The 110,405-nt window shown below is 70.1% G+C and carries 115 protein-coding genes, 1 tRNA gene, 2 pseudogenes and 1 riboswitch (1 of these 119 running past the window's edge); of the genes and pseudogenes, 59 read left to right on the top strand and 59 right to left on the bottom strand.

Annotated features, from left to right (window positions below; genetic code table 11):
* From LRS14_RS29630 to LRS14_RS29605, 6 genes are all read left to right on the top strand, one after another.
* A protein-coding gene (locus LRS14_RS29630; RefSeq protein ID WP_257802123.1) for a copper chaperone PCu(A)C crosses the window boundary here: on the top strand, positions 1-189 show its end. The gene continues 258 nt to the left of window position 1, outside the view; only the last 189 of its 447 coding nucleotides appear in the window; its start codon lies off the left edge, out of view; the stop codon is at positions 187-189.
* Between the two features lie 103 nt (positions 190-292).
* Positions 293-2,527, top strand: coding sequence for a hypothetical protein (locus LRS14_RS29625; protein WP_046113854.1), 2,235 nt, complete (start codon positions 293-295; stop codon positions 2,525-2,527).
* 101 nt (positions 2,528-2,628) lie between these two features.
* On the top strand, positions 2,629-3,486 hold the full coding sequence (locus LRS14_RS29620) for a peptidyl-prolyl cis-trans isomerase (protein WP_046113855.1): 858 nt from the start codon (positions 2,629-2,631) through the stop codon (positions 3,484-3,486).
* Positions 3,483-4,460, top strand: coding sequence for a HupE/UreJ family protein (locus tag LRS14_RS29615; protein WP_052736378.1), 978 nt, complete (start codon positions 3,483-3,485; stop codon positions 4,458-4,460). The genes LRS14_RS29620 and LRS14_RS29615 overlap by 4 nt, the downstream gene beginning before the upstream one ends.
* A 5-nt stretch (positions 4,461-4,465) precedes the next feature.
* A complete protein-coding gene (locus LRS14_RS29610) occupies positions 4,466-4,912 on the top strand; it encodes a hypothetical protein (protein WP_257802122.1) in 447 nt (148 codons plus the stop codon).
* Positions 4,913-5,043: 131 nt separating this feature from the next.
* Positions 5,044-7,122, top strand: a complete 2,079-nt coding sequence (locus tag LRS14_RS29605) for a TonB-dependent receptor (RefSeq protein ID WP_257802121.1) — start codon at positions 5,044-5,046, stop codon at positions 7,120-7,122.
* A 9-nt stretch (positions 7,123-7,131) separates the two neighbouring features.
* Here LRS14_RS29605 and LRS14_RS29600 read toward each other — a convergent pair whose 3' ends face one another.
* The 3 genes from LRS14_RS29600 to LRS14_RS29590 are packed head-to-tail and all read right to left on the bottom strand — an operon-like array spanning position 7,132 to position 9,699.
* Positions 7,132-7,875, bottom strand: a complete 744-nt coding sequence (locus LRS14_RS29600) for a hypothetical protein (protein ID WP_257802120.1) — start codon at positions 7,873-7,875, stop codon at positions 7,132-7,134.
* A 34-nt stretch (positions 7,876-7,909) separates the two neighbouring features.
* A complete protein-coding gene (locus LRS14_RS29595; protein WP_046113858.1) occupies positions 7,910-9,202 on the bottom strand; it encodes a glycosyltransferase in 1,293 nt (430 codons plus the stop codon).
* The gene (locus LRS14_RS29590) at positions 9,199-9,699 is read right to left on the bottom strand and encodes a GNAT family N-acetyltransferase (protein WP_046113859.1); all 501 of its coding nucleotides are present in this window, start codon (positions 9,697-9,699) and stop codon (positions 9,199-9,201) included. Before LRS14_RS29590 ends, LRS14_RS29595 begins: the two co-directional genes overlap by 4 nt.
* Positions 9,700-9,796: 97 nt before the next feature.
* Between LRS14_RS29590 and LRS14_RS29585 the strand changes: the two genes are divergently transcribed.
* The 3 genes from LRS14_RS29585 to LRS14_RS29575 are packed head-to-tail and all read left to right on the top strand — an operon-like array spanning position 9,797 to position 11,567.
* Complete coding sequence (locus LRS14_RS29585) at positions 9,797-10,741, top strand: sodium-dependent bicarbonate transport family permease (RefSeq protein WP_046113860.1); 945 nt, start codon at positions 9,797-9,799, stop codon at positions 10,739-10,741.
* Positions 10,738-11,052, top strand: a complete 315-nt coding sequence (locus tag LRS14_RS29580) for a P-II family nitrogen regulator (protein ID WP_046113861.1) — start codon at positions 10,738-10,740, stop codon at positions 11,050-11,052. Before LRS14_RS29585 ends, LRS14_RS29580 begins: the two co-directional genes overlap by 4 nt.
* Before the next feature lie 17 nt (positions 11,053-11,069).
* A complete protein-coding gene (locus LRS14_RS29575) occupies positions 11,070-11,567 on the top strand; it encodes a papain-like cysteine protease family protein (RefSeq protein ID WP_046113862.1) in 498 nt (165 codons plus the stop codon).
* Between the two features lie 24 nt (positions 11,568-11,591).
* Here the strand turns inward: LRS14_RS29575 and LRS14_RS29570 are convergent, their stop codons facing one another.
* The 3 genes from LRS14_RS29570 to LRS14_RS29560 are packed head-to-tail and all read right to left on the bottom strand — an operon-like array spanning position 11,592 to position 13,030.
* Positions 11,592-12,197 (bottom strand): MSMEG_1061 family FMN-dependent PPOX-type flavoprotein, encoded by a 606-nt coding sequence (locus LRS14_RS29570; protein ID WP_257802119.1) that lies wholly within the window; start codon positions 12,195-12,197, stop codon positions 11,592-11,594.
* 58 nt (positions 12,198-12,255) lie between these two features.
* Positions 12,256-12,576, bottom strand: a complete 321-nt coding sequence (locus LRS14_RS29565; RefSeq protein WP_257802118.1) for a hypothetical protein — start codon at positions 12,574-12,576, stop codon at positions 12,256-12,258.
* A gap of 22 nt (positions 12,577-12,598) precedes the next feature.
* Positions 12,599-13,030: a hypothetical protein gene (locus tag LRS14_RS29560; protein WP_257802117.1), complete on the bottom strand. Its 432-nt coding sequence runs from the start codon at positions 13,028-13,030 to the stop codon at positions 12,599-12,601.
* Between the two features lie 101 nt (positions 13,031-13,131).
* Here LRS14_RS29560 and ggt point away from each other — a divergent pair, with 101 nt between their 5' ends.
* Complete coding sequence (ggt, locus tag LRS14_RS29555; protein ID WP_257802116.1) at positions 13,132-14,904, top strand: gamma-glutamyltransferase; 1,773 nt, start codon at positions 13,132-13,134, stop codon at positions 14,902-14,904.
* 15 nt (positions 14,905-14,919) lie between these two features.
* Here ggt and LRS14_RS29550 read toward each other — a convergent pair whose 3' ends face one another.
* The 12 genes and pseudogenes from LRS14_RS29550 to LRS14_RS29495 form a co-directional block, all read right to left on the bottom strand.
* Positions 14,920-15,507, bottom strand: coding sequence for a PEP-CTERM sorting domain-containing protein (locus LRS14_RS29550; protein ID WP_257802115.1), 588 nt, complete (start codon positions 15,505-15,507; stop codon positions 14,920-14,922).
* 81 nt (positions 15,508-15,588) lie between these two features.
* Positions 15,589-16,239, bottom strand: a complete 651-nt coding sequence (locus tag LRS14_RS30870; protein WP_404977631.1) for a GNAT family N-acetyltransferase — start codon at positions 16,237-16,239, stop codon at positions 15,589-15,591.
* A gap of 15 nt (positions 16,240-16,254) precedes the next feature.
* Positions 16,255-16,464 (bottom strand): annotated as a pseudogene (locus LRS14_RS29540) (GNAT family N-acetyltransferase); the annotation flags it as partial.
* 81 nt (positions 16,465-16,545) lie between these two features.
* Positions 16,546-16,851 carry an NIPSNAP family protein gene (locus tag LRS14_RS29535; protein WP_257802114.1) on the bottom strand — a complete coding sequence of 102 codons (306 nt, stop codon included), beginning with the start codon at positions 16,849-16,851 and terminating at the stop codon, positions 16,546-16,548.
* Positions 16,852-16,896: 45 nt separating this feature from the next.
* Positions 16,897-17,820 (bottom strand): GIY-YIG nuclease family protein, encoded by a 924-nt coding sequence (locus LRS14_RS29530; protein ID WP_257802113.1) that lies wholly within the window; start codon positions 17,818-17,820, stop codon positions 16,897-16,899.
* Positions 17,821-17,881: 61 nt separating this feature from the next.
* Complete coding sequence (locus tag LRS14_RS29525) at positions 17,882-19,972, bottom strand: flagellar biosynthesis protein FlhA (RefSeq protein ID WP_046113869.1); 2,091 nt, start codon at positions 19,970-19,972, stop codon at positions 17,882-17,884.
* Positions 19,969-21,105 carry a flagellar biosynthesis protein FlhB gene (locus LRS14_RS29520; RefSeq protein ID WP_046113870.1) on the bottom strand — a complete coding sequence of 379 codons (1,137 nt, stop codon included), beginning with the start codon at positions 21,103-21,105 and terminating at the stop codon, positions 19,969-19,971. Before LRS14_RS29520 ends, LRS14_RS29525 begins: the two co-directional genes overlap by 4 nt.
* 12 nt (positions 21,106-21,117) lie before the next feature.
* On the bottom strand, positions 21,118-21,894 hold the full coding sequence (gene fliR, locus LRS14_RS29515) for a flagellar biosynthetic protein FliR (protein WP_257802112.1): 777 nt from the start codon (positions 21,892-21,894) through the stop codon (positions 21,118-21,120).
* Positions 21,895-21,909: 15 nt separating this feature from the next.
* Positions 21,910-22,182, bottom strand: coding sequence for a flagellar biosynthesis protein FliQ (gene fliQ / locus LRS14_RS29510; RefSeq protein ID WP_046113872.1), 273 nt, complete (start codon positions 22,180-22,182; stop codon positions 21,910-21,912).
* Between the two features lie 9 nt (positions 22,183-22,191).
* Complete coding sequence (fliP, locus tag LRS14_RS29505) at positions 22,192-22,956, bottom strand: flagellar type III secretion system pore protein FliP (protein WP_046113873.1); 765 nt, start codon at positions 22,954-22,956, stop codon at positions 22,192-22,194.
* An 8-nt stretch (positions 22,957-22,964) separates the two neighbouring features.
* Positions 22,965-23,327 (bottom strand): FliM/FliN family flagellar motor switch protein, encoded by a 363-nt coding sequence (locus LRS14_RS29500; protein WP_257802111.1) that lies wholly within the window; start codon positions 23,325-23,327, stop codon positions 22,965-22,967.
* Positions 23,328-23,331: 4 nt separating this feature from the next.
* Positions 23,332-24,195 (bottom strand): FliM/FliN family flagellar motor C-terminal domain-containing protein, encoded by an 864-nt coding sequence (locus LRS14_RS29495; protein WP_257802110.1) that lies wholly within the window; start codon positions 24,193-24,195, stop codon positions 23,332-23,334.
* A gap of 285 nt (positions 24,196-24,480) precedes the next feature.
* Positions 24,481-24,577: riboswitch (cyclic di-GMP riboswitch) on the top strand.
* A 566-nt stretch (positions 24,578-25,143) separates the two neighbouring features.
* Between LRS14_RS29495 and LRS14_RS29490 the strand changes: the two genes are divergently transcribed.
* From LRS14_RS29490 to LRS14_RS29410, 17 genes are all read left to right on the top strand, one after another.
* On the top strand, positions 25,144-25,500 hold the full coding sequence (locus LRS14_RS29490; protein WP_257802109.1) for a flagellar hook-basal body complex protein FliE: 357 nt from the start codon (positions 25,144-25,146) through the stop codon (positions 25,498-25,500).
* Between the two features lie 50 nt (positions 25,501-25,550).
* Positions 25,551-27,311, top strand: coding sequence for a flagellar basal-body MS-ring/collar protein FliF (fliF, locus tag LRS14_RS29485; RefSeq protein ID WP_257802108.1), 1,761 nt, complete (start codon positions 25,551-25,553; stop codon positions 27,309-27,311).
* Positions 27,286-28,305 (top strand): flagellar motor switch protein FliG, encoded by a 1,020-nt coding sequence (locus LRS14_RS29480; RefSeq protein ID WP_046113875.1) that lies wholly within the window; start codon positions 27,286-27,288, stop codon positions 28,303-28,305. The genes fliF and LRS14_RS29480 overlap by 26 nt, the downstream gene beginning before the upstream one ends.
* A 5-nt stretch (positions 28,306-28,310) precedes the next feature.
* Positions 28,311-29,372, top strand: coding sequence for a flagellar assembly protein FliH (gene fliH / locus LRS14_RS30525; RefSeq protein ID WP_310740899.1), 1,062 nt, complete (start codon positions 28,311-28,313; stop codon positions 29,370-29,372).
* Entirely contained in the window at positions 29,369-30,679 is a 1,311-nt protein-coding gene (gene fliI, locus LRS14_RS29470; protein ID WP_046113876.1) for a flagellar protein export ATPase FliI, read from the top strand. Before fliH ends, fliI begins: the two co-directional genes overlap by 4 nt.
* A complete protein-coding gene (gene fliJ / locus LRS14_RS29465) occupies positions 30,676-31,116 on the top strand; it encodes a flagellar export protein FliJ (protein WP_046113877.1) in 441 nt (146 codons plus the stop codon). Before fliI ends, fliJ begins: the two co-directional genes overlap by 4 nt.
* An 82-nt stretch (positions 31,117-31,198) precedes the next feature.
* Entirely contained in the window at positions 31,199-32,554 is a 1,356-nt protein-coding gene (fliD, locus tag LRS14_RS29460; protein ID WP_257802107.1) for a flagellar filament capping protein FliD, read from the top strand.
* Positions 32,555-32,561: 7 nt separating this feature from the next.
* Complete coding sequence (gene fliS, locus LRS14_RS29455) at positions 32,562-32,954, top strand: flagellar export chaperone FliS (RefSeq protein ID WP_046113879.1); 393 nt, start codon at positions 32,562-32,564, stop codon at positions 32,952-32,954.
* Complete coding sequence (locus LRS14_RS29450; protein WP_046113880.1) at positions 32,947-33,252, top strand: hypothetical protein; 306 nt, start codon at positions 32,947-32,949, stop codon at positions 33,250-33,252. The genes fliS and LRS14_RS29450 overlap by 8 nt, the downstream gene beginning before the upstream one ends.
* The gene (locus LRS14_RS29445; protein ID WP_257802106.1) at positions 33,249-34,526 is read left to right on the top strand and encodes a flagellar hook-length control protein FliK; all 1,278 of its coding nucleotides are present in this window, start codon (positions 33,249-33,251) and stop codon (positions 34,524-34,526) included. The genes LRS14_RS29450 and LRS14_RS29445 overlap by 4 nt, the downstream gene beginning before the upstream one ends.
* 3 nt (positions 34,527-34,529) lie before the next feature.
* The gene (fliL, locus tag LRS14_RS29440; RefSeq protein WP_257802105.1) at positions 34,530-34,985 is read left to right on the top strand and encodes a flagellar basal body-associated protein FliL; all 456 of its coding nucleotides are present in this window, start codon (positions 34,530-34,532) and stop codon (positions 34,983-34,985) included.
* A 4-nt stretch (positions 34,986-34,989) separates the two neighbouring features.
* Positions 34,990-35,724: a FliA/WhiG family RNA polymerase sigma factor gene (locus tag LRS14_RS29435; protein WP_257802104.1), complete on the top strand. Its 735-nt coding sequence runs from the start codon at positions 34,990-34,992 to the stop codon at positions 35,722-35,724.
* 26 nt (positions 35,725-35,750) lie between these two features.
* Complete coding sequence (gene motA / locus LRS14_RS29430; RefSeq protein ID WP_046113883.1) at positions 35,751-36,668, top strand: flagellar motor stator protein MotA; 918 nt, start codon at positions 35,751-35,753, stop codon at positions 36,666-36,668.
* On the top strand, positions 36,655-37,710 hold the full coding sequence (locus tag LRS14_RS30520) for a flagellar motor protein MotB (protein ID WP_046113884.1): 1,056 nt from the start codon (positions 36,655-36,657) through the stop codon (positions 37,708-37,710). The genes motA and LRS14_RS30520 overlap by 14 nt, the downstream gene beginning before the upstream one ends.
* Positions 37,707-38,027, top strand: a complete 321-nt coding sequence (gene flgM, locus LRS14_RS30515; protein WP_310740898.1) for a flagellar biosynthesis anti-sigma factor FlgM — start codon at positions 37,707-37,709, stop codon at positions 38,025-38,027. Before LRS14_RS30520 ends, flgM begins: the two co-directional genes overlap by 4 nt.
* Positions 38,024-38,446 (top strand): flagellar export chaperone FlgN, encoded by a 423-nt coding sequence (gene flgN, locus LRS14_RS29415; protein ID WP_046113885.1) that lies wholly within the window; start codon positions 38,024-38,026, stop codon positions 38,444-38,446. Before flgM ends, flgN begins: the two co-directional genes overlap by 4 nt.
* A gap of 16 nt (positions 38,447-38,462) precedes the next feature.
* Positions 38,463-39,218, top strand: a complete 756-nt coding sequence (locus tag LRS14_RS29410) for a glycoside hydrolase family 73 protein (RefSeq protein ID WP_257802103.1) — start codon at positions 38,463-38,465, stop codon at positions 39,216-39,218.
* Between the two features lie 13 nt (positions 39,219-39,231).
* On the opposite strand, the gene flgA is transcribed toward LRS14_RS29410, so the two are convergent.
* Entirely contained in the window at positions 39,232-39,963 is a 732-nt protein-coding gene (gene flgA, locus LRS14_RS29405; RefSeq protein WP_257802102.1) for a flagellar basal body P-ring formation chaperone FlgA, read from the bottom strand.
* On the opposite strand from flgA, the gene flgB reads away from it, so the two are divergent.
* The 12 genes from flgB to LRS14_RS29345 all read left to right on the top strand — a co-directional run bounded on the left by flgB (position 39,956) and on the right by LRS14_RS29345 (position 49,813).
* Complete coding sequence (flgB, locus tag LRS14_RS29400; RefSeq protein ID WP_046113887.1) at positions 39,956-40,324, top strand: flagellar basal body rod protein FlgB; 369 nt, start codon at positions 39,956-39,958, stop codon at positions 40,322-40,324. The two genes, flgA and flgB, sit on opposite strands and share 8 nt — an antisense overlap.
* A gap of 2 nt (positions 40,325-40,326) precedes the next feature.
* Positions 40,327-40,728 (top strand): flagellar basal body rod protein FlgC, encoded by a 402-nt coding sequence (gene flgC / locus LRS14_RS29395; RefSeq protein WP_046113888.1) that lies wholly within the window; start codon positions 40,327-40,329, stop codon positions 40,726-40,728.
* 4 nt (positions 40,729-40,732) lie between these two features.
* Positions 40,733-41,404 (top strand): flagellar hook capping FlgD N-terminal domain-containing protein, encoded by a 672-nt coding sequence (locus LRS14_RS29390; protein ID WP_046113889.1) that lies wholly within the window; start codon positions 40,733-40,735, stop codon positions 41,402-41,404.
* A gap of 22 nt (positions 41,405-41,426) precedes the next feature.
* Positions 41,427-42,614, top strand: coding sequence for a flagellar hook protein FlgE (locus LRS14_RS29385; RefSeq protein ID WP_257802101.1), 1,188 nt, complete (start codon positions 41,427-41,429; stop codon positions 42,612-42,614).
* Between the two features lie 25 nt (positions 42,615-42,639).
* The gene (locus LRS14_RS29380) at positions 42,640-43,365 is read left to right on the top strand and encodes a flagellar basal body rod protein FlgF (RefSeq protein WP_046113891.1); all 726 of its coding nucleotides are present in this window, start codon (positions 42,640-42,642) and stop codon (positions 43,363-43,365) included.
* Between the two features lie 10 nt (positions 43,366-43,375).
* Entirely contained in the window at positions 43,376-44,164 is a 789-nt protein-coding gene (flgG, locus tag LRS14_RS29375) for a flagellar basal-body rod protein FlgG (RefSeq protein ID WP_257802100.1), read from the top strand.
* Positions 44,161-44,844: a flagellar basal body L-ring protein FlgH gene (gene flgH, locus LRS14_RS29370; protein ID WP_083440645.1), complete on the top strand. Its 684-nt coding sequence runs from the start codon at positions 44,161-44,163 to the stop codon at positions 44,842-44,844. Before flgG ends, flgH begins: the two co-directional genes overlap by 4 nt.
* 13 nt (positions 44,845-44,857) lie before the next feature.
* Positions 44,858-46,012 carry a flagellar basal body P-ring protein FlgI gene (locus LRS14_RS29365; RefSeq protein WP_083440646.1) on the top strand — a complete coding sequence of 385 codons (1,155 nt, stop codon included), beginning with the start codon at positions 44,858-44,860 and terminating at the stop codon, positions 46,010-46,012.
* Positions 46,012-46,368: a rod-binding protein gene (locus LRS14_RS29360; protein ID WP_083440647.1), complete on the top strand. Its 357-nt coding sequence runs from the start codon at positions 46,012-46,014 to the stop codon at positions 46,366-46,368. The genes LRS14_RS29365 and LRS14_RS29360 overlap by 1 nt, the downstream gene beginning before the upstream one ends.
* Positions 46,369-46,447: 79 nt before the next feature.
* Positions 46,448-47,824, top strand: coding sequence for a flagellar hook-associated protein FlgK (flgK, locus tag LRS14_RS29355; RefSeq protein ID WP_257802099.1), 1,377 nt, complete (start codon positions 46,448-46,450; stop codon positions 47,822-47,824).
* Positions 47,825-47,840: 16 nt separating this feature from the next.
* Complete coding sequence (gene flgL, locus LRS14_RS29350; protein ID WP_257802098.1) at positions 47,841-48,752, top strand: flagellar hook-associated protein FlgL; 912 nt, start codon at positions 47,841-47,843, stop codon at positions 48,750-48,752.
* 11 nt (positions 48,753-48,763) lie between these two features.
* Complete coding sequence (locus LRS14_RS29345) at positions 48,764-49,813, top strand: hypothetical protein (RefSeq protein WP_257802097.1); 1,050 nt, start codon at positions 48,764-48,766, stop codon at positions 49,811-49,813.
* A 6-nt stretch (positions 49,814-49,819) separates the two neighbouring features.
* Here LRS14_RS29345 and LRS14_RS29340 read toward each other — a convergent pair whose 3' ends face one another.
* The 25 genes and pseudogenes from LRS14_RS29340 to LRS14_RS29220 form a co-directional block, all read right to left on the bottom strand.
* On the bottom strand, positions 49,820-50,287 hold the full coding sequence (locus tag LRS14_RS29340; RefSeq protein WP_257802096.1) for a DUF1178 family protein: 468 nt from the start codon (positions 50,285-50,287) through the stop codon (positions 49,820-49,822).
* Between the two features lie 84 nt (positions 50,288-50,371).
* Positions 50,372-50,995, bottom strand: a complete 624-nt coding sequence (locus LRS14_RS29335; protein ID WP_375136399.1) for an NUDIX domain-containing protein — start codon at positions 50,993-50,995, stop codon at positions 50,372-50,374.
* Positions 50,971-51,270 carry a DUF2818 family protein gene (locus LRS14_RS29330; protein WP_046113896.1) on the bottom strand — a complete coding sequence of 100 codons (300 nt, stop codon included), beginning with the start codon at positions 51,268-51,270 and terminating at the stop codon, positions 50,971-50,973. Before LRS14_RS29330 ends, LRS14_RS29335 begins: the two co-directional genes overlap by 25 nt.
* A gap of 15 nt (positions 51,271-51,285) precedes the next feature.
* A complete protein-coding gene (nuoN, locus tag LRS14_RS29325) occupies positions 51,286-52,770 on the bottom strand; it encodes an NADH-quinone oxidoreductase subunit NuoN (protein WP_046113897.1) in 1,485 nt (494 codons plus the stop codon).
* Between the two features lie 15 nt (positions 52,771-52,785).
* On the bottom strand, positions 52,786-54,261 hold the full coding sequence (locus tag LRS14_RS29320; RefSeq protein WP_046113898.1) for an NADH-quinone oxidoreductase subunit M: 1,476 nt from the start codon (positions 54,259-54,261) through the stop codon (positions 52,786-52,788).
* A gap of 22 nt (positions 54,262-54,283) precedes the next feature.
* On the bottom strand, positions 54,284-56,314 hold the full coding sequence (nuoL, locus tag LRS14_RS29315) for an NADH-quinone oxidoreductase subunit L (protein ID WP_046114035.1): 2,031 nt from the start codon (positions 56,312-56,314) through the stop codon (positions 54,284-54,286).
* 6 nt (positions 56,315-56,320) lie between these two features.
* Positions 56,321-56,647, bottom strand: coding sequence for an NADH-quinone oxidoreductase subunit NuoK (nuoK, locus tag LRS14_RS29310; protein WP_046113899.1), 327 nt, complete (start codon positions 56,645-56,647; stop codon positions 56,321-56,323).
* Positions 56,647-57,297, bottom strand: a complete 651-nt coding sequence (locus LRS14_RS29305; protein WP_046113900.1) for an NADH-quinone oxidoreductase subunit J — start codon at positions 57,295-57,297, stop codon at positions 56,647-56,649. Before LRS14_RS29305 ends, nuoK begins: the two co-directional genes overlap by 1 nt.
* A gap of 59 nt (positions 57,298-57,356) precedes the next feature.
* Complete coding sequence (gene nuoI / locus LRS14_RS29300) at positions 57,357-57,845, bottom strand: NADH-quinone oxidoreductase subunit NuoI (RefSeq protein WP_046113901.1); 489 nt, start codon at positions 57,843-57,845, stop codon at positions 57,357-57,359.
* 34 nt (positions 57,846-57,879) lie between these two features.
* Complete coding sequence (nuoH, locus tag LRS14_RS29295; RefSeq protein WP_046113902.1) at positions 57,880-58,941, bottom strand: NADH-quinone oxidoreductase subunit NuoH; 1,062 nt, start codon at positions 58,939-58,941, stop codon at positions 57,880-57,882.
* A 2-nt stretch (positions 58,942-58,943) separates the two neighbouring features.
* Positions 58,944-61,274: an NADH-quinone oxidoreductase subunit NuoG gene (gene nuoG, locus LRS14_RS29290; protein WP_257802095.1), complete on the bottom strand. Its 2,331-nt coding sequence runs from the start codon at positions 61,272-61,274 to the stop codon at positions 58,944-58,946.
* A gap of 20 nt (positions 61,275-61,294) precedes the next feature.
* Positions 61,295-62,653: an NADH-quinone oxidoreductase subunit NuoF gene (gene nuoF / locus LRS14_RS29285; RefSeq protein ID WP_046113904.1), complete on the bottom strand. Its 1,359-nt coding sequence runs from the start codon at positions 62,651-62,653 to the stop codon at positions 61,295-61,297.
* Between the two features lie 2 nt (positions 62,654-62,655).
* Positions 62,656-63,147, bottom strand: a complete 492-nt coding sequence (gene nuoE / locus LRS14_RS29280) for an NAD(P)H-dependent oxidoreductase subunit E (RefSeq protein ID WP_046113905.1) — start codon at positions 63,145-63,147, stop codon at positions 62,656-62,658.
* Positions 63,144-64,397: an NADH-quinone oxidoreductase subunit D gene (locus LRS14_RS29275; RefSeq protein WP_046113906.1), complete on the bottom strand. Its 1,254-nt coding sequence runs from the start codon at positions 64,395-64,397 to the stop codon at positions 63,144-63,146. The genes nuoE and LRS14_RS29275 overlap by 4 nt, the downstream gene beginning before the upstream one ends.
* 25 nt (positions 64,398-64,422) lie before the next feature.
* A complete protein-coding gene (locus LRS14_RS29270) occupies positions 64,423-65,025 on the bottom strand; it encodes an NADH-quinone oxidoreductase subunit C (RefSeq protein WP_046113907.1) in 603 nt (200 codons plus the stop codon).
* A gap of 30 nt (positions 65,026-65,055) precedes the next feature.
* On the bottom strand, positions 65,056-65,532 hold the full coding sequence (locus tag LRS14_RS29265) for an NADH-quinone oxidoreductase subunit B family protein (protein ID WP_046113908.1): 477 nt from the start codon (positions 65,530-65,532) through the stop codon (positions 65,056-65,058).
* 6 nt (positions 65,533-65,538) lie between these two features.
* The gene (locus LRS14_RS29260) at positions 65,539-65,898 is read right to left on the bottom strand and encodes an NADH-quinone oxidoreductase subunit A (RefSeq protein ID WP_257802094.1); all 360 of its coding nucleotides are present in this window, start codon (positions 65,896-65,898) and stop codon (positions 65,539-65,541) included.
* 164 nt (positions 65,899-66,062) lie between these two features.
* Positions 66,063-66,147: transfer RNA gene (locus tag LRS14_RS29255), tRNA-Leu, on the bottom strand.
* A gap of 119 nt (positions 66,148-66,266) precedes the next feature.
* On the bottom strand, positions 66,267-66,668 hold the full coding sequence (secG, locus tag LRS14_RS29250) for a preprotein translocase subunit SecG (RefSeq protein WP_257802093.1): 402 nt from the start codon (positions 66,666-66,668) through the stop codon (positions 66,267-66,269).
* A 21-nt stretch (positions 66,669-66,689) separates the two neighbouring features.
* A complete protein-coding gene (gene tpiA / locus LRS14_RS29245; RefSeq protein ID WP_046113911.1) occupies positions 66,690-67,436 on the bottom strand; it encodes a triose-phosphate isomerase in 747 nt (248 codons plus the stop codon).
* Between the two features lie 7 nt (positions 67,437-67,443).
* Entirely contained in the window at positions 67,444-68,433 is a 990-nt protein-coding gene (locus LRS14_RS29240; RefSeq protein WP_257802092.1) for an NAD(P)H-quinone oxidoreductase, read from the bottom strand.
* Between the two features lie 52 nt (positions 68,434-68,485).
* Positions 68,486-70,795, bottom strand: a complete 2,310-nt coding sequence (gene pnp / locus LRS14_RS29235) for a polyribonucleotide nucleotidyltransferase (RefSeq protein ID WP_046113912.1) — start codon at positions 70,793-70,795, stop codon at positions 68,486-68,488.
* A gap of 210 nt (positions 70,796-71,005) precedes the next feature.
* Positions 71,006-71,275, bottom strand: a complete 270-nt coding sequence (gene rpsO / locus LRS14_RS29230; RefSeq protein ID WP_046113913.1) for a 30S ribosomal protein S15 — start codon at positions 71,273-71,275, stop codon at positions 71,006-71,008.
* 122 nt (positions 71,276-71,397) lie between these two features.
* Positions 71,398-72,548 (bottom strand): annotated as a pseudogene (locus LRS14_RS29225) (pyridoxal phosphate-dependent aminotransferase).
* 29 nt (positions 72,549-72,577) lie between these two features.
* A complete protein-coding gene (locus LRS14_RS29220) occupies positions 72,578-73,918 on the bottom strand; it encodes a branched-chain amino acid ABC transporter substrate-binding protein (RefSeq protein ID WP_404977617.1) in 1,341 nt (446 codons plus the stop codon).
* A gap of 187 nt (positions 73,919-74,105) precedes the next feature.
* Between LRS14_RS29220 and LRS14_RS29215 the strand changes: the two genes are divergently transcribed.
* Positions 74,106-75,668, top strand: a complete 1,563-nt coding sequence (locus LRS14_RS29215; RefSeq protein WP_257802090.1) for a methyl-accepting chemotaxis protein — start codon at positions 74,106-74,108, stop codon at positions 75,666-75,668.
* Between the two features lie 34 nt (positions 75,669-75,702).
* Here LRS14_RS29215 and LRS14_RS29210 read toward each other — a convergent pair whose 3' ends face one another.
* From LRS14_RS29210 to LRS14_RS29180, 7 genes are all read right to left on the bottom strand, one after another.
* Positions 75,703-76,008: a copper-binding protein gene (locus LRS14_RS29210; protein WP_257802089.1), complete on the bottom strand. Its 306-nt coding sequence runs from the start codon at positions 76,006-76,008 to the stop codon at positions 75,703-75,705.
* A 2-nt stretch (positions 76,009-76,010) separates the two neighbouring features.
* Entirely contained in the window at positions 76,011-76,529 is a 519-nt protein-coding gene (locus LRS14_RS29205; RefSeq protein ID WP_257802088.1) for a cupredoxin family protein, read from the bottom strand.
* A 25-nt stretch (positions 76,530-76,554) separates the two neighbouring features.
* Positions 76,555-77,967: a multicopper oxidase family protein gene (locus LRS14_RS29200; protein WP_257802087.1), complete on the bottom strand. Its 1,413-nt coding sequence runs from the start codon at positions 77,965-77,967 to the stop codon at positions 76,555-76,557.
* A 32-nt stretch (positions 77,968-77,999) separates the two neighbouring features.
* On the bottom strand, positions 78,000-79,454 hold the full coding sequence (locus LRS14_RS29195) for a TolC family protein (RefSeq protein ID WP_257802086.1): 1,455 nt from the start codon (positions 79,452-79,454) through the stop codon (positions 78,000-78,002).
* A complete protein-coding gene (locus LRS14_RS29190) occupies positions 79,451-79,801 on the bottom strand; it encodes a hypothetical protein (RefSeq protein WP_257802085.1) in 351 nt (116 codons plus the stop codon). The genes LRS14_RS29195 and LRS14_RS29190 overlap by 4 nt, the downstream gene beginning before the upstream one ends.
* A 98-nt stretch (positions 79,802-79,899) precedes the next feature.
* On the bottom strand, positions 79,900-80,367 hold the full coding sequence (locus LRS14_RS29185) for a hypothetical protein (RefSeq protein ID WP_257802084.1): 468 nt from the start codon (positions 80,365-80,367) through the stop codon (positions 79,900-79,902).
* A 4-nt stretch (positions 80,368-80,371) separates the two neighbouring features.
* Complete coding sequence (locus LRS14_RS29180; protein ID WP_257802083.1) at positions 80,372-81,367, bottom strand: S1C family serine protease; 996 nt, start codon at positions 81,365-81,367, stop codon at positions 80,372-80,374.
* A 213-nt stretch (positions 81,368-81,580) separates the two neighbouring features.
* Between LRS14_RS29180 and LRS14_RS29175 the strand changes: the two genes are divergently transcribed.
* The 5 genes from LRS14_RS29175 to LRS14_RS30510 all read left to right on the top strand — a co-directional run bounded on the left by LRS14_RS29175 (position 81,581) and on the right by LRS14_RS30510 (position 85,974).
* Positions 81,581-82,657: an NAD(P)-dependent alcohol dehydrogenase gene (locus LRS14_RS29175; protein ID WP_257802082.1), complete on the top strand. Its 1,077-nt coding sequence runs from the start codon at positions 81,581-81,583 to the stop codon at positions 82,655-82,657.
* Between the two features lie 73 nt (positions 82,658-82,730).
* A complete protein-coding gene (locus tag LRS14_RS29170; RefSeq protein WP_046113920.1) occupies positions 82,731-83,219 on the top strand; it encodes a copper chaperone PCu(A)C in 489 nt (162 codons plus the stop codon).
* A gap of 10 nt (positions 83,220-83,229) precedes the next feature.
* Entirely contained in the window at positions 83,230-84,105 is an 876-nt protein-coding gene (locus LRS14_RS29165; protein WP_046113921.1) for an alpha/beta hydrolase, read from the top strand.
* Between the two features lie 34 nt (positions 84,106-84,139).
* Entirely contained in the window at positions 84,140-85,009 is an 870-nt protein-coding gene (gene kynA / locus LRS14_RS29160; RefSeq protein ID WP_046113922.1) for a tryptophan 2,3-dioxygenase, read from the top strand.
* Positions 85,006-85,974: a DUF3616 domain-containing protein gene (locus LRS14_RS30510; RefSeq protein ID WP_257802081.1), complete on the top strand. Its 969-nt coding sequence runs from the start codon at positions 85,006-85,008 to the stop codon at positions 85,972-85,974. Before kynA ends, LRS14_RS30510 begins: the two co-directional genes overlap by 4 nt.
* A gap of 10 nt (positions 85,975-85,984) precedes the next feature.
* Here the strand turns inward: LRS14_RS30510 and LRS14_RS29150 are convergent, their stop codons facing one another.
* Positions 85,985-87,010 carry a LacI family DNA-binding transcriptional regulator gene (locus LRS14_RS29150; protein WP_257802080.1) on the bottom strand — a complete coding sequence of 342 codons (1,026 nt, stop codon included), beginning with the start codon at positions 87,008-87,010 and terminating at the stop codon, positions 85,985-85,987.
* 204 nt (positions 87,011-87,214) lie between these two features.
* On the opposite strand from LRS14_RS29150, the gene LRS14_RS29145 reads away from it, so the two are divergent.
* From LRS14_RS29145 to LRS14_RS29120, 6 genes are all read left to right on the top strand, one after another.
* Positions 87,215-87,724 (top strand): gluconokinase, encoded by a 510-nt coding sequence (locus LRS14_RS29145; protein WP_257802079.1) that lies wholly within the window; start codon positions 87,215-87,217, stop codon positions 87,722-87,724.
* Positions 87,721-88,251 (top strand): TRAP transporter small permease, encoded by a 531-nt coding sequence (locus tag LRS14_RS29140; RefSeq protein WP_375136398.1) that lies wholly within the window; start codon positions 87,721-87,723, stop codon positions 88,249-88,251. Before LRS14_RS29145 ends, LRS14_RS29140 begins: the two co-directional genes overlap by 4 nt.
* A gap of 6 nt (positions 88,252-88,257) precedes the next feature.
* Positions 88,258-89,559: a TRAP transporter large permease gene (locus tag LRS14_RS29135; protein WP_257802078.1), complete on the top strand. Its 1,302-nt coding sequence runs from the start codon at positions 88,258-88,260 to the stop codon at positions 89,557-89,559.
* Positions 89,560-89,605: 46 nt separating this feature from the next.
* Positions 89,606-90,622 carry a TRAP transporter substrate-binding protein gene (locus LRS14_RS29130; RefSeq protein ID WP_046113925.1) on the top strand — a complete coding sequence of 339 codons (1,017 nt, stop codon included), beginning with the start codon at positions 89,606-89,608 and terminating at the stop codon, positions 90,620-90,622.
* Positions 90,623-90,699: 77 nt separating this feature from the next.
* Positions 90,700-91,077 carry a hypothetical protein gene (locus LRS14_RS29125; RefSeq protein ID WP_257802077.1) on the top strand — a complete coding sequence of 126 codons (378 nt, stop codon included), beginning with the start codon at positions 90,700-90,702 and terminating at the stop codon, positions 91,075-91,077.
* A 100-nt stretch (positions 91,078-91,177) separates the two neighbouring features.
* A complete protein-coding gene (locus tag LRS14_RS29120) occupies positions 91,178-92,497 on the top strand; it encodes a hemolysin family protein (protein WP_046113927.1) in 1,320 nt (439 codons plus the stop codon).
* A 16-nt stretch (positions 92,498-92,513) separates the two neighbouring features.
* Here the strand turns inward: LRS14_RS29120 and LRS14_RS29115 are convergent, their stop codons facing one another.
* Positions 92,514-94,052: a sigma 54-interacting transcriptional regulator gene (locus LRS14_RS29115; protein ID WP_257802076.1), complete on the bottom strand. Its 1,539-nt coding sequence runs from the start codon at positions 94,050-94,052 to the stop codon at positions 92,514-92,516.
* Between the two features lie 206 nt (positions 94,053-94,258).
* Here LRS14_RS29115 and LRS14_RS29110 point away from each other — a divergent pair, with 206 nt between their 5' ends.
* From LRS14_RS29110 to LRS14_RS29095, 4 genes are all read left to right on the top strand, one after another.
* Positions 94,259-95,512 carry a D-amino acid dehydrogenase gene (locus tag LRS14_RS29110; RefSeq protein WP_257802075.1) on the top strand — a complete coding sequence of 418 codons (1,254 nt, stop codon included), beginning with the start codon at positions 94,259-94,261 and terminating at the stop codon, positions 95,510-95,512.
* The gene (alr, locus tag LRS14_RS29105) at positions 95,505-96,638 is read left to right on the top strand and encodes an alanine racemase (protein WP_257802074.1); all 1,134 of its coding nucleotides are present in this window, start codon (positions 95,505-95,507) and stop codon (positions 96,636-96,638) included. Before LRS14_RS29110 ends, alr begins: the two co-directional genes overlap by 8 nt.
* Before the next feature lie 43 nt (positions 96,639-96,681).
* Complete coding sequence (locus tag LRS14_RS29100) at positions 96,682-96,831, top strand: hypothetical protein (RefSeq protein WP_257802073.1); 150 nt, start codon at positions 96,682-96,684, stop codon at positions 96,829-96,831.
* A gap of 157 nt (positions 96,832-96,988) precedes the next feature.
* Positions 96,989-97,459: a hypothetical protein gene (locus LRS14_RS29095; protein WP_257802072.1), complete on the top strand. Its 471-nt coding sequence runs from the start codon at positions 96,989-96,991 to the stop codon at positions 97,457-97,459.
* A 12-nt stretch (positions 97,460-97,471) separates the two neighbouring features.
* Here LRS14_RS29095 and LRS14_RS29090 read toward each other — a convergent pair whose 3' ends face one another.
* Positions 97,472-99,043: a gamma-glutamyltransferase family protein gene (locus LRS14_RS29090; RefSeq protein WP_257802248.1), complete on the bottom strand. Its 1,572-nt coding sequence runs from the start codon at positions 99,041-99,043 to the stop codon at positions 97,472-97,474.
* Between the two features lie 85 nt (positions 99,044-99,128).
* Positions 99,129-101,030, bottom strand: coding sequence for a sigma-54-dependent Fis family transcriptional regulator (locus tag LRS14_RS29085; RefSeq protein ID WP_257802071.1), 1,902 nt, complete (start codon positions 101,028-101,030; stop codon positions 99,129-99,131).
* Positions 101,031-101,321: 291 nt separating this feature from the next.
* Here LRS14_RS29085 and LRS14_RS29080 point away from each other — a divergent pair, with 291 nt between their 5' ends.
* The 3 genes from LRS14_RS29080 to LRS14_RS29070 are packed head-to-tail and all read left to right on the top strand — an operon-like array spanning position 101,322 to position 104,250.
* Positions 101,322-102,596 (top strand): sorbosone dehydrogenase family protein, encoded by a 1,275-nt coding sequence (locus tag LRS14_RS29080; RefSeq protein ID WP_046113932.1) that lies wholly within the window; start codon positions 101,322-101,324, stop codon positions 102,594-102,596.
* On the top strand, positions 102,596-102,949 hold the full coding sequence (locus LRS14_RS29075) for a cytochrome c (protein ID WP_310740897.1): 354 nt from the start codon (positions 102,596-102,598) through the stop codon (positions 102,947-102,949). Before LRS14_RS29080 ends, LRS14_RS29075 begins: the two co-directional genes overlap by 1 nt.
* Before the next feature lie 53 nt (positions 102,950-103,002).
* Positions 103,003-104,250: an MFS transporter gene (locus LRS14_RS29070; protein ID WP_257802070.1), complete on the top strand. Its 1,248-nt coding sequence runs from the start codon at positions 103,003-103,005 to the stop codon at positions 104,248-104,250.
* Here LRS14_RS29070 and LRS14_RS29065 read toward each other — a convergent pair.
* From LRS14_RS29065 to LRS14_RS29055, 3 genes are read right to left on the bottom strand one after another with little or no spacing between them, the layout of a single operon-like run.
* Entirely contained in the window at positions 104,229-104,639 is a 411-nt protein-coding gene (locus LRS14_RS29065) for a hypothetical protein (RefSeq protein WP_257802069.1), read from the bottom strand. The two genes, LRS14_RS29070 and LRS14_RS29065, sit on opposite strands and share 22 nt — an antisense overlap.
* Before the next feature lie 55 nt (positions 104,640-104,694).
* Complete coding sequence (locus tag LRS14_RS29060; RefSeq protein ID WP_052736390.1) at positions 104,695-106,191, bottom strand: S8 family serine peptidase; 1,497 nt, start codon at positions 106,189-106,191, stop codon at positions 104,695-104,697.
* A gap of 36 nt (positions 106,192-106,227) precedes the next feature.
* Complete coding sequence (locus LRS14_RS29055; RefSeq protein WP_257802068.1) at positions 106,228-107,139, bottom strand: LysR family transcriptional regulator; 912 nt, start codon at positions 107,137-107,139, stop codon at positions 106,228-106,230.
* Between the two features lie 109 nt (positions 107,140-107,248).
* Between LRS14_RS29055 and LRS14_RS29050 the strand changes: the two genes are divergently transcribed.
* The gene (locus LRS14_RS29050) at positions 107,249-108,583 is read left to right on the top strand and encodes an MFS transporter (protein WP_257802067.1); all 1,335 of its coding nucleotides are present in this window, start codon (positions 107,249-107,251) and stop codon (positions 108,581-108,583) included.
* Positions 108,584-108,777: 194 nt separating this feature from the next.
* On the opposite strand, the gene LRS14_RS29045 is transcribed toward LRS14_RS29050, so the two are convergent.
* Entirely contained in the window at positions 108,778-110,394 is a 1,617-nt protein-coding gene (locus LRS14_RS29045) for a rhodanese-related sulfurtransferase (protein ID WP_257802066.1), read from the bottom strand.
* Between the last annotated feature and the right edge of the window lie 11 nt (positions 110,395-110,405).

Genomic DNA, 110,405 nt, shown 5'->3' with positions numbered 1-110,405 from the left:
AAACCGGCGGTGGACTTCGCCATCCCCGAAGGCGAGGAGACCTGGCTGCGCGAGGACCGCACCTTCCTCCGCCTGACGGGCCTGAAGCAGCCGCTGCAGGTCAGCCGCAGCTACCCGCTGACGCTGGTGTTCGAGCACGGCGGCGAAGTGGCCGCCACGCTGAACATCGATTACGCGCGCTTCATGTGAGCGAAGACGCCGCGCCGGCGTCATGCCGCGGTCATCACCGCTGCCTAGCATCGCCCGGCCCTTCAAGGTACCCCGCACAACGCAAGACAGAGGAGAGAAGTTGATGAACCCTGTTTACAGCAAGGCCCCGATCGCCCTCGCGGCCATCGCGGCACTCGGCGCCAGCGCCCTGGTGTCCGCCCCCGGCACCGCGCAGGCCGCCAAGCCCGCCGGCACCTACGTCACCGGCGACTTCCACAACCACACCACCTGCTCCGACGGTTCCACCTCGATGCAGAAGCTGGTGAAGAAGAGCACCGACAAGACCGACACGCCCTGGGGCCTGGACTGGTTCGTCCAGGCCGGCCACGGCGGCAGCGGCAACCGCAACTGCACGCTGGTGGAAGACGCCAGCCTGGCCACGCCGGCCTACCCGGTGACCACCTCGCCCAGCGGCGAGCTGCAAGGCCCCACCACCACCTGGCAGAACAGCAACCCCGCCGTGCAGCCCAAGGGCCGCGTGCAGGGCAATGCGCCCAGCCAGGTGATGTGGCGCTGGCAGTCGATCCAGGAGTTCCAGTACCCGGTGCTGGAGTACCTGGCGGCCTACAAGAACAAGCCGATGTTCATGGGCATCGAATCGGTGGCGCCGGGCCATGAGCACGTCTCGGCCTCCGTCATCACCGGCCAGATGCCGGCCGCGCTGGACACCGCCAAGCTGCCCACCACCAAGGGCTACACCCCGCTGGGCAACGCCACGGCGCTGTCGCAGTGGGAATACTGCTTCGACCGCAACGACACCGACACCAGCCGCGGCAACACCGTGCTGGGCGGCAACGTGGGCAACAACTGGAACTGCGCCGTGCCGGGCAGCCTGAACAGCAGCAGCCCCGACTGGAGCGTGGAAGCGCAGAAGCTGGTGCCCGCCAGCGGCGCAGGCGTGGGCAACCGCGGCCATGCCAAGACCCTGGAAGGCCTGAAGTGGATGGCGGCCAACCACCCCAACGGCAGCTACTACGTGCCGGCCCACCTGGAGCGCGCGGGCCCCTTCAACCCGGACGGCAACAACGGCTTCAACGTCGAGCACCTGCGCAACATGAACAACGTGGCGCCGCGCGTCGCGTTCGGCTTCGAGTCGCAGCCGGGCCACGGCGCCTCCGACAACCGCGGCGAGTACTCGCCCGACCGCAACAGCATCGGCGGCGTTCGCGTCGACTCGGTGGGCGGCACCACCTGGGGCGGCACCGGCGTGTATGCCTCGCAAGTGGGCGGCGTGTGGGACGCCCTGCTGGGCGAAGGCCGCAACTGGTGGTTCTTCGCCAGCTCCGACTGGCACAACCGCGGCAGCTTCGGCCCGGACGACCGTCGCTCGACGCAGGACTTCTACCCCGGCGAATACCAGCGCGACTTCGTGATGGTGCGCAACGGCACCGATCCCAAGCTGCGCCCGCAAGCCATCGTCGACGGCCTGCGCACCGGCAACAGCTTCGCCGCCAGCGGCCAGCTGATCGACCGCCTGGCCTTCGTGGCCTGCGCCTCCTACCCCGGCATCGGTGCCCGCACCAATGCCGCGGTGGAAGCCCTGGCGGTGAACGCCGCCCGCGCCAACACCGACACCGACGTGCCCGGCTGCGCCACGATGGGCGAAAAGCTCGTGGTGCGCCCGGGTGCGGAGATCGTGGTGGCCATCGTGGCGCGCGACCCGGCGGGCAAGAGCTACTCGCCCTACACCTTCAACAACCCGTCGCTGGCCCAGGTGGGCATCAACCAGCCGCTGAATATGCCGGTGCTGGACCACATCGACGTGATTCGCGGCATGGTCGGCGGCTACAAGCAGCCGGGCGCGGCCGACTATGCCGGCCAGTGGCCCAACGACTGGCTGCGCAACCCGGTGATGGCCAATGTGCCGGCCGCGGCCAAGAACACCACGGCCGCGGTGATGAGGACCTTCAACAACGCCACCTGGTCGGCCGTGGCCGGCGATGCGGAGTTCAAGAAGATGAGCTTCCGCGTGCCGGCGGTGCGTGCCTCGCAGTACCTGCGCCTGCGCGGCAGCAACCTGCCGGCCGGCGTGCCGTACGAGACCGATGCCAACGGCAACCCGCTGGCCGACATCCACACCAACGCCAGCAACGAGGCCAACCTGCGCATCGCCTGCACGGTGGCTGGCACCAAGGTGCCGGGCAACGACGTGGTGTACACCGGTGCCGACATCGACGGCTGCCCGGCGCACCTGCCGGTGGTCAACGGCCAGAAGTACGTGGCCTATGACGTGGCGGCCTGGGCCGACCTCTGGTTCTACAGCAACCCGATCTACATCGAGGTGAGCGGCGCCACCGCCGTGGCCGGCGTCAAGTAAGGCCCTGGGGGGCGGCCCATCCGCCCTCCGACCGATATCAGGCGCCGCGCGGCCACACCGCGCGGCGCGCTTTTTCGCTTGTGAATCCTGCTGTTTCCACCATGACCACCACCCTGCGACCGCCCCCTTCCCCGCGTGCCGAGCCCACCGCGCGGCGCCCGCTGCCGGGCTGGCTGCATGAGCCGCTGCTGCACTTCGTGCTGATCGGCGCCGTGCTGTTCGGCGTCGATCACTACCTCGTCTCGCAGACGGACGACCCGCGCACCATCGTCGTCACCCGTGCGGTGGACGACGAGGCGCGGCAGCTGTTCCAGTCGTCGCGCGGCCGCGCACCGAACGAGGCGGAGATGAAGGCGCTGCGCCAGGCCTGGCTGGACAACGAGGTGCTGTACCGCGAAGGCCTGGCGATGCAGGTGGACCGCGGCGACAAGGCCCTGCGCGAGCGGGTGATCTTCAAGGCGCTGAGCGTGGTGGAAGCCGACGTGAAGCCGCCCGTGTTCGACGAGAACACGCTGCGCACCTGGTTCGAGGCCCACCGCCACAAGTACGACGAGCCGGCCCGCTTCGACTTCCAGGAAGCCGTGCTCACCGACATGAGCGAATCGACCGCCCGGGCGTTCGCCGATGCGCTGAATGCCGGCACGCCCGGCCAGGCCGATGCCGGCCTGCGGGTGTTCAAGGGCCGGCCGCATGCCAACCTGGTGGACACCTACGGCGCCGACTTCGCCAAGGCGCTGGAGACCGCGCCCACCGGCGCCTGGCGCGCGCTGCAAAGCCGCGACGGCTGGCGCGTGATGCAGCTGCAGGCCGTGAGCCCGGCCCAGCCGGCCGACTTCCAGGCGCTGCAGGGCGTTGTGCTGCAGGACTGGACCGACCAGGTGATGGCCGAGCGCCGCACCGCCGCCGTGCGGGCGCTGGCGCAGAAGTACAGCGTGAAGATCGAGGCCGACGCACCATGATCCGCTTGCTGAGAGGCCTGCTGCCGGCGCTGCTGTCGGCGCTGGCGATGCTGGCCCTGCTGGGCCCGCTGGCCGCCACGCCGGCCCGCGCGCACGAGATGTCGATGGCCGAGATGGCGCTGCGCGAGACCACGCAGGGCGAGTTCCTGTGGAACTGGACCGCCCGCGAACGCGGCGCCAACGACGACCTGCGGCCGGTATGGCCCGATGGCTGCCGCGCCGAAGCCAACCTGCTGCGCTGCGGCCCCGGCGGCCTGCAGGGCACGCTGGGCATGGAAGGCGTGGGCGAGCGCTATTCGGCGGCCATGGTCAAGGTGACCTGGCTGGACGGCCAGACCCGCGTCTACACCCTGACCACCGGCCAGCCGACGGTGCAGCTGTACGGCGCCGCCAACGACCCGCGCGGCATGGGCGAGATCGCACGCGCCTACCTGCTGCTCGGCGTGGAGCACATCCTGGCCGGCTTCGACCACCTGATCTTCGTCATCAGCCTGCTGTTCCTGGTGGGCTTCAACCGGCGGCTGGTGACCACCATCACCGCCTTCACGCTGGCGCACAGCCTGACGCTGGCCTCCAGCGCGCTGGGCTGGCTGACGCTGCGCTCGCCGCCGGTGGAAGCCACCATCGCGCTGTCCATCCTGCTGGTGGCCGGCGAGGCGCTGCACAACCGGCAGACGCTGTCGCGCCGCTGGCCGGCGCTGGTGGCCTTCCTGTTCGGGCTGGTGCACGGGCTGGGCTTCGCTGGCGCGCTGCAGCAGATCGGCCTGCCCGAGAACCACCTGCTGGTGGCGCTGCTCACCTTCAACGTGGGCGTGGAGCTGGGCCAGCTGCTGGTGGTGGCGCTGGCCTATGTGGGCTGGCGGCTGCTGCGTGGCGTGCAGGCCTTCCAGCGGGCCCGCACGCCGGCGCTGTACGGCATCGGCGGCGTGGCCGCCTACTGGGCCATCGGCCGCGTGGTCAGCATCCTGGCCTGAAGCCGGTGAACCCCGCACCGAGCCGGCCACGGCGCCCGCGGCCGGCCCTGTGGTGGCTGCTGGTGGCGCTGCTGCTGGCGCTGCCGCTGTATGGCGCCTCGGCCGTGGTGCTCAAGCTGCTGGGGCCGGCGCACCGGCACCTGCAGCCCGCGCTGCCGCAGCTCACGGCGCATGGGCATGAGCATGCCCACACGCATGACGGCATCGAGCGCCATCACCACGACATCGGCGACGACAGCATCGTCACGGCCGATGGCCATGCCGTCTCCGCCGATGCGGTGGAGGCGGCCGACGAGGCCGGCGCCGGCAGCGCGACGCTGCCGCTGGCGCTGGGTTTTGCACTGCGCCTGCGGCCACCTGCCGCGCGGCGCCGCGCCTGGCCACGGGCCACGCGCAGTGCCTGGCGCAACGGCTGGCGCTGCCGGCTGGAGCGGCCGCCCGCCAGGCACTGAGCCAGGCGGCCCGGCCCGGCCCTGCGCCGACCGGCCCGCCCGCAGCCCTGCCCGTTGAGCCGCCACCGGCCGCCGCCTGCATCCGCGGGCGGCGCGGCGGCGTATCGCCTGCACATCTTGCAAAGACACCCATGACCTACTTCGATTCACGCCGGCATGCACTGGCGCTGGCGGCCGCCGTGGCCTGTAGCGGCCAGGCCGCCCACGCCCAGTCCGCCGACACCCTGGCCGCCGCGCCGCAGACCATCGAGATCACCGGCCGCCACTACGACAACGCCGTGGGCAGCAGCGATGCCGCCTCGCAGGGCGTGATCCGCGCCGAGCTGCTGAAGAGCCGCCCCGCGCTGCGCCCCGGCGAGGTGCTGGAGTTCGTGCCCGGGGTCATCGTCACCCAGCACTCGGGCGACGGCAAGGCCAACCAGTACTTCCTGCGCGGCTTCAACCTGGACCACGGCACCGACTTCGCCACCACCGTCAACGGCCTGCCGGTGAACATGCCCAGCCATGGCCACGGCCAGGGCTACAGCGACCTCAACTTCCTGCTGCCCGAGCTGGTGGAACGGGTGGAGTACCGCAAGGGCCCGTACTTCGCGCGCAATGGCGACTTCTCCTCCGCCGGCTCGGCCGACATCGCCTACCGCCGCAGCCTGGACGCGCCCTTCGCGCAGGTGACGCTGGGCGAGAACGGCTACCGCCGCGGCGTGCTGGGCGGCTCCACCACCGTGGCGTCCGACCTCACGCTGCTGGCCGCCTTCGAGGGCCTGCACAACGACGGCCCCTGGCGCGTGCCCGAGGACATGAAGAAGAGCAACGGCGTGCTCACGCTGTCGGGCGGCAGCGCGGCGCAGGGCTGGAGCACCAGCCTGATGGGCTACAGCGCCCGCTGGACGGCCACCGACCAGATCCCGGAACGGCTGATCGGCAGCACCGTCGATGGCCGCCGCTTCGGCCGCTTCGATTCGCTGGACGACTCCACCGGCGGCAGCACCGAGCGCTACAGCCTGTCGGGCGAATGGCACCGCGACGGCGCGGCCGGCCGCACGCAGCTCTCGGCCTACGCCATGGCCTACCGGCTGGACCTGAACAGCAACTTCACCTATGCGCTGGAGCGGCCCGACGACGGCGACCAGTTCAAGCAGCGTGACGAGCGCAAGGTGTTCGGCCTGCAGGCCAGCCACAGCCTGCCGCACGACATCGCCGGCCTGGCCGCGCGCACCGAGTTCGGCCTGCAGCTGCGGCACGACCGCATCCGCGTCGGCCTGTTCGACAGCGTGGCCCGCCGCATCACCGCCACCACCCGCGAGGACAAGGTGCGCGAGACGCTGCTGGGCCTGTATGGCCAGACGGCGCTGGAGCTCTCGCCCACGCTGCGCCTGGTGGCCGGCCTGCGGGCCGACCATGTGCGCAACCGCGTGGAGGCGCTGACCCTGCCGGCCAATGGCGGAGAAGCCAGCGACACCCAGGTCTCGCCCAAGCTGTCGCTGATCTGGAACCCGGTGCAGCACACCGAGTTCTTTGCCAATGCCGGGCGCGGCTTCCACAGCAACGACGCGCGCGGCACCACCGCCCGCATCGACCCCAAGAGCGGCGATGCGGTGGACCGCGTGCCGCCGCTGGTGGCCTCCACCGGCTGGGAGCTGGGCGCACGCACCGAGGTGCTGCCGGGGCTGCAGAGCTCGCTGGCGCTGTGGAAGCTGGACTTCGACTCCGAGCTGGTCTACATCGGCGATGCGGGCGCCACCGAGGCCAGCAGCGGCAGCAAGCGCCGCGGCATCGAGTTCAACAACCGCTGGACGCCGGTGCGGTGGTTCCTGCTGGACGCCGACTTCGCCTGGACCCATGCCCGCTTCGACAACGGCGACCGCATCCCCAACGCGGTGGACAAGGTGGCCTCGGTGGCGGCCACGCTGCGCGAGCTGGGCCCGTGGTCGGCCTCGATCCAGTGGCGCTACCTGGGCAGCGGCGCGCTGGTGGAGGCCAACAGCCAGCGCTCGAAGTCGTCGCTGACGACCAACCTGCGCCTGGGCTGGCAGCTGCAGCCGCGCACCGAGCTGACGCTGGACGTGTTCAACCTGTTCGACCGCAAGGTGGACGACATCCAGTACTACTACGAGTCGCAGCTGCCCGGCGAGGCCACCGCCACCGCCGGCCGCCATGTGCACCCGGCGGAGCCGCGCAGCGTGCGGGTGACGCTGAACATGCGGTTCTAGCCGGCCCCGTCAGAAACCCGCCGTCAGGCCCAGCGTGAACAGCCGCGCGCGGCCGCTGGCCGTGTGCAGCGCGTAGGAGGTGCCCAGCGTCAGCGTCGGCGTGGCCACCCAGCGCAGGCCCAGTCCGGCCCAGGGGCGGCGGTGGTCGTCGCCGTACAGCTCGGCGCCCAGGTCGACGCTACCGGCCGCCGCCCATTCCACGGCCAGCGCCCACAGGGTGCTGCGCTGATGGTCTGCCTGGCTGCCGAGATGGCCCAGGTTGGCATGGCCGGTGAGGCCGTCGGCCAGCGCCGCACTGCCGGCCAGGCCGATGGCCAGGCTGTCGCGGCGGTACGCACGATGACCGTCGCGGGACCAGGCCGCGGCACCCACCAGCGTCAGCGAGGCATCGGCGTCGGCATTGCCGAGCAGCCGGGCCTTGAAGCCGAGCAGGCCGCCATCGCTGCGGCCGGCTTGGTCGGTGCCGCGCTCACGGGTGGTCTGCAGCGCCAGCGCGGCCTGCACGCCGTGTCCCGCGCCGCAACTGCCTTGCAGCGAGACGCCCCGCTCGCGGCCGGCGGGCCGCAGGCGTTGGTGCGCGCCATACAGCTCCAGTTCGCAGTCGCCGGCTTCCAGCACGCCGGCGTCTTCGGTGGCCAGCGGCCGGCCGGCCTGCGCCGGCATGGCGGCACAGCAGGCCAGTGCAACGGCGGCGCAGGCGGTGAAGCTGCGCAGGGTCGGGCAAGGCGGCGAGGCGGGGCGCGGGCTGGGCATGGCAGGGTCGACGGGTGGCGCGAAGGTCAACGGTTTACGGCGCCCGTGCCGGCGACTTGAGCCGGCGGGCCAGCGCCTCGATGGCTTCGCACAGCCCCGGCAGCGGATCGGCGGCGGCCAGGCGGGCCGCCACCTCGGCGCGGTGGGCTGCGGCACCCGGCGCCCGCAGCAGGCGCCCGAGCCGCTGCTGCAGGCGCCGCGAAGTTGCATTCGCCGCGGGCAGCGCATCGCCCACGCCCAGGGCCTGCACCCGGCGTGCGTTGTCGAACTGGTCGTGCGCGAACGGCAGCACCAGCTGCGGCACGCCGGACCGCAGCGCTTCGGCGGTGGTGCCGATGCCGCCGTGGTGCACCAGCGCCGCGGCCCAGGGCAGCAGCGCCCTGAACGAGACATAGCCCGGTGCGATCACCGTCGGCGGCAGCGCAGCCGGCAGTTGCTCCGGATGGCCGGTGACGAAGACCGCGCGCCGACCCAGCGCCTGCACGGCCTGAAGCGCCGCGGCGAAGTAGGCCGCCGCATGCCGGTGGCCGGTGCCGGGCGTGAAGACGACGGGCGCCGTGCCTGCCGCGAGGAACTCCTGGAGGTCGGGCGCCAGCGCCCCGCTGCCCGGCCGGTCGTACAGCAGGAAGCCGCCTTCGGCCAGCGGCCGCGGCCAGTCGGGCTGGGTGGGTCCGAACCACGGCGGGAACAGCAGCAGCGACAGGTCGGGCACCGACTGCAGGTGGGCGACGAAATGCGCCACCGCCGGCAGGCCGAGCAGGCTGCGCTCGCGGTTGATGTCCGGCACGGTGGTCGGGTCCAGCAGCCCGGCGTCGATGCGCCGCCAGGCCCATCGGCGCAGGGCCAGCGGCACCCAGCGCGGCACGGCCAGCGGCCCCAGCATCAGCGGATCGTGCACCGTGCGCAGGTTCACCGGGGCCAGCCAGGTGCCGGCGATGGGCAGGCCCGGTCGCAGCGCCCGGCACAGGTCCGCCGCAGGCAGCGCCAGCGGATGGGCGACCAGCACGTCGGGCTGCTCGGCGGCCGGCAGCGCCTGCACATGCTCGTGCAGCAGCCGCAGGCCGGCGCGGGTGTGCCGCCACACCACCTCGAAGCCCTTGCGCGGGTGCCACAGGTCGGGCTCCCGCGTCACCGCCTCGTACTGGGCGCTGCTGCCCATCACCACGAAGCCCAGCCCGGCCTCGGCCACCAGCGGGCCGAAGGGCTCCGGGCACGCCAGCGTCACCCGGTGCCCGCGCGCCTGCAGCGCCTGGCCCAGCGCCAGGAAGGGATGGATATCGCCTGCGGAGCCGACGGTGGCCATGAGCACCCGCAAGGGCCAATTCATGGCGCGGCCAGCCGCAGCTGCCATGGGCCCGGCGGCCGCGCCAGGAAACCCAGCCGAGTGAAGAGCCGCTGCGAGCGCAGGTTGTCCTCGTCGATGTCGGCCAGCAGCAGCCGCAGCTGCAGGCCGTCGCGGGCATGCGCCACCAGCGCCCGCAGCGCTTCGGCCATCAGACCCTGGCCCCAGTGACGGCGCGCCAGCAGGCAACCCACCTCGGCGCTGGCGCAGGCGGTGTCGAAGTGATGCAGGCCGCAGGTGCCGATCACGCGGTCGTCCTCGCGGCCGGCCACGGCCCACTCCAGCGACAGGCCCGCGGCCAGCAGCCGCTGCACGCTGTCGTGCAGGGCGGCAACATCGGTGACGGCGGCAAAGGGGGGATCGCTGGCATGGCGCATCACGCACGGGTCGCCATACACCTCGAACAGGTCGGCATCGTCGGCATCGCGGCGCATCGGGCGCAGCCGCAGGCGCGGGGTGGTGAGCAGGGGCAGCTGGTGCACGGCGTCATGTTAAGAGCCGCGTACCTGTGGGGCTGTTGGCCGGGCGCCCTGGCGGTCGCGCCGATACTGCGCGCGCTTTTCGCCCCGAGACCCTTCCATGATCGACGTCGTCGTCTTCTTCTTCCTGCTCGGCCTGTTCGCCCGCCTGGTGCGCAGCGAGCTGAAGCTGCCCGAGGCGCTGTACGAGACCCTGTCCATCTACCTGCTGCTGGCCATCGGGCTGAAGGGCGGCATCGAACTCTCCAAGCAGCCGCTGGCCACGCTGGCGCCCGAGGTGGCGGCGCTGGCGGCCATGGGCTTCCTCATTCCGCTGGCGCTGTATCCGCTGCTGCGGCTGCTGCGGCTGTCGGGCGTGGATGCGGCGGCGCTGGGTGCCCACTACGGCTCGGTCAGCGTGGTCACCTTCGCGGTGGCGCAGACGGCGCTGGCCCGCGAAGGCCTGCCGCTGGAAGCGCAGGCACCGCTGTGGGTGGCGGTGCTGGAAGCGCCGGGCCTGCTGGCCGGCATCCTGCTGGCGCGCCTGTCGGCCGCGCGCGAGGCCAGCGGCCCGCCGCGCTGGGGCGAGCTGGCGCACGACGTGTTCTTCGGCAAGAGCGTGCTGCTGCTGGTGGGCGGCCTGGTCATCGGCGCGGTGGCGGGCGAAGCAGGCACCGCGCCCATCAAGGCGGTGTTCGTCGATCCGTTCAAGGGCGTGCTGGCGCTGTTCCTGCTGGAACTGGGCCTGGTGGCCGGCGGCCGGCTGGGCGATGTACGGCGCTTCGGCTTCGCGGTGCTGCTGGTGGGCATCGGCGCGCCGCTGCTGCTGAGCGGGGTGGGCGCGGCCACCGGCCTGCTGCTCGGCCTGGGCATCGGCGGCGTGGCCATGCTGGCCACGCTGGCGGCCAGCGCCAGCTACATTGCCGCGCCCACGGCCATGCGCATCGCGGTGCCGCAGGCGAATGCGGCCCTGTCCATCACCGCCGCGCTCGGCATCACCTTCCCGTTCAACATCGTCGTCGGCATCCCGCTCTACATCGAGCTGGCCCGCAGGTTGCAGCCATGAACACACCGCTTCCCACCCATGCCCGTACGCTGCTGGTCATCGTGGCCGAGGCCGCGCTCGAGAAGCCGCTGATCCGCGAGGCCCGCGCCCTGGGCGTGCAGGGCTGGACGGTGGCCGAGGTGCACGGCCGCTTCTTCGAAGGCGAGCGCGAAGGCGCCTGGGAGGCCGACCGCACCATCGAGCTGAAGCTGCTGTGCGACCGCCCCATCGCCGAGGCCCTGGCCCGCCAGGTGCTGGCGCGCTATGCGCCGAACTACAGCGTGGCGATGTACTTCACGCCGGCCGAGGTGCTGCGGCCGGAGCGCTTCTGACCCACGGAGCCTGCGACATGCCGTCCATCATCCTGCGCGAACCCGAATTCATCCGCCAGACCAAGATCAACAGCTGCTGGTTCGCCTGCCTGCAGATGCTGCTGAAGTGGCACACCGGCAGCGGCGACATCACCGACACCACGGTGCGCGGGCTGGCCAGCCACTTCACGCCGCGCTCGTACGACGAGATTCCGCAGGCCTTCCGCAGCACGAACAGGATCCGCGTGCAGACGGACAACAAGTTCGACAGCGTGGACGAGATCGCCGGCCTGCTCAAGCACTACGGCCCGTTCATGGGCGGCGGCAAGGTGGGCAAATTCTTCATCGGCAAGCGCCGTTTCGGCCACGCCATCCTGATCTACGGAGTGACTCCTTCGGGCCACGTGTTGCACCACGACCCCACGCTGGGCGCGCACTGCACCATCAAGGGCGACAACTACCTGCGGCTGCAGGACGGCGAGCGGGTGCTGTACGTCAACAACCCGCGCGTCGAGCTCGACGGCCAGGGCGGCTGAGCCCGGGCTGCCGCCGTCCCCGCCTCACAGGTCAGGCGCGTAGCGGCGCTCCATCTCCTCGCGGGTTTCGGGCGCCACGTTCAGGCCGGTCTGCTCGCTGATCATCTGGCCGGCGGTGGGCAGCAACTCGCGCGGCTGCTGCGCCTCGGGCTTCCACAGCCGGGAGCGCAGCAGCGCCTTGGCGCAATGCAGGTAAGCCGCCTGCACCTGCACGCGGATCACCAGCTTGGGCGCGCGGCGCTCGGTGGTGCAGGCGGCGATGTCGGCCGCGTCCTGCGACAGCACTGCGCGGCCGTTGACGCGCAACGTCTCGTCGAAGCCGGGGATCAGGAACAGCAGGCCGATGCCGCCGGTGGCGACGATGTTCTCCAGCGTGTCGAGCCGGTTGTTGCCCGGCGCATCGGGGATCAGCAGCCCGCCTTCGGTCGTGACCTGCACGAAGCCGGGATCACCGCCGCGCGGCGACACGTCCATCTGGTGCTCGGCGCTGCCCGTGGACACCAGCACGAAGGGCGACAGCGCGATGAAGCGCCGGCAATGCACATCCAGCGCATCGATCTGCTTGAGCACCGCGCGGGGTTGCGGTTGGCTATACAACTCGCGCAGCTCGGCGACGCTGGTGATGAGCATGGTGACGTCCTTGGATGCGGGTCAGTCCGCGACCTGGCGACTGTACGCAAGGTACACCTCATCCATCACCCAGCCCAGCGAGGCATACAGGGCCTGCGCCCGGTGGTTGCTCGGCACCCCCGCGCCGGGCGCCTGGCGCGACGAACAGGTCGCTGAGGATCTGGATGGGCTGCGCCGCGATGGAGCAGAAGCTGGGGTACAGCTGGCAAAAGCCGATCAGCGGGCCGCGGCCGGCCGCTTGCTCGGCCACCAGCAGCACCGCATCGCCGCGCTGCAGGCGCTGCTGCATGAAGCGCGTGGCCTCGCCCAGGTTGGGCGCCTGTTCGTAGAACTGCCGATAGCCGTCGAACAGCGCAGCCAGCGCCGGCAGGTCGGCCATCGCAGCCGCGCGGACCACGGGCTCAGCCACCGTACACCGCCCGCCACTGCGCACGCAGGTGCCGCACCAGCAATGCCGCAGTGGCCGCCAGCAGCAGCGCAGCCGCTGCCACCTCCGACAGGATGGTGATGTTGGCCACCAGCGTGTGCAGCGCCATGGGCGCCAGCGCGTAGTGGCCCAGGCCATCGAAACCCAGGGCCGCATAGGCCCCGATCACCAGCAGGCCGAGCGACTTGCGGCCTGCACGCACCAGCGCCAGGCCCAGCACGCCCACCGCGGTGAGGGCCAGCCAGAAGCCGTACACCTGGGCCGACGTCAGCCACGCGGGCAGGTTCGGGTAGCTGCAGATGAACTCCGCGTTGTGTGTGAAGTGGCCCAGGCTGGCGAGCAGGTAGGCGGCCGCCAGGGCCAGGTAGGAGGCGGGCAAGGGCAGGCTTAGGTTCAGGCGCGGCATGCGGCGCAGTCTAGGAGCCGGAAGCGCCGGCACGGTGCTGCCAATCCTGGCCGTTGCGTTCCCGGCACAAACCCTTGGCAGCGCTTCGCCCGGTTTCCAGAATGGCCCGCACCCACGACAAGGAGGAGACCCCATGCACCCGCCCCGCCCCCCACCGCAGCCTGCTGCTGCTGCACATCACGCTGGCCTTCTGCGCCGGCACCGCCTCCCTTGCGCAGGCCGCTTCGCTGGCGCCGGTCGCCGCGGAGAACGGCATGGTGGTCACCGCGCAGCACCTGGCCACGCGCATCGGCGTCGACGTGCTGAAGGACGGCGGCAACGCCGTGGACGCGGCCGTGGCGGTGGGTTATGCGCTGGCCGTGGTGTACCCGGCGGCCGGCAACCTGGGCGGCGGCGGCTTCATGACGGTGCAGCTGGCGGACGGCCGCAAGACCTTCCTCGACTTCCGCGAGAAGGCACCGCTGGCGGCCACGGCCAACATGTTCCTGGACAAGGACGGCAACGTCATCAAGGGCCTGAGCACACAAAGCCACCTGGCCGTCGGCGTGCCGGGCACCGTCTCGGGCCTGGAGTACGCGCGCGCCAAGTACGGCACGATGCAGCGGGCGGCGCTGCTGGCGCCGGCGATACGGCTGGCACAGGAAGGTTTCGTGCTGCAGCCCGGAGATGCGAACCTGCTGCAGGAGTACGCGCCCGAATTTCGCAAGGACCCGGCCACCGCCGCCATCTTCCTGAACCAGGGCGAGCCCTTCCAGGCAGGCCAGAAGCTGGTGCAGGCCGACCTGGCACGCACGTTGAAGGCGGTGGCCGACCGTGGCGAGGCCGGCTTCTACCAGGGCCCGGTGGGCGCGGCGCTGGTGGCCAGCAGCCGGGCCGGCGGCGGCATCATCACCCAGGCCGATCTGGACCAGTACAAGACCCGCGAGATGAAGCCCATCGAGTGCAGCTACCGCGGCTACGGCATCGTCTCCGCCCCGCCGCCCAGCTCCGGCGGCGTGGTGATCTGCGAGGTGCTGAACATCCTGGAGGGCTACCCGATGCGCGAGCTGGGCTTCCGCTCGGCGCAGGCGGTGCACTGGCAGATCGAGGCGATGCGCCATGCCTACGCCGACCGCAACAGCTACCTGGGCGACCCCGACTTTGTGAAGAACCCGCTGGACCGGTTGCTGGACAAGGCCTATGCCGGCCGCATCCGCGATGCGATCCAGCCCAGCAGGGCCGGCGTGTCGAAGGAGATCAAGCCGGGCGTGCCGCCCCATGGAGGCAGCAACACCACGCACTACAGCATCGTGGACCAGTGGGGCAATGCGGTGTCCGTCACCTACACGTTGAACGACTGGTTCGGCACGCGGCTGACCGCCGCCGGCACCGGCGTGCTGCTGAACAACGAGATGGACGACTTCACCTCCAAGGTGGGCGTGCCCAACCTGTACGGCCTGGTGCAGGGCGAGGCGAATGCCATCGCCCCGGGCAAGCGCCCGCTCAGCTCGATGAGCCCGACCATCGTCACCCAGGACGGCAAGCCGGTGATGGTGGTGGGCACGCCGGGCGGCAGCCGCATCATCACTGCGGTGCTGCACACCATCGTCAACGTGATCGACTACGGCATGAACATCCAGGAGGCGGTGGACGCACCGCGCTTCCACCAGCAATGGTTGCCTGAGTCAACCAATGTGGAAGCCTTCGCACTGAGCCCGGACACCCGCAGGATCCTGGAAGGCTGGGGCCACCAGTTCAGCGGCCCGCAGCCGGCCAACCACGTGGCCGCCATCCTGGTGGGCGCGCCGTCGCTCGGCGGCAAGCCGGTGGGCAAGCACCGGCTGTACGGCGCCATCGACCCGCGGCGGGCGACGGGGTCGGTGGGCGGGCACTGAGGCCGGCGGGACGGTTCAACGACTGCGGCAGCGGTGGCGCTGCAGCCCGCCCAGCAAGGCCAGGCCGGCGAGCAGCAGGCCCACCGAGGCCGGCTCCGGCACCGGCGATACGTCGATGGAGATGCCGCCGGCGTTGTCGGGCACGTAGTAGTCGCGCAAGGTGAACAGCACGGTGGTGGGCGCTGCCAGGCTGAAGTCGAGCTGGAAGTCGATCACCTGCGGCAGTGCCGCCACCTGGGCGGCGGAGCTTCCGCCGCCGGCCTCGGCATAGAACAGCACCTGGCGCGTGGCCTCGTCGGCCGCCACGAAGGCCCAGGCCCAGCTGGAGGTGCCCACGTTGTAGCTCCAGGCACCGAACAACGCGCCGGGCTGGCCCGCCGCGTTGGTGATGCGCCAGTCGCCCGCGCCCAGCGACAGGGTGACCGGGCTGCCGATCAGGTTGATGTGCTGGCCCGGCAGCGGCGCGGGATCGCTGCCACCGCCGTCATAGCTGAAGCCATGGCTGGCGTCGATGTTGACGACCACGGCCCGGGCCGCCGGCGCCAGCAGCAGCGCCGCGGCCAGCGCCAGCCCGGCGTGGCGAAAAGAGGCAGGGACATGCATCGGGGACCTCCGGTCGATACGCGGCCATTGAGCGCCCGGCGGTGCGGGCGGCCAATCCCCAGTTCTTGGTCTGCGGGTAAATCAGTCCGCGGCGGGCTCGAACCGGCGAAGGTCGGCGGGCTTGGCGGCTGCGGCCGGGCGCAGGTAGTACAGGTCGTGCGCGTCTTCCTGCACCAACCCGAAGCCATGGCGGCGATAGAAGCGGTTGGCATCGCTGCCGCGCAGTGCCACCACGCGCAACGCAGCGCCCGCGGCGTCCACCTCGGCCAGCACCAGCCGCATCACGGCGGCTCCGATGCCCTGGCCCTGACAGCCTGGGCGCAGGTAGAGGTGGTCGAGCAGCCAGGCGTCGGCTTGCGGCCGCAGCACCAGCACGCCCACCTGCTGGCCATCGGCCACGATCCAGCGGGTGTACTGCGGATCGAAGCTGGCGAGCAGGCGCTGCCTGGCCCGCTGGGGGTCGAAGCGGCCGACGCGCTCCAGGCTGGGCTGCATGGCCCGCACCCGCAGGTCGGCCAGGGCTTGCGCGTCCACGGTCTCCGCGGGCCGGAGCGACACGGCGGGCAAGGCCCCGGCTGGCGGCGCACCCGCCCCGCCAGCCGGTTCCGGCGCGTCACGCGGCACCAGCGCCAGGTAGTCCTCCATCAGCCCGCCGTCCACCGGCCGGGCCAGCACATGCACCCGGTGCAGGCGGCCCGCGATCTCCACGCCCTGCCGGTCGCGCAGCGGCATGAGGCCCTGGCGGCGCCAGAAGCGCAGCCCCCGCGGGTTGTTCTCGACCACTCCCAGGCGAATCCATTGCGCGCCCTGCCGCTGCATCCAGGCGGCCAGGCCCTGCCAGATGAGCTGCGCATCGCCATGGCCGTGGCGGGCGGTGGCCACGATGAACAGGCCCACATGCCAGACCCCGGGCGCCAGCAGGTCGGCCACCAGCTCCGCCATGGCCGCCAGTTCGCCCGCGCCATCGAAGCGCTTGCAGCAACCCGAGGTCCTTGCGCGCCAGTTCGCGGGCGCTGAAGGGCGGGGTCGCGAAGAGGCTCACTCGAACACGGGGCGGAAGAACGTGCGCTCGTAGCTGAGGAAGCAGCGTGTCTCCTTGGCATAGCGGAAGGCCGCCTGGCATTCCGGGTCGGCGAAGGACTGCTGGCGGTACTGCTCATAAGCCGCCAAGGACTCGAAGCTGAACGAGGCCAGGGCCACGTTGCTGGCACCTTCGGAAGGCAGCAGGTAGCCGTGGTGCACGCCGCCGAACTTGCGCACCAGCGGGATCCACAGCTTGCCGTAGTGCTCGAACTCGTCGAGCTTGTCGGTATCGATGATGTAGCGCAGGTGGCAGGTGATCATGGGGGCTCCAAGGGAGGGCCGCATGCTAGCGCTCACCGGGTGACATCACGACATGAGCGGCGATGCCTCGGCGGCGGTCACCTTGGCTTCCTCGATGGCCTTGAGGCTGCGGCCGTCCGGCGCGATCCAGCTCTGCGGGCCGCTCCGACTGGTGCCGGCCACCAGCACCGCCGCAAAGCTGGAGGAACTGAGCAGAAGGTCTTCGGTCAGCAGCAGTTGATCGCCCTGAGCAACCAGCCGGCCGTCGGCGATGAGCTGCTGCTTCAGCCCGGCAACCCGTGCATGCATGCTCTCGGAGCTGGCCAGTGCCACCTGGGAGCCCTTCTTCAAGACGAAACCCTCATCGGTCATCACGCCATACGCCGTGACGTCCTTGACGCGGAATGTGAAGTCCAGCCGTTGCTGCGACGGAGCGGCCAGCGTTGCGCCGACGGAGATCGGCAGGGATGGCAGTGGCCGCGTCAGCAGAGGCTCCAGAATGGGATAGCCCAAGGTGCCGAGCACCATCCGGATGTTGGCCACGAATTCGGCCATCGCGTCGCGATCCGCGCGCGGGAGGCTCGATTCGGTCGGTTGATTGCCGTTGGTCAGCTCATACCGGTCCGACTGCTGGGCCAGGCGCAGCAGCGACGACTCCAGGAACTTGACGTGGGCCTTGGTAAGGTTCTCGTCCTTGCTGGTGAAGATCACTACCTCGTTCCAGAAGTCCTTGAGCCGGTCGTGCGACGTCAGGCGCTGCACCACATTCTCAGACTCACCAATGTAAGCCTCGGGCTTGGAATCCCCCAGCCGCGCCTCCAGCAGCAGATAGACGCCGGGCTTTGCGGCCTCCGGCCACGCTGCCAATTCGTCGAGCCGGTTGCGCGGGCAAGCAACCGCCTGCCCTGTCCAGTTCACCAGCTCCGCATAGCGGATGCCAGTGACCGTGGCGTCAGCGAGATAGACGCGGATGGACTTGCCAATAGCCATTGAGCGGTTCCGATGCGAAGGCGACACGCCGATGCATCGACTTTAGGCCAGCCGGCCCGCCCTAGCCCAACGACCCCACCACATTCACCTCCCGCTGCTCCGGAATCTCGTTGTACGAGAGCACGTGCAGCCCCGGCGCGAAGAGGCGGGCGTAGCGCGCCAGTAGCGGGCGCACTTGGGGCATCACCAGCAGCATCGGCGTGGCGGCCTGTTGCTTCATCTGGTCGCGGGCGATCGGCATGTGGGTTTGCAGCTGGCCTAGCAGCTTGGGGTCCACCGGATAGTTGTCCAGCGCCACCTTGGCGCCGCCGGCGCGGGCCTGGTTGAGCGCGCCCAGCAGCAGGTTCTCCAGCTCGCCACTCAGGTTGAACGCATTCATCGGCGCGCTGGGGCCGACCAGGCCGGTGACGATCTGCCGGCGCAGCGTGCAGCGCACCTCGGCGGCCAGCAGGATGGGATCCTTCGTCGTCTCCGCGTTCTCCAGCAGCGTGGTGGCGATGGGCACGATGTCCTTCAGGCTCACGCCCTCGGCCAGCAGCACCCGGAACACCTTCAGCAGCTGGCTGTGGTTGAGCGCCTTCTCCAGCGCCGCGGCCAGCTTGGGCGCCTGGGCGGCCAGCCGCTCCATCAGCGCGGGCACGTCCTCGTGGCGGATGATCTCGGGCAGGTGGTCGCGCACCAGCTTGGCCACATGGGTGGCCACCACGCTGGCCGGGTCCACCACCTGGTAGCCCATGCCCAGCGCATGCGCCTTGTCGTCGGGCACGATCCAGGTCACCGGCAGGCCGTAGGCCGGGTCGATGCCGGGCGCGCCGTTCACCTCGCCGAACACCTGCGGCCCCGGGATGGCCATCAGCCGGTCGGCATGCACCTCGGCCTGCGCGATGGGCGTGCCGCTGAGCAGCACGCTGTACTGCGAAGGCTTGAGCGACAGGTCGTCGCGCAGCCCCAGCGGCGGCAGCAGCAGGCCCAGGCTTTCGCTCAGCGTCTGGCGCACGCCCTTCAGCCGCTTGGCCAGCGGCGCGCCCTGGCCCTGGTCGATCAGGCCCACGAGCTTGTAGCCCACCGCGATGGCCAGCGGCTCCACGAAGGGCAGCGCCTGCCAGTCGATCTCGGCATGGCGCTCGGCCACCAGCGCCTGCTGGATGGCGGTGGTGTCGGCCGGCTTGGGCTTGTCGATGAGCTTCGACAGCCGCCAGGCCGCATAACCCAGCGCCGCCGCGAACGACAGGAACGGCAGCCACGGCATGCCCGGGATGATGGCCAGCAGCACCATCACGCCGGCCGCGCTCGACAGCACCGCCGGCGAGGCCAGCAGCTGCGAGGCCACCTGCTGCTCCATGTCGCCGCTGTCGCTGATGCGGGTGACGATGATGGCCGCGGCGGCCGACAGCAGCAGCGCCGGGATCTGCGACACCAGGCCGTCGCCGATGGTCAGCAGCGCGTACTGCTTGAAGGCATCGCCGAACGACAGGTCGTACATCAACGCGCCGATGGCCACGCCACCGATCATGTTGATGATCAGGATCAGGATGCTGGCGATGGCGTCGCCGCGCACGAACTTGCTGGCGCCGTCCATCGCGCCATAGAAGTCGGCTTCCATCGCCACCTCGCGGCGGCGTTCCTGGGCCTTCTCCTGGTTGATGACGCCGGCGTTCAGGTCGGCGTCGATGGCCATCTGCTTGCCGGGCAGCGCATCCAGCGTGAAGCGGGCCGAGACCTCGGAGATGCGTTCCGCGCCCTTCGTGACGACCACGAAGTTCACGATCATCAGGATGATGAACACCACCAGGCCGACGACGAAGTTGCCGCCGATCACCACGTTGCCGAAGGACTCGATCACCTGGCCGGCGGCATGCGTGCCCTCGTGGCCGTGCAGCAGCACCACCCGGGTGGACGCCACGTTGAGCGCCAGCCGCATCAGCGTGGTGGTGAGGATGATCGTGGGGAAGACGCTGAAGTCCAGCGGCCGCTTGGCCGCCACGCTCACCAGGATGACGATGAGCGCCAGCACGATGTTGAACGTGAACAGCACGTCCAGCACGATGGGCGACAGCGGCAGGATGATCATGGCCAGCAAGGCCATGAGGAACAGCGGCGTGGCGATCTTGTGGCGGCGCATCTCGGCCACCATGCGGTTCAGGTAGTTCATGTCTTCACCTCGCTCAGCTTGGCGGGTATCTCGAGGTCTTCGGGCAGCACCGGCGCGGCCTGGCGCGCACCGGCCTGGAAGGCGCGGATCTGCATCACGTAGCGCAGCACCAGGGCCACGGCCTTGTACAGCGGCGCCGGAATCTGCTGGTTCACCTGGCTGGTGTTGTAGATGGCGCGCGCCAGCGGCGGCAGCGGCACCACTTCCACGCCGTGTTCACGCGCCACCTCGCGCATGTACAGGGCCATTTCGTCCACGCCCTTGGCCACCAGGAAGGGGGCCTCGGCGCGGTTCTCGTCGTACTTCAGCGCCACCGCATAGTGCTCGGGGTTGACGATCACCACGTCGGCGGTGGGCACCGTCTCGCGCACGCTGCGGCGGGCCAGCTGCTGGCGGATCTGGCGGATGCGCTGGCGCACCTCGGGCCGGCCTTCGGCCGACTTGTGCTCTTCCTTCAGTTCCTGCTTGCTCATGCGCTGCTGCTGGGTGAAGAAGAAGGCCTGCACCGGCACGTCGATCAGCGCGAACAGCACGAACACCACCACCATCGCCATCACGCCGTCCAGCATCAGGCCGGCGCCGTGGATCAGCGCCTGGTCGAAGGTCTGCGACTGCAGCCGCAGGTAGTCGGCGGTGGACGAGGTGCTGACATGCCACAGCACCGCGATGACCACGCCACACTTGAGCAGCGAGACCGCGAAGTCCGACCAATGCTTGGCACTGAATAAACGCTTGGCAAAGGCCAGCGGACTCAGCCGGCTGCCCTTGGGCATCAGGTTCTTGGGCGTGGCCACCCAGCCGCCGGGAAACAGCGAGGCCAGCACCACCAGCAGCGGCACCGCGGCCAGCGGCAGCACCATGCGGCCGAACAGCATCGACACCTCGATGAAGAGGTTGGACCAGGCGTTGTCCAGGCTGCCGTGGCCGTCCAGCGGCAGGTACACCATGGCGAACAGGTCGCGGAAGTCCTGCAGGTAGCCCGGCACCAGCAGCAGGAACACCTTCAGGCTCACCAGGATGCCCACCGCGGTGGCCCAGTCGCGCGAGCGCGGCACCTGGCCTTCCTGCCGGGCCTTGCGCAGCTTCTGCGGTGAGGGCTTCTCGGTCTTGTCGCCGCTGCTGTTGTCGGACATGCGCGTGGCCCTTCAGCTGCCGGCGCGCAGGCCGCGGTGGATCAGGTCCAGCACCTGCTGCGTCATGCGGATGTAGTGCTCGGGCACGAAGCGCACCACCTGGGTGAGCATGAACAGGCCGAACACGGTGACGATGGCAAAGCCGAGCGAGAACAGGTTGAGCGCCGGCGCCACGCGGTTGAGCAGGCCGGCACCGAACTGCACCACGATGGTGGAGAACACCACCGGCAGCGCCAGCAGCAGTGCCGCCGAGAACACCCAGGCCACTGCCAGCGGCAGCGTGCGCAGCTGCAGCGTGGCCAGGCCCTCGCCCACCGGCCAGGCCTGGAAGCTGGCGCCCAGCACGCCGGTGATGACCAGGTGGCCGTCGATGGCGAAGAACACCAGGATGCACATCATGTACAGCAGGCTGGACACCACGTCGGACGACTGCCCGTTCATCGGGTCGTTCATCACCGCCATGGCCAGGCCCATCTGCGACGAGACCAGGAAGCCCAGCACCATGATGGCGCTCATCGTCAGGTGGAAGGCCAGGCCCAGCACGAAGCCGATGACCGCCTGCTCCACCGTCGCCACCACGCCGTGCAGCGAGAAGGGATCGATGGCGACGGCCGGCTGGGACATCGGCATCAGCACCACCGCCAGCACCAGCGACAGCAGCACGCGCACGGTGATGGGCACCATGTTCTCGCCCAGCACCGGCGCGGCGCTCAGCATCGCCATCGTGCGGCAGAACGGCCACCAGAAGGCGCCGAGCAGGCCCAGCAGCTGGTTGAACACGGGTTCCATGCGCTGCGCGGAGCGTCAGCCGACCAGGGTGGCCGCACGCTCGAAGATGGACACGCAGTAGTCCATCAGCCGGCCCACCATCCAGCGGCCGAGGAAGCCCACGGCCAGCATGGTGACCAGCAGCCGCGGCAGGAAGCTCAGCGTCTGTTCGTTGATCTGCGTGGCGGCCTGGAACATGGCCACCACCAGGCCCACCACCAGGCCGGGCAGCACCAGCAGCGTGACCAGCACGGTGACCAGCTGCAGCGATTCGCTCACCAGGTCGACGGCGATCTCGGGGGTGATCATTCGGCAGCCTCAGTAAGCCTGGATGGAGGTGACCAGCGTGTTGACGGTCAGCGTCCAGCCGTCCACCAGCACGAACAGCAGCAGCTTCATCGGCAGCGAGATGACCAGCGGCGACAGCATCATCATGCCCATGGCCATCAGCACCGACGACACCACCATGTCGATCACCAGGAAGGGGATGAACAGCATGCAGCCGATCTGGAAGGCGGTCTTCAGCTCGCTGAGCACGAAGGCCGCCAGCTTGACGGTGAAGGCATGGTCCTCGGGGCGGGTGATGTTCTTCTCGCCGGCCAGGCGCGAGACCTGGGCCAGCGCGGTCTTGCTGGTCTGCGCCAGCATGAAGCGCGAGACCGGCGCATCGGCTGCCAGCAGCGCCTGCTGCAGCGTGAGCTTGTCCTGGTCGTAGGGCACGAAGGCGTCGGTCCACACCTGCTCGCCCACCGGGCGCATCACCAGCATGGTGAGGATGAGCGCGATGCCGGTGATGATGCGGTTGGGCAGGCCCTGCTGCAGGCCCAGGGCCTGGCGCAGCAGCGACAGCACGATCACGAAGCGGGTGAAGCTCGTCATCATCAGCACCAGCGAGGGCAGCAGCCCCAGCAGCGTCATGATGATGAGCACCTGCGTCTTCACCGTGAACTCGGTGGCGACGCCGCCGGTGCTGGTGCCGAACAGCGGGATACCCTCGGCCGCCGATGCGGGGCCGGCCACCCAGGCAAGCGACAGCAAGGCTGCGCCCGCGGCGGCTGATCGAACCGCGCGTTGCATGTTCATCGCGGGGATCAGGTTTCCAGCGAATCGAGGTCGAGGCCGGCCAGCTCGACCACCTTGAGGCCGTACTTCTCGCCGGCCACCACCACCTCGGCGCGGCCCACCGGCGTGCCATTGACCTTGATGACCAGCGGCTCGCCGGCCAGGGTGTCCAGCGGCACCACGCTGTCGGTCTGGATGTCCATCAGCTCCTGCAGCGAGACGCGGGCCGAACCCACCTCCAGCGTGAGCGTGACGGGGATCTTGCGCATCATCTGCGGGATGTTGCGGCGCGGCCGGGCGGGGCTGGCGGGGGTGTTCAGGTCGGCCTCGTCCAGGCCTTCGGGCACGCCGGCCAGCAGGTCGTCGAGGGCGCTCTTGTCAGTCATGTCCATGGGGTCAGTCCACATCGGCAAAAGAGGTCAGGCACAGCTTGCCCTGGTGCTCGGCGACGGTCGCGGTGAAGAGCCGGGAGTCGTCGATGAGCACGTCGGTGGTGCCCAGGCTGATCGGTATCACGTCGCCCACATGCAGGTCGGCCAGCTGGCCCAGCGGAATGTCCTTCTGCAGCAGCCGGGCCACCAGCGTGAGCGTCAGGCGGGTGGGCAGCGGCGCGGCCTGCTCCAGCTGCTCGCCGGCCTTGGCGCGCAGCGGCGTCAGCTGGTGCCACAGGCGGTTCATCCAGCCATCGCCGATGGCCAGGCTGATGCGGCCCTGGCTGCCGTGGCTGTGCTCCACCACCTGGGCTTCCAGCAGCCAGCAGCCGCGCGCGGGCGGCAGGCGGCCGATGGGCTTGAAGGGCAGCGGGCGCTGCGGCAGCGGCGCGCCAGGGCCGGCCTCGATGCGGCCGGCCAGCAGCTCGACGAACTGCTGGCCCAGCAGTGCGGCCAGGCGTTCCTCGGTGGCCGTCTCGCGCGGGGCCTCGGCGCCGGACTGCTCCGCCGGCGGCGTGCGCAGGCCATAGCGGTAGGCCAGCACGCTCATCAGCACGCCGCGGTCGATGGCGCAGGCGATTTCGCCGGCGTCTGCACCGAAGCTGAGCCAGCCGGCCTCGTGCGCCCGGGTGTCCAGCCGGCGCATTGCCACCTGGGACACCTCGAAGCGGGCGCGGTAGCGCACGTTCAGGCGCAGCCGCAGCAGTTCGGCCAGGTCCTCGCGCAGCTGCTTGCTGAACTGCGCCAGCAGGTGCACCGGGCGGCCGAGCGTGCCGGCGTCGAGCACCATGGGCGGCTCGGCGGGGCGGGTGGGAAGGGATGCGGTCATGGGCGCTGGCAGGGGCGGGTTGTCCGTTTCATTCTAGGAATCGGGCCCCGCCGCAAACGCCGGATATGCCGGGGAAAAGCAGCCGACACCGCTGCAATGCAGGCTGCCATCCAAATTCCGCCGGCTTGGTTTTCCAATATGCGCGCGCGCCACGCACATTGATGACGGCAATATGTCAGCGGCCGTGCGCCAGGCGGCCGCCGATGCAGTGCATTCATGCACACGTTGCAGCGCAACATGGCTGGCAGCGGTTGCGCGCCGGCGGGGGCGGCCCCTAGCATCGGCCGCAACTCAGGGCACACCCGTACGAAAGTCGGGGTCGCAAAGCTTCCGGTCTACCACCTGGCGCATCGCGCCGGGCCATGACAGCGGGGCCGCCAGACGGGACCTGCCACGCCATCGGCGCGTGGTGCCTTCCGAGTGCCGCATGCGCGGCGCCGCGAGGCGACCCGGCTGTCCGGAACGTGCGCCGCACGGGCCGGAGACCTGCTTTCGTGCGTGGCTTGCGCTGGGTGCCCGCCCACTCCCACCACGCCGCCATGCCCGCCTGCCCACCGCCTGCCTGCGCCGCCCGCCCCGGTCGCCGCATGCCCGACCTAAGCGCGCAAAAGCCGGGTGGTTCGGTGCCTTCTCGGGTTTGCCCCAATCGGGGGGCCTGCGTAACATTTGGGCTCGACAACGCTTCAAATTCCCTTGCGCACTTCCGCCCGAAAATCCCCTCTGCCCATTGCCATGAAACCGACTGCGAGTATCGAAATACCCCGTTGGATATCGGCGGCGGGCCGGCAGGCGAATATCGGCCACACCGGCGCGGCGGTGGCATCCGCCTCAAGTCGGCCGGGCGGCTGTCGATAGCGCAAAGGAAGTCACACCCTATCCCCGAAGTACAGCACGCCGCTTGCGGCGAGTTGCGCTGCTGCATGGCCTGACGCCAAGGAACCCTCCCCGATGTCTTCTGCACTGCTCTCGATCCAGGCGGACCTGGCCCGCATCGCCGGCGACGTCGAGCGGCTGGCGCCGGCCGCCCCCGTCCAGCCCGCCGCGCCGGTGGACGACGGATTCGATGCCGCGTCCGCATCACAAGGCGACGGTTTCGTGGCCGGCTTTAAGCAGGTGCTGCAGGCCGTGGACGAACGCGACAAGGCCGCCTCGGCCCAGGTGGCCGACGTGGACGCCGGCCGCAGCGACGACCTGGTGGGCGCCATGCTGGCCAGCCAGCAGGCGAGCCTGTCGTTCTCGATGCTCATGCAGGTGCGCAACAAGGTGGTCGGCGCCTTCGACGAGCTGATCAAGCTGCAGCTGTAGCCGCCGATGGCCCCCGCCGCCGCTGACCGCACCCTCACCGCCCGCACCCCGTGATCACAACGCTCAAGCCCGTCTTCGCCCGCCTCAGCTCCGGCGGCGCCCTGCCGCCCGGCCTCGTCAAGAGCCTAGGCCCGATCATCACGCTGGCCGTCGGCGTCACGCTGGCGGTGCTGATGTTCCTGTGGCGCGACCAGGCCGGCTACAAGGCCGTGTTCGGTGCCCGCGAGAAGATCGCCGCCGCCGACATGATGGCCGTCCTGGACGCCGAGGGCGTGGCGTACCGCATCCATCCCGACAGCGGCCAGGTGCTGGTGCCCGAGGCCCAGCTGGGCAAGGTGCGCATGCTGCTGGCCTCCAAGGGCGTGACGGCCAAGCTGCCCACCGGCCTGGAACTGATGGACAAGAACGACCCGCTGGGCGTGAGCCAGTTCGTGCAGGACGTTCGCTTCCGCCGCGGCCTGGAAGGCGAGCTGGCGCAAAGCATCATGACCTTCGACGCGGTGGACTCGGCGCGGGTGCACCTGTCGATCGCCAAGTCGTCGTCCTTCGTGGTGAGCGACGGCGAGAAGAGCTCGGCCTCGGTGGTGGTGGCGCTCAAGCCCGGCCGCACCCTGAGCCATGAGCAGATCGCCGCGGCCATCAACCTGGTGGCCGGCAGCGTGGCGAGCCTGGAGCCGGCACGCGTGAGCCTGGTGGACCAGGCCGGCAACCTGCTGTCGGCCCGCGTGGACCTGGCCGATGCCGTGGACGGCACCGCGCAGATGAACGATGCGGCCAAGCGCTTCAGCGACGACGCCCGCCGCAACGTGCGCGACCTGCTGGCGCCGGTGCTGGGCGAGGACAACTACAAGACCAGCGTCACCGCGCAGGTCGACAACGACCGCATCCAGGAAACGCACGAGACCTACGGCGCCACGCCCAAGGTGACCAACGAGGCCATGCGCCAGGAGATGGACCGCGACGGCGTGGCCCTGGGCGTGCCGGGCTCCCTGAGCAACCGGCCGGTGGCGGTGGCGGCCTCGCAGCCGGCCGATGCCGGCACGGCGAGCAAGAACGCCACCACCCGCCAGTACGCCTACGACCGCAACATCACCCAGATCAAGCGCAGCCGCGGCCGCCTGGCCAAGCTGAACGTGGCGGTGGTGCTGAACACCGCGGCCGCGCCCAGCGGCAAGGGCAGCTGGACGCCCGAGGAGATCGCCGGCGTGGAGAAGATGCTGCGCAGCGGCCTGGGCATCAACGCCGAGCGCGGCGACACGCTGGTGGTCTCGGCCCTGCCCTTCCCCGCACGGCCGGCGCCCGAGCCCTGGTGGCAGCAGCGCGACAACATCGTCGACATCACCGGCTACGTGGGCTATGCCGTGGCCGCCCTGCTGGGCTTCCTGCTGATCGTGCGTCCGCTGATGAAGCTGATGGCGCACCGCTTCGGCCCCGCCGCCATCACGCCGGTGACGCAGATCCCGCCGGCGCCGCAGGCCCTGCCGGCCACCACCGACCGGCCTTCGGCGCTGGGTTCATCCGGCGCCGCCGGCCTGGCCGCGCTGCCCAAGCCGGGTGGTGCGGAGGCCGCGCTGCCGGGTGCCGCGCAGGTTGCCGCCACTGCCGCCGCCATGGCCGCGGCCGCGGGCGGCGCACCGGGCGAGATGTCCGTGCGGCCGCTGCTGGAGAACTACGACCTGCCGCCACCCGGCTCGCCGGTGGACGTGCTGGTCGATCACCTGAAGGTCCTGGCCGGCAAGGAGCCGGAACGGGTCGCCGAAGTCGTCAAACAGTGGGTGCAGAAGAATGAGCGAGCAGAACAACCCGCTTGAAGGCGGCAGCCTGAGCCCGGTCGAGCAGGCCGCCATCGTCCTGCTGAGCATGGGTGAGGAGCCGGCCGCGGCCGTGCTGCGCTGCCTGTCGCGCGAGGAGCTGCTGGAAGTCACGCAGGTGATGTCGCGCATGAGCGGCATCAAGGTGGAATCGGTCAAGCATTCCATCCAGCACTTCTTCGAGGACTACCGCGAGCAAAGCGGCGTGCATGGCGCCTCGCGCAGCTACCTGCAGCGCTCGCTGGACCTGGCGCTGGGCCGCGAGATCGCCAGCAGCGTGCTCAACAGCATCTATGGCGATGCCATCCGCCCGAAGATGGCGCGGCTGCAATGGGCCTCGCCCAAGTGGCTGGCCGACCAGATCGCCAACGAGCATGTGCGCATGCAGGCGGTGTTCCTCGCCTTCCTGCCGAGCACCATGGCCGGCGGCGTGATCGATGCGCTGCCCGCCGAAGGCCGTGACCTGGTGCTGCTGAACGTGGCCCGGCTGAAGGAAATCGACCGCGAGCTGCTGACCGAGCTCGACCTGCTGGTGGACCGCTGCCTGGACACGCTGAGCACCCAGAGCACCAGCGTGGAAGGCATCCGCCAGGCCGCCGAGATCCTCAACCGCCTGCCCGGCAACCGCCAGCAGATGGTGGAGCTGCTGCGCGCCCACGACCCCGAGGTGATGCAGGAGCTGGAGATCAGCATGTACGACTTCGGCGTGCTGGGCCGCCAGAGCGAGCCCAACCTGCTGAAGATCATCGAGGCGGTGCCGCTGGAGCAGTGGGCCATCGCGCTCAAGGGCGCCGAGCAAGCTGTGCGCGACGCCATCCTGCAGACCATGCCCAAGCGCCAGGCGCAGGCCTTCGAGGACACGATGCGCCGCAGCGGCCCGGTGCCGCTGTCCCGCGTCGAGCAGACCCGCCAGGAGATCATGGCCCAGGTCAAGGCGCTGGTGGACGACGGCGAGATCGAGATCCAGCTGTTCGCCGAGGCGACGGTGGAATGATGAGCATGATCCGGCCGCATCGGTTTCCGCCGTTGGCGAAGGTCAACGTGGCCAAGGCCATCGGCGAGTCGCATGGCTACTCGCCGGATGCGCAGGCCTCGCTGGCCGAGGGCTTCCAGCATGGCCAGCAGCTCGGCTACCGCGAAGGTTATGACCAGGGCCTGCAGCGTGGCCGCGACGACGGCCAGGCCATCGGCCGCGACGAAGGCCGCCGCATCGGCGTGCAGGAAGGCCGGCGCGAGGCCGCCGCCCGCTTCGACAAGCTGGCCGGCCCGGTGGACGCGGTGCTGGCCGCGCTGCAGCAGGCGCAGGCCGACTACCAGGCCGCGATGCGCGAGGAGGTGGTGGACCTGGTGGCCCGCGTGGCCCGCCAGGTGATCCGCTGCGAGCTGGCGCTGCAGCCGGTGCAGCTGCTGCACCTGGTGGACGAGACCCTGGCCACCATGCCGCCGCCGCACGAGAAGGTGGAAGTGCACCTGAATCCCGAGGACCTGCAGCGCATCCGCGACGTGGACCCGGACCGCGCCAGCCGCTGGACGCTGGTGCCCGATGCCACGCTGGACGCCGGCGAATGCCGCGTGAAGGCCGGCCGCCGCGAAGCCGATGCCGGCTGCCGCCAGCGCCTGGCCGCCTGCATGGACCAGGTGCGCTCGCAATTGATCGACAACCCCGCGCCGGCCGGGGCCGAGCCGGCACCGGCACCGGCCGTGGCCGCACCTGCACCTGCACCTGCAGCTGCACCGGCCGTGGCTGCACCTGCACCTGCACCCGCGCCAGTCGCCGCACCGGCAGTCATTGCCGAAGCCGCGCCGGTGGCCGCGCCTGCCGATCCCATCGCGCCCGCCCCGGCGCCCGCCGCGCGCAAGAAACCCGCTGCCGAGCCGCAAGCCGAGGCACCCGCTGCCGCCGCACCGGCCACCGCGGCCAAGCCGGCCGCCAGGTCCGCGGCCAAGGCCGCTGCCAAGGCCCCCGCCACCAAGCCTGCTGAAGCCGCGGCCGACAAGCCGGCCGCCAAGGCCCCGGCCAGCCGCCGCAAGGCCGCCGCCACGCAAGAGGTGACCGCATGATCGGTGCCGCGCTCCGCCAGGTGCAGCTGGGCAGCGTGCCGGTGGCCACGCCCACTGGCCGGCTGGTCGGCGCCTCCGGCCTGCTGCTGGAAAGCGTCGGCTGCGCACTGCGCACCGGCCAGCGCTGCAGCATCGAGACCGGCAACGGCGGCTGGATCGACGCGCAGGTGATCGGCTTCCGCGAGGACGTCTCCTACCTGATGCCCTTCAAGCAGCCCGAAGGCCTGTGCACCGGTGCCCGCGTGCTGCCGCAGCCCGACCAGAGCGCGCTGCAGATCGGCCCGCAATGGCTGGGCCGCATCGTCAACGGCCTGGGCGAGCCGGTGGACGGCCTCGGCCGGCTGGGCGGCGACCATGTGCTGGAAACGCAGCCGCCGCGTGTGAATCCGCTGAAGAAGCGCCCGGTGGACGAGCCGCTGGACGTCGGCGTGCGCGCCATCAACGGCATGCTCACGCTGGGCAAGGGCCAGCGCGTGGGCCTGATGGCCGGCAGCGGCGTGGGCAAGAGCGTGCTGCTGGGCCTGATCACCCGCCAGACCGTGGCCGACGTGGTGGTGGTGGGCCTGATCGGCGAACGCGGCCGCGAGGTGCGCGAGTTCATCGACCTCTCGCTGGGCGAGGCCGGCCTGGCCCGCGCCGTGGTGGTGGTGGCCCCGGCCGACGAATCGCCGCTGATGCGGGTGCGCGCCACCGAGCTGTGCCATGCCATCGCTGCGCACTTCCGCGACCAGGGCCAGGACGTGCTGCTGCTGGTGGATTCGCTCACCCGCTATGCCATGGCCCGCCGCGAGGTGGCGCTGGCCCTGGGCGAGCCGCCGGCCACGCGCGGCTATCCGCCCAGCGTCTTCAGCATGCTGCCGCAGTTGGTGGAAAGCGCCGGCAACGGCGAGAACGCCGAAGGCAGCATGAGCGCCATCTACACCGTGCTGGCCGAAGGCGACGACCAGCAGGACCCGGTGGTGGACACCGCACGCGCCATCCTCGACGGCCACATCGTGCTGTCGCGCGAGCTGGCCGAGCGCGGCCACTACCCCGCCATCGACATCGCGCAGTCCATCAGCCGCTGCATGGCGCTGGTGACCACGCATGAACACCAGCTGGCCGCGCGGGCGCTGAAGGCCATGGTGGCCCGCCATGCGCAGGTGCGCGACCTGCTGCCGCTGGGTGCCTACGTGCCCGGCGCGGATCCGGTGACCGACCGCGCGGTGAATGCCTGGCCGCGCATCGAGCAGTTCCTGCACCAGGGCGTGCGTGAAGCCGCGCCGCTGGCCGACAGCGTGGCCCAGCTGGGCGAGGTGGTGGCATGAGTTCATCCAAGCCGATTCCGCTGGACCGCCTGGTCGAGCTGCGGGAGAAGGAAGTGGACCGCCTGACCAGCGACTTCGCCGCCCGCGAGGCCGTGCGCCAGCGCTACCTGAGCAACCTGGAGCGCATGCGTGCCCTGTGCCGCGACGCCGATACCGGCCTGCCCTCCGGCAAGGCCAGCGCGGCGCTGGCGATGAACAGCAGCGCCTACAAGCAGTCGCTGCTGGCGATGACCGCGGCCCATGCCAACGACCTGGCCGCGCACGAGGCGCAGATGGCCGTGGCCCAGCAGGCGCTGCACCAGGCCGCGCGCGGCCACGAGGTGCTGCGCCAGGTGGTCGAGAAGCAGTCGCTGGCGCTGCTGCGCGCCCAGGGCGTGCGCGACCAGAAGCTGTCGGACGACCTGGCCGCCCAGGTGTGGCTGCGGGGGCGCGCGTGATGTCCGCCCGGCCTTGCATTTCAGCGCGGGTCGCCTGCGGTCGCCTTGACCTCAGGACCACCACGCTTTCGAGGAGTGCCCTGTGACCACCGGTTTCGATCCCGCCACCATCGCCCAGCAACTGGCCACCGCCTACACCCAGGGCGCGCAGACGCAGCTCACCAACAAGACCAAGGCGGCCACGGCCACCTCGGCGGCGCTGACCAAGATGCGTTCGTCGCTCATGGCCTTCGACACGGCGATGGCCAGCCTGTCGACCAAGAAGAGCGTGATCAAGTACGCGGCCAGCTTCGACAGCACCACCCATGGCACGGCCACCGCCTCGGCCACGGCGCAGCCGGGCACCTACTCGTTCTTCGTGCAGCAACTGGCCACCACGCACCAGGTGGCCTACGCCAACGTGGCCGATGCCGCGGAGACCGGCACGCTGGGCTTCTCGCTGGCCGACGGCACCAGCTTCAACGTGAGCTTTGCCGGCGCCGACAGCGACGCCAGCGGCCTGCTGTCGCCGGCCGAGCTGGCGCGCGCCATCAACAACGATGCCGACAACAAGGGCAGCGTGACCGCCAGCGTCATCACCGCCGGTGGCGCCACGCAGCTGGTGCTGTCGTCGGGCAAGTCAGGTGCGGGCGGCGCGGTGACGCTGGACACCAGCGGCCTGACCGACGGCGCGCTGAAGGCCAAGCTGGCCAGCGGAAACACGCTGGTAGGCGCGCAGGACGCCATCGTCTGGCTGGGCGCCCAAGGCACCGGCGTGCAGCTGCAGCAGGCTTCCAACACCTTCACCGCGGTGCAGGGCGTGTCGATCAACTTCACCAAGGCGATGGCGCCCGGCGACGCCCCGGTGACGCTGACGGTGAGCAACGATGCCGGCGGCACCGCCAGCAACGTGCGCAGCTTCGTCGATGCCTACAACGCGCTGCGCGGCAGCCTGGGCGAGCTGACCCGCACCGCCAACAAGGACACCGGCGCCGCCGCCGGTGCCTTCGCCAGCGATGCCAGCGTGCGCTCGATGGTCGGCCGCCTGGGCGCACTGGTGCGCCAGGAAGTGGGCGGCCTGAAGCTGTCCGACTTCGGCATCACGCTGGACCGCAACGGCAGCATGCAGCTGGACCAGGCCAAGCTGGAGAAGGCGCTGGCCGCCAATCCCACCGGGCTGGACACGGTGCTGGGCAGCTCCAGCAGCACCGCGCCCAGCGGGCTGTTCGGCGCGCTGGACAAGTACATCGACCAGTGGACCAACAGCGCCAGCGGCCAGATCAAGCAGCGGCAGGACTCGGTGTCCTCCACGCAGAAAGCCCTCACGTCGCGCCAGTCCCGGCTCGATACCCAGTACGACAACCTGTATTCGCGGTACCTCGCGCAGTTCACGCAGCTCCAGTCGCTGCAGCAGAACATGAGCGAGACCACCAACCTGTTCACCTCATTGTCGAGTTGACACCCCCATGAACCTGAACCAAGACGGCTATCGCAGCTACCACGCGGTGAACCTCGGCGCCCAGACGGCACAGGCGTCGCCGGTGCAGCTGGTGCTGATCCTGACCGACGGCCTGCTCGAGGAACTGGCCCGCGCCCGTGCCCACGTGGTGGCACGCCGCTACGAGATGAAGGCCCGCAGCCTGGACAAGTGCATCGACATCCTGCACGGCCTGGCCAGCTCGCTGGACTTCGACAACGGCGGCGACATCGTGCAGAACCTGGACCGCCTGTACGACTACTGCGCCGACCGCCTGTACCACGCCGGCACCCAGCTGGACCCGGAGATCATCGACGAGGTGACCGGCCTGCTGACCACGCTCAAGCAGGGCTGGCTGGGCCTGCAGGCACGCCATGGATAGGCGTCCCGCCCTGCTGGGCTGGCGCCAGCGGCTGGAAACCGCAGCCCGCCACGACGACTGGGCGGCGCTGGCACGCGCCGACCGCGAAGTGGCCGCCGGCCTGCCCGGCCTGGCCGCCGCCGGCCCCTGGTCGGACATCGAACGCATCGCGCTGCAGCAGCTGCAGCAAAGCCACGCCACCGCGCGCGAGCGCTGTGGCAGCGCCCTCACGGCCCTGGGCCGCCAGCTCGACGCCATGCGCCAGCAGCGCGAAGGCTGGCTGGCCTACGCAGGCGGCAACGCCTGGGACACCGAATGAACATCCCCGCCCACGTCACCGTGCCCACCCAGGCCGCAGCGCCCGTGCCCGAGGGCACCGCCGGCGCCCTGCTGCCCGTGGCCGCCGCGGCCGCCACGCCGGCCGCGCCCGCGGCGCAAGCCCTGCCGGCCGGCATGCCGACCCAGCAGCCGGCCACCGCCACGCCGGTCGCCGCCGTGCCCAGCGCCTTCAATGCGCTGCTGGCCAGCCTGGGCCTGGTGACGCCCGCAGCCGACGGCGCCGCGCAAGAGACGGCGGAGCCGGCCGATGCAGAGGCCGACGCCACGACCACCGCCGTCCTGCCTGCACTGCCGCCGGGTGCGCCCGAGTTGCCGGTGCCGGCCGCCGAACTCACGCCGGCCTGGCGCAGCGATGCCGCCATGCTCATGGCCAGCCTGCCGCCTGCCGCCGCCGTGCAGCCGGGCGGGGCCGCCACCCCGGCGGGCCCGACCACGGCCCAGCCCGCGTCCAGCGCCGTGCCCGCCCTGGCGGCCACACAAGCCGCCGGCGCCCCGGCGGCGCTGCCGTCGACCGCCGCCCTGCCGGTGGCCACGCCGACCGGTGGCGCCGGTGCCGCGGGCCGCGCCGCGCGGGCGCCGGTCGCCGAACGTCCACAAGCGCAGGCCACGCTGCCCGCCAGCGGCCCGGCCAGCACCGGTGCGCTCGCCGCGCCGTCCACCCTGCCGGTGTCCACCGCCCAGCCGCCGCGCGAGGCCTTGGCGCTGCCGGCCGACGCCGCCACGCCGCCCTCCGCTCGCCGCGACGACGCCAACACCGCCGCCTGGGCGCTGCCGCCGGCCGATGGCGCCAGCTATGCGGTGGAGGCCACCACGGCAACCGCCGGCACGGCCGCGGCGGCCAAGCCGGTACCGGCCCACGGCCAGGCGCTGCTGGAAGCGCTGGGCGAACGGGTGCAGGTGCAGATCGCCCAGCGCAGCGAGCATGCGGTCATCCGCCTCGATCCGCAGGCCATGGGCAGCGTGGAGATCGTGCTGCGCCATGAAGGCGGCGCGCTGCAGGTGCAGCTCAGCGCCAGCCACCCCGATGTGCAGCGGCAGCTGCAAGGCATCAGCGAAGCCCTGCGGCAGGACCTGTCGCAGCGCCAGTACACCGACGTCTCGGTCAACGTGGCGGCGCAGCAGCACGGCGATGCCGATGGCCGCCGCCGCCAGGGCGGCCAGCCGCAGCCCGAGCAACGCCCCGGCCAGGCCCTGGCCGAGGCCGAGCGCGGCAGCACGGCCGGCGCCTTCTCCCTGGCGTCCAGCCTGGAGTAACCCATGAAGAAACTGCATGTCCTGCTGATCGCCGGCGTTGCCTCGGTGCTGGTGCTGGGTGGTGGTGGTGCCGCCGCCTGGTGGTACCTCAAGCCCAAGCCCGAGCAACACGTGGAAGAGGCCAAGAAGGTCGACAAGACCGTCTACAAGTACGTGAGCCTGGACAAGGTGCTGGTGATGCTGCGCGGCCGCGAAGGCGAACCGCTGTCGCGCTACCTGGCGGTGGACCTGGTGTTCAAGACGCCGGCCGAGCAGGAGAAGGTGATGAAGGACCACCTGCCGCTGCTGCGCAGCGTGGTGGTCAAGGCGCTGTCGGCGCACACGCTGGAAACCGCCGGCAAGATGACGATCGACCAGTACACCGAAGAGGTGAACGCGGCCTTCGCCAAGAGCTACGAGGCGGAGCAGCGCGAGATGCCGTTCAAGACGGCCATGATCGGCAAGCTGATCATCGAGTGAGCCGATGACCTATCAGGCCGTCTACGGTGAACAGGCATACGGTGCCGCGGAAGCGCCGCCGGCGGTGCTGCATGGCGCGCTGGACGAAGGCGCGCAGCTGGTGGCCTATGCGCCGCTGGTCAAGCGCATCGTGCGGCAGCTCAATGCCCAGGTCACCGTCACCATGGGCCGCGACGACATGGAACAGGTGGGCCTGATGGGCCTGCTCGATTCCCTGCGCCGCTACGGCCCGCCGGACGAAAAGTTCGGCAGCTATGCGGCCATGCGGGTGCGTGGCGCCATCCTCGACGAGCTGCGCCGCCAGGACTGGCGGCCGCGCGGCGTGCGCCAGGACAGCCACAAGATCCGCGACGGCGTGCGCATCCTCACCCGCAAGCTGGGCCGCGAGCCCAGCGATGCCGAGGTGATGAAGGCCCTGGGCCTGACGCCCGAGCAGTGGAGCGACCACCAGCTCGACGAGAACGCCGAGGAGCTCTCCAGCTTCGACGAACTGGTGGCCGAGCTGAGCCTGGTGCCCAGCGACCAGCGCTCGCCCGAAGAGCAGTACGTGGTGCGGCGCAGCCTGGAGCAGGCGCTGAAGGCGCTGGACGTGCGCGAGCAGCGCGTCATCCAGCTGTACTACGAATTCGAGCTGAGCCTGAAGGAGATCGCGGCCGTCCTCGATGTCACCGAGGCCCGCGTCTGCCAGATCAACAAGGGTGCGCTGCGGAAGATGAAGACCTTCCTGCAGCCGGCCTGACACCCCACGCTTCCAAGCACAAAGCCATGCAATCCATCGTCGGCATCCTCATCATCCTGGGCAGCGTGTTCGGCGCCTTCCTCTTCCACGGCGGCAGCATCGCGATGATCTGGCAGCCGGTGGAGGTGGTCATCATCGTCGGCGCCGGCGCCGGCGCCATCGTGCTCGGCAACCCCGGCCACGTGCTGTCGGAGATGTGGCTGCAGGTGCGCAAGGTGCTGCTGCGCAAGAAGCAGGGCGGCGACTTCCAGCGCCAGCTGCTGCTGCTGATGTACGAGCTGCTGCAGACCGCCGCCGGCGGGCTGAAGGCGCTCGACGCCCACGTGGAAGCGCCGCATGAGAGCGCGCTTTTCAAGCGTTATCCGCTGATCCTGGAGGAGCCGAAGCTGCTCCACTTCATCGTCGACAACTTCCGCCTGATGGCGATGGGCAAGATCAACGCACACGAGCTGGAGGGTGTCCTCGAACAGGAGATCGAGGCCATCCACGAGGAGCTGATGCAGCCGGCCAAGTCGCTCGCCAAGATCGGCGAGGCGATGCCCGGCTTCGGCATCCTTGCGGCCGTGCTCGGCATCGTGATGACGATGAACGTGGTGGCCGACGGCGCCGCCATCGGCGAGATCGCGGTGCGCGTGGGTGCGGCCATGGTGGGCACCTTCATCGGCATCTTCATGTGCTATGGCCTGCTCGACCCCATCAGCATGATGATGAAGCAGCTGGTGGCCGAGGAGATGCAGGCGCTGGAATCGGTCAAGGTGGTGCTGTGCACCCACGTGGCCGGCAAGCCGCCGCTGCTGGCCATCGACGCCGGCCGCCGCCTGGTGCAGCTCAACATCAAGCCCAGCTTCGCCGTGCTGGAAGGCTGGATCGACAAGATGCAGAACGCCGGCGACCCGGACGGCACGCCGGCGCGACGGGCGGGAGACAAGCGTGTCCAAGCCTGAGGCCAAGGGCAAGGGCCACCATGAGGAAACCGTCGTCAAGCGGGTGTCCGGCAAGGGCCACCATGACGACCACGGCGGCGCCTGGAAGGTCGCCTTTGCCGATTTCTGCCTGGCCCTGCTGTGCCTGTTCCTGGTGCTGTGGCTGATGGCCTCGCGTGAGCAGCAGGAAACCGCCGAACAGCTGCGCATGGCCCAGGGCGGCAGCCCGATGGACGGCGGCGGCGGCGGGCGCATTCCCGGCGAGCCCGGCAGCGCGCTGGGCAGCCTGATCTCGCGCGAACCGGTGCCCAGCCGCGGCGACGACCCCACCAACAAGGAAGGCAACCCCGGCGCACGTTCTTCCGGCGAAGGCGCCGGCCCCACGCCCAAGCTGTCCAAGTCGCGCTACGAGAGCGAATCCGACATGAACGAGCTGGCACGGGTGCTGGCCGACGTGAGCCGCCGCGCCGGGCTGGAGGACAACCTGCAATCCGTCATCACGCCCTACGGCCTGCGCGTGATGCTGCACGACACCGAGCGCGAAGGCATGTTCAAGCGCGGCAGCGCCATTCCCACGGAGCGCTTCCGCGGGCTGATGCAGGCGCTGGGCCCGCTGTTCGCGCAGATCGAGAACCAGCTCATGATCGTCGGCCACACCGACTCGCTGCCGTACGTGGAGAAGAGCCCGACCGCCTTTTCCAACTGGGCGCTGTCCAACAGCCGCGCCTCGGCCGCACGCTCGCACCTCTTGATGGGCGGCATGCCCGAGTCCAGCGTGCTGCAGGTGGTGGGCATGGCCGACCGCGCCCCGATGACCCCCGACAACCCGCGCGCAGACGTCAACCGCCGCATCGAGCTGATGGTGCTCACGCCCGACCAGGCGCGCAACGTCAGCGCCATGTACGGCATGCCCACGCGCAGCCAGGCGCTGGTACCCGGCAGCCTGTCGGTGGTGCCGGCCAAGGCCGACCAGGGCGTGGCCGCGCTGCGCACCCAGCTACTGGCCGGCCGCGACACGGCGGCCCCGCTGCAGGCCGCCGACACCCGGAAGAACACGCCATGAGAACCACCAAGTCGTCTTCCTCCCGCGGTGCCCCGCTGCGCAGCGCAGCCGCTTCCGGCACCGGCAAGCTGGCCGGCGTGGCTGCCACCGCACCGGCGGCCGAAGCGGGTGCGATGGCCGGCGCCGCCGCCGCAAGCGCGCCGCAGGTGCTGCAGTCCGCCGTGCTGGGCCCCGCGCTGGCCGCCATGGCCAACCTGCCCGAGATCGACCATGCCAAGGTGGCCGAGCTGCGCGACGCCATCGCGCGCGGCGACCTGCACTTCGACGCGGCCAAGCTGGCCGGCCTGATCCAGCGCTTCCACGGGAGCCGCTCATGAAACGCTCCGACGTGCTGCGCAGCCTGATCTCCGGCGTGCATGCCGACCATGCCGACTACCAGCAGCTGCGCCAGCTGCTGGGCGAGCAGTTCGACGCCGCCCTGCGCCATGACACCCAGGCGCTCACCGCGCTGGGCGAGCGCATCACCGCACAGGTGGCGGTGCTGGACCAGCGCCGCCGCGAGCGCATGCGCGCGGTGGCCCTGCTGGGCCTGCGCGCACCGGCCACGATGGAGCAGGTGATCGTGCTCTTCGCGAGCAACATGCAGGCCGCGGTGCGGCAGCTGTGGCAGGCGCTGGAGGCCCTGGTGCTGGAATGCAAGGCCCTCAACGGCCGCAACTGCCGTTTGATGATGGAACAGCATGCGCTGATGCAGCGTGTGCTGGCCGGCGAGGCGGATACCTATGTTCCGGCCTGAGCTCGCCCTGCTGACCATGCCGGCCCGTCCGGCCAGCGCCGCCACGCCCACCGCGCCGGCACCGGCGGCCATGGCCTCGAGCGGCGGCCGCTTCAGCCAGACCTTCGCCCAGCTCGACGGCGAGATCCGCGACTACATCGCCCATGGCACACCGCAAGGCAGCGACGTGCCCGCGCTCAGCAGCGCGGCACGCGCCTACCTGGCCCGGATGCAGGCTACGCCGGTGCCTACGGCCGCCGCAGGCCACAACGCCCTGCAGCCCCTGCCCGCGCTGGAGGGCAGCGGTGCACTGGGCGAGGTGTCGGCCGGCTCGGTCGAGCGCGATGCCTTCCTCGGCCACATCGCGCCGTGGGCGGAGCAGGCGGGGCAGCAGCTCGGCGTGGCGCCCGACATCCTGGCCGCGCATGCCGCGCTGGAGTCCGGCTGGGGCCAGCGCCCGCTGCGCCAGCCCGATGGCAGCAGCACCCACAACCTGTTCGGCATCAAGGCCGGCGGCGGCTGGCGCGGCGGCAGTGCCGATGCCCTCACCACCGAATACGAGGACGGCGTGGCGCTGAAGAAGACCGAGCGCTTCCGCAGCTATCCCGATGCGGGCGCAGCCTTCCGCGACTTCACGCAGCTGATGCAGACCAGCCCGCGCTACCAGGCCGCGCTGAACACCGGCACCGACGTGCGCGCCTATGCCGAGGCGCTGGCGCGCGGCGGCTATGCCACCGACCCCAACTACGCCGACAAGCTGGTAAGCGTGGTCAACCGGCTGCGTGCACGATGAAGCCGCTGCAGGCTCAGGGCATGTCGGCCGGCTGCACCGTGCCGGCCTCCATCACCCGTGCGCGGATCACCTTGCCGGTGTTCACGTTGCGCACCCGCACCACCTCGCCGCGCTTGCCGGGCTCCAGCGCTTCGCCGCTGGCCGTGACCTGCACCGGGCCGCTGCGGGCTTCGATCACCACCACGTCGCCGCGCTTGACCAGCACCGGCGCGCTCAGCAGCCGCTTCTGCAGCACCTGGCCGGGCCGCAGCGGACGCAACGCCGCCTGGCCGGCCGCTTCCTCGATGTCCGACATCGGGTCGGGCACCGACGACACGTCGCGCCGGTCCAGCATCAGGTCGCTGGCGGCGATCGGCTTGCCCGAGGCCACCGACGTGGCCGCGACCACCACCTCGGCGCTGAGCGAGCCGCGCACCACGAAGACGGTGCGGCTGCCCTCCACGCCCGGGCAACGGGCGGCGAAGCGCATGCGGCTGGCGAAGCGGTTTTCCATCGTCTCGACCAACGGCGCCTGGGCGCAGCGCGGTGCCTCGCGCGTGCCCACCGGCGACACGCTGACCTCGATCTCCGGGGCCAGCAGGCCGTCGCGCTCGGCCTGCAGGTGCAAGGCCTCGCGCGCGGCCTCGGCCACGGCCGCTTCCATCGACGGCACGGCCGCGGCAGGCGCGGCGGCCACGGCCGCGGCATAGGCCAGCGGCCACACGGACCACCATTTTCTCGACAGGCAAAGGAGCAGCATGGGCATCGACTTCAAACAGGCGCTGGGCACGCATGCCAACACGCTGGCGCTGCGTGCCGAACGCACCCGGATCCTGGCATCCAACATCGCCAATGAAAGCACGCCGGGCTACCAGGCACGCGACATCGACTTCGCAGCGACGCTGCGCCAGGTCGAAACCGGCGAGGACGCCGATGGCCTGTCATTAGACACCGGCGCCGAGGACCCGAAGTACCGCGTGCCCTTCCATCCCACCCAGGACGGCAACACCGTCGAACTGGGCGTGGAGCAGGCGGCTTTCTCGCAGAACGCCTCGGATTTCCAGACCAGCCTCACCTTCGTGAACATGAAGCTGCGCGGCCTGGCCAAGGCCATCGAAGGACGTTGAACATGACATTCCGCCACATCGCCCAGATCGCCGGCTCCGCCATGTCGGCGCAGACCGTGCGCCTGAACACCATCGCCAGCAACCTGGCCAACGCACAGTCGGCCACCGGCAGCGAGACCGATACCTACAAGGCCCGCAAGCCGGTGTTCGCCGCCATCGCCCAGGGCGCCGGCACCTCGGTGCAGGTGCTGGACGTGGTGGAGAGCACCGAGCCGCTGCGCAAGTCGTACGAGCCCGACCATCCGCTGGCCAACGACGAGGGCATGGTGTTCTATCCCAACGTCAGCCCCGTGGCCGAGATGACCGACATGATGTCGGCCTCGCGCGCCTTCGAGACCAACGTGGAGGTGATGTCGCGCCTGAAGGGCATGCAGCAGTCGCTGCTGAAGCTGGGCGAGGGCTGAACGCATGGCCTCCCTCATCACCAACGACGGCACGGCCGGCGCGGCCGCCAAGTCCGGCGGCATCAACAGCGCCATCGGCGCCAATGGCGAGATCTCCAACCTGTTCACCACGCTGCTGGTGGCGCAGATCAAGAACCAGAACCCGCTGGAGCCCACCGACCCGGCCGAGTTCGTCGCGCAGCTCACCCAGCTGAGCCAGACCGAGACGCTGCAGAACCTGTCCAGCCAGACCACGCTGAACGGCGCCCTGCTGGAAAGCCTGCAGACCCTGGGCCTGGGCGGCCAGGTGGGCGGCCGCGTCACCGTGAGCACCGATGCGGTGTCGCTGGGCGGCACGGCCGTGGGCGGCAGCTTCGAGCTGTCGGCCGCCAGCAGCAAGACCACGCTGGTGCTCACCGCCGACAACGGCACCGAGCGCCGCATCGAGCTGGGCACCCAGGCCGCGGGCACCGTGCCCTTCAGCCTGGACCGCAATGCCCTGGGCCTGCCGGCCGGCACTTATGCCGTGCGGGTGGAGGCCGAAAACCAGGCTTCGCCTTCCGTGAGCGTGCTGGGCACGCTGAGCAGCGTGCGGCTGGCCGCCGACGGCAGCGTGGTGGTGGACGTGTCGGGCGTGGGCGAGACCGCCCCCGACGCCATCACCGCCTTCCATGGCCGCGCCAACGCCCAACCCTGAATCCCTGCAAGAAGGAACCGACATGAGCTTCGCCATCGCGCTTTCCGGCATCAACGCCATCAACGCCGAGCTGGACACCATCTCCAACAACATCGCCAACTCTGGCACCTACGGCTTCAAGGCCGGTCGCGCCAACTTCGCGTCGATGTACGCAGGCACGCAACCCACGGGCGCGGAAGTCTCGTCCGTCACCCAGACCATCGAGGAAGGCGGCGGCGTGATGACCACCGGCCGCAGCATGGACGCGTCCATCAGCGGCCGCGGCTTCTTCGTCTCGCGCGATGCCAGCGGCGCCATGGTGTACAGCCGCGTGGGCATGTTCAGCGTGGACAAGAGCGGCTTCGTGGTGGACGGCAGCGGCCGCAAGGTGCAGGGTTATGCCGCGCTGGAAGGCAGCACCGCGCTGGGCGCGCTGGGCGACCTGACGGTGCCCAACGGCCAGATCGCGGCCAAGGCCACCGATTCGCTGAAGTACGTGAGCAACCTGTCGCGCGACTGGACGGTGCCCACCATCACGCCGTTCAACCCGGCCGATCCGCTGACCTTCAACAGCTCCAACGTCTCGGTGGTCTACGACTCGCTGGGCACCAAGCACAGCGTGACCCAGTACTTCGTGAAGACGGGCACCAACGCCATCAACGTGCACTACACCTTCGACGGTGCAGCCGCCGCGGCGCCGCAGGCGCTCACCTTCGACACCAACGGCGTGCTCACCTCGCCCACCGCGGCGGTGTCGCTGAACCTGGGCACGCCCGCCGGCGCCAATCCGCTGGTGGTTTCCCTGGACTACACCGGCACCACGCAATATGCCGGCGAAGCGGTGCCCACCGTCAATGCCTCCAACGGCTATGCCTCGGGCACGCTGATCTCCACCGCACTGGACGAGGACGGTTCGGTGATGGCCCAGTACAGCAACGGCGAGAAAAAGCGCGTGGGCACCCTGGCCCTGGCCGCCTTCCCGGCCGAAGGCGCCCTCACGCCGGTGAGCGACACCAGCTGGGTGGCCTCGTCGGCCTCGGGCGAGGCGCTGATGTTCGCCGCCGGCAGCGGCATGACGGGCAAGCTCACCACCGGCTCCATCGAGCAGTCGAACGTGGACATGACCGGCGAGCTGGTGGGCCTGATGTCCGCCCAGCGCAACTACCAGGCCAACACGAAGGTGCTGTCTACCGAGAACGAGATGATGCAGGCGCTGATGCAGGCGGTCTGAGCGCGCACGCCGAGAAGACGACGCCATGGACGCCTTGATCTACACCCTGATGAGCGGCGCGGAGCGCTCGATGCGCGCGCAGCAGGTGCATGCGAACAACCTGGCCAACCTGGAGACCACCGGCTTTCGGGCGGACCTGGACATGGCGCTCAGCGAAGCCGTGCCCGGCGTGGGCTTCGATGCCCGCCACATGGCGCGGCTGGAGACCAATTCGGTGACCTCGCGCGCCGGGGCGGTGCGGTCCACCGGCCGCGACATGGACGTGGCCCTGCAGGGCAACGCCTTCCTCACGGTGCAGTGGCAGGGCGGCGAGGCCTACACCCGCGCCGGCGCCATCCAGATCGACGCTGACGGTGGCCTGCATGTGGATGGCCGGCCTTTGATGGGCGATGGCGGCCCCATCGTGCTGCCGCCCTACGAGAAGCTGAGCATCGGCGTGGACGGCACCGTGTCCATCCAGGCGCCGGGCGAGCCCGAGATGCAGGCGGTGGACCGGCTGAAGCTGGTCACGCCGCCGCTGGGCCAGATCACCAAGAACGAGGCCGGCCTCATCGTGCCGCGCAACGGCCAGCCGCTGCCCGCCGACGAGGCTGCGCAGCTGCAGGCCGGCGCGCTGGAGGGCAGCAACGTGTCGGCGGTCGAGGAGATGGTGGCCACCATGAGCCTGAACCGCGACTTCGAGGTGCAGATGAAGCTCTACAAGGCCGCCGACTCGATGGCCGAGGCCGGCAACCGATTGATCAGGGAATGAGGAGAATCCGATGAACCCCGCGATGTGGATCAGCAAGACCGGCGTGCAGGCGCAGGACGCCAAGCTGCAGGCGATTGCCAACAACCTGGCCAACGTGAACACGGTCGGCTTCAAGCGCGACCGCGTGATGTTCCAGGACCTGTTCTACCAGGTGGACCAGCAGCCCGGCGCCCAGCGCGACAACAACACCGCGTCCCCCTCCGGCACGCAGCTGGGCAACGGCACCAAGGTGCTGGGCACGCAGAAGGTGTTCACCACCGGCAGCCTGCAGACCACCAGCCAGGCGCTGGACGTGGCCATCGTCGGCCAGGGCTTCCTGCAGGTGGCGCTGCCCGACGGCAACACCGCCTACACCCGCGCCGGCCAGCTGCAGCTGGACTCCGAAGGCCGGCTGGTGACGGCCCAAGGGCTGCCGCTGGTGCCAGAGATCACCATTCCCGCCAATGCCACCGGCGTGACCATCGGCGAGAACGGCGTGGTGTCGGTGAGCGTGAACGGCCAGACCGCACCCACCGAAGTGGGTCAGCTCACCATCGCCGGCTTCGTCAACCCGGCCGGCCTGCTGGCCACCGGCGACAACCTCTACACCGAGACGGCCGCCAGCGGCGCGCCCAACGTGGGCAACCCCGGCACCGATTCGTTGGGCAAGCTCAAGCAGTTCGCGCTGGAAGGCTCGAACGTGCAGGTGGTGGAGGAGATGGTCGAGATGATCGCCGCGCAGCGCACCTACGAGATGAACACCAAGGTGCTTTCGGCAGCCGACAACATGCTGCAGTACCTGGCCCAGGCCGCCCGATGAACGGCCTGCTCGCACGCAGCGCGGCGCTTGTGCTGGCGGCCGCCGCGATGCTGGCCGCCGGTGGCTGTGCCCACATCGAGCCGCAGCAGGCACCGGTGCTGGCCGAGGAAAAGCCGCTGCCGGTGCTGCAGCCGGTGGCCCGCCGCGGCCAGTCGGGCGGCGTGTTTGCGCCCGACGCCACCTGGAGCCTGCACAGCGACAGCCGGGCCTTCCGCCCGGGCGACGTGCTGACCGTGGTGCTCAACGAGACCACGCAGGCCAGCAAGTCCGCCGACACGCAGTTCGGCAAGGAGAGCAACGTCTCGGTCACGCCCACCATCCTGGGCACCAAGACCATCAAGAGCAATGTCGGTGCCGGCGCCTCGCGCGACTTTACCGGCAGCGCCACCAGCAGCCAGCAGAACACGCTGCAGGGCGCGATCACCGTGATCGTTCACGAGGTGATGCCCGGCGGCCTGCTTCGCGTGGCCGGAGAAAAGAGTCTCTACCTGAACCAGGGCGAGGAATTCGTGCGGCTGGCCGGCTACGTGCGCAGCGCCGACATCGACACCGACAACCGCGTCTCTTCGCAACGCATCGCCAATGCGCGCATCGCCTACAGCGGCCGCGGCACGCTGGCCGATGCCAACAACGCCGGCTGGCTGACCCGCTTCTTCACCAGCCCCTGGATGCCCTTCTGAGGCCCGCTGCCCCATGACCCCTTCGCGCTTTGCCTCGTTGATCCTGCTGGCCGCCCTGGCCGTGCCGATGGCCGCCAGCGCCGCCCCTGCGCCGCGCGCCAATGCGGCCGATGCGGCGCCGGCCAAGAACCTGCGCACGCTGCGCAACCTGGTCAGCGTGGAAGGCGTGCGCGACAACCAGCTGATCGGCTACGGCCTGGTGGTGGGCCTGAACGGCTCGGGCGACAGCACGCAGTCCAAGGCCACCGGCCAGTCGATGACCAACCTGCTCAAGCAGTTCGGCGTCAAGCTGCCGGAGAAGGTGGATGCCAAGTCGAAGAACGTGGCCACGGTGATGGTGAGCGCGGTGTTCCCGCCGGGCTACCGCAAGGGCCAGACCATCGACATCACGGTGTCGTCGCTGGGTGACGCCAAGAGCCTGCGCGGCGGCACGCTGCTGCTGACGCCGCTGCGCGCGGCCGACGGCGAGGTGTATGCGCTGGGACAGGGCAACCTGGTGGTGGGTGGCCTGAACGCCAGCGGCGCCAGCGGCTCCAGCGTCACCATCAACACGCCCACCTCGGGTCGCGTGCCCAACGGCGCCTCCATCGAGCGCGAGATCGAGACCGACTTCGACACCCGCCCCACCGTGCGGCTGAGCCTCAAGCGCCCGCATTTCCAGACCGCGACCAACATCGTCGAGTCGATCAACAGGGCCTACGGCCCGGTGGCCTCCACCCGCGACGCCACCAGCGTGGAAGTTGCGGCGCCGGCCAACCCGACGCAGCGCGTGGCCTTCGTGGCGGCACTGGAGGCACTGCCCATCGACGTGGGCCGCGAGGTGCCCAAGGTCATCTTCAACTCGCGCACCGGCACCGTGGTGATCGCCGATGGCGTGACGGTCAAGCCGGCGGCGGTGTCGCACGGCTCGCTGAAGGTGGTGATCTCGGAGACGCCGCAGGTCAGCCAGCCGAATGCCTTCGCGCGCGGCAACACCGCCGTGGTGCCGCAGTCCCGGGTCAACGTGGACCAGGGCTCCGGCACGATGTTCAAGTGGCCGGCCAGCGCCAGCCTGCAGAGCATCATCGACGCCATCAACAGCATCGGCGCCACGCCGGACGACATCATGTCCATCCTGCAGGCGCTGGACCAGGCCGGCGCCATCGACGGCGAACTGGTGGTGATCTGATGAGCGGCGCACCTGCCCTGCCCACGCAGCCTGGCCTGGCGGCGCCCAGCGCCAGCCAGGCACCGCTGCGCGGCCGCGAATCCGGCCCCGCACCCGCCGACGACGCCGCCCTGCGCGCCAAGGCAGGCGAGGCCGCCGAGAAGTTCGAGGCCCACATGATCCGCCAGATGCTGCAGCAGATGCGCAGCAGCATGCGCGCGATGGCCGACGACGACAGCCCGCTGAACAACAAGGTCAACCAGGACATGACCGACCTGGCCGATGGCCTGGTGGCCGATCAGATGGCCGGCCAGCGCGCCTTCGGCATCGCGGATGCGCTGCTCAAGCAGCTGCTGCCGCCCACGGCGCAGCGCTGAGATTTAAGTCGGGCGGCGGCTGCGTCGCCTTTCCCCCAGGAGCGGGCCCTCGAGAGCCCGCCAACACGGACTGCCGCCCATGACCCTCATCCAGACCGCCCTGTCGGGCACCCGCGCCGCCCAGATCGGACTGGACGTGACCAGCCAGAACATCGCCAACGTGATGACGGCCGGGTACACCCGCCAGGGCGTGCAGCTCACCACGGTGCAGCCGGCGCGATCCGGCGCCACCGCCGTGGGCGCCGGCGTCAACGTGCCGGCGCTCATCCGCTTCAGCGACAGCTACAAGAGCCTGCAGATGTGGACCGCGGCGTCCGACCTCGCGCAGCGCGAGGTGTCGCAGGCCTACCTGACGCAGCTGGAACAGGTGATGGGCGATGGCGAGTCCGGCATCAGCGGCGGCCTGGACCAGTTCTTCGCCGCGCTCAATGCCGCCAGCGTGGAGCCCGGCTCCTCCCCGCTGCGCCAGCAGGTGATCACCGCGGCCGATGCGCTGGCCCAGCGCTTCAACAGCCTGCAGACGGTGCTGGCCAACCAGCGCACCGCCATCAGCCAGCAGCGCAGCACGGTGGTGGGCCAGGTCAATTCGCTGTCGGGCGACGTGGCCCGGCTGAACGAGAAGATCGCCGCCGCCACCGGCCTGGGGGTGAATGCCTCCGGCCTGATCGACGAACGCGACAAGAAGATCGACCAGCTCGCCTCGCTGGTGACGGTGCAGGTGGTCAACCAACCCGACGGCTCGCGCAGCGTGTCGATGCGCGGCGGCCAGCCGCTGGTGGTGGGCGCCACCGCCTCCACCCTGCGCACCCAGACCAACCCCGACGGCACGCAGACACTGAAGCTGGACTTCGCCTCGGAGACCTTCTCGCTGGCCGGCACGCCGCTGGGCGGCCAGCTGGGCGGGCTGGACGACCTGCAGACCCGCATCCTGGCGCCGCTGTCGCGCTCGGTGACCGAGACCGCCGACCAGCTCTCCAACAGCGTGAACGGCTTGTTCGCCGGCGGCTATGGCTCTAACGGCGCACCGGGGCAGCCGCTGTTCGTCTTCGATCCCACCAGCTCCAGCAGCCTGCTCAGGCTCAATCCGAATGTGCTGCCGCAAAACCTGGGCTTTTCCAGCGATCCGACGCAGCCGGGCGCCAGTGACAATCTGCTGGCAGTGATCGCGCTACAGCAACAACCCGTCACCCTCACCTCGCTCGGCAACGTCTTGCTGGGCGACGTGTATTCGCAGCTGGTGGGCCGGCTGGCCACCGACAGCCAGCAGAACCAGGCCGCGCTCACCACCGCCAAGACGGTGCGCAACCAGGCCGAAGCCAGCTGGAAATCCACCAGCGGCGTGAACCAGGATGAGGAAGCCGTGAACCTGTTGCAGTACCAGCAGATGTACCAGGCGAACATGAAGGTCATCGCGGTGGCGAACGAATTGTTCGACAGCACGCTGGCCATGATCTGAGCGGAGCTTGCACACCATGCGCATCGCCAGCACCCAATACCACGGCACCATGAACACCGCGCTGCAGGACGCCTCCGCCCGTGCGCAGGAGATGCTCGAACGCATCGCCAGCGGCAAGAAGCTCTCGGTGCCGTCCGACGATCCGGTGACCGCCGTGCGCCTGTCCCGTCTCACGCGCGAGGAAGCGGCGCTCACGCAGTACCGCGAGAACATCAGCGCGCTGAGCACGCGGCTGCAGCAGAACGAGGCGCTGCTCGACGGCATGAGCACCGACCTGCTGGAAGCGCGCGACCTGCTGGTGTGGGCGGCCGACGGCGGCAACACGCCGGAGGACGTGGCCGCGATGGCCGGCTCCCTGAAGTCGCTGCGCGACAGCCTCTTCTACACCGCGAACAGCCGCGACCAGGAAGGCCGCTACGTCTTCTCGGGCACCGCGACCAACACACCCACCATCGGCTTCGACGGCACGCAACCCCCGGGCTTCCGCTATGGCTGGACGGGCAATGCCGGCACGCAGCAGGTGGTGGTGGGCAACGGCATCACCCAGTCGGCCAACGTGCCGCTGGACCAGGCGGCCGCGCTGCTCAACCAGCTCGACAAGACCATCTCCACCTTCGAGACCGGCACCGCCAGCGTCAACGACCCGATCGTGCGCGCCGAACTCACCGCCACGCTGAGCGGCGTGGACGCCGGCATCGACCAGATCAACACCTTGATCGCCGGGCTGGGCGGGGCGCAGAACACCCTGCGCACGCTGGGCGACAACCATGCCAACGTCAGCCTCTCCAACCAGCAGGCGGGCCTCACGCTGGGCGCGCTGGACTACAGCGAGGCGGCGGTGAAGCTGGAGGGCTACACCACCGCGCTGCAGGCCACGCAGAAGGCCTATGCCAAGGTGAGCGGCCTGTCCTTGTTCGACGTGATCTGACCATCCACGCCATGCAAGCCATCTCGTCCACCGTCAATACGCCCGGCAGCCGTCCCGCAGGCACGGCACAGGCGCGTTCGGCGACGGGCGAGGCGGCGGCGCTGGCGGCGGCAGGCCAGGAGCAGCGACCGCTGCGCGTGGCGCGGCAGGACTGGAATCCCGACCGCAACCAGCAGACGGCCGACGCACAGCGCACGCTCGAGTACCTCGAGCGCATGTCCACCCAGCTGCAGCAGCTGAAGAACACGCTCAGCGCGCAGCTGGTGAGCCAGCGCGCAGCCGCGGCCGGACATTCCGGCGTGCAGCAGAACGCCGCCAGCAACGGCGCCGCCGCCGAGCAGCAGCTGCAATCGCTGGACGACCTGTGGCGCCAGCGCGAGATGATGACCGGCGGCAGCCTGGACAGCCAGCTGCGTTTCATCGCCGAGGGCACGGCCCGGCGGCGCTTTTCCATCCGCGGCCTGGACACGGCAGCGCTGGTGGGCGGTGAACGGGAGACGCTCAGCTTCTCCGTCGGCCAGGGCCGCAGCGGGCCGGTGACGGTGACCCTGGAGCCCGGCGCCACCCTGCAGGACAACGTCAAGAAGCTCGACCGGGCCCTGGCCCCGCTGGGTATCGGCGTGGGCCTGAACGGCGCGGGCGATACCGTCTTCAGCGTGCCTGAATCGCAATGGGCACAGGTGCGGGACGCCCTGGCCATCAAGGGCGGCGGCATCCGCCTGCCGGGCGGGCAGGCCCACCGCGCCCGCACCGAGGTGCAGGAAGAAGCCATCACGCCCACCGGCTGGAGCACCGGCGATGCCACGGCCCTGCGCAACACGCTGCAGGAAGTGACGCAGGCGCTGGAGCATGTGCGGCGCGTGGCCCAGCAGGTGCGCGAGACGCTGGAGCGGGCCAAGCAGGCCACCGCGCAGGCGGCCGACGCGGCCTGGGCCAGCGCCTTCGCCGCGGAGTTCGGCGAGCGTGCGCAGGCGCCCGACTACGAGGTGTACGCGGCGATCGCGCCCGCCCTGGTGAGCGTGAACCGCAGCCGCGTGGTGTCGCTGCTCACGCTCAAGTAGCCCGGGCTACTGCAGCGGTTCCTTCAGCGCCTGCGGCATGGGCAGGCTGGCGATCTCGATGCCTTCGTCCAGCAGGGCCTCGCGCTGCTCCGGCGACGCCTGGCCGCGGATGCCCCGCGCTTCGATCTCGCCGTAATGCATGCGGCGGGCCTCCTCCGGAAAGCGTTCGCCCACGTCTTCCGTGTGCGCGATCACATGGCGCACCGCCTGCATCCAGGCCGCCTGCAAGGCCTTCTCGGGCGACAGCGGCGGGGCGGCGGCAGGCGTGGCGGCAGCCTCGGCGGACGACGGCCTGGGCGCACGCGCGCCGGACAAATTCAGGCGGGGTGCGCTCGGCCGGCGCGAGATGCAGGTGTCGGCACACAGCGGGCAGCCGATCAGCCCGCGCCCGAGCTGCGACGCATAGTCGTCCTCGGAGGAGAACCAGCCTTCGAAGCCATGGCCCTGGCTGCAGCAGAGGTCGAGAACCTTCATCGGATCATCATAGTGGGGTGCCACCGGCGCGGTGGCGCCAGGGCCAAGCCGGCCGTGCAGCCTGTGGCAGGCGGGCCGGCGTGTTCAGGCCGCCGACGCGGCCTGCCAGTCGAGCGGCCAGGCCCCGGCCTTCCAGCGCTGCAACCACAGCAGGCAGATCAGCGTCTTGGCATCGGTGAGTTCGCCGCGGCCGGCCAGTGCATCCAACTCGTCGGCGGACAGCAGGTGCACGTCGATCAGCTCGCCATGGTCCAGCTGCTGCGTACCGGCCTCCAGGCCACGCGCGAAGAAGATCTCGATGTGCTCGTTGGAATAGGCGGCCGCATTGTGCAGGATGCCGGCGCGTGCCACTTCACGGGCGCGGTAGCCGGTCTCCTCGGTCAGCTCGCGCAGGCCGCAGCGCATGGTGTCCTCGCCTGGGTCGATCTTGCCGGCCGGAAACTCCAGCAGCACGCGGCCCAGCGGATAGCGGTGCTGGCGCACCAGCACCAGGCGGCCGTCGTCCAGCAGCGGCACCACCACCACCGCGCCGGGGTGCACGATGTACTCGCGGGTGGCGGTATCGCCACCGGGCAGCGCAATCACGTCGCGGCGCACGTCCAGGAAGTTGCCGCGGTACACCTGCTCACCCGAGACACGGGTCTCGATCAGGTGACGGTCGCTTTCTTCTGCCATGGACTGCCTCAGGGGCGGCGCAGGACGCGCCAGACAAAACCGGGAAACGCCAGGGTCAGGAACAGGCAGGCACCCGCCGCATAGAACTCCCAGCCTTGCGGCTGCCGCTGGCCGATGCGCGATTCCAGCGCCATGCCCACCAGCAGCGTCAGCGCGGCCATCACGGCCAGCTCCAGCAGCCGCCACGGCCAGCGCTTGGGCGCGCGCACCGGACCAAGCAGGAACAGCCGCTCATTGAAGAACGGCAGGTTGGCCGCCACGGTGGCCACCAGCAGGACCAGCCAGACCTCGGCCGAATGCGAACCCACGGCAGCCGGCCGTCGTCAGCTGGCCAGGGCCTTGACGATGGCGTCGCGGCACATCGCCATCAGCCCGCCCGGCAGGATGCCGAGCAGCAGCACCGCCGCACCGTTGACCGCCAGCAGCGCGCTGACACCCGAGCCCTGGACCACCGCGGGCGAACCAGCCGGCGGCTCATCGAAGTACATCACCTTGATGACGCGCAGGTAGTAAAAGGCGCCGATCAGCGACAACAGCACCGCAGCCACCGCGATCCACAGGTACAGCTCGATGTTGGTGGTGACCAGCGCCTGCAGCACCGCCAGCTTGGCGTAGAAGCCCACCGTCGGTGGAATGCCGGTCAGCGAGAACATGAACACCGCCATCACCCCGGCCATCCACGGTGCGCGGCGCGACAGGCCGGCCAGGTCGTTGATGTCCTCGCTCTCGAAGCCCTCGCGCGACAGCAGCATCAGCAGCCCGATGCTGCCCAGCGTGGTGAGCGTGTACGCCACCATGTAGAACATCGCCGAGCTGTAGGCATTGCCGGCCGACAGCGTGTTGCCGCTGACCACGCCCGAGGCCAGTGCCAGCAGCATGAAGCCCATCTGCGCGATGGCCGAGTAGGCGAGCATGCGCTTGAGGTTGCTCTGCGCGATGGCCGCGAAGTTGCCGATGGCCAGCGAGACCACGGCCATCACCAGCAGCATCTGCTGCCAATCCACCGCCAGGCCCAGCATGCCCTCCACCAGCAGGCGGATGGTCATGCCGAAGGCGGCCAGCTTGGGCGCACCGGCGATCAGCAAGGTGACGGCGGTGGGCGCGCCGTGGTAGACGTCGGGCACCCACATGTGGAACGGCGCGGCACCCAGCTTGAAGCCCAGGCCGGCCACCACGAACACCAGGCCGAACACCAGCACGGTGTTGTTGGCGCCGCCCTTGCCGATCACCTCGAACACGCCCGGGATCTCCAGCGTGCCGGTGGCGCCGTACATCATCGACAGGCCGTACAGCAGGAAGCCGCTGGCCAGCGCGCCCAGCACGAAGTACTTCATCGCGGCCTCGGTGGCCACGGCGCTGTCACGCCGCAGCGCCACCAGCGCATACAGCGACAGGCTCATCAACTCCAGGCCCAGGTACATCACCAGGAAGTTGTTGGCCGACACCATCACGCAGATGCCCAGCAGCGAGAACATCGCCAGGGTGAAGAACTCGCCCTTGAGCATCTCGCGCGAGCCGATGTACGGCTGCGCATAGGCAATCGAGACCATCACCGAGATGACGGCGAAGAAGGCCAGCAGGTGGCCCATCGGATCGGCGACCACCATGTTCTGCATGCCGTAGGCGGTCACGCCGCCCTGCACATAGCTCAGGTGCAGCGCCGCCACCAGGCCGAGCGACACCTGCGTCAGCCAGAAGGTGGGCCGGCGCTTCGGGTCGGTGACAAACAGGTCCGCCAGCGCCACCACGCAGGTGAGCACGAGCAGCAGCAGCTCGGGGTAGATGACCAGCCAGTTCATTTCAATCATGGTTGTGGCCATCCGTCAGGGAAGTTTGGAAACAGCCACGTGTTTCAGCAGCTCGGTGACGGAGACATGCATCACGTCGGTCACCGGCTTCGGGTAGACGCCCATCGCCAGCGTGGCGATGGCCAGCACGGCCAGCATCAGGAACTCGCGGCTGTTGATGTCGGTCAGCGCACGCACGTTGTCGTTGGCCACGTCGCCCAGGTACACGCGCTTGACCATCCACAGGTTGTAGGCCGCGCCCAGGATCAGCGCGGTGGCCGCGAGGATGCCGATCACGAAGCTGAACTTGACCGACGCCAGGATCACCATCCACTCGCCAATGAAGCCGCTGGTACCCGGCAGGCCGGCATTGGCCATCGCGAAGAACACCGCGAAGGCGGCAAACTTCGGCATGGTGTTCACCACGCCGCCGTAGGCCTTGATCTCACGCGAATGCACGCGGTCGTACAGCACGCCGATGCACAGGAACATGGCGCCCGAGACGAAGCCGTGGCTCACCATCTGCACCAGGCCGCCGGCCACGCCCAGTTCGCTGAACAGGAAGAAGCCCAGGGTGACGAAGCCCATGTGCGCGATGGACGAGTAGGCCACCAGCTTCTTCATGTCCTGCTGCACCAGCGCCACCAGGCCGACGTAGATCACCGCCACCAGCGAGAACGCCACGATCAGCCAGGCCCACTGATGCGAGGCATCGGGCACGATGGGCATGGAAAAGCGCAGGAAGCCATAGGCGCCGAGCTTCAGCATGATGGCCGCCAGCACCACCGAACCGCCGGTGGGCGCCTCCACGTGCGCATCGGGCAGCCAGGTGTGCACCGGCCACATCGGCACCTTCACGGCGAAGGCCGCGAAGAAGGCGAAGAACAGCAGCGTCTGCGCGGTGGCGGGCAGCGGCAGTTGGTGCCAGTCCAGGATGGAGAAGCTGCCGCCCGACTTGTAGTACAGGTACAGCAGCGCCACCAGCATCAGCAGCGAGCCCAGCAGCGTGTACAGGAAGAACTTGAACGCCGCGTACACGCGCCGCGGGCCGCCCCACACGCCGATGATGATGTACATCGGGATCAGCGTGGCTTCGAAGAACACGTAGAACAGCAGGCCGTCCAATGCCGAGAACACGCCCACCATCACGCCCGACAGGATCAGGAACGCGCCCATGTACTGGTTGACGCGGTCGGTGATCACCTCCCAGGCGGCGATCACCACGATGATGGTGATGAAGGCCGTGAGCAGCACGAACCACACCGAGATACCGTCCACGCCCAGGTGGTAGCGGATATTGAAACGGTCGATCCAGGCGTAGTTCTCGACGAACTGCATCGAGGCCGTGCCCGCATCGAAGCCACCGATCAATGGCAGCGTGACGGCGAAGCTGGCGATGGCGCCCAGCAAGGCCAGCCAGCGCACGGCCTTGGCGTATTCGTCGCGCCCCAGGGCCAGCAGGACGGCGCCGACAGCGATCGGCAGCCAGATGGCAACACTCAACAATCCCATGTTCTTGTTCTCCGCCCCGCCATCAGCGCCCGAAGAGGCCGCCGAGCGTGGGCCACAGTTGCCAGGTCATCAACCCGAACACACCCAGCAGCATCACCAGCGCATACCAGTACAGGTGGCCGGTCTGCAGGAATCGGGTCAGCGAGGCGATGCCCCCCATCAGGCGCGCCGAACCATTGACGAACACGCCGTCGATCAGACCCACGTCGCCGCCCTTCCACAGCCCCACGCCGAGCAGGCGTGCGCCGCCGGCGATGAACTTCTCGTTGAAGGCATCGAAGTAGTACTTGTTCTCCAGCAGGCGGTAGATCGGGCCGCTGCGCGCCTTGATGGCCGCCGGGATCGACGGTGCCTTCATGTAGAAGAACCAGGCCAGGACCACGCCGGCCAGGGCCAGCCAGAACGGCGCCGTGAGGAGGCCGTGCGAGGCCATGGCGGCAGCGCCGTGGAAGGCCTCGTTCAGCTCGGCCATGGCCGGATGCTTGGCCGCGTCCACGAAGATCGCGTCCTTGAAGAAGTCGCCGTGCAGCATCGGACCGATGGTCAGGTAGCCGATCAGCACCGACGGGATGGCCAGCAGCACCAGCGGCGCCGTCACCACCCAGGGCGACTCATGCGGCACATGCGGTTCATGGTGGCCGTGCTCGTCGTCGTGGTGGTCGTGCTCACCCGGGAACGGCTTGTGGCGGAAGTTCTCCTTGCCATGGAAGACCAGGAAGTACATCCGGAAGGAGTAGAACGCCGTGACGAACACACCCGCCAGGACCGCGAAGTTGGCGAAGCCCGAGCCCCACAGGTGGCTGGCATGCACCGCCTCGATGATGCTGTCCTTGGAGTAGAAGCCGGAGAACAGCGGCGTGCCGATCAGGGCCAGCGATCCCAGCAGCGACGTGATCCAGGTGATGGGCATGTACTTGCGCAGGCCGCCCATGTTGCGGATGTCCTGGTCGTGGTGCATGCCGATGATGACCGAGCCTGCACCGAGGAACAGCAGCGCCTTGAAGAACGCATGCGTCATCAGGTGGAACACCGCCACAGAGTAGGCCGACACGCCCAGTGCCACCGTCATGTAGCCCAGCTGGCTCAGCGTGGAGTACGCCACCACGCGCTTGATGTCGTTCTGGATGATGCCCAGGAACCCCATGAACAGCGCCGTGATGGAGCCGATCACCAGCACGAAGGACAGCGCGGTGTCCGACAGCTCGAACAGCGGCGACATGCGGGCCACCATGAAGATGCCGGCCGTCACCATCGTCGCCGCGTGGATCAGCGCGGAGATCGGCGTCGGGCCTTCCATCGAGTCCGGCAGCCACACATGCAGCGGCACCTGCGCGCTCTTGCCCATCGCGCCGATGAACAGGCAGATGCAGGCGGTGGTCAGCAGCATCCAGTCGGTGCCGGGCAGCGTGAGCTTGGCCAGTTCGCCGCTCTTGGCAAAGGTCTCGCCGTAGTTCAGCGTGCCGGTGTAGGCCAGCAGCAGGCCGATGCCGAGGATGAAGCCGAAGTCACCCACCCGGTTGACCAGGAAGGCCTTCATGTTGGCGAAGATGGCCGTCGGGCGCTTGAACCAGAAGCCGATCAGCAGGTACGACACCAGGCCCACCGCCTCCCAGCCGAAGAACAGCTGCAGGAAGTTGTTGCTCATCACGAGCATCAACATCGAGAAGGTGAACAGCGAGATGTACGAGAAGAAGCGCTGGTAGCCCGGGTCTTCCTCCATGTAGCCGATGGTGTAGATGTGCACCATCAACGACACGAAGGTCACCACGCACATCATCATCGCGGTGAGACCGTCGACCAGGAAGCCGACTTCCATCTTCAGGTCGCCGAGCACCATCCACTCGTAGACGGTGGCGTTGAAGCGGGCACCGTCGACGACGACGCTCTGCAGCACCATCACGGACAGCACGAAGGCGATGGCCACGCCGAGGATGGTGGCGATGTGCGAGCCGCGGCGGCCCACCGTCTTGCCGAAGAAGCCGGCGATGACGGAGCCGGCCAGCGGCGCCAGCGGCACCGCGAGAAGCATGTTCTGGGACAGGGTTGCCGACATGGTCAATCAGCCCTTCAGGGTATCGAGTTCGTCGACGTTGATCGACGCACGGTTGCGGAAGAGCACGACCAGGATGGCCAGGCCGATGGCGGATTCGGCGGCCGCCACCGTCAGGATGAAGAACACGAACACCTGGCCCGCCATGCGGTCGGCCACGGCCGGCAGGTAGTGCGAGAAGGCGATGAAGTTCAGGTTGACCGCCAGCAGCATCAGCTCGATGGCCATCAGCAGCACGATCAGATTGCGGCGGTTCAGGAAGATGCCGATCACCGACAGTGCGAACAGCACCGCGCCCAGCGACAGGTAGTGGCCAAGAGACACGGGGCCCAGCATCACTGTTTCCCCTCGGCTTGGGCGCCCGGCTGGGCGGCAGGCACCGAAGGCACCTCGATCGTCGGTTTCATCTTGACCAGTCGGACACGGTCCGCCTTCTTGACGCGCACCGCCTGCGAGGCATCGATGGCACGCGAGTCCTTGCGCTTGCGCAGCGTCAGCGCGATGGCCGCCACGATGGCCACCAGCAGCAGCACCGCGGCGATCTGCAGCGGATAGAGGTACCTGGTGTACATCTCGATGCCCAGCAGCTTGGTGTTGCCGGCCTCGATCTCCGCCGCGGTCATCATCGGCGCCTCGGGCACGTAGAAGCCCTGGTACAGCACCGCCGCCATTTCCAGCGCGATCAGCGCGCCGATCAGGCCGGCCACCGGGAAGTGCTTCCAGAAGTTCTGTCGGAAGGCGTCGGTGTTGATGTCCAGCATCATCACCACGAAGAGGAACAGCACCATCACTGCGCCGACGTACACCAGCACCAGCGTGATGGCCAGGAACTCGGCCTTCAGCAGCATCCAAACGCAGGCTGCGCTGAAGAAGGCCAGCACCAGGAAGAGCGCCGCATGCACGGTGCTGCGCGCCGTGATCACGCGGAAGGAGGCTCCCAGCAGCACCGCCGAGAACGCATAGAAGAGAGCGGTCGTCGTATTCATGTTTTCTTGAACGCGCGCACGCGCCGGGCCAGGGCCGCCTGGGCAGGCGGCCGCAGCCGTCAGCGGTACTTCGCGTCGGCCTCCTTGTTGGCGGCGATCTCGCGCTCGTAGCGGTCACCGACGGCCAGCAGCATGTCCTTGGTGAAGTACAGGTCGCCGCGCTTTTCGCCGTGGTACTCGAGGATGTGCGTCTCGACGATGGAATCGACCGGGCAGCTTTCCTCGCAGAAGCCGCAGAAGATGCACTTGGTCAGGTCGATGTCGTAGCGCGTGGTGCGGCGAGAACCGTCGTCACGCACGTCCGATTCGATGGTGATGGCCAGCGCCGGGCACACTGCCTCGCACAGCTTGCAGGCGATGCAGCGCTCTTCGCCATTCTCGTAGCGGCGCAGCGCATGCAGCCCACGGAAGCGCGGCGACAGCGGCGTCTTCTCTTCCGGAAACTGGATGGTGATCTTCTTCTGGAAGAAGTGGCGGCCCGTGAGCTTCAGGCCCTTGAGCAGCTCCAGCAGCATGAAGCTGGAGACGAAGTCTTTGACGGCAGACATGGGGTGACCTCTGTGTGCGGGGCGTTAGCCGGCTTTAAGGCCAGATGTTCCAGGGCGACTGGATCCACAGGCCAACGACGACCAGCCACACCAGGGTGACGGGAATGAAAATCTTCCAGCCCAGACGCATGATCTGGTCGTAGCGGAAGCGGGGGAACGTGGCACGCACCCACAGGAACATCGTGACGACCACGAAGACCTTGATCGCCAGCCAGATCCAGCCAGGGATGAAGTCGAGGAACCCGAAGGGGCTCAGCCAGCCGCCGAGGAACAGGATCACGGCCAGGGTGGAGACCAGGATCATGTTGGCGTATTCGGCCAGGAAGAACATCGCGAACGACATGCCCGAGTACTCGATCATGTGCCCGGCCACGATTTCCGACTCGCCTTCCACCACGTCGAACGGGTGGCGGTTCGTCTCGGCCAGGCCGGAGATGAAGTACACGACGAAGATGGGCAGCAGCGGCAGCCAGTTCCAGGACAGCAGGCCCACGCCCTTGTCGGCGAAGAAGCCGGTGCCCTGGCTGGTGACGATGGCGCTCATGTTCAGGGTGCCCGACACCATCAGCACCACGACGAAGCAGAAGCCCATCGCGATCTCGTAGCTCACCATCTGCGCCGAAGCCCGCAGCGCACCCAGGAAGGCGTACTTCGAGTTGGAGGCCCAGCCCGCGATGATCACACCGTACACCTCCAGCGAGGTGATGGCCATCAGGAATAGCAGGCCGGCGTTGACGTTGGCCAGCACCACGTCAGGTCCGAACGGCACCACGGCCCAGGCCGCCAGCGCCGGCATGATGGTCATGATCGGGCCCAGGAAGAACAGGCCCTTGTTGGCCGCCGTCGGGCGGATGATTTCCTTGAAGATCAGCTTGACCGCATCGGCGATGGGCGTGAGCAGGCCGAACGGGCCGACGCGGTTGGGGCCCGGGCGGATCTGCGTCCAGCCGATGGCCTTGCGCTCCCACAGCGTGAGGTAGGCGACACAGCCCATCAGCGGCGCCACCACCGCGACGATCTTGATCAGGCTCCAGACCACCAGCCAGAGCGTGGGGCCGAGCAGCGACGTGCCGGCTTGTTGGACGGTATCCAGCATGTTCAGGCTTTTTCGATGGTCAGCGCGCCGAACATGGCGCCAAGGGTGGCGGTGTGGTCATGGCCGGCCGGCACGCGCACGGTGTTGCCAGCCAGTGTCGGCTCTTCCACGGCAGGCAGCACGGCGGACGCCTGGCCTTGCGAGACGCGCACGCGGTCGCCGACCTGCAGGCCCAGTGTCTGCCACAGGCCTGACGGCAGGCTGGCAACCGGCGGGCGTGCATCGGCCGTCAGCTGCAGCGAGGTGGCGCGGCGCACGATGGCGTCGGCGCTGTAGATCGGCACATCGGCCAGGCGCTCGATGCCGTCCTGCGGGCTGATGGTCACCTGGCCGAGCGAAGCCGCCTCGTTGTTCAGCCGGCTGGTGATGCCGGCGGCATCGCCCAGGGCTTCCGCGCGCACCTCCTCCGAGGTCTCGTGGTTGAAGCCTTCCAGGCCCAGCAGATTGCCCAGCACCCGCAGCACCTTCCAGGCCGGGCGGGCATCGCCCAGCGGCTTGGTCACGCCGTGGAAGCTCTGCACGCGGCCTTCGGCATTGACGAAGGTGCCGGAGGTCTCGGTGAAGGGCGCGATCGGCAGCAGCACGTCGGCGTTGTCGACCTGCGCATCCTTGAAGGGCGTGAGCGCGACCACCAGGCCCGAGCCCTGCAGCGCTGCACGGGCCGCCGCGGCGTTGGCGGCATCCAGCACCGGCTCCACGTTGAGCAGCAGCAGGGCCTTCATCGGCTGCGACAGCATCTGGCCCGCGTTCAGGCCGCCTTGGCGCGGCATGGCATGCACCAGCTGCGCGCCGACGGTGTTGCCTGCCTCGGTGAGGTAGCCCACCGAAGCGCCGGTGTGCTGCGCGATGAAGTTGGCCAGTGCGAGCAACTGGGAGGCTTCCGGGTGCTGCGCGGCGGCATTGCCCAGCAGCAAGGCCTTTTGCTGACCCGAGATCAAGGACGTGGCGATGGCACGGGCGTCCTCGGTGGGCTCGATGCCGGCATCCAGCGACACCGGCGACACGGCGCCGGTGGCCGCGGCCACGGCGGCAGCCACCTGGGCCAGCACGCCCACCCAGGCACTGGGGGCGGCCACCAGGCGGATGCCCGTGGGCATCAGCCACTCGTCATTCACCGCGCCCAGGCTGTGCACATGCGCGCCATGCCGCGCGGCCTGGCGGATGCGCTGCGCCATCAGCGGCTGGTCCTTCCGCAGGAACGAGCCGATGACGAAGGCACGCTGCAGCGTCGACAGCGAGGCGATGGAGGTGCCCAGCCAACGCACGCCGCCCTGCTCCAGCGCGAAGTCGGCGTGGCGGGTGCGGTAGTCGATGTTGTCGCTGCCAAGGCCGCGGACCAGCTTGGCCAGGAGATGAAGTTCCTCGACGGTGGACTGGGCCGAGCCCAGCGCGCCGATGCCGGCCACGCCGAACTCACCCTTCACGCGCTTCAGGCCATCGGCCACGTAGCCCAGCGCGGTGTTCCAGTCGACGGCCTGCCACTGGCCGCCCTGCTTGATCATCGGCGTGGTCAGGCGGCTGGGGCTGTTGAGTGCCTCGTACGAGAAGCGGTCGCGGTCCGACAGCCAGCACTCGTTGACCGCCTCGTTCTCGAGCGGCAGCACGCGCATGACCTTGTTGGACTTGACCTGCACGATCAGGTTGGCACCCACGCCGTCGTGCGGGCTCACGCTCTTGCGGCGCGACAGCTCCCAGGTGCGGGCGCTGTAGCGGAAGGGCTTGCTGGTGAGCGCGCCCACCGGGCACAGGTCGATCATGTTGCCCGACAGCTCGGAGTCCACCGTGTCGCCGGCCACCGTGGTGATCTCGGAATGCTCGCCGCGGTGGATCATGCCCAGCTCCATGATCCCGGCCACTTCCTGGCCGAAACGCACGCAGCGGGTGCAGTGGATGCAGCGCGTCATCTCTTCCATCGAGATGAGCGGACCCACGTCCTTGTGGAACACCACGCGCTTTTCTTCCTGGTAGCGCGAGGAAGACCCGCCGTAACCCACGGCCAGGTCCTGCAGCTGGCATTCGCCGCCCTGGTCGCAGATGGGGCAGTCCAGCGGGTGGTTGATCAGCAGGAACTCCATCACCCCTTGCTGCGCCTTGATCGCCTTGTCGCTCTTGGTGCGCACGATCATGCCGTTGGTCACCGGCGTGGCGCAGGCGGGCATCGGCTTGGGCGCCTTCTCCACCTCGACCAGGCACATGCGGCAGTTGGCCGCAATGCTCAGCTTCTTGTGGTAGCAGAAGTGCGGGATGTAGGTGCCCGCGGCGTCGGCGGCATGCATGACCATGCTGCCTTCGACCACGCTGACCTTCTTGCCGTCGAGTTCGATTTCAACCATGTTGTGTGTCCCGGTTGCCGTCAGGCATGCACGGCCGCGGCCGGCTGCGGGACCTTCGCAGTCTTGTGTTCGATGAGGTGGACGAACTCGTCGCGGAAGTGCTTGAGCATCGCCCGCACCGGCATGGCCGCGGCGTCACCCAGCGCACAGATGGTGCGGCCCTGGATGTTGTCAGCCACCGAGTTCAGCAGGTCGATGTCTTCCGGACGGCCCTGGCCGTTGGCGATGCGATCGACCATGCGCCACAGCCAGCCCGTGCCTTCGCGGCACGGCGTGCACTGGCCGCAGCTCTCGTGCATGTAGAAGTAGCTCAGGCGCAGCAGGCTGCGCACCATGCAACGGCTGTCGTCCATCACGATGACGGCGCCCGAACCCAGCATCGACCCCGCCTTGGCGATCGAGTCGTAGTCCATGGTGCACTCGTTCATGATCGAGGCCGGCAGCACCGGCGACGACGAGCCGCCCGGGATCACGGCCTTGAGCTGCCGGCCGGTGCGCACGCCACCTGCCAGTTCCAGCAGCTTGCTGAACGGCGTGCCCAGCGGGATCTCGTAGTTGCCAGGCTTGTTGACGTCACCCACCACCGAGAAGATCTTCGTGCCGCCGTTGTTCGGCTTGCCGATGTCGAGGTAGGCCTGGCCGCCATTGCGGATGATCCAGGGCACCGCGGCGAAGGTCTCGGTGTTGTTGATCGTGGTCGGCTTGCCATACAGGCCGAAGCTCGCCGGGAACGGCGGCTTGAACCGCGGCTGGCCCTTCTTGCCTTCCAGTGATTCGAGCAGCGCTGTTTCTTCACCGCAGATGTAGGCGCCGAAGCCGTGGTGCGCATGCAGCTGGAAGCTGAAGCCGCTGCCCAGGATCTGGTTGCCCAGGTAGCCGGCGGCCCGCGCTTCCTCCAGGGCGGCCTCGAAGCGTTCGTACACCTCGAAGATCTCGCCGTGGATGTAGTTGTAGCCCACGCTGATGCCCATCGCGTAGGCCGCGATGATCATGCCCTCGATGACGATGTGCGGGTTGTAGGCCAGGATGTCCCGGTCCTTGCAGGTGCCCGGCTCGCCTTCGTCGGAGTTGCACACCAGGTACTTCTGGCCCGGGAACTGGCGGGGCATGAAGCTCCACTTCAGCCCGGTCGGAAAGCCGGCGCCGCCGCGGCCGCGCAGGCCCGACAGCTTGACGTCGGCGATCACCTGGTCGGGCGTCATGCCGGCGCCGCCGTCGGTGCCCAGGATGCGCTTGAGCGCCTGGTAGCCACCGCGCGCCTCATAGTCGGCGATCGACCAGTTGCGGCCGTTCAGGCCCGCATAGATCTGCGCGCCGATGTGGCGGTCGTGGAAGCAGGTTTCGAGGCCGGTGGCCTGGAACCGGGAAAGGTCGGGCATGTTCACTTTGCCTGCGCCTTCAGTGTGTCGACCAGCGCGTCGAGCCGCTCGTCGGTCATGTAGCTCACCATCTGGCGGTCATTCACCAGCATCACCGGTGCATCGGCGCAGGCGCCCAGGCACTCGGTCTTCTGCACGGTGAACAGGCCATCGGCGCTGGTGCCGCCTTCATCGACATGCAGCTTGGCGCACAGGTGCTCCAGCGCATGCTGGCCGTTGCGCAGCTGGCAAGGGAGGTTGGTGCAGACGTTGAGCTTGTAGCGGCCCAGCGGCTGCTGGTTGTACATGTTGTAGAAGGTCGTCACCTCGTGCACCGCGATCGCGGGCATGCCGAGGTAGTCGGCGATCTCCTGCTCGCTCTCGGGCGAGACCCAGCCCAGTTCCTGCTGCGCAATCGACAGGCAGGCCATCACCGCAGACTGCTTCTGCTCGGGCGGGTACTTGGCAACTTCCTTGGCGAAGCGGGCCAGGGTGTCCACGGAAAACAGGCTCATCGATCGATCTCGCCAAACACGATGTCCATCGTCCCGATGATGGCGACGGCATCGGCAATCATGTGGCCGCGCGCCATTTCATCGAGGGCTGCAAGGTGCGCAAAGCCCGGTGCGCGGATCTTCAGGCGGTACGGCTTGTTGGCGCCGTCGCTCACCAGGTAGATGCCGAACTCACCCTTCGGATGCTCCACGGCTGCGTAGGCCTCGCCTTCGGGCACGTGGAAGCCTTCGGTGAAGAGCTTGAAGTGATGGATCAGCTCTTCCATGCTGGACTTCATGTCCAGCCGCGAAGGCGGCGCCACCTTGTGGTTGTCGGTGATCACCGGGCCGGGGTTCTTGCGCAGCCAGGCCACGCACTGCTCGATGATGCGGTTGGACTGCCGCATCTCCTCGATGCGCACCAGGTAGCGGTCGTAGGTGTCGCCGTTGGTGCCCACCGGCACGTCGAAGTCGATGCGGTCATAGACCTCATAGGGCTGCGTCTTGCGCAGGTCCCAGGCGATGCCCGAGCCGCGCAGCATCGGGCCGCTGAAGCCGAGGTTCTTGGCACGCTCCGGCGTGACGACGCCGATGCCCACGGTGCGCTGCTTCCAGATGCGGTTGTCGGTCAGCAGCGTCTCGTACTCGTCGACGTGCGTCGGGAAGCGCTTGGTGAAGTCGTCGATGAAGTCCAGCAGCGAACCCTGCCGGTTGTCGTTCATCGCCGCGATGGCCTTGGCATTGCGGATCTTCGACACCTTGTATTGCGGCATCGAGTCCGGCAGGTCGCGGTACACGCCGCCAGGCCGGAAATAGGCCGCATGCATGCGCGCGCCCGACACCGCCTCGTACATGTCGAACAGGTCTTCCCGCTCGCGGAAGCAGTAGATCAGCATGTTCATCGCGCCGCAGTCGAGACCGTGCGCGCCGAGCCACAGCAGGTGGTTCAGCAGGCGGGTGATCTCGCTGAACATCACGCGGATGTACTGCGCGCGCTCGGGCACCTCGATGCCCATCAGCTTCTCGATGGCCAGGCAGTACGCATGCTCGTTGGACATCATCGACACGTAGTCGAGACGGTCCATGTAGGGCAGCGACTGGATGAAAGTGCGGCTTTCGGCCAGCTTCTCGGTCGCGCGGTGCAGCAGGCCGATGTGGGGGTCGGCACGCTGGATGACCTCGCCGTCAAGCTCGAGCACCAGGCGCAGCACGCCGTGCGCGGCGGGGTGCTGGGGCCCGAAGTTCAGCGTGTAGTTCTTGATCTCTGCCATAGAAACCTGTTGGCGCCGGCGGCGCTCAGTGCAGCCCGCCGTAGTTGTCTTCGCGGACGATGCGCGGCGTGATCTCGCGCGGCTCGATCGTCACGGGCTGGTAGATCACGCGCTTCTGCTCAGGGTCGTAGCGCATCTCCACATGGCCCGTGGTGGGGAAGTCCTTGCGGAACGGATGGCCGATGAAGCCGTAGTCGGTCAGGATGCGGCGCAGGTCCAGGTGGCCTTCGAAGATGATGCCGTACAGGTCGAAGGCTTCGCGCTCGAACCAGTTGGCGGCATTCCACACCTCGTTGACCGAGGCCACCATCGGGAGGTCGTCATCCGGGCAGTACACGCGCAGGCGCAGCCGCCAGTTGTGCTGCAGAGAGAGCAGGTGCGTCACCACGGCGAAGCGCGGACCCTCATACGCGCCGCTGTCCTGCCAACCGCTGTAGTCCATGCCGCACAGGTCGATCAACTGCTCGAACCGCAGCGCGGGATCGTCACGCAGCCGCAGCGCCACGTCGGCGTACACCGCAGCGGCCACGGTGATGGTGATCTCGCCGCGCTCGCGCTTGAAGGTCTTGATCTTGTCGCCGAGCACCGACTGGAGCGCGGCTTGCAGGTTGTCGAGTTTCTGGGTCATGCGATGGCTGACGCTGGGTGGCCGGCCGCCTCAGCGGGCGATCGTGTTCTCGCGGCGGATCTTGGCCTGCAGCTGCAGGATGCCGTACAGCAGGGCCTCTGCCGTGGGCGGGCAGCCCGGCACATAGACGTCCACCGGCACGATGCGGTCGCAGCCGCGCACCACCGAATAGCTGTAGTGGTAGTACCCGCCGCCGTTGGCACACGAGCCCATCGACAGCACCCAGCGCGGCTCGGCCATCTGGTCGTAGACCTTGCGCAGGGCCGGCGCCATCTTGTTGCACAGCGTGCCAGCCACGATCATCAGGTCGGACTGGCGCGGGCTGGGACGGAACAGCATGCCGAAGCGGTCGATGTCGTAGCGGGCGGCACCCGCATGCATCATCTCCACCGCGCAGCAGGCCAGGCCGAAGGTCATCGGCCACAGCGAGCCGGTCTTCGACCAGTTGATCAGCTTGTCGACCGATGTGGTGACGAAGCCTTCCTTGAGAACGCCTTCGATACCCATTTGTGCTTACTCCCAGTCGAGGGCGCCCTTTTTCCACTCATAGACGAATCCGACCACCAGGATGGTCAGGAACAGCATCATCGCCCAGAAGCCGGCGGGGCCGATCTCCTTGAGCGCAACGGCCCAAGGGAAGAGGAATGCGATTTCGAGGTCGAACAGGATGAAGAGAATGGCCACCAGGTAGTAGCGCACGTCGAACTTCATGCGGGCGTCCTCGAAGGCTTCGAAGCCGCATTCATAGGGCGAGTTTTTCGCCATGTCAGGCCGTTGCGGACCGAGAACAAAACCCAGCACCTGGGGCACGATGCCTACACCGATACCGACCAGGATGAACAGGATGACAGGTAGGTACTGTTGCAGGTCCATGGCTCTTGGCTAAGGTTGCGAGATCGACGTCCGGGCAGCAAAAAGCGCGCCGGAACCAGCTTGGCTCACTCAGCGCGCCCAGTTTTCCCTGCATTGCTGATCGCATTCAGGGCGCTGTCTTGCAAAGTACCGGTGAGGGCCTTGCTTACAACCCATCTCATTTCTGGTGCCGACGGCGAGACTCGAACTCGCACAGCTTTCGCCACTACCCCCTCAAGATAGCGTGTCTACCAATTTCACCACGTCGGCGGTTTTGTCAACTTCGACTGTTCGGTTTTGCTTGAGGATTGCTCACTGAACAGCCTCGCATTCTAGCCCGAAATTTCCCGCATCACGAGGGTTGTCACCAACATGATGCAGGAGGCAGATCAAGGCTTCGGAATGACGGCGCCAGAGGCCGCGGGCGCGGCCGGGACGACCGGGGCCACCGGTACGGAGGCCGAAGGCAGCGCGGCGGAGGCGGCGGGCGTGGGCGCCGAGGGAATGGCGCGCTCGAACACCGTGCCACCGGTGGCGGGTTCCACGGTGCGCTCCCGGCTGTTCAGGTAGGCCAGGGCCAGCGTGCAGATGAAGAACACGGTGGCGCAGGCGGCGGTGGAACGCGACAGGAAGTTGGCGCTGCCGGTGGCACCGAACAGGCTGCCCGACGAGCCGCCACCGAAGGAAGCGCCCATGTCGGCGCCCTTGCCGTGCTGCACCAGCACCAGTCCGATCATCGTGATCGCCGTCAGGAGCTGGACCGCCAGCACGATGTTCATCCAGATTTGCATTTCTTGTGACTCCGGGAGTTCTCAGGGCGCGGCGCGGCCGATGGCGATGAAGTCGGCGGCCTTGAGCGAGGCACCGCCGATCAGCCCGCCATCGATGTCGGGCTGCGCAAACAGGGTTGCGGCGTTGTCGGGCTTGACGCTGCCGCCGTAGAGGATCTTCATCGCGCCGGCCTGCGGCGTGGCTGCCTGCAACTGCGCACGCAGCAACGCATGAACGGCTTGCGCCTGCTCGGGCGATGCGGTCTTGCCGGTGCCGATGGCCCACACCGGTTCGTAGGCGACGACCATCTCGCCCACGCAATGCCCCAGCGTATGGATCACGGCGGACAGCTGCCGCTTGACCACCGCCTCGGTCTCGTTGGCCTCGCGCTGGGCCAGCGTCTCGCCCACGCACACGATGGGCGTGATGCCCTTGCCAAGCGCAGCCTTGGCCTTGTCGGCCACCAGCTGGTCGCTTTCGGCATGGTAGGCACGGCGCTCGGAGTGGCCGACGATGACGTAGCGGCAGCCGAACTCGTGCAACATGGCGGCCGACACCTCGCCGGTGTAGGCGCCCTGCTCATGGGCCGAGCAGTCCTGTGCGCCCCAGCGGATGGCACTGGCGGCCAGGGCCACCGCGGCTTCCGACAGGAAAGGGAACGGCACGCACACCGCCATGTCGGCATTGCTGGGGCCGGCGTCCAGCAGACCTTCGAACAGCTCGGCATTGGCCTTGTGGCTGCCGTGCATCTTCCAGTTGCCCACCACCAGTTTGCGTCGTGTAGTCATCGTCCAATCACCAACTCAAAACGATCTTGCCGACATGGCTGCTCGATTCCATCAGCGCATGGGCGTCCGCCGCCTGCGCTGCCGGAAACACCTTGTGGATCACCGGCTTGACGCGCCCGGCCTCGATCAGCGGCCACACGGTGGCGCGCAGTTCCTGGGCCAGCACGGTCTTGTAGGCCACCGAGCGCGGACGCAGCGTGGAGCCGACGATGGCGATGCGCTTGCGCAGCACCAGGCCAGCGTCGAAGCTGCTCTTGGTGCCGCCCTGCACGGCGATCAGCGCCAGGCGGCCGTCGGTGGCCAGGCACTCGATCTCGCGGCCGACGTAGTCGCCGGCCACCATGTCGAGCACCACGTCCACGCCCTTGCCGCCGGTGATGCGCTGCACCTCGGCCACGAAGTCCTGCGTGCGGTAGTTGATGCCGTGGTCGGCACCCAGCTGCACGCAGGCGGCCACCTTGTCGTCGCTGCCCGCGGTGACGATCACGCTGGCGCCGATGGCCTTGGCCAGTGCGATGGCGGTGGTGCCGATGCCGCTCGAGCCGCCCTGCACCAGCAGCGTCTCGCCTGCCTTCAGCCGCGCGATGTGGAAGACGTTCTGCCACACGGTGAAGAAGGTCTCCGGCAGGGCCGCGGCCTCGACGTCGGACAGGCCGGCCGGAATCGGCAGGCACTGGCCGGCAGGCGCGGTGCACAGCTCGGCATAACCGCCGCCGGCCACCAGGGCGCACACGCGGTCGCCGATCTTCAGGCCGGCGGCGGCCAGGTCGTCGTCGCTGCCGGCGGTCACCGTGCCGGCCACTTCCAGGCCCGGCAGGTCGGAAGCACCGGGCGGCGGCGGATAGGCGCCCTTGCGCTGCAGCACGTCGGGGCGATTGATGCCCGCGGCCTTCACCGCGATCAGCAACTCACCCTTGGCGGGCGCGGGGTCGGGCCGCTGCACGAGGCGCAGTACTTCAGGACCGCCGCCGGGCCCCGCGATCTCGATAGCGTTCATCGGAATACTCCGTGCCAGGCCGCGGCGGCCGAAGCTGCCGCGGCACCTTGGCTCACTCGGGTTGCTGCGGGCGCTCGTTGTCGTTGCCGAACGACGGCGCGGACGACGGTGCATCGGCGGCCGGGGCGGCCTGCGGTGCCTCGTCACGCTGTTCGCGCGGCTCGCGTTCGCGGCGCGGCGGGCGGTCGCCACGGTCGCGACCACGGTCGCCGCGATCGCCACGGTCGCCGTACTCGCGGCGCGGACGCTCCTCCTCGACATAGCCTTCCGGCTTGTCGAGCAGCGCCTTCAGCGACAGCTTGATGCGGCCCTTCTCGTCCGTCTCCAGCACCTTGACCTTCACCATCTGGCCTTCGGTCAGGAAGTCGGTGACCTTCTCGACGCGCTGGTGCGCGATCTGGCTGATGTGCAGCAGGCCGTCCTTGCCGGGCAGGATGTTGACCAGCGCGCCAAAGTCCAGGATCTTGGTGACCGCGCCTTCGTAGACCTTGCCGATCTCGGCCTCGGCGGTGATCTCCTCGATGCGCTTCTTGGCGTATTCGGCCTTGTCGGCGTCGGCCGAGGCGATAGTGATCGTGCCGTCTTCGCCGATGTCGATCGTGGTGCCGGTCTCTTCGGTCAGCGCGCGGATGGTGGCGCCGCCCTTGCCGATCACGTCGCGGATCTTCTCGGGGTTGATCTTCATCGTGTACAGGCGCGGGGCGTACTGCGACACCTCGGTCTTGGCCTCACCCACCGACTGGCTCATGCAGCCCAGGATGTGCAGGCGGGCTTCCTTGGCCTGCGCCAGGGCCACCTGCATGATTTCCTTGGTGATGCCCTGGATCTTGATGTCCATCTGCAGCGCGGTGATGCCCGCGGTGGTGCCGGCCACCTTGAAGTCCATGTCGCCCAGGTGGTCCTCGTCGCCCAGGATGTCGGTCAGCACCGCGAAGCGGTTGCCTTCCTTGATCAGGCCCATGGCGATGCCGGCCACGTGTGCCTTCAGCGGCACGCCGGCATCCAGCAGGCTGAGCGCGCCGCCGCACACCGACGCCATCGACGACGAGCCGTTGGACTCGGTGATCTCGCTGACCACGCGGATGGCGTACGGGAATTCTTCCTTGCTGGGCAGCACCGCCACCAGGGCGCGCTTGGCCAGGCGGCCGTGGCCGATCTCGCGGCGCTTGGGCGAGCCCACGCGGCCCGTTTCGCCGGTGGCGAACGGGGGCATGTTGTAGTGCAGCATGAAGCGGTCTTCGAACTCGCCGGCCAGCGCGTCGATGCGCTGCGCGTCGCGGTCGGTGCCCAGCGTGGCCACGACCAGCGCCTGCGTCTCGCCGCGGGTGAACAGCGCCGAGCCGTGGGTACGCGGCAGCACGCCGGTGCGGATCTCGATGGGACGCACGGTGCGAGTGTCGCGGCCGTCGATGCGCGGCTCGCCGGCCAGGATCTGGCTGCGCACGATGCGGGCTTCGATGTCGAACAGCAGGCCCTCGACCTTGACCGGATCGAAGTCGACGTTCTCGATCTTCAGCACCGCCTGCACGTTGGCATAGGCGTCGCGCGTGGCCTGGGTGCGGGCCTGCTTGCTGCGGATCTGGTAGGCCTCGCGCAGCGGGCCTTCGGCCAGCTCGGTCACCTTGGCGATGAAGGCTTCGTCCTTGGCGGGAGCTTCCCACTGCCATTCGGGCTTGCCCGCGTCGCGCACCAGCTCGTTGATGGCCTGGATGGCGATGTTGCCCTGCTCATGGCCGAACACCACGGCGCCCAGCATCACTTCCTCGGACAGCTGCTGCGCTTCCGACTCCACCATCAGCACGGCGGCTTCGGTGCCGGCGACCACCAGGTCCATCTGGCTGTCGGCCAGCTGGCTCTTGCTGGGGTTCAGCACGTACTGGCCGTTGACGTAGCCCACGCGGGCGGCGCCGATCGGGCCGTTGAAGGGGATGCCGCTGACCGACAGCGCGGCGCTGGTGCCGATCATGGCGGCGATGTCGGCCGCCACTTCCGGGTTGAGCGACAGCACATGGATCACCACCTGCACCTCATTCATGAACCCTTCCGGGAACAGCGGGCGGATCGGGCGGTCGATCAGGCGGCTGGTCAGCGTCTCCAGCTCGCTGGGGCGGCCTTCACGCTTGAAGAAGCTGCCGGGGATCTTGCCGGCGGCGTAGGTCTTCTCGATGTAGTCGACGGTCAGCGGGAAGAAGTCCTGGCCCGGCTTCGGGTCCTTCTTGGCCACGACGGTGGCAAGCACCACGGTGCCTTCGATGTCGACGACGACGGCGCCACTGGATTGACGGGCGATCTCACCCGTCTCGATCGTGACGCTGTGCTGGCCCCACTGGAAGGTCTTGGTGACTTTGTTGAAAAGGCTCATGGGTTCTTCTCCGGTTGTCAGGCGCCTGGGCGGGCGGCGCCTACGGCCCGGGGCAGGCTCATCGTTGTTGGCGCAATGCCATTCCACCGGGGCCGGCGGGGCCGCGAGACCCCGGTGGAATGACACAGCAGCGCCGTGGACGAACCAGCTCCAAAACGCAAAGAGCCTGTGCTGGAGATTCCAGACAGGCTCTCGGCATGCATTCGGTGCTTACTTGCGCAGGCCCAGCTTCTGGATCAGCGCGGTGTAGCGGTCGCTGTTGCGGTCCTTCAGGTAGGCCAGCAGGCGCTTGCGCTGGTTGACCATCTTCAGCAGGCCGCGGCGGCCGTGGTGGTCCTTGGCGTGCAGCTTGAAGTGGGGGGTCAGCTCGTTGATGCGGTTGGTCAGCAGGGCCACTTGCACTTCGGGGGAGCCGGTGTCGGCCGCGCCGCGCGCATGCGCCTGGATGATGTCTGCCTTCTTGGTGTCGGCGGTTGCCATGGTGTGTTCCTGGTAATCGAGGCGCCATGCGCAAACCTGCGGCAGGACGGTCTCGGGTTCAACTTGCGGTCACGGGTGAAACCGACCCATGCCGTGCGAAATCCCTTTTGGGGAACCGGCGATTATATGGCAAGCGCGTCAGACAGGCGCTGCAGGCCTTGCTGCAGCCGCGCCGGGTCGCGCGAGGCGAAGCACCAGCGCAGCCAGCCCTCCCCTTCATCGCCGAAGGCCGCGCCGGGTGCCAGCCCCAGGCCGTGCCGGCTCACCAGCCGCTTGGCCAGGGCCAGCGAATCAGGCTCGCCCTCCACCCGGAAGAAGCCGTACAACCCGCCCAGCGGCGTGGCCACCTGCACCCGCGGCATGGCGGCCAGGCCGGGCAGCAAGGTGTCGCGGCAGGCCTGGAAGCGGCCCACCAGCTCGGGCACGAAAGCATCGGCGATGCGCAATGCCGCCTGGCCGCCGCGCTGCACGAAGACCGGCGCGCAGGAGCTGTTGAACTCGATCAGCTTGCCCACGTCGTCCAGGCAGCCCTCGGGCAGCACCAGCCATCCCAGGCGCCAGCCGGTCATCAGGAAGCTCTTGGAGAACTGTGCACCACCACCACGCGGTCCTGCGGCTCGGTGATGTCGAGGAAGCTGGGCGCGGCACGGCCCTCGCCGAACCACACCCGCTCGTACACCTCGTCGGCGACGATCCAGGTGCCGGTGCGGCGGCAGTGGTCCAGCAGCGCCCGCTGCTCGGCGCGGGTGAGCGTCCAGCCCGTCGGGTTGTTGGGCGCATTGACCAGCAGCACCCGGGTGCGCGGCGTGACGGCCGCCAGCAGCTCGCCCAGGTCGAGGCCCCAGGCGCCCTCTTTGCCCGGACGCAACGGCACGCGGGTGACGGTGGCGCCCAGGATGGCCGGCTGCGCGGTGAGGTTGGGCCACACCGGCACCACCGCCACCACCTCGTCGCCCGGGCCCAGCAGCATCTGCATCGCCACCATCAGGGCAGTGACGCCGGAGGAGGTGACGGCGATGCGGTCGACGTCCACCGGCCGGTGCAGGCCGCTGGTGTAGGCGGCCAGCGCGGCGCGCAGCTCCGGCAGGCCGAGGTTGTGCGAGTAGAAGGTTTCTCCGCGCGCCAGCGCCTGGGCGGCGGCGTCGCGCACCTCGGCGGGCGTGACCTCGTCGCTTTCGCCGAACCAGAAGGCCAGCACGTCGCTGCGGTCGAGGCCGGCATTGGCCACCTCGCGGATCTTGGAGGCGGGCAGGTCGGCAATCGCGGGGCGCATGGCGGGTACTCCTGGAACGGGTTGGAAGGTCAGGGCCGGGTCATCTGGCAGCTGGTGGGCTGCTCCACCTCGGCGGGCTTGAGCTGGCGCACCACGCGGAAGCCGTAGCCGGAGCCTTCCACGTCGAAGCGCACGCCGGGCGTGCCGGCCTTTTCCATCACGCTGACGACCAGCGGCTGCTGGAACTGGTGGTCGGCCGCGCGCATGGTGCCGCCGTGGAAGCCGCCGAACGGCTTGCTGTCGAGCTTGGCGCCTTCCAGCGCGCGGGCCACGGCGGCGGGGTCGGCGGTGCCGGCCTTCTCCAGCGCGCGGGCCAGCAGCTCGATCATCGACTGCATGCGGGCATGCACGTAGTCGTCGCGCGGGTCGGGGAAGCGTTGGCGGAACGACTGGTAGAACGCATCGGAGGCCTGGCCGCCGAGGTTGGGCACCCATTCAGCCACCGCCAGCACCGTGCCCACGCCAGCGTCGCCAATGGCCGCGGGCGCACCCAGCGCATTGCCGTAGAAGGTGTAGAACTTGACCGGCGCGCCGGCATCGCGCACCGCCTTGACCAGCAGCGTGAGGTCGTTGCCCCAATTGCCGGTGAGCACCGCCTGCGCGCCGCTGGCGCGGATCTTGGCGGCATAGGGCAGGAAATCCTTCACCCGGCCCATGGGATGCAGCTCGTCGCCGACGAACTCGATGTCGGGTCGCTTGGCCTGCAGCATGGCGCGCGCCTGCTTGAGCACCTGCTGGCCGAAGCTGTAGTCCTGGCCGATCAGGTAGACCTTCTTGACCGAGCCGTCGTCGCGCAGCGCATCGGTGAGCGCGGCCAGGCGCATGTCGGTGTGGGCGTCGAAGCGGAAGTGCCAGAAGCTGCACTTCTCGTTGGTCAGCGCGGTGTCCACCGCCGAGTAGTTGAGGAACAGCGCGCGCTGCTGGGGCTCACGCTGGTTGTGCTTGTCCAGCGCGTCGATGATGGCCGCGGCGGTGGCCGAGCTGTTGCCCTGGGCGATGAAGGCGATGCGGCGGTCGAGCGCGGCGCGCAGCATGGCCAGCGCCTCCTCGGTGTTGCCCTTGCTGTCCAGCCGCACCAGCTCCAGCGGCCGCGCGCCATCGGCCAGCTTGACGCCGCCGCGGGCATTCACCCGCTCCACCGCCCACAGCAGGTTGCGGAACACCGCCTCGCCGGCATTGGCGAACGGGCCCGACAGGCCTTCGATCATCGCGATGCGGATGGGCTCGCGGCCGGCGGGCACGGTGGAGGCGGCGGCGTTCGCGGCGGGCTGGGCCTGCACCACGGCGCCGGCCAGCAGCAAGGCGCCCGCGGCCAGCAGGCGGCTGCGGCGCAGGACGGAAACGGCGGCGTTCTTCAAGGAGCGGGGCATCAATCGGCAAGGCGCTGTTCAGGAGGCGGCGGATTGTAGGGAGGCGGCCAGTGTCACCAAGATGGGCAAGCCGGGCCGGGAAAAGCACGAATCTGGTGCGTCCCGAGCTTTCTCGCAGATTCGCCTCAAGCGACCTCGGACCCACGCCGACAACCCGGTCAGTTGTCCACGATGTGAGGGTTTCTTGATGCTCAGCCGCCTGTCCGTCCGCCACCGCCTGCTCGCCGCCTTCGGGCTGGTACTGGTGCTGTTGCTGGGCATCGCCGCCCTGGGTGCGCATGGGGTGGGTCAGGCCCGCGGCGGGGTGGAGGTGCTGCAGCAGCGCATCCTGCCGGCGCAGGCGCATGCCAGCGCGGCCGAGCAGCAGCTGTGGCGCGCCCGTGCCGCCGAGCAGACGATGGTGGCCAACAACCTGGACAACGAGGCCATTGCAGCCGCCCGCAAGACCTGGGACGAGGCCCTGCAGGCCGCCGGCACCGAACTGGCCGCCGTGGCCACCACGATGGCCGACGCCCCGCTGGCCACCCACCTGGACGCCGTGGCCGGCCATGTGAAGGCCTACCGCGCCGCCTACGAGGCCTTCTACAAGGACCTGACCGGCGCCCGCTTCCCGGATGCCCGCGAGGCCACGGCGGCGCTGGGCGAGGTCAACAACCATTTCAAGGCCGCCGAGACCCGCCTGGCCGAGGCGCGCCGGCAGGTGGACCAGGCCTCGGCCACGCTGGGCGCCGGCGTGGACCTGCTGACCGGCCGGGTGCAGACCGCACTGCTGGGCTTCGCCCTGCTGGCCGTGGCCTGCGCGGTGGGCGCCGGTTATGCGGTGGGCCGCTCCATCCTGGCAACGCTGGCCTCGGTGCGGCAGATCGCGGCGTACATCGCGGCGGGCGACCTGACGCGCACCGTGGTGGTGGAAGGCGGCACCGAGACCGCGCAGACGCTGGGCTCGCTGGCGCAGATGAGTGCCGCGCTGCGCGCCATCGTGGCCGACGTTCGCGGCAGCGCCGACAGCATCCAGGTGGCCAGCAGCGAGGTGGCCACCGGCAACCTGGACCTGAGCCAGCGCACCGAGGCCACCGCGGGCAACCTGCAGGAGGTGAGCAGCGCCATCGACGTGCTGACCCATAACGTGCACCACTCGGCCACCGCGGCCCAGCAGGCCAACCAGCTGGCCCATGACGCGGCCGAGGTGGCCGAGCGGGGCGGCGCGGTGGTGTCGCAGGTGGTGGCCACGATGGAGGAGATCCACGGCAGCTCGCGCCAGATCGTGGACATCATCGGCGTGATCGACGGCATCGCCTTCCAGACCAACATCCTGGCCCTGAACGCGGCGGTGGAAGCCGCCCGCGCCGGCGAGCAGGGCCGCGGCTTCGCGGTGGTGGCCTCGGAAGTGCGCAGCCTGGCGCAGCGCAGCGCCGCGGCGGCGCAGCAGATCAAGCAGCTCATCAACACCAGCGTGTCGCGGGTGGATGCCGGCGCCCGGCTGGTGAAGGAAGCCGGCGACACCATGGGCGAGCTGGTGGGCAGCGTGCGGCGGGTGGAAAGCACCATTGGCGACATCCACACCCGCGTGACCGAAGTGAGCCAGGGCATCGACGCCATCACCGGCCGCGTGTCCAACGTGGACCAGATGACGCAGCAGAACGCGGCACTGGTGGAGCAGTCGGCCGCCGCGGCCGATGCGCTGAAGGAAAACGCCAACCGCCTGGCGAAGGCGGTGGCCAGCTTCCGCGTGGCGCCCCAGGCCGCCTGATCGCTCGACGGCGCGCGGCCGGGGCGCCGTGCCCTCAGTTCGCTGCCGGCTCCACCGCGGTGACCGCGTAGCCGCCCTCGACCTTTTCCGCGCGGAAGCGGATGCGGTCGCCCGGCTTCACCTGCTGCAGCAGCGCGGCATCCGGCGCGCGGAACACCATCGTCATCGCCGGCATGTCCAGGTGGCGGATCTCGGCATGCCGGATGGTGATGCGGCCGGCCTGCACATCCACCTTGCGCACTTCGCCATCGGTCAGCCCGGGCGTGCCGGCCTGGGCCCAGGCCAGGCCACCGGCCAGCGAAAGAGCCAGTGCGGCCAGGTGCTTGCTCATCTTGTGCATCGTCATGCTCCCACGGTGATGTGGCCGACCATGCCGGCCTGGTAATGGCCTGCGATCAGGCAGGCGAACTCGAACTGGCCGGCGCGGTTGAAGTGCCACACCAGCTCCCCGGTGCGCCCCGGCGGCACATGGGCCATCCAGGGCTCGTCGTGTTCCATGTCGGGAAACTTCATCATCAGCTCGGCATGCGCGCGGTTTTCCTCACGCGTGCCGATGACGAACTCGTGCATCGCGCGGCCGGTGTTGGCCACGCGAAAGCGCAGCGTCTCGCCCAGCGCCACGCGCAGCTGCGCGGGCTCGAAGCGCATGCTGTCCAGCATCTTCACCGCCACCGTGCGGCGCACCGCCTCGGGCCGGCCGGCGATGCCCCAGGGCTTCTGCTCGAGCGGGGCGGCGGCCGCGGGCTTGCCGCCATGCGGTGCCTCGCCGTGCGCATGGGCGCGGCGTGGCAGGCTGCCAGCGGCCAGCAGCAGCGCAGCCGCGGGCAGGCCCAGCGTCATCGAACGTCGTTGTGTCTTCATGCTTGCTCCTGTGGATGGCCGGCCTTCAATGCGCATGGCCACCGGCCGGCTTGCGCACCTGCACTTCCACCGGCCGGGCGGGCACGGCGGCGGGTGGCATGGAGGTGCCGCCACTGGCCGCGGGCGCCTGCGCCGGCGTGGCCAGCGGGCCGGCGAACTCATGGGCCACGGTGCCGGGCGGATGCTGGAACCAGCCGGGGTCGGTGTAGTCGCCCGGGCGCTGGCCACGGCGCACCTTGAGCACGCTGAACATGCCGCCCATGCCCACGGCGCCGAAGGGACCGGTGCCGGTCATCATCGCGGCGGTGTTGTCGGGCAGCGGCATCTCCATCTCGGTCATGTCCTTCATGCCGCGCTCGCCCATCACCATGTAGTCGGGGATCAGCTGCGTGACCTGCCGCGCCACGCCGCTGTGGTCCACGCCGATCATGGTGGGCACGTCGTGGCCCATCGCATTCATGGTGTGGTGGCTCTTGTGGCAGTGGAAGGCCCAGTCGCCCTCCTCGTCGGCCAGGAATTCGAACTGCCGCATCTGGCCCACGGCGATGTCGGTCGTCACCTCGGGCCAGCGGGCACTTCTGGGCACCGGGCCGCCGTCGGTGCCGGTGACGGTGAACTCGTGGCCGTGCAGGTGCATCGGGTGGTTGGTCATCGTCAGGTTGCCCACGCGGATGCGCACGCGGTCGTTGTGGCGCACCGCCAGCGGGTCGATGCCGGGAAAGATGCGGCTGTTCCAGCTCCACAGGTTGAAGTCCAGCATCGTCATCACCCGCGGCGTGGCGCTGCCGGGCTCGATGTCGTAGGCATTGAGCAGGAAGCAGAAGTCGCGGTCCACCTCGGCGATGAGCGGATGCCGGCCCTTGGGATGGGTGATCCACAGGCCCATCATGCCCATGGCCATCTGCACCATCTCGTCGGCATGCGGGTGGTACATGAAGGTGCCGGGGCGGCGGGCCACGAACTCGTAGACGAAGGTCTTGCCCGGCGGAATGGCCGGCTGCGTCAGGCCGGTCACGCCGTCCATGCCGTTGGGCAGGCGCTGGCCGTGCCAGTGGATGGTGGTGACCTCGGGCAGCTTGTTGGTGACGAAGATGCGCACCCGGTCGCCTTCCACCACCTCGATGGTGGGGCCGGGGCTCTGGCCGTTGTAGCCCCACAGGTGGGCCTGGAAGCCGGGCGTCATCTCGCGCACCACCGGCTCGGCCACCAGGTGGAATTCCTTCACCCCGTTGTTCATGCGCCAGGGCAGCGTCCAGCCGTTGAGGGTGACCACCGGGTTGTAGGGCCGGCCGTTGGGCGGCTGCAGCGGCGGCATGGTGTCGGGCGATGTCTGCAGCACCGGCTCGGGCAGCGCAGCCAGCGCCACCTTGCTGACCGCGGCGGTGCTGACGGCCGCGGTGGCGGCGGCGGCGCCGAGAAGATTGCGTCGGGAAAGCATGGGTCGGGTTCCTTGTGCGGTGTCGGCGGGCTTCAATGGCCCGCCTCGGCGGCAGGGGCCGCAGCGGCGCTGGAGGCGGGCAGCGCGCCGCCGGCGGCGGGCTTGCCGATGAGCGCCATGTCCAGGTCGGCCTGGGCCAGCCAGAAGTCGCGCAGCGATTCGATGGCCGTGTTGACGCCGCCGATCTGCGCGCGGGCATCGGCCAGCAGCTCGAACACGCCGATCAGCATGCCGTTGTAGCGAAGCAGGTTCTGCTCGGCGATGCGGGCCTGCAGCGGCAGCACCTCGTCGCGCTGGTGGCGTGCGATGTCGTAGGCCGAGCGCCAGGCGCCATAGGCCTCGCGCACTTCGGAGCGGGCGTTGACGGCGGTCTCGGCCGCGCGGTGCAGCGCTTGTCCATACAAGCCCTCGGCCCGCGCGACGCCGGCACCGCCGTCGAACAGCGGCAGCTCCAGCGACAGCTCCCAGCCGCGCTCGGTAGGCTCCTCGTTCGACGAGTTGCGCACCACGCCCAGCTCCAGCAGGTTGACGAAGCGGCTCGCACGGCCCAGGCCCAGGCTGCCGGCCAGCTGCTGTGCACCGGCGCGCGCGGCCTGCACGTCCAGCCGCTGGGCGATGGCCTGCTGCTCGATGTCGGGCCGCTCCAGCTGCACGGCATCGGCCTGCGGCAGCGGCGGCAGCCGGGTGGGCAGCTGCAGCCGCGCCGCCGGCTCGCCCCACAGGCCCAGCAGCCGCACCAGCCGCTCGCGCGCGGCCAGGCGAGCCTGCTGCGCACGGGCGGCGGCCAGCGCGGCATCGGCCGAGAAGGCCTGCTCACGCGCCTGCTGCAGCGCATTGAAGTTGCCCACCTGCGCCATGCGGCGGGCCAGCTCGGCGCTGGCCTGCGCGGCCTGCAGCACCTGGCCGCTGTAGTGCAGCGCCTCTTCCGCGGCCACCGCCTGCACCCAGGCGCGGCGGGTGTCATGGGCCAGCTGCAGCGCCTGGCCGGCCACCTGGGCCTGGGCCTGCGCCTGGCGCCGCGTGGCCGCCTCGCTGGCCAGCGGCAGCGTGATCAGCCGGCCCAGGCTGAAGTGCAGGCCACGCTCGATCTCGCGTTCATCGCCGCGGCGGGTGCGGCCGAAGCTGAAGCCTGGGTTGGGCAGCCGGCCGGCGGCCACGCGCTCGGCATCGGCGATGGCCACGTCGTGCAGCGCGGCACGCAGGCCGCGGTTGTTGAGCAGCGCCAGCCGCACCGCGTCGTCGGCCGACAGCGGCTGCGCCAGCAGGGCCTGCGCCTGCTGCTGCGCTGCGGCCTGTTCCGCGTCGGTATGCGGCAGCTGCACCGGCTGGCCCAGGCGCTGCTGCACCGTCTGGCGCACCGGGCCGATGCCCGCATCCGGGCTGAAGGCCGCGCAGCCGCTGAGCAGTGCGGCGGCGGCCAGCGCAGCCGAGGTCGCGCCATGGCGAGGGCACATGCCGGCGCGCAGGATCGGACGACCGGCGCTCACCGGTGGCCTCCGTGCGGATGCGCCGGTGGCGTGGCCGCCGGCTGCGGGGCATGCGGCGCCGAGGCGGCCGGCGCGGGCACGGCCGCTTCACGCGCATAGGCCTTCCAGCCGCCGATGCGGCCGACCTGGTCGTTGGCGGCGCGCCAGGGCACGGCGGCGGGTGGCTCCGCACCCGACGGCAGGCCGGCGAGCACGGAGCGGTAGACCGGCGCCGGCACCGGCGCGCGGGGATCGGTGGGGTCGGCGGAAGCGCTGGCGGCCGGTGGTGCGGACGCGGGCGCGGGCTGGGCCACGGCGGCGGCGGCCAGCACGGCCAGCGCCAGCCCGGCCAGGAGCGGATGGGACATGGAAACGTCCTTCGAAGTGATCGGCGGTGATGCCGGACGGCCCACCGCGGCGCGGTGGACGGACGGCACGCTGGGCAGGCGCACGCGGCGCCTGCGGGTCACGCGCGCGGGCTTCGGGGCGGGCGCTCGGGCCCCGCCGTGAGGAAGGACGGCGCAGGCGCCACCAGGGTGGCGACGGCCGTGGTGGCCGCGGGCGCGCTGGCCAGCACCGGCATGGCCGCGGGCAGGCCCATGGCCACGCAGCAGGCCGCGCAGGCGCTGCAGGCATGGCCGTACAGGGGGCCGGCGGCCGGGCCGGGCGGTGGCTCGTCCGGCGTCAGTCCGTCGGTGGCGCCGCCGGCATCGGGTGTGGCGGCCGCAGGGTACCCATGGTTCTCGTGGGCCTGGTGGTCCATGCCGCTGTGCAGGCCGTCGTGCTGGACGTCCTGGTGAGCTTGGTGCGAGCCGGCATGCGCCATTGCGCCGCTGGTGGCCGCGCCGCAATGCAGCATGGCCGTGGCCGCCAGCCCTTGCATCGGCAAGGCCAGCACCATCCACCACAGCATGATCACGCGCAGCAACCGCATGCGGTCAGTCTAGCGCGCTCGCATGCACCTGCAGGGTGTGGGCCTGCTGCCCCCGCCGCACCACGAACTGCGTGTGCAGCGGCTGGCGCCAGGCCAGCAGCAGCCGGGCCAGGTCGGCGCTGTGACCCACCGGCCGTCCGTTCATGCCCACCACCACGTCGCCCTGCCGCAGGCCGATGCGCTCGCCCAGGCTGCCGCTGGCAACGCCGACGATCAGCGCGCCCTGCACCTGGGCCCGGCCCTGCAGCACCGCCATGGGCGGGGCCAGGTCGGCGAACTGCACCCCCAGCCGCGGGCGGCGGATGCGGCCGCTGGACTGCAGTTCCGCGGCGATCTGCAGCACGATCTCGATCGGCACCGACAAACTCACGCCCGGCGTGCCGAACACGCCGGCCATGGTGCGCAGGTTGAGCCCGACAATGGCACCGCCCGCATCCAGCAGCGGGCCGCCGGAGTTGCCGGGGTTCAGCGCCAGGTCGCTCTGGATGAACAGCAGCTCGTGGTCGTCGCCGAAGTGGCGGTCCTTGCCGCCCACCACGCCGGCGGTGACGGAGCGGTTCAGGCCATAGGGCTCGCCCACGGCCAGCACCCAGTCGCCCGGGCGCAGCCGCTGTGCGCTGCCCAGCGGCGGCAGGGCACCCGGCCGCGGCAGGGCATCGGCCGGCAGCCGCAGCAGCGCGATGTCGGCCTCGTCGTCGATGCCCACCACCTCGGCGGCCAGCACCCGCTGGTCGGGCAGCCGCACCACCGTGCGCTGCATCTGCTGCACCACGTGGGCGGCGGTCACTGCATGGCCCAGGCCATCGATGAAGAAGCCGGCGCCGATGCGCAGGTCGAGCAGGCCTTCGGGGTCGGCGGGGTCGGGCAGCACCTCGTCGGCCGGCGGCTGCGGCTCGGCCTGCGCCGCATCGGCAGGGCGGCTGCCGGTGGCATACACGCCGATGGTCCACGGCAGCCCGCGCTGCAGCGCCGGCGCGAAGGACTGGACGCCGCCGCGCATCCAGCCGCCGGCCGGTCCTGGCGCCGCGCAGCCCGCCAGGCCCCCCAAGCCCCACAGGCAGCAAAAAAGGCCGCGCAGCGAACTGCGCGGCTAAGCAGGGACCGGTGCATGCAGCCATCTTCGGCGGCGGCGCGGCCAGGCGGCTTGCGCAAGATCAATCGGGCCCCACGGGGCGCTGCCTAAGCTGCCTGCGCAGGCAACAAGGAGTAGCCCATGCCCCGGATGATGAAAGCCGCCGTGTTCGTGGAGCCCGGCCGCATCGTGATCGACGACAAGCCGGTGCCCGAGATCGGCCCGCTGGATGCGCTGCTGCGCATCACCACCACCACCATCTGCGGCACCGATGTGCACATCCTCAAGGGCGAGTACCCGGTGGCGCGCGGACTGACCGTCGGCCATGAGCCGGTGGGTGTGATCGAGCAGCTGGGCTCCGCGGTGCGCGGCTACCGCGAGGGCCAGCGCGTGATCGCCGGCGCCATCACGCCCAGCGGCTGGAGCAATGCCTGCCTGTGCGGCTGCGGCTCGCAGGACGGCGCCGGCACCGAGCACGGCTGGAAGCCGCTGGGCGGCTGGCGCTTCGGCAACACCATCGACGGCGCGCAGGCCGAGTACCTGCTGGTGCCCGACGCCATGGCCAACCTGGCGCCGGTGCCCGATGCCCTCACCGACGAGCAGGTGCTGATGTGCCCCGACATCATGTCCACCGGCTTTTCCGGCGCCGAGAGCGCAGGCATCCGCATCGGCGACACGGTGGCGGTGTTCGCGCAGGGCCCGATCGGCCTGTGCGCCACGCTGGGCGCCAAGCTCAGCGGCGCCACGCTGGTGATCGGCGTGGACCGCCTGCCGGCCCGGCTGGAGATGGCCCGCCGCATGGGCGCCGACGTGGTGGTGGACGCCAGCCGGGTGGACGTGGTCGACGAGATCCTGAAGATCACCGGTGGCCGCGGCGTGGATGCGTCGATCGAGGCACTGGGCACGCAGGCCACCTTCGAGGCCGCGCTGCGGGTGCTGCGCCCGGGCGGCACGCTGTCCAGCCTGGGCGTGTACGCCACCGACCTGAAGATCCCGCTGGGCGCCTTCGCGGCCGGCCTGGGCGACCACAGGATCGTCACCACCCTGTGCCCCGGCGGCAAGGAGCGCATGCGCCGGCTGATGTCGGCCATCGAATCCGGCCGGGCCGACCTGGGTGCGCTGGTGACGCACCGCTTCCAGCTGGAGGAGATCGAGGCAGCCTACGAGCTGTTCTCGCACCAGCGCGACGGCGTGCTGAAGGTGGCGCTCACGCCCTGAGGCCCGCCGCATCCGGGCTGCAGGGGCGGCTCCTACAATCCGCGCGCCCTGCCCGCACCCCTCAGGAAACCCGATGCGCCGACACTTCTTGCACGCCCTGGCCGCCACGCTGGCGCTGTGTTCCACCTCCGCATTGCAGGCCCATGAGGTGAAGGCCGGCGACATCGTCGTGCTGCATCCGTATGCCCTGCCCAGCCTGAAGGGCGCGCCTAACGGCATCGGCTTCATCGACCTGAAGAACACCGGCCGCCAGCCCGACCGGCTGCTCAAGGCCGCATCGCCCGCCGTCGGCCGGGTGGAGCTGCACGAGATGAAGATGCAGGGCGACGTGATGCAGATGCGCGAGCTGGACGGCATCGCCATCGCGCCCGGTGCCACGGTGCGCATGGCCCCGGGCGGCCTGCACATGATGCTGATGCAGCTGGCCAGGCCCCTGTCCGCCGGCGACAAGCTGCCCATCACCCTGACCTTTGAGCGGGCCGGCACGGTGAACACCGAGCTGTGGGTGCAGCCGCGCGACGAAGGCGCCAAGGCGATGGACGCGCACCACCACAAGCATTGAGGCCGCCGCCATGAGCATGCCCCGCCCGCTGTTCCGCGGCTTCACCTCGCAGGCCGAGATCGACGCGCAGTACAACGCCTCGGCCGCGGTGGCCGACGCCGCGGCCGAAGCGCGCCACTATGTGGAGCGCAGCGCAATGGCCCGCGCCACCCTGCCCTGCACGCTGGACCTGCCCTTCGGCGCCACGCTGGCCGAAACGCTGGACATCTTTCCGGCGGCGCAGCCCGGTGCGCCGGTGTTCGTCTTCATCCACGGCGGCTACTGGCGCAGCCTGTCGTCCAAGGAATTCAGCTGCGTGGCGCTGGGCCTGCGGCAGCGCGGCATCACCACCGTGGTGCCCAACTACGCGCTGTGCCCCTACGTCAGCCTCGACGAGATCGTGCGGCAGACGCGTGCCGCGCTGGCCTGGGTGCTGCGCCACATCGGCCCGCATGGCGGCGATGCGCGGCGCGTGGCCATCGGCGGTCATTCGGCCGGCGGCCACCTCACCGCGATGGCGCTGCAGACCCGCTGGCAGGAGGACTACGGCCTGCCGGCCGATCCCTTTGCCGCGGCGGTGCTGGTCAGCGGCCTGTACGAGCTGGAGCCGCTGCGCTACAGCTACCTGCAGCCGATGATCCAGCTGGACGACGGCATCATCCGCCGCAACTCGCCGGCCTTCGGCGTGCGGCCTTGCGCCACGCCGGCGCTCATCACCTGGGGCGGCGACGAATCGGCCGAGTTCGAGCGGCAGTCCACCTCGTACCACGCGGCCTGGCAGGCCGCGGGCAATGCGGCCGAGCTGATGCCGCAGCCCGGCCGCCATCACTTCGACGCCATCCACGGCTTCGAGGATGCCGACAGCCCGCTGTGCCGCTGGGTCGCGCAGCACCTGGGCGTGGCCTGAAACCTGCACTGCCCGCCGCTGCAGAGGAACTCCCATGACCGCACCATCCCACACCCCCGCGCCGCTGGCCGAGACCGAACGCATCGTGCAGGAGGAAGGCGCGCAGCTCGACTTCAGCCGCGACATGAGCTACGGCGACTATCTGCACCTGGACGAGGTGCTGAGCGCCCAGCATCCGCTGTCGCCCGCGCATGACGAGATGCTGTTCATCGTGCAGCACCAGACCAGCGAGCTGTGGATGAAGCTGATGCTGCACGAGCTGGGCGCGGCCATGCAGTGCGTGGCCGAGGAGCGCATGGCGCCGGCCTTCAAAATGCTGGCGCGTGTCAGCCGCATCATGGAGCAATTGGTGAGCGCCTGGACGGTGCTGTCCACCATGACGCCGCCCGAATACACCGCCATGCGGCCTTACCTGGCCAGGAGCAGCGGCTTCCAGAGCGCGCAGTACCGCTGCATCGAGTTCAAGCTCGGCAACAAGAACCCCGCCATGCTCAAGCCGCACGAGCACCGGCCCGACCTGCTGGCGATGGTGGACAGCGCCTGGCGCGCGCCTTCGCTGTACGACGAGGCGCTGCGCCTGCTGGCCCGCCGTGGCCTGCCGGTGCCGGCCAGCCACCTGGAGCGCGACTGGACCCTGCCTTACGAGCAGAGCGACGAGGTGGAAGCCGCCTGGCTGGAGGTGTACCGCCACCCCGACCGGCACTGGGACCTGTACCAGCTGGGCGAGAAGCTCACCGACCTGGAGGACGCCTTCCGGCTCTGGCGCTTCCGCCACGTCACCACGGTGGAACGGGTGATCGGCTTCAAGCGCGGCACCGGCGGCACCGGCGGCGTGAGCTACCTGCGCAAGATGCTGGACGTGGTGCTGTTCCCCGAGATCTGGCGCTTGCGCACCGACCTGTGAAGCAGGCCCGGCGCCGCGGCCTGTGCCTGCTGCTGGCCGCCCTGGCCGGTGCGCCGGTGCAGGCGGCCACGGAGCACTACCGCGGCCTGTGCGATGCCTCGGCCGCGGTGGCGCTGGACGCCACGCATTTCGTCGTGGCCAACGACGAGGACAACCTGCTGCGCCTGTACACCCGCGGCGAGCCCGAGCCGGCCGGCACGCTGCCGCTGGCGGGCCTGCTCGGCAGCGGCCAGCGGGAGTCGGACATCGAAGGCGCGGCCCGCATCGGCAACCGCATCTACTGGATCGCATCCCATGGCCGCAACAGCAGCGGCAAGAAGCGCGAGGAGCGCCACCGCTTCTTCGCGGTGGAGGCCGAAGACGGCCTGCTGCTGCCCACCGGTGCGGCCTACACGCGCTTGCTGGACGACATGGCCGCCGCGCCCACGCTGCGCCACCTGAAGCTGAAGGACGCCGCCGCCCTGCCGCCCGAAGCGCCGGGCGGCCTGAACATCGAAGGGCTGGCGGCGATGCCCGACGGCGGGCTGCTGGTCGGCTTTCGCAACCCCATCCCCAACGGCCGCGCGCTCGTCGTGCCGCTGCTCAACCCGGCCGAGGTGATCGACCGCGGCCAGCCGGCGCGCTTCGGCGAGCCGCTGCTGCTGCCGCTGCGCAACCGCGGCATCCGCAGCATGGAATGGGCGGCCGGCGCGTACTGGATCGTCGCCGGCCCCACCGCCGACCGCGGCAGCTTCAGCCTCTACCGCTGGAGCGGCCGGCCGGCCGACGCACCGCAGCTGCTCGACAGCACCGCGCTGGCCGACCTGCGGCCAGAGGCCTTGTTCGCCTGGCCCGGCAGTCCGGGCGGCCTGCAGGTGCTGAGCGACGACGGCGGCGTGGAACTGGGCGGCGTGGCCTGCAAGCAGCGGCCGGTGGGGCAGCAGCGGTTCAGGGCGCTGGGGATGGCGCTGCCGCAGGTGCGCTGAGCACCACCACTCAGCTGCTCTCCCGCACCACCAGCTCGAACCCCAGGTCCACCGAGGTCGGGCTCACCGTCTCGCCGCGCATCAGGCGCAGCAGCATCTGCGTGGCCACGGTGCCGATCTCGCTGCGCGGCGTGCGCACGGTGGTCAGCGGCGGGTTGGCCAGGTCGCTGCCGGTCAGGTCGTTGAAGCCGGCGATGGCCACGCGCTTGGGCACCGCGATGCGGTGGCGGGCGGCGGCCAGCAGCGCGCCCTGGGCCAGGTCGTCGTTGCAGAAGAAGATGGCATCCACCGCGGGCTTCTGGGCCATGATCTGCTCGAACATGCGGCTGCCCAGCGCCAGCGACGAGGGCGCGGGATTCAGCCATTCCAGCCGCGCGTCGTACAGCCCGGCGGCCTGCAGCGCGCGGCGCCAGCCGTCCAGCCGCTGCATCACCCGCGGGTCGAGCTGCGCGGCGGCGAAGGCGATGCGGCGCCGGCCGCGCTCCAGCAGGTGGCGGGTGAGCGCCGCGCCGGCATCGGCCTGCGACAGGCCCACGCTGTACTGCCCCGGCGTGTCCGACGTCTCCATCACATGCACGCAGGGAACGCCGCTCTGCTCGATGAGCGCGCGCGTGCGCTCGTGGCGGTCGAAGCCGGTGACGATGAGGCCCGCCGGACGGTGCACCAGCTGCTCGCGCAGCAGCTGCTCCTCCTCGCTGGGGTCGTAGTGCGTGATGCCGATCAGCGTCTGGTAGCCCGCGCGGCGCAGGTGCAGCTGCACCGATTCCAGCAGGTCCACGAACAGCGCATTGGTCAGCAGCGGGATCAGCACCGCCACATGGGTGCTGTGGCGCGAGGCCAGCGCCCGCGCCGCGGGATCGGGCACATAGCCGAGCTTCAGCGCCGCCGCCTGCACCCGGGCCACCAGGTCCGGGGCCACCGCCCGCTCGCCGCGCAGCGCGCGCGAGACGGTGATGGGGCTGACACCGGCGGCCTGCGCCACATCGGCCAGCGTCACGCGGCCGGTGGCTCGGGAACGGGCGGCGGGTGGGGTCATCGGCGGTCTCATCAGGGAAAACACGGTGGGCAACACTTCACCCGGCTGCGTAGGATAGCGCTATCCAATTTCATTGCCTCTCAGGGTCCACCCTGATCCGGCACTCACAACGCAAGGCGGTGGCCCCACTCCATGGCACCGCCTTTTAACGCCCAGGACCGGACAGCGCTATCCAGCCGCCCCGGGCAGACAGGCTGACGACACATGCAGCATTCGATCGTGGTGATGGGCGTGGCCGGTTGCGGCAAGTCCAGCGTCGCCGCCGCGCTGGCGCAGGCCGAAGGCCGGCCGCTGGTGGAAGGCGACAACTTCCACAGCGCCGAGAGCCGCGACAAGATGAGCCGCGGCATCGCCCTCACCGACGCCGACCGCCAGGGCTGGCTGGCCACGCTGGGCACGCAGCTGCAGCAGCCGGGCGGGCCCATCGTGCTCACCTGCTCGGCGCTCAAGCGCAGCTACCGCGACCAGCTTCGGGCCGCCGCCCCCGGCCTGCGGTTTGCCTTCCTGGACATCGGCCGCGACGACTCGCTGCGCCGAGTGGCCCAGCGCGCGGCGTCGCACTTCTTCTCGGCCAGCCTGGTGGACAGCCAGTTCGCCACGCTGGAATCGCCCGTGGGCGAGCCCGGCGTGCTGCGGCTGGACGCGCTGCTGCCCATCCCGCAACTCGTGCAGCAGCTCAGCGCCTGGCTGCACGCCACGGAGCCCACCGCATGACGATTCCCGAGAAGATGGCCGACCCGCAACACGACACGCCGCGGGCCCGGGGCCTCACCCGCTGGATCGAGAACGCGATGGCGCTGTGCCTGGGCGTGATGGCGCTGGCGGTGTTCATCAACGTGGTGCTGCGCTACGGCTTCGGCAGCGGCATCAATGCCAGCGAGGAACTGTCGCGCCTGCTGTTCGTGTGGATGGTGTTCATCGGCGCCACGGCGGCCTACCCGGCCGGCGAGCACATGGCCTTCACCAGCCTGGTGGGCATGCTGCAGCACAAGCCGGCGGTGTTCAAGGCGATGACGCTGCTGATCCGCCTGCTGGTGATCGCGGCCTGCGTGATGCTGGGCTGGGGCGCCTGGCAGCAGGTGGTGGTGGGCATGGACAGCCGCAGCGTGGTGCTGCAGTACCCGGTGATGCTGCTGCCGCTGCCCGCGCTGCTGTGCGCGGTGAGCATCGGCGTGATGGCGCTGATCGAGCTGGTGCGCGGCAGGCCGCTGGACCTCGGCCATTCGGGCGACGTGGAGTAAATGGCGATGTTGAACCTGAGTCCCGAAGGCCTGGCCTTCATCGTCTTCTGCGGCGGCATGCTGCTGCTCATGGGCATCGGCATGAACATGGCCCTGGCCCTGGTGCTCACCGGCGCCGGCATGGCCTGGGTGCTGGGCTTCTGGGACACCCAGCTGCTGGCGCAGAACCTGGTGGGCGGCGTGGACAGCTTCGCGCTGCTGGCGGTGCCCTTCTTCATCCTGGCCGGCGAGCTGATGAATTCCGGCGGCATCAGCCGCCGCATCATCGACATGGCGCAGGCCTGGGTGGGCCACATCCGCGGCGGCCTGGGCTACGTGGCCATCGGCGCCGCGGTGCTGATGGCCAGCATGAGCGGCTCGGCCCTGGCCGACACCGCGGCGCTGGCCACCATCCTGCTGCCGATGATGCGCCGCCAGGGCTACCCGCTGGGTACCTCGGCCGGCCTCATCGCCTCGGGCGGCATCATCGCGCCCATCATCCCGCCGTCGATGCCGTTCGTGATCTATGGCGTGACCACCAACACCTCGATCTCGGCGCTGTTCATCTCGGGCATCGTGCCGGGGCTGTTCATGGGCGCCGGCCTGATCGTCGCCTGGAAGCTGGTCCTGCGCAAGATGACGCTGGCCGAAGGCACCGCGCTGCCGATGCGCGAGCGGCTGCGCGCCACGGCCAAGGCCTTCTGGGCGCTGCTGATGCCCGTCATCATCATCGGCGGCATGAAGAGCGGCGTGTTCACGCCCACCGAGGCCGCCGTGGTGGCCGCCTTCTACGCATTGGCCGTGGCCCTGTTCATCCACCGCGAGATGCACATCGCCGAGATGCGCGGCGTGCTGGTGCGCGCGGCCAAGACCACCGCCATCGTGATGTTCCTGTGCGCCGGCGCGCAGGTGGCCAGCTACATGATCACGCTGGCCGACCTGCCGGGCGTGCTCACCGGCTGGCTGGGCCCGCTGGTGGACAACCCGCGGCTGCTGATGGCGGTGATGATGATCGTGCTGGTGCTGGTGGGCACGGCGCTCGACCTCACGCCCACCATCCTGATCTTCGCGCCGGTGATGCTGCCGATCGCGGTCAAGGCCGGCATCGACCCGGTGTACTTCGGCCTGATGTTCATCCTCAACGGCGCCATCGGCCTGATCACGCCGCCGGTGGGCACGGTGCTCAACGTGGTGGCCGGCGTGGGGCGCATGCCGCTGCACCAGGTCATCCGGGGCGTGAACCCCTTCCTCATCACCTACACGCTGATCCTGGCGCTGTTCGTGGTCTTCCCGCAGATCGTGATCGCGCCGGTGGCGTGGATGCGCTGATCTTCCCTTCCTCGTCCGCCTGTTTGCATTTTTCTAGGAGACAACCATGAACATCATCCGTCGCACCCTGCTGGCCGCCGCCTGCGTGGCCACCCTCGTGCCCGCCATCGCCCAGGCGCAGGACATCAAGCCCCGCCTGATCCGCTTCGGCTACGGCCTGAACGAGCAGAGCAACCAGGGCCGCGCGGCCAAGGTCTTCGCCGACGAGGTGGCCAAGCGCTCGGGCAACAAGATGAAGGTGCGCGCCATCGGCGCCGCCGCCCTGGGCCCGGACACGCAGATGCAGCAGGCGCTGATCGGCGGCGCCCAGGAGATGATGGTGGGCTCCACCGCCACGCTGGTGGGCATCACCAAGGAAATGGCGCTGTGGGACACGCCCTTCCTGTTCAACAACGTGAAGGAGGCCGACGCGGTGCTCGACGGCCCGATCGGCCGCAAGGTGATGGACAAGCTGGAGGACAAGGGCCTGGTGGGCCTGGTGTACTGGGAGAACGGCTTCCGCAACCTGACCAACAGCAAGCGCCCCATCGCCAAGATGGAAGACCTGGGCGGCGTGAAGCTGCGCGTGATGCAGAACAACGTCTACCTGGACAGCTTCAAGCTGCTGGGCGCCAACGCCGTGCCGCTGCCGTTCTCGGAGCTGTTCAGCGCGCTGGAGACCAACACGGTGGACGGCCAGGAGAACCCGTACAACACCATCCTGTCGAGCAAGTTCTACGAGGTGCAGAAGTACCTCAGCATCACCAACCACGTGTACAGCCCGTGGATCGTGCTGGTGAGCAAGAAGTGGTGGGACGGCCTGAGCAAGGACGAGCAGAAGGTGCTGCGCGACGCCGCCGCGGCCAGCCGCGACTTCGAGCGCAAGGACACGCGCGAGGAAGCCGCCAAGGCCCTGGCCGACCTGAAGGCCAAGGGCATGCAGATCAACGAGGTGCCCGCCACCGAGGCCGCCCGCATGCGCGACAAGCTCACCCACGTGAACGCCAGCATCGGCACCACCGTGGGCATGGACCTGTGGAACGAGACCCAGGCCGCGCTGTCCAAGCTGCGCGGCGGCAAGTAAGCCGCGGGCCCCGCCGCGGGGGCCGCTGAAGGGCCGGCAAGGGGGCCGCGAAGGCGGCACCTACAATCGGCCCCCTCATGTCCTCGCGGCTATTGGCTCTGTTCCTTTCGTTCGTGCTGTTGTGGTCCGGTGCCACCGCGCATGAACAGCCGCTGATCGTGGTGCCGGGAGGCACCCCGGCCGCCACCGCGGCCGTGCTGGCGGCGCCCGGCTCCGCCGACCTGGCGGACGGCTCGGTGGCCGACCATCATCTTGACGACCTGCCCGCGCAGGCCCTGGCCGACGCCGCGCTGGACGCGCCCGCGCTGCCGCCCGCCCCGCCCCGCATGCCCGCGCCGGCTGCCATGCCCGCGGCACCGCCGCTGTACCTGCCCGCCGCCTGGTCGCCCTCGCCGCCCGGCAGCCTGCACCGCCCGCCGCGGCAGGCCCCTGCACACCCGCCGGCCACGCGCTGAGCGCCGCCCGGCGGCGGCGGCCCCACGGCCCCGCCCTTGCCCCTGACTCCCTACCCGCTCCCGCACCCCGGCGCCGCCACTGGCGCCCACACCACGCACCATGGAAATCGCCATACTTTTCGCCCTCATCGTGCTCAACGGCCTGTTCGCCATGTCGGAGATCGCGCTGGTCACCGCACGCAAGGCCCGCTTGCAGAAGCTGATCGATGAGGGCGACCAGGCCGCCGTGGCGGCCGTCAAGCTGGGCGAGGACCCGACCCGGTTCCTGTCCACCATCCAGATCGGCATCACCTCCATCGGCGTGCTCAACGGCATCGTGGGCGAGGCCGCGCTGGCCGCGCCGCTGGCCACCTGGCTGGCCGGCATCGGCATGCCGCCGCCCTATGCCGGCTACGTGGCCACCGGGCTGGTGGTGGTGCTGATCACCTACTTCTCCATCGTGGCCGGCGAGCTGGTGCCCAAGCGCATCGGCCAGAGCAGCCCCGAGACGCTGGCCCGGCTGGTGGCCCGGCCGATCCACCTGCTGGCGGTGGCGACCAAGCCCTTCGTGGTGCTGCTGTCGGTGTCCACCCGCAGCCTGCTGAAGCTGCTGGGCGTGAAGGAGACCAGCGGCAGCCCGGTGACGGAGGAGGAGATCCACGCGATGCTGGCCGAAGGCACCACCGCCGGCATCATCGAGACGCAGGAACACGCGATGCTGCGCAACGTGTTCCGGCTGGACGACCGCCAGATCGGCTCGCTGATGGTGCCGCGGGCGGACGTGGTGGTGCTGGACGTGGACCTGCCCTTCGAGGCCAACCTGGCGCGGGTGGAAGAGTCGGACCATGCGCGCTTCCCGGTGGTGCGCGGCGGGCTGGACAACGTGCTGGGCATCGTCAATGCCCGCCAGTGGCTGACGCAGGCCCTGCGCGGCGGCGAGCGCGAGCTGGCCCGCCAGCCGCTGCAGGCGCCGCTGTACGTGCCCGAGACCATCACCGGCATGGAGCTGCTGGACAACTTCCGCCAGTCGGACGTGCAGATGGCCTTCGTCATCGACGAGTACGGCGAGGTGCAGGGCATCACCACGCTGCAGGACCTGATCGAGGCCATCACCGGCGAATTCCGCCCGCGCGACCCCGAGACCTCCTGGGCGGTGCAGCGCGAGGACGGCAGCTGGCTGCTGGACGGCCACATCCCGGTGCCCGAGCTGAAGGACCGGCTGGACCTGGCCGCGGTGCCCGAGGAGGAGCGCGGCCGCTACCACACCCTCAGCGGCATGATGATGCTGCTGTCGGGCCGGCTGCCCAAGGTGGCCGACGTGGTGGACTGGGAAGGCTGGCGTTTCGAGATCGTGGACATGGACGGCAAGACGATCGACAAGGTGCTGGCCAGCCGCCTGGAGGAAGCGCCCGACGATCCGGAAGGCCAGACCGTGGGCTGAAGGCGCGCCCGGCGCCTCAGCCCGGAATGCCGTACCTGCGCAGGCGCTGCGCAATGGCCGAGTGCGAGGTGCCCAGCCGCTCGGCCAGCCGGCGCGTGGAGGGGTACTGCGGCCACAGCCGCTGCAGCAGCGCACGCTCGTAGCGCGAGACCGCGTCGTCCAGGCTGGTGACGCCGTCGTCGTCGGTGGGCGGCGGCGCGGCGGTGGCGGCATCGGCCAGCTCCAGGTCGCCCGCGTCGATCACGGCCGCATCGGTCATGGTCACCGCGCGGAAGATCACGTTCTGCAGCTGCCGCACATTGCCATGCCAGGGGTTGCCCAGCAGCGCCTGGGTGGCTGCGCGGCTCAGGCGTGCCGGCGGCCGGCCGGCCTGGGTGCAGGCCCGCTCCAGGAACACCTGGGCCAGCACCAGGATGTCCTCGGTGCGCTCGCGCAACGGCGGCACGGCCAGCTGCAGCACGTCGATGCGGAACAGCAGGTCCTGCCGGAAGCTGCCGGCGGCCACCATGTCCTCGAGGTGGCGGTGGGTGGCGCTGATCAGCCGCACGTCGGCCCTGATTTCGCGGTCGCCGCCCACGCGGCGGAAGCTGCCGTCGTTGAGGAAGCGCAGCAGCTTGGCCTGCAGGTACAGCGACATCTCGCCGATCTCGTCCAGGAACAGCGTGCCGCCATCGGCCAGCTCCAGGATGCCGGGCCGCCCGCCGCGCAGGCCGCCAGTGAAGGCGCCGGGCGCGTAGCCGAACAGCTCGCTCTCGGCCAGGCTCTCGGGCAGCGCCGCGCAGTTGAGAGCGAAGAAGGGTTGCGCCTGGCGGCGGCTGCCGGCATGGCAGGCATGGGCCACCAGTTCCTTGCCGGTGCCGGTCTCGCCGCGGATCAGCAAGGGTGCATCCACCGAGGCCATGCGCGCCGCCCGCTGCTTGAGCTGGCGGATGGCGGCGGAGCGGCCGAGCAGCGTCTCGAAGCCGCCAGCGCTGTAGTTCTGCAGCGCGCTCAGGCGCTCGCCCAGCCGCTGCGGCGCATGCAGCGTGAGCACCGCGCCGGCCACGCCGCCGCCGGGCTCATGCAGCGCCACCGTCTCCATCAGGAAGGCCTGGCCGCCCACCTGCACTTCGGCCACCGGCAGCTTGTAGCCGTGGTCCACCAGGGATTGCGCCAGCTGCGCGTCGCCGGTGAGCTGCTGCAGCGACAGCCCCTGCAGCGCAGGCAGCTCCAGCCCGCTGGCCTGCGCCGCCGCCGGATTGGCCACCACCACGCTGCCTTGGGCATCCACCGCCAGCACCGGATCGGCCAGCGACGACAGCAGCGCATCCAGGTACAGCCGGCGGCGCGCGCCGGGCAGCATCTGCAGTTCCTGCACCTGCTGCACGCCCGGCACCTCGGCCAGCAGCGCCTTGCGCAGCGCCGGCCAGGCCTTGGCCAGCAGGCCCGGCGCCTCCAGGTAGATGTGCGGCGGATCGACCTCCACCGCCACCACGTCCAGGCCGCGGGCGGCCAGCACCGCCAGGATCTGCTGGGCGATGCCGACGCGGTCGATGAAGGTGATTTTCAGGCGCATCGTGGGTGGAATGAATTCATGACAGTGGAACGATTTCGTGACGCGATCTTACGCTGCGCACACAGGAAATGTATGCGAATCGATACACCCGGCGCAGGCCCAGAGGGCCAAGTGCTTGATGCAGCGGCACTTTCGTCGCTGGCACGGCGCTTGCGCCTGCCCATGGCATGACGCCGGGTGGCCGGCGCAAGAACAAGGTGCGGCGCATGAAGGTCCTGGTCCTCGGAAGCGGTGTCATCGGCGTGTCCATCGCCTACTACCTGGCCAAGTCGGGCCATGAGGTGACGGTGCTGGACCGCCAGCCCGCGCCGGCCCTGGAAACCAGCTTCGCCAATGCCGGCGAGGTGTCGCCCGGTTATTCCGCGCCCTGGGCCGGGCCCGGCGTGCCGCTGAAGGCCATCAAGTGGATGCTGATGCAGCACAGCCCGCTGGTCATCAAGCCGATGCTCGATCCGGCAATGTGGCGCTGGGGCGCCCAGATGCTGCGCAACTGCACCGAGGCGCGCTACCGCGTCAACAAGGCCCGCATGGTGCGGCTGGCCGAATACAGCCGCGACTGCCTGAAGCAGCTGCGCGCCGAGACCGGCATTGCCTACGACGAGCGCACCCAGGGCACGCTGCAGCTGTTCCGTACCCAGAAGCAGCTGGACGGTGCGGACAAGGACGTGGAGATCCTGCGGCAGTACAACGTGCCCTACCAGCTGCTGGACCGCGCCGGCTACCTGCAGCATGAGCCGGCGCTGGCCGAGGTGTCGCACAAGTTCGTCGGGGCGCTGCGGCTGCCGGGCGACGAGACCGGCGACTGCTTCCTCTTCACCCAGCGGCTGGCCGAGATGGCGCGGGGGCTGGGCGTGCGCTTCGAGTTCGGCGCGACCATCCAGCGCATCGAGCAGGCCGGCGGCGCCGTCACCGGCGTGCACACCAGCCGCGGCGCGTTCACCGCCGACCGCTATGTGCTGGCCATGGGCAGCTATTCGCCGCTGATCGCCCGGCCGCTGAGGCTGCGGCTGCCGGTGTATCCGGTCAAGGGCTTCTCGATCACCGTGCCCATCACCGATGCAGCGCTGGCGCCCGAGTCCACCATCATGGACGAGACGCACAAGGTGGCCGTCACGCGGCTGGGCGACCGCATCCGCGTGGGCGGCACCGCGCAGCTCTCGGGCTACAACCTCGACCTGGAAGCCGAACGCCAGCGCACGCTGGAATTCGTGCTGACCGACCTGTTCCCGCGCGGCAGCGACGTGAGCCAGGCCCAGTTCTGGACCGGGCTGCGGCCGATGACGCCCGATGGCACGCCCATCCTCGGCGCCTGCCGGCTGAACAACCTGATGCTGAGCACCGGCCACGGCACGCTGGGCTGGACCATGGCCGCCGGCACCGGCCGCGTGATGGCCGACCTGATCGACGGCAAGCGGCCCGAGATCGACATGGAAGGCATGGGGCTGGACCGCTATGCATGACCGCGCCCGGGTGAATGCCGGCGCCTGGCTCGACATCGACCTGGGCGCCATCGTGCACAACTGGCGGCTGCTCAAGCAGCAGGCCGGCGGCGCGGCCGATTGCGCCGCGGTGGTCAAGGCCGATGCCTACGGCCTGGGCGCGGCCCAGGTGGCGCCGGCGCTGCATGCGGCCGGCTGCCGCCGCTTCTTCGTGGCGCATCTGGACGAAGGCATCGCGCTGCGCCCGCTGCTGGCGGCCGATGCCACGCTGTTCGTGATGCACGGCCTGCCGCCCGGCAGCGAGCCGGAAGCGGTGGCGCACGGCCTGGTGCCGGTGCTCAACAGCCTGCCGCAGATCAACGCCTGGACGGCGCTGGCCCGCCACCTCGGCCGCCGACTGCCGGCCGCCGTGCAGATGGACACCGGCATGGCCCGGCTGGGCCTGGCCACCGACGAGTTCGAGCGCCTGGCCGCCGACCTCACGCGGCTGGAAGGCATCGAGCTGCAACTGGTGATGAGCCACCTGGTGAGTGCGGAGCAGCCCGAGGCGCCAATCAATGCGCTGCAGCTGCAGCGCTTTGCCGCCGCCCGCGCGCGGCTGCCGGCGGCACCGGCCAGCCTGGCCAATTCATCGGGCGTGTTCCTGGGCCCGGCTTTCCACCACGACCTGCTGCGCCCCGGTGCGGCGCTGTACGGCGTGGCGCCAGTGGCCGGACGGCCCACCCCGATGCGGCCTGTGGTGCGGCTGCGCAGCAAGGTCATCCAGCTGCGCCACATCCCGGCCGGCACCGGCGTGGGCTACGGCCATGCCTGGACGGCGCAGCGGCCCAGCCGCATCGCCACGCTGGCCACCGGGTATGCCGACGGCTGGCTGCGCAGCCTGAGCAACCGCGGCACGGTGCGCTTCAACGGCCAGGCGCTGCCGCTGGTGGGCAAGGTGTCGATGGACACGATCACCATCGACGCGACCGACCTGCCCGAAACCGCGCTGCAGGAGGGCACGCCGATCGACCTGCTGGACGAGCAGCTGACGGTGGACCACGTGGCCGCCGCCGCCGGCACCATCGGCTACGAGGTGCTGACCAGCCTGGGCAGCCGGTATGCGCGGCGTCACGTGAGTGCCGCAGAGCCCGCCGGGCCGCACTGACCCTCGGACCTCGGCGTGCTTACGTGCACAGCCTGCGGTGTGTATGGACCGGCGCCACTTCTTCCAGGCGGCGCTGGGCACCCGCCACGGCATCACCACCGAAGACGGCCGGGGCGCCGAGGCCGTGATCGACGAGATCGTCGCGCGCACGCCGTCCGTCATCGCCGAGGTGCAGGGGCAGCTGCAGGCGTAGCTCGCCGAGCGGGTGACCGCCAGCATCTTCGGCGGGCTGGCGGCGGCAGCGCAGCGCATGGGCGCAGGCGCCTGAGCGGCCGTCTCATAGAGCATGGGGAGGCCGGTTCGTGGACGAACCGCTAGCCTGGGCGAACCAACGCTGCGGAGTCCGAACGATGAATCCCTGGAGCCTGATCAAGCTGGCCGACTCGGGCATGAAGGCAGTGGGCATCGGCACCGGTGCGCTCGGCAGCGTGCTGGCCGGCCCGCTGGGGGTCGCCGTCACCGCCACCATGTATCTCAAGCAGTGGGTCGACTCCCAGCAGTCCGAGGTCTTCGAGGCCGTCAAGAAGCGCGAGTCGTGTCCCCACATCGAGATGGTGGAGGGATCGCCACCGACGCCGTCCGCCCTGGCACTGGTCGCCGACCGCGGGGGCGTGGCTTGGCGGCTGGGCAGCGGGTCGCTCTACTTCTGGCATGCCGAAACGCCGTTCCGGCCGAGTGTTTTCTCGGACGCCCTCCTTCCGGGCGTGCGTGGCGTGACACGGGTCACCACACAACGGGAATTCGCCCTGAAGGTGGTGCGCCCGGCCGATGGCTATGGCTGCAGCGCCTGCCGCCGGGCCGTTGCACAGAAGCAGCAATGACCTGCTGTCGCCCTACCACCCCAGCGCCGCCCCGTCGCTGCGCGGGTCGCTGCCGGCCTCGAAGGTGCCGTCGGCGGTCATCACGATGGCGCCGGCATGGCCCATCGTTTCGTCGTAGTCGGCCAGCACGTCCACCTCGTGGCCGGCGGCGCGCAGGGCGGCGATGGTCCCGGGCGGAAAGCGGCTTTCCAGCTTCAGCGATTCGCTCTCCTGCCCCCAGGTGCGGCCCAGCAGCCAGCGCGGCGCGCTGATGGCGGCCTGCGGGTTCATGCCGAAGTGCACCATGCGGCTGAACACCGCGCTCTGCGATTGCGGCTGGCCGTCGCCGCCCATGTTGCCGTAGACGATGGTGCGGCCGTCGTGCAGCCGGGCCAGCGCGGGGTTCAACGTGTGGAAGGGCTTGCGGCCCGGCGTCAGCGGGTTGAGTGCCGCCGGGTCCAGCGAGAAGCTGCAGCCGCGGTTCTGCCAGTTCACGCCCGACTCGGGCAGCACGATGCCGCTGCCGAACTCGTGGTAAATGCTCTGGATGAAGCTCACCGCCACGCCGTCGCGGTCGATCACGCCCATCCACACCGTGTCGCCCGGGCCCTGGCCGCCGGGCCAGCCCCGCACATCGTCGAAGCGGATCCTGGATGCCATGTCGTCCAGCGCGGCCGGCGCCAGCAGCGCCTGCGGATCCACGCTCATCCACGCGGGGTCGGTGATCAGCGTGTCGCGGATGGCGAAGGCCTGCTTGGTAGCCTCCACGCAGGCATGCACGAAGGCCGGGTCGTCATGGGTCATGCGGGCGGCGTCGAACACCCGGTCCAGCTGCCCCAGGATCAGCAGCGACACCAGGCCCTGCGTGGGCGGCGGCATGTTGTAGAGCCTGCCGGCCGAATGGGCCATGGCCAGTGGCTGCTTCCACACCGCCTGGTGCGCCTTCAGGTCCGACAGGGCCACCGGGCTGCCGGCCGCCATCAGGTCGGCCGCCATCAAGCGGGCCAGGTCGCCGCGGTAGAAGTCGTCCAGGCCCACGCGGGCCAGGTGCTCCAGCGTGGCGGCCATGCGCGGCTGCTTCCACAGGCTGCCGGTGGCCGGCGCCTGGCCGTCCACCAGGTAGCTGTCGGCAAAGCCGCTGACCGGTGTGAGCTCCTCGCGCTTGTTGGTGATGCAGGCCGACTGGCTGCGGGTGACGGCGATGCCGTCGCGGGCATGGTGGATCGCGTCGTCCAGCAGGCGCGGCAGCGGCAGCCGGCCGCCCAGCGCGTCCTTCGACCAGGCCAGTGCCGCCTCCCAGCCGGACACCGTGCCGGCCACGGTGTTGGCCGCCAGCCCGCCGCGGAACGGAATGCGCTCGATGCCGTGGCCGCGGTAGGCCTCGATGCTGGCGGCCTGGGCGGCGGCGCCGCAGGCTTCCAGCCCGCGCGGCTCGTCGCCGGGCCGGGCGATGAGCCAGAAGCCATCGCCGCCGATGCTGTTCATGTGCGGATACACCACCGCGATGGTGGCCGCGGCCGCCACCATCGCCTCCACCGCATTGCCGCCTTCGCGCAGCACGCCGATGGCGCTCTGCGCCGCCAGCGAATGCGGCGCCACCGCCATGCCACGGGTGCCGCGGGCCGGGTTGGGAACATGGGTCACTGCAAGGTCTCCAGGAATGCGTGCACGCATTCTGGCCCGGGCCCGATCAGCCGCTGACGCCCGCTTCCCGCAGGTGCCGGTACACCGTGGTGCGCGAGATGCGCAGGCTTCGCGCGGTCTGGCTTACCGAGCCGCTGCGTCGGAACTCGGCCAGCACCACCTCGGTGGCGCTGCGCTGCAGCTGCGAGGGGCCTTCGGCCTGCGGCGTGGCGCGGGCCGGCAGCAGCGGCTGCAGGTCGGCCGCGTCGATCAGGCCGGTGGGATGGGTGAGCAACGCCCGCGCCAGGCAGGCCCGCAGCTCGCGGAAGTTGCCGGGCCAGGGCTGGGCCGCCAGCAGGCGCTGCGCCTCCCGCGTCAGCCGGGCCTGCGGCTCCAGCTCGGCCAGCAGCCGCTGGGCCTGGGCGGCCAGGTCGGCGCGCAGCCGCAGCGGCGGCAGCTTCACGCTCACGGTGTTCAGGCGCCACAGCAGGTCGGCGCGGAAGCGGCCGGCGGCCACTGCGGCCTCCAGGTCCACATGGGTGGCGGCCAGCACCTGCACATCCACCGCCCGCCACTGCCGGCCGCCCACCGGGCGCAGCAGACCGTCGTCCAGGAAGCGCAGCAGCGCGGCCTGCAGCGGCAGCGGCAGCTCGCCCACTTCGTCCAGCAGCAGCGTGCCGCCATCGGCACTGGCCAGCAGGCCGGCCTGGCCCTGGCGGCGTGCGCCGGTGAAGGCGCCGCCCGCATAGCCGAACAGCTCGGCCTCGAACAGCTCGGCCGGCATGCCGCCGCAGTTCACCGGCACGAAGGCGCCTTCGCGGCCGCTGGCCGCATGGGCATGGCGGGCCAGCAGCTCCTTGCCGGTGCCGGTCTCGCCCTGGATCAGGATGGGCAGCCGCCGCCGCACCGCGGCTGCCACCATCGCCTGCGCCTGCAGCACCGCGCCGTCGTCGGTGGCCACGGCCGGGGACAGGGTGGCGGTGGCCGTGCGGGTCGGCAGCACCGGCATCGCGGCCGGCGCGCCGGCCGGCGCGGCCAGCGCAGGCGGCGCCGCCGGCTGCACGCAGGCCACGGCCAGCACGCTGTTCATCGCATCGCGCAGCCGGGTGCCGCCGTCCGAGCGCAGGCGGCCGATGAAGCGGTCGAAGGGCTCGTTGAACAGCTGCTCGAACGGGGTGCCGCGCTGCACCGCCAGGCCGCTGAGCAGGCCGGCCGCGCGGCCGTTGCAGGCACTGAGCCGGCCGTCGCCATCGAAGGCCAGCAGCCCTGCGCTGAGCGTCCCGACGAACTCCGGCCGCGGATGGATGGCCAGCACCCAGTGCTGGCGCCGCTGCTCGGCCAGCAGCACGTTCTCGATGTGGGCCGCGGCCATCTGCACCAGCGCCTGGGTGTGGCGCTGCCGCGAGTCGAAGCAGCAGGAGGCATCCAGCGCGCCCACCACCACGCCATCCGCATCGCGGATGGGCGCGGCGGTGCAGGCGATGTGGCTGAACTGGCCGAAGAAGTGCTCCGGGCCGTTGACCGCCACCGGCCGGCCGCAGGCCAGCGCGGTGCCCAGGCCGTTGGTGCCGGCGGCATGTTCCGTCCACACGCTGCCGGCCGGGATGCCGGCGCCTGCGGTGCTGGTGACGAAGCGCTGGTCCGCATAGCGGTCCAGCACCACGCCGTCGGCATCGGCGAAGGCCAGCAGGAAGCTGCTGCCGGCGATCTGCTGCATCAGCGACTCCAGCTCGATCAGCGCCAGCTGCCGCACGCGGCCGGCCCGCTCATGGCGGCGGCGCAGGTCGGCATCCTCGATGACCACCAGCGGCAGCGGCCGATCGAAATCCAGCCCGGCCTGCAGGCAGCGGGCCCAGCTGTCGAGGATCTCGCCCGGCGGGTCGTCGGCCGCCACCGGCAGCCTGCGCGCCAGCACCGCGCGGCATTGCGCACGTTGCCAGTCCTGCCATGCACCACTTGCTTCGAGCATCGCCTCGTCTCCTGCCGCGGTCTGCGCCGCTCGGTCTTCGCCCTGTGGGTGCTTTGACCATAACAGGCCGGCCGGTGGCGCCGCAACTGAACAGTTTCTGTGCAGCCTGCCGTCGCCCCTGTACAGCGCCTGCACGGCCGGCGGAGGCGGCGGCGGCGCGGGTTTGTACGCAGGCCGCAGAGGGTAGTGGCGGCTGCACGCCGATGGCTGTCCCGCCGGGCATGTGCGTTGCGATGTGCAGCAGGCTGACGCCCGTTCCGGCGGCGGCGCCAACAACAAGGAGACGACCCCATGCCACGCACATTCCGCCCGACCCTTGCGCCCGTGATGGCCGCGCTGGCACTGGCCCTGGCCGGCCACCTGCCCGCGCAGGCGCAGAACATCGACAAGCTCAAGCAGATGAAGGTCTCGGGCACCGACCTGAACATTCCGCCGGTGCCGCAATCCGGCGCGCAGGCCGAGGCCATCAGGAAGAACCTGGAGAAGGTGAAGCTGCCGCCCGGCTTCCGCATCAGCCTGTATGCGGTGGTGCCCGATGCGCGCCACATGGCGGTGGCGCCGTCGACCAACATGCTGTTCGTCGGCACCCGCAAGACCGCGGTGTGGGCCGTGACCGACCGCCTGTCCACCGGCACCGCCACCGAGGTGAAGGCCTTCGCGCCATCGCTCAACTTCAAGGTGCCCAACGGCGTGTGCTGGACCCGTGACGGCAGCCTGCTGGTGGCCGAGCACAACCGGGTGCTGATGTTCCCGGCGGCCGAGTTCTTCTACGAAGGTCCGGACGTGGCCGTGGCCGAGGTGGTGCCGCAAGGCCAGCTGATCCCGGTGGAGGAAGAGTCGTACAACCACGGCGCGCGCACCTGCCGCGTGGGGCCGGACAACCAGCTCTACATCACGCTGGGCCAGCCCTTCAACGTGCAGCCGCGCGAGAAGCTGAAGCTGTACGAGCAGGTGGGCATCGGCGGCATCGTGCGCATGGGGCTGGACGGCAGCAAGCGCGAGGTGTTCGCCCGCGGCGTGCGCAACTCGGTGGGCATGGACTTCAATCCCAAGGACAAGACGCTCTGGTTCACCGACAACCAGACCGACGGCATGGGCGACGACATCCCCAAGGGCGAGATCAACCGCGCCACCCAGGCCGGCCAGTTCTTCGGCTACCCCTACATCGTGAGCCAGACGCGCATCACCGAAAGCGGCTACGACAAGGACCCGATCCCGGCCGGCGCGGTGAATCCGCAGGTGATGACCGATGCGCATGCGGCCGACCTGGGCATGGCCTTCTACACCGGCCGCCAGTTCCCGGCCCAGTACCAGGGCGGCTTCTTCTCGGCGCAGCACGGCTCGTGGAACCGCACCAAGCCGGTGGGTGCGCGGGTGATGTTCACCTCGCTCAAGCCCGACGGCAGCGCCGACAAGACCGAGGTGTTCGCCGATGGCTGGCTGGACAGCGAGACCGGCGTGTACCGCGGCCGGCCGGTGGACGTGGCGGTGATGAAGGACGGCTCGCTGCTGGTGTCCGACGACTTCGTCGGCGCCATCTACCGCATCACCTACAACGCGCCGTGATGCCGATGCAGCAGCGACAACCGACGAAGCTCGGCGCGCTGGCGGCAGGCCTCGGCCTGCTCGCCGCGGTGGCGGCCCCCTGGCCGGCCGCCGCGGCCGATGCCGCCGCCGGCAAGGCCAAGGCCATGCAGTGCGCGGTGTGCCACGGCCCCAACGGCCTGAGCAGCGCGCCCGATGCGCCCAACCTGGCCGGCCAGCCCGCGCTCTACGTGGCTGCGCAGCTCAAGGCCTACCGCAGCGGCGAGCGCAAGCATGAGGTGATGGCGGTGATGGCCAAGCCGCTGACCGATGCCGACATCGACAACCTGGCGGCCTGGTTCGCCAGCATCAAGGTGACGGCGCAGCTTCCCTAGCGCTGACCCGCCGGCGACAGGGCGGCGCCCTGGCACCGCCTACAGTCGCCGGCATGTTCCCGTCGACCGAAGAGCCCAAGCCGCGCACGGCCACCGTGCTGCGGCTGGGCAGCGCCCAGACGCTGGCCTGGGCCTCCACCTACTACCTGCCGGCCATCCTGGCCGCGCCCATGGCCCGCGACCTGGGCACCACGGTGCCCACGGTGCTGGCGGCCTTCAGCCTCGCGCTGGTGGTCTCGGCCGCGGTGGGCCCACGCGCCGGCCATGCCATCGACCGGCTGGGCGGACGGCCGGTGCTGATGGCCACCAGCGGCGTGTTCGCGGCCGGGCTGGTCGGCCTGGGGCTGTGCCAGGGCCTGGCAGGCCTGTTCATGGCCTGGGTGGTGCTGGGGCTGGGCATGGGCAGCGGCCTGTACGAGGCGGCCTTCGCCAGCCTGGTGCGGCTGTACGGCCGGCAGGCCCGCAACGGCATCACCGGCATCACGCTGATCGCGGGCTTCGCCAGCACCGTCGGCTGGCCCCTGTCGGCCTGGCTGGAAAGCCGCTATGGCTGGCGCAGCACCTGCCTGGTGTGGGCGGCGCTGCACCTGCTGCTGGGCCTGCCGCTCAATGCCTGGCTGCCGCGCGTGGCCGCGGTGCTCGGCCGGCCGGCGCCGGCCGCGGCCGCCGCGCCGCCGCCCGCCGCCGTGCCGGCCGCGGCCGATGCACCGGCGGCCGGCGGCGAATGGCGAGCGATGCTGGTGCTGGCCTGGGTGTTCGCGGCCTCGCTGTTTGCGGCCACCGCGCTGGCCACCCACCTGCCGCGCCTGATGCAGGCGGCAGGGGCCTCGGTGGGCACGGCGCTGATGGTAGGCGCCCTGATCGGGCCCGCGCAGGTGGCGGCGCGGCTGCTGGAGTTCGGCTTCCTGCGGCGGGCGCATCCGCTGTGGGTGGCACGGCTGGCCACCGCATTGCACCCGCTGGGCGCCGCCCTGCTGCTGCTGGCCGGGCCCGCCTGGGCGCCGGTGTTCGGGCTGATGCATGGCGCCGGCAACGGCCTGCTCACGATTACCAAGGGCACGCTGCCGCTGGCCTTGTTCGGCAGCGCGGGCTACGGCGCGCGCCAGGGCTGGTTGATGGCGCCGGCCCGTGTCTCGCAGGCGCTGGCACCGGTGGCCTTCGGGCTGGTGCTCGACCGGCTCCAGGGCCACGCGCTGTGGGTGACGGCCGGCCTGGGGTTCAGCGCGGGGGCGGCGTTGATGCTGCTGCCCACCCAGGCGCAACCGGCCGCCGCGGGGGCTCAGCCCACGCTGCGCCGGTGATGCCGGTTGCTGTGGATCGCCTGCACCGAAGGCGCCTGCGCCAGCACGCGCAGCTGCGGCGGCGTCACCTCGACCACGAAGCTGCCGTTGAGGTCGTTGCGGCGCGCATCGTCGGCCAGGCCCAGGCTGGACAGGCAGGCCTCCAGGTCGTTCATGTCGCAGGCCGGGTATTCGCTCAGGGCCGATGCTGCCGCGCCGCGGGCATGGACCGGCGGCGGCAACAGTTCGGACGGGCCCACCGCGGTGTGCCGGGCCAGTGCCTGCGGCGAGGGCGTGACGGGCAGCCGGCGCGCCTCGATGATGACCGAGGTGCGCTGGGCGGCGTCGGCCTGGGACGCGAAATCGACCAGGCTGGCATCGCGCAAGGCATTGGGGGCGTGGTGGCTCATGGCGGGGGTCCTGCTGCGGGTGCTGCGTCAAGCGTAATGGCTGGGTGCATGGTGTTCAAGCCGCCGGCAGGTAGCCCAGCTGCACCGCATTGCCGTAGGCGGCCAGCGCGGAAAGCTTGCCGTGGCCGTAGCGGTGGTCCTGGCCGTTCTCGCCGCAGTCGGTCACGCTGCCGGTGAGCAGCTGCAGCAGCGCGTCCGAGCGCTCCCAGCCGGTCAGCGACAGCAGCGGCGATTGCGCCGCGGCACCGGTGCGGCTGAGCATCAGCGCCAGCGCGCCGGCCACGTGCGGCGCGGCCATCGACGTGCCGTTCAGGTGCTCCCACTTGTTCTTGCCGATGCAGGAATACACATGCACGCCCGGCGCGGCCACGTCGGGCTTGGCATACACCAGCGGCAGGTGGCGGGCGTCGATGGCGTCGGACGTTTCCACCACGTGGGTGCGTCCGGCGCTGAAGGCGGCCACGCGGCCCTGCACGTCCATCGCGCCCACGGCCAGCGCGAAGAAGTCGTTGCCCGGCGAGCCGCTGGTCTGCGCGCCGTCGTTGCCGATGGCCACCACCACCGGCACGCCGGCCGCACGCGCGGCGATCATCGCGGCGGTGTAGGTGTCCAGCACGCCGGGGTCGAAGGTCAGGCCGCCCAGCGACATGTTGATGACCTCGGCGCCCTGGGCCACCGCCCATTCCATGCCCTTGAGGATCTGCTCGTCGGTGCCGCCGGTCTTGCCCAGCACCTTGGCCACCAGCAGCTGCACACCCGGCGCCACGCCGATCCAGCGGCCGCTGCTGCGCCCGCCGGCAATGGTGCCGCACACATGGGTGCCGTGGCCGTCGGCGTCCCAGGCCTGGTCGACGCCCTGCTTGATGAGGCCGGCCTTGGCATCGAATTCGGCAAAGCCGATCACCTTGCCCTGCAGGTCGGGGTGAGTGGCCTCCACGCCGGTGTCCAGCACCGCCACCTTGGCGCCCTGGCCGCGCGCATCGAAGGCGCCCCAGCACGAGAGCGCGCCCACCGCCTCCAGGCCCCAGGCGTGGGTGACCCAGCGCTCCACCTCGGGCGGCAGCGTCTTGGCCTTCAGCCGCGGCGGCACCGGCACCCGCCGGTTGGGGAAGATGGCCAGCACGCCGGGCAACTGGTCCGGCAGGCGGGCCAGGTCGTCGCGGTCGATCTCCATGGCGGCGGCGCCGGCCAGCGGCAGCGGCCGCGGCTGGCCGCCCGGGTTGGCGCGCCGGGCCAGGCGCGACGCATGGATGAAGGCCGCTGCCTGCATCGGCGCGATGGCCGCCACCCCGAGCCGGCGCAGGGCCTGCAGCTGCGCCTTGCGCTGCGCGACCGTGGCGGCCGCCTTCTGCCGCACCGAGGTGGCGCGGTACGGCGCGGGCAGCAGGTCGCTGGCACTGGTGATGGCACGCCGCTGCATGGCCTCCTCCGCGGCGCGCCGCAGCGCTTCATGCAGCCCGGCGGGCTGGCCCTGCACGATGATGCTCAGCGTGCGCTGGCGGCTTTCGTCGAGGATGCGCTCGACCTGGCGCTGGATCTTGAGACGGGTCATTGCCGGGGAGTTTGCACCGTCGGGCCGCGGCGCGTGCTACGCCTGCACCTTCAGCCGCTGCGCCAGGTGGGCGATCAGCGCGTCCACCTTGGGCAGCAGCTGGCGGCTGCGCGGCCACACCAGGTGCAGCGGCAGGCCGTCCGTGGCGGCTTCGGGCAGCAGCGCCACCAGCCGGCCGCTGGCCAGGTGCGGCGCCACCAGCCAGGTGGCGAGCTGGGCGATGCCGACGCCGGCCAGCACCGCCTCCACCTGCACGCCGGCATCGCCGACGATGAAGCGGCCCGGCACCTCGCGGCGCTCCACCGGGGCCGTGCCGCGCTGGATCAGCCAGGGGTTGGCGCTGCCGTCGGCCCGGCCGTAGGTCACCGCGTCGTGGGCGGCCAGGTCGTCCACGCCGGCCGGCGCGCCGCGCCGCGCCAGGTACTCGGGCGAGGCGCAGAACACCAGCCGCTCGGTCCCCAGGTAGCGGTGGCCGAGGGCGGCCGGCCACGCATCGGGGCCGCCGATGCGCACGCCGAGGTCGATGCCCTCCTCCACCAGGTCGACGAAGCGGTCGGTGAAGGACAGGTGCGGCTGCACGCCCGGATGCTGCGCGGCGAACTCGACCAGCAGTGGCACCACGCGCATGCGGCCGAAGGTGGCGGGCAGGTCCACCCGCAAGCGGCCCGAGGGCTCCAGCTTCTCGGCGGCCAGCACCTGCTCGGCCATGCGCAGTTCCTCCAGCACCCGCACGCAGGTGCGGTGAAAGGCCGCGCCCGCATCGGTGAGCCACAGCCGGCGGGTGGTGCGCTCGAACAGCCGCGTGTGCAGCCGCGCCTCCAGCCGCGCCACCGCCTTGCCGACCGCGGAGTTGGTGAGGTTCAGCCGCTCGGCCGCGGCGGTGAAGCTGCCCGCCTCGGCGGTGCAGACGAAGGCTTCGATGCCTTTCAGACGTTCGGTAGGCAGCATGGGCAGGGCGCTGATTGAAGAATTTCGCTCCAGAGTAACTGGAAAAGTCTCCTCAGATCAGAACGCGCTGCGCCAGTAGGCTTGCCGGCTGCCAGCCCACCACGCCACCATGACCGCCTCGACCCCGCCCACCCCGCGCGCCAGCGGCGCTTCCATCGCCATCCTGGCAACCGCCGCCTTCGTGCTGGTGACCACCGAATTCCTGATCGTCGGCCTGCTGCCCGCCCTGGCGCGCGACCTGTCGATCTCGATCTCCGCGGCCGGGCTGCTGGTCACGCTGTTCGCCTTCACGGTGATGCTGTTTGGCCCACTGCTCACCGCCGCGGTGGCGCACTTCGAGCGCAAGCGGCTGTTCGTCGCCATCCTGCTGGTGTTCGCCGCCTCCAATGCGCTGGCCGCGCTGGCGCCCAACGTGGGCGTGCTGGCGTTGGCGCGCTTCATCCCGGCGCTGGCGCTGCCGGTGTTCTGGGGCACCGCCAGCGAAACCGCCGGCCAGCTCGCCGGGCCGCAGCGTGCCGGCCGGGCGGTTTCGTCGGTCTACCTCGGCATCTCGGCGGCGATGCTGTTCGGCATTCCCCTGGGCACGCTGGCGGCCGAGGCCATCGGCTGGCGGGGTGCCTTCTGGCTGCTGGCGGCGCTGTCGGCCGTGGTCGCGCTCGTGATGCAGCTGGGCATGCCGCGTCTGCGCTCGCCGCAGCGGGTGAGGCTGGGCGAGCAGATGCGCATCCTGCGCGACGCCCGCTTCGTGGCCAACGTGGCGCTGTCGGTGCTGGTGTTCACCGCGATGTTCACCGCCTACACCTACCTGGCCGACACCCTGGAGAGCGCGGCCGGCGTGCCCAAGGCGCAGGTCGGCTGGTGGCTGATGGGCTTCGGCGCCGTGGGCCTGATAGGCAACTGGCTGGGCGGCCGCTGGGTGGACGCGCGGCCGCTGGCCGTCACCGCCTTGTTCAGCGTGCTGCTGGCCCTGGGCATGGCCGGCAGCATGGCCGCCGTGGGCCAGCGCTTCTGGCTGTGCGTGGCACTGGCCGTCTGGGGCGTGGCCAACACGGCGCTGTACCCCATCTGCCAGATCCGCGTGATGAAGGCCGCCAGCCACGCCAAGGCGCTGGCCGGCACGCTCAACGTCTCGGCCGCCAATGCCGGCATCGGCCTCGGCGCCGTGTTGGGCGGCTTGGCCATCCCGCAGTGGGGCGCGGGCAGCGTGGGGTATGTGGCGGCTGTGATTGCACTGGTGGCTGTCGTGGCTGCAGGCTTGATCGGGGGTTGGGTGCTTCGCGGGGTGCTGTACCTGAGTCGGGCGGTTTGCGCAGGGCCGTGCGGGCCGGCCCGGGGGCTTAGCTTCCGCGGTCGGTGCTGCGCACCGACTGCCCTGTGCTGCTCGGCGCTCCACATGCGCCTCCCAGCCGGCCCGCACAGCCCTGCGCCAATGTCGGAGCGGTGATGCTGCGCTTGGAGGTGCCTTGCAACGGCGCCACGGTCTGCGACGACGGCACTGCGCTGGCGCCGTCGGCCGCGCCCGGGCGCAGCGTGCTTGCCAGCGAGGCGGTTGCAGCAGCTTTCCGCACAGCAGAGCAGAGCCGCGCGGGGAGCGGCCGAACAAAAACAGCGCTTACGGCCTGTCAAACACCAAGAAGCTCAAGCTTCCAGCACCCGAAAGTGATGCGTCCCATCCCGCCCCAGTTGCTCGACCAGGCCGAACTCCCAATCGAGGTAAGCCTGCATCGCTGATGCCGGCGCATCGGTGCCTTCGTACGGCCGCCGATAGCGGTCGATGCGCGGCGCGGCCAGGCGCTGCTCGCCCGGCTCCGTCGGCAACCCCGCAGCCACCCAGGCCGCATTGCCGCCTTCCAGCACCCACACCTCGGCATCGGTGAGAGCCTGCAGGTCCTCGGCCGCGAATCGGGCCAGCAGGCTCGATCCACAGGTGAGCACGTAGCGCCGCGCCGGCGGCATGCGCTGCAGCGCCTCGGCCAGCACCGCCCGCGTCGTCCACCAGGCGCCGGGGATGTGGCGCTTCACATGGTTGGCGCTGGTCGTCACGTCGAGCACCACGGTGCCGTCGCCGCTGGCCAGCCAATCGGCCAGCGTGGCGGGCGCCACCGTGCGCGGCGCGGGCAGGGGCGGCAGCGGCGGCACGTCGGGGCCGGTGACGCGCGCTTCCAGCGGCACGGCCTCGCCCTCCAGCAGCGCCACCTCCCAACCCATCTGCGCCAGCCAGGAAGCCGTCATCGCGGCACGCACGCCGCGCCCTGCCTCGGCCAGGTCGCCGCCGTCGTCCACCAGCACGATGCGGGCGCCGCGCACCGGCGCATGGTGGTCGGTCTCCTGCACCAGCTGGCCACCCGGCGCGCTGCGGAAGCCGGGGCGGTGGCCCGCGGCGTATTCCTCCGGCGTGCGCACGTCGAAGGCATAGGTGGTGCGTGTGGACTCGGCCTGCCAGGCATCAAGCTGCGGCTGGCCAATGCGCAGCACCCCGGCGCGCTGCGCCAGTCCGGCCGCGGCACGCCGGGCTTCGGCCTGCACCTCGGCCGGCACCTCGGCGGGCGGGCGACGCTGCTGGCCATGGTCGAGCTGCAAGCCCGCCAGCTTCCAGCCGATGGTGCCGTTGCGCAGCGCCGCCACCGGGTTGGGCAGGCCGGCATTCACCAGCGACTGCGTGCCGATGATGCTGCGCGTGCGGCCGGCGCAGTTGACGATCACCCGCGTGGCCGGGTCGGGCGCCAGCGCACGGGCGCGCAGCACCAGCTCGGCACCCGGCACGCTGGTGGCCGTCGGGATGCTCATGGTCTGGTATTCGTCGAAGCGGCGCGCGTCCAGCACCACCACGTCGGCCTTGGCATCGAGCAGCGCCTTGACTTCTTCCGCAGCGAGCGAAGGCGTGTGCCGCTCGGCCTCCACCAGCTCGCCGAAGCTCTTGCTGGGCACGTTCACGTCGCGGAACAGCTCGCCGCCGGCCTCGCGCCAGCCGGCCAGTCCACCGGCGAGCAAGCGCACGTCGGTGTAGCCCAGCGACTGCAACCGGTCGGCGGCCCGTTGCGCGAAGCCTTCGCCGTCGTCGTACACCACGATGGCGGTGTCGCGGCGCGGGATGCGGCCGTAGGCCTCCAGCTCCAGCTTCGACAGCGGCAGGTTGGCCGCCCACAGCGGGTGCGCCTGGGCATAGGGGTCTTCCTCGCGCACGTCGAGCAGCGCGATCTCGCGGCGGGCGAGCAGGGCGGCGCGCACGTCGGCGGGGGTGGCGTTCAAGGTCATTCAGCTTGCCT

It is taken from the genome of Aquincola sp. J276 (assembly GCF_024700035.1).
Lineage (GTDB): Bacteria > Pseudomonadota > Gammaproteobacteria > Burkholderiales > Burkholderiaceae_C > Aquincola > Aquincola tertiaricarbonis.
This window is presented reverse-complemented; position numbering and strand designations above follow the sequence as displayed.

Coding starts and splice junctions, on each gene's coding strand:
- LRS14_RS29320 (WP_046113898.1), bottom strand. CDS start 54,261: ATGGGATTGTTGAGTGTTGCCATCTGGCTGCCGATCGCTGTCGGCGCC.
- fliR (WP_257802112.1), bottom strand. CDS start 21,894: ATGGAACCCGTGTTCAACCAGCTGCTGGGCCTGCTCGGCGCCTTCTGG.
- LRS14_RS29200 (WP_257802087.1), bottom strand. CDS start 77,967: ATGCTTTCCCGACGCAATCTTCTCGGCGCCGCCGCCGCCACCGCGGCC.
- fliI (WP_046113876.1), top strand. CDS start 29,369: ATGATCGGTGCCGCGCTCCGCCAGGTGCAGCTGGGCAGCGTGCCGGTG.
- LRS14_RS29605 (WP_257802121.1), top strand. CDS start 5,044: ATGACCTACTTCGATTCACGCCGGCATGCACTGGCGCTGGCGGCCGCC.
- LRS14_RS29365 (WP_083440646.1), top strand. CDS start 44,858: ATGACCCCTTCGCGCTTTGCCTCGTTGATCCTGCTGGCCGCCCTGGCC.
- nuoL (WP_046114035.1), bottom strand. CDS start 56,314: ATGTCGGCAACCCTGTCCCAGAACATGCTTCTCGCGGTGCCGCTGGCG.
- LRS14_RS29085 (WP_257802071.1), bottom strand. CDS start 101,030: ATGCTCGAAGCAAGTGGTGCATGGCAGGACTGGCAACGTGCGCAATGC.
- LRS14_RS29570 (WP_257802119.1), bottom strand. CDS start 12,197: ATGCTCATCACCAGCGTCGCCGAGCTGCGCGAGTTGTATAGCCAACCG.
- nuoE (WP_046113905.1), bottom strand. CDS start 63,147: ATGAGCCTGTTTTCCGTGGACACCCTGGCCCGCTTCGCCAAGGAAGTT.
- fliQ (WP_046113872.1), bottom strand. CDS start 22,182: ATGATCACCCCCGAGATCGCCGTCGACCTGGTGAGCGAATCGCTGCAG.
- LRS14_RS29190 (WP_257802085.1), bottom strand. CDS start 79,801: ATGTCCCATCCGCTCCTGGCCGGGCTGGCGCTGGCCGTGCTGGCCGCC.
- LRS14_RS29045 (WP_257802066.1), bottom strand. CDS start 110,394: ATGACCTTGAACGCCACCCCCGCCGACGTGCGCGCCGCCCTGCTCGCC.
- LRS14_RS29175 (WP_257802082.1), top strand. CDS start 81,581: ATGCCCCGGATGATGAAAGCCGCCGTGTTCGTGGAGCCCGGCCGCATC.
- flgA (WP_257802102.1), bottom strand. CDS start 39,963: ATGCCCATGCTGCTCCTTTGCCTGTCGAGAAAATGGTGGTCCGTGTGG.
- ggt (WP_257802116.1), top strand. CDS start 13,132: ATGGCCCGCACCCACGACAAGGAGGAGACCCCATGCACCCGCCCCGCC.
- LRS14_RS29220 (WP_404977617.1), bottom strand. CDS start 73,918: ATGCCCCGCTCCTTGAAGAACGCCGCCGTTTCCGTCCTGCGCCGCAGC.
- LRS14_RS29050 (WP_257802067.1), top strand. CDS start 107,249: ATGACCGCCTCGACCCCGCCCACCCCGCGCGCCAGCGGCGCTTCCATC.
- flgC (WP_046113888.1), top strand. CDS start 40,327: ATGACATTCCGCCACATCGCCCAGATCGCCGGCTCCGCCATGTCGGCG.
- flgH (WP_083440645.1), top strand. CDS start 44,161: ATGAACGGCCTGCTCGCACGCAGCGCGGCGCTTGTGCTGGCGGCCGCC.
- fliS (WP_046113879.1), top strand. CDS start 32,562: ATGAACCTGAACCAAGACGGCTATCGCAGCTACCACGCGGTGAACCTC.
- kynA (WP_046113922.1), top strand. CDS start 84,140: ATGACCGCACCATCCCACACCCCCGCGCCGCTGGCCGAGACCGAACGC.
- fliP (WP_046113873.1), bottom strand. CDS start 22,956: ATGAACATGCAACGCGCGGTTCGATCAGCCGCCGCGGGCGCAGCCTTG.
- nuoN (WP_046113897.1), bottom strand. CDS start 52,770: ATGATTGAAATGAACTGGCTGGTCATCTACCCCGAGCTGCTGCTGCTC.
- LRS14_RS29055 (WP_257802068.1), bottom strand. CDS start 107,139: ATGCTGCCTACCGAACGTCTGAAAGGCATCGAAGCCTTCGTCTGCACC.
- tpiA (WP_046113911.1), bottom strand. CDS start 67,436: ATGACTACACGACGCAAACTGGTGGTGGGCAACTGGAAGATGCACGGC.
- LRS14_RS29130 (WP_046113925.1), top strand. CDS start 89,606: ATGAACATCATCCGTCGCACCCTGCTGGCCGCCGCCTGCGTGGCCACC.
- LRS14_RS29480 (WP_046113875.1), top strand. CDS start 27,286: ATGAGCGAGCAGAACAACCCGCTTGAAGGCGGCAGCCTGAGCCCGGTC.
- LRS14_RS29265 (WP_046113908.1), bottom strand. CDS start 65,532: ATGGGTATCGAAGGCGTTCTCAAGGAAGGCTTCGTCACCACATCGGTC.
- LRS14_RS29095 (WP_257802072.1), top strand. CDS start 96,989: ATGAATCCCTGGAGCCTGATCAAGCTGGCCGACTCGGGCATGAAGGCA.
- LRS14_RS29585 (WP_046113860.1), top strand. CDS start 9,797: ATGATCGACGTCGTCGTCTTCTTCTTCCTGCTCGGCCTGTTCGCCCGC.
- LRS14_RS29410 (WP_257802103.1), top strand. CDS start 38,463: ATGCCGGCCCGTCCGGCCAGCGCCGCCACGCCCACCGCGCCGGCACCG.
- LRS14_RS29550 (WP_257802115.1), bottom strand. CDS start 15,507: ATGCATGTCCCTGCCTCTTTTCGCCACGCCGGGCTGGCGCTGGCCGCG.
- LRS14_RS29500 (WP_257802111.1), bottom strand. CDS start 23,327: ATGGACATGACTGACAAGAGCGCCCTCGACGACCTGCTGGCCGGCGTG.
- LRS14_RS29560 (WP_257802117.1), bottom strand. CDS start 13,030: ATGCCGCGCCTGAACCTAAGCCTGCCCTTGCCCGCCTCCTACCTGGCC.
- LRS14_RS29565 (WP_257802118.1), bottom strand. CDS start 12,576: ATGGCCGACCTGCCGGCGCTGGCTGCGCTGTTCGACGGCTATCGGCAG.
- LRS14_RS29145 (WP_257802079.1), top strand. CDS start 87,215: ATGCAGCATTCGATCGTGGTGATGGGCGTGGCCGGTTGCGGCAAGTCC.
- LRS14_RS29065 (WP_257802069.1), bottom strand. CDS start 104,639: ATGAGCCACCACGCCCCCAATGCCTTGCGCGATGCCAGCCTGGTCGAT.
- LRS14_RS29060 (WP_052736390.1), bottom strand. CDS start 106,191: ATGACCCGTCTCAAGATCCAGCGCCAGGTCGAGCGCATCCTCGACGAA.
- nuoF (WP_046113904.1), bottom strand. CDS start 62,653: ATGCCCGACCTTTCCCGGTTCCAGGCCACCGGCCTCGAAACCTGCTTC.
- LRS14_RS29125 (WP_257802077.1), top strand. CDS start 90,700: ATGTCCTCGCGGCTATTGGCTCTGTTCCTTTCGTTCGTGCTGTTGTGG.
- nuoK (WP_046113899.1), bottom strand. CDS start 56,647: ATGCTGGGCCCCGTGTCTCTTGGCCACTACCTGTCGCTGGGCGCGGTG.
- LRS14_RS29240 (WP_257802092.1), bottom strand. CDS start 68,433: ATGAACGCTATCGAGATCGCGGGGCCCGGCGGCGGTCCTGAAGTACTG.
- LRS14_RS29580 (WP_046113861.1), top strand. CDS start 10,738: ATGAACACACCGCTTCCCACCCATGCCCGTACGCTGCTGGTCATCGTG.
- LRS14_RS29525 (WP_046113869.1), bottom strand. CDS start 19,972: ATGAACTACCTGAACCGCATGGTGGCCGAGATGCGCCGCCACAAGATC.
- LRS14_RS29150 (WP_257802080.1), bottom strand. CDS start 87,010: ATGACCCCACCCGCCGCCCGTTCCCGAGCCACCGGCCGCGTGACGCTG.
- LRS14_RS29215 (WP_257802090.1), top strand. CDS start 74,106: ATGCTCAGCCGCCTGTCCGTCCGCCACCGCCTGCTCGCCGCCTTCGGG.
- LRS14_RS29185 (WP_257802084.1), bottom strand. CDS start 80,367: ATGCGGTTGCTGCGCGTGATCATGCTGTGGTGGATGGTGCTGGCCTTG.
- LRS14_RS29270 (WP_046113907.1), bottom strand. CDS start 65,025: ATGACCCAGAAACTCGACAACCTGCAAGCCGCGCTCCAGTCGGTGCTC.
- LRS14_RS29120 (WP_046113927.1), top strand. CDS start 91,178: ATGGAAATCGCCATACTTTTCGCCCTCATCGTGCTCAACGGCCTGTTC.
- fliH (WP_310740899.1), top strand. CDS start 28,311: ATGATCCGGCCGCATCGGTTTCCGCCGTTGGCGAAGGTCAACGTGGCC.
- LRS14_RS29445 (WP_257802106.1), top strand. CDS start 33,249: ATGAACATCCCCGCCCACGTCACCGTGCCCACCCAGGCCGCAGCGCCC.
- LRS14_RS29495 (WP_257802110.1), bottom strand. CDS start 24,195: ATGACCGCATCCCTTCCCACCCGCCCCGCCGAGCCGCCCATGGTGCTC.
- LRS14_RS29615 (WP_052736378.1), top strand. CDS start 3,483: ATGATCCGCTTGCTGAGAGGCCTGCTGCCGGCGCTGCTGTCGGCGCTG.
- LRS14_RS29090 (WP_257802248.1), bottom strand. CDS start 99,043: ATGGCGGTGGCGCCGCATTCGCTGGCGGCGCAGAGCGCCATCGGCGTG.
- LRS14_RS29180 (WP_257802083.1), bottom strand. CDS start 81,367: ATGCGCGGCGGCGTCCAGTCCTTCGCGCCGGCGCTGCAGCGCGGGCTG.
- flgK (WP_257802099.1), top strand. CDS start 46,448: ATGACCCTCATCCAGACCGCCCTGTCGGGCACCCGCGCCGCCCAGATC.
- LRS14_RS29210 (WP_257802089.1), bottom strand. CDS start 76,008: ATGCACAAGATGAGCAAGCACCTGGCCGCACTGGCTCTTTCGCTGGCC.
- nuoI (WP_046113901.1), bottom strand. CDS start 57,845: ATGTCTGCCGTCAAAGACTTCGTCTCCAGCTTCATGCTGCTGGAGCTG.
- secG (WP_257802093.1), bottom strand. CDS start 66,668: ATGCAAATCTGGATGAACATCGTGCTGGCGGTCCAGCTCCTGACGGCG.
- LRS14_RS29360 (WP_083440647.1), top strand. CDS start 46,012: ATGAGCGGCGCACCTGCCCTGCCCACGCAGCCTGGCCTGGCGGCGCCC.
- alr (WP_257802074.1), top strand. CDS start 95,505: ATGCATGACCGCGCCCGGGTGAATGCCGGCGCCTGGCTCGACATCGAC.
- LRS14_RS29260 (WP_257802094.1), bottom strand. CDS start 65,898: ATGGACCTGCAACAGTACCTACCTGTCATCCTGTTCATCCTGGTCGGT.
- flgL (WP_257802098.1), top strand. CDS start 47,841: ATGCGCATCGCCAGCACCCAATACCACGGCACCATGAACACCGCGCTG.
- LRS14_RS29595 (WP_046113858.1), bottom strand. CDS start 9,202: ATGAATTGGCCCTTGCGGGTGCTCATGGCCACCGTCGGCTCCGCAGGC.
- LRS14_RS29170 (WP_046113920.1), top strand. CDS start 82,731: ATGCGCCGACACTTCTTGCACGCCCTGGCCGCCACGCTGGCGCTGTGT.
- LRS14_RS29305 (WP_046113900.1), bottom strand. CDS start 57,297: ATGAATACGACGACCGCTCTCTTCTATGCGTTCTCGGCGGTGCTGCTG.
- LRS14_RS29390 (WP_046113889.1), top strand. CDS start 40,733: ATGGCCTCCCTCATCACCAACGACGGCACGGCCGGCGCGGCCGCCAAG.
- LRS14_RS29070 (WP_257802070.1), top strand. CDS start 103,003: ATGTTCCCGTCGACCGAAGAGCCCAAGCCGCGCACGGCCACCGTGCTG.
- LRS14_RS29140 (WP_375136398.1), top strand. CDS start 87,721: ATGACGATTCCCGAGAAGATGGCCGACCCGCAACACGACACGCCGCGG.
- LRS14_RS29075 (WP_310740897.1), top strand. CDS start 102,596: ATGCCGATGCAGCAGCGACAACCGACGAAGCTCGGCGCGCTGGCGGCA.
- LRS14_RS29205 (WP_257802088.1), bottom strand. CDS start 76,529: ATGAAGACACAACGACGTTCGATGACGCTGGGCCTGCCCGCGGCTGCG.
- fliL (WP_257802105.1), top strand. CDS start 34,530: ATGAAGAAACTGCATGTCCTGCTGATCGCCGGCGTTGCCTCGGTGCTG.
- LRS14_RS29110 (WP_257802075.1), top strand. CDS start 94,259: ATGAAGGTCCTGGTCCTCGGAAGCGGTGTCATCGGCGTGTCCATCGCC.
- LRS14_RS29080 (WP_046113932.1), top strand. CDS start 101,322: ATGCCACGCACATTCCGCCCGACCCTTGCGCCCGTGATGGCCGCGCTG.
- rpsO (WP_046113913.1), bottom strand. CDS start 71,275: ATGGCAACCGCCGACACCAAGAAGGCAGACATCATCCAGGCGCATGCG.
- flgB (WP_046113887.1), top strand. CDS start 39,956: ATGGGCATCGACTTCAAACAGGCGCTGGGCACGCATGCCAACACGCTG.
- LRS14_RS29115 (WP_257802076.1), bottom strand. CDS start 94,052: ATGCGCCTGAAAATCACCTTCATCGACCGCGTCGGCATCGCCCAGCAG.
- LRS14_RS29490 (WP_257802109.1), top strand. CDS start 25,144: ATGTCTTCTGCACTGCTCTCGATCCAGGCGGACCTGGCCCGCATCGCC.
- LRS14_RS29435 (WP_257802104.1), top strand. CDS start 34,990: ATGACCTATCAGGCCGTCTACGGTGAACAGGCATACGGTGCCGCGGAA.
- fliJ (WP_046113877.1), top strand. CDS start 30,676: ATGAGTTCATCCAAGCCGATTCCGCTGGACCGCCTGGTCGAGCTGCGG.
- motA (WP_046113883.1), top strand. CDS start 35,751: ATGCAATCCATCGTCGGCATCCTCATCATCCTGGGCAGCGTGTTCGGC.
- LRS14_RS29380 (WP_046113891.1), top strand. CDS start 42,640: ATGGACGCCTTGATCTACACCCTGATGAGCGGCGCGGAGCGCTCGATG.
- LRS14_RS29535 (WP_257802114.1), bottom strand. CDS start 16,851: ATGATCACCTGCCACCTGCGCTACATCATCGATACCGACAAGCTCGAC.
- LRS14_RS29385 (WP_257802101.1), top strand. CDS start 41,427: ATGAGCTTCGCCATCGCGCTTTCCGGCATCAACGCCATCAACGCCGAG.
- LRS14_RS29450 (WP_046113880.1), top strand. CDS start 32,947: ATGGATAGGCGTCCCGCCCTGCTGGGCTGGCGCCAGCGGCTGGAAACC.
- nuoH (WP_046113902.1), bottom strand. CDS start 58,941: ATGCTGGATACCGTCCAACAAGCCGGCACGTCGCTGCTCGGCCCCACG.
- LRS14_RS29340 (WP_257802096.1), bottom strand. CDS start 50,287: ATGAAGGTTCTCGACCTCTGCTGCAGCCAGGGCCATGGCTTCGAAGGC.
- flgG (WP_257802100.1), top strand. CDS start 43,376: ATGAACCCCGCGATGTGGATCAGCAAGACCGGCGTGCAGGCGCAGGAC.
- flgM (WP_310740898.1), top strand. CDS start 37,707: ATGAGAACCACCAAGTCGTCTTCCTCCCGCGGTGCCCCGCTGCGCAGC.
- LRS14_RS29345 (WP_257802097.1), top strand. CDS start 48,764: ATGCAAGCCATCTCGTCCACCGTCAATACGCCCGGCAGCCGTCCCGCA.
- LRS14_RS29135 (WP_257802078.1), top strand. CDS start 88,258: ATGTTGAACCTGAGTCCCGAAGGCCTGGCCTTCATCGTCTTCTGCGGC.
- pnp (WP_046113912.1), bottom strand. CDS start 70,795: ATGAGCCTTTTCAACAAAGTCACCAAGACCTTCCAGTGGGGCCAGCAC.
- LRS14_RS29530 (WP_257802113.1), bottom strand. CDS start 17,820: ATGGCTATTGGCAAGTCCATCCGCGTCTATCTCGCTGACGCCACGGTC.
- LRS14_RS30870 (WP_404977631.1), bottom strand. CDS start 16,239: ATGCCGCTGCGCGACCGGCAGGGCGTGGAGATCGCGGGCCGCCTGCAC.
- flgN (WP_046113885.1), top strand. CDS start 38,024: ATGAAACGCTCCGACGTGCTGCGCAGCCTGATCTCCGGCGTGCATGCC.
- LRS14_RS29600 (WP_257802120.1), bottom strand. CDS start 7,875: ATGCCCAGCCCGCGCCCCGCCTCGCCGCCTTGCCCGACCCTGCGCAGC.
- LRS14_RS29165 (WP_046113921.1), top strand. CDS start 83,230: ATGAGCATGCCCCGCCCGCTGTTCCGCGGCTTCACCTCGCAGGCCGAG.
- LRS14_RS29520 (WP_046113870.1), bottom strand. CDS start 21,105: ATGTCCGACAACAGCAGCGGCGACAAGACCGAGAAGCCCTCACCGCAG.
- nuoG (WP_257802095.1), bottom strand. CDS start 61,274: ATGGTTGAAATCGAACTCGACGGCAAGAAGGTCAGCGTGGTCGAAGGC.
- LRS14_RS29575 (WP_046113862.1), top strand. CDS start 11,070: ATGCCGTCCATCATCCTGCGCGAACCCGAATTCATCCGCCAGACCAAG.
- LRS14_RS29625 (WP_046113854.1), top strand. CDS start 293: ATGAACCCTGTTTACAGCAAGGCCCCGATCGCCCTCGCGGCCATCGCG.
- LRS14_RS29620 (WP_046113855.1), top strand. CDS start 2,629: ATGACCACCACCCTGCGACCGCCCCCTTCCCCGCGTGCCGAGCCCACC.
- LRS14_RS29100 (WP_257802073.1), top strand. CDS start 96,682: ATGGACCGGCGCCACTTCTTCCAGGCGGCGCTGGGCACCCGCCACGGC.
- LRS14_RS29275 (WP_046113906.1), bottom strand. CDS start 64,397: ATGGCAGAGATCAAGAACTACACGCTGAACTTCGGGCCCCAGCACCCC.